Origin of the sequence: Microbacterium sp. RU1D (genome assembly GCF_900156435.1) — a bacterium.
Taxonomy (GTDB): domain Bacteria; phylum Actinomycetota; class Actinomycetes; order Actinomycetales; family Microbacteriaceae; genus Microbacterium.
In genome coordinates this window covers 399244-512436 of record NZ_FTPQ01000002.1, presented here as the reverse complement: position 1 = coordinate 512436, position 113193 = coordinate 399244, and the positions used below count along the sequence as shown (strand labels likewise).

112 protein-coding genes and 4 tRNA genes (2 of these 116 cut by a window edge) are annotated in these 113193 nt (G+C 70.8%); 79 read left to right on the top strand and 37 right to left on the bottom strand.

The features are described 5' to 3' along the window. Positions 1-816, top strand: the 3' portion of a protein-coding gene (gene serA / locus B0B15_RS11210; protein ID WP_076676090.1) for a phosphoglycerate dehydrogenase. 789 nt of this gene lie to the left of the window's left edge; the window shows 816 of its 1605 coding nt (coding positions 790-1605); its start codon lies beyond the left edge, outside the window; the stop codon is at positions 814-816. Positions 817-895: 79 nt separating this feature from the next. On the opposite strand, the gene B0B15_RS11205 is transcribed toward serA, so the two are convergent. Beyond that, the gene (locus B0B15_RS11205; RefSeq protein ID WP_076676088.1) at positions 896-1438 is read right to left on the bottom strand and encodes a TetR/AcrR family transcriptional regulator; all 543 of its coding nucleotides are present in this window, start codon (positions 1436-1438) and stop codon (positions 896-898) included. 79 nt (positions 1439-1517) lie between these two features. On the opposite strand from B0B15_RS11205, the gene B0B15_RS11200 reads away from it, so the two are divergent. The 5 genes from B0B15_RS11200 (at position 1518) to B0B15_RS11180 (ending at position 7483) form a co-directional block, all read left to right on the top strand. Continuing rightward, the gene (locus B0B15_RS11200) at positions 1518-3056 is read left to right on the top strand and encodes an MFS transporter (RefSeq protein WP_076676086.1); all 1539 of its coding nucleotides are present in this window, start codon (positions 1518-1520) and stop codon (positions 3054-3056) included. 25 nt (positions 3057-3081) lie between these two features. Further along, positions 3082-4131, top strand: coding sequence for a 3-isopropylmalate dehydrogenase (locus tag B0B15_RS11195; RefSeq protein WP_076676084.1), 1050 nt, complete (start codon positions 3082-3084; stop codon positions 4129-4131). 54 nt (positions 4132-4185) lie between these two features. Beyond that, positions 4186-5292: a branched-chain amino acid aminotransferase gene (locus B0B15_RS11190; protein ID WP_076676082.1), complete on the top strand. Its 1107-nt coding sequence runs from the start codon at positions 4186-4188 to the stop codon at positions 5290-5292. A gap of 174 nt (positions 5293-5466) precedes the next feature. Next, positions 5467-6234: a fumarylacetoacetate hydrolase family protein gene (locus B0B15_RS11185; RefSeq protein ID WP_076676080.1), complete on the top strand. Its 768-nt coding sequence runs from the start codon at positions 5467-5469 to the stop codon at positions 6232-6234. Then, a complete protein-coding gene (locus tag B0B15_RS11180; RefSeq protein WP_076676078.1) occupies positions 6227-7483 on the top strand; it encodes an MFS transporter in 1257 nt (418 codons plus the stop codon). The genes B0B15_RS11185 and B0B15_RS11180 overlap by 8 nt, the downstream gene beginning before the upstream one ends. Positions 7484-7614: 131 nt before the next feature. On the opposite strand, the gene B0B15_RS11175 is transcribed toward B0B15_RS11180, so the two are convergent. Then, positions 7615-8703, bottom strand: a complete 1089-nt coding sequence (locus tag B0B15_RS11175) for an aminotransferase class V-fold PLP-dependent enzyme (RefSeq protein ID WP_076676076.1) — start codon at positions 8701-8703, stop codon at positions 7615-7617. Between the two features lie 80 nt (positions 8704-8783). On the opposite strand from B0B15_RS11175, the gene B0B15_RS11170 reads away from it, so the two are divergent. From B0B15_RS11170 to B0B15_RS11130, 9 genes are all read left to right on the top strand, one after another. After that, positions 8784-9734: a LysR family transcriptional regulator gene (locus tag B0B15_RS11170; protein WP_076676074.1), complete on the top strand. Its 951-nt coding sequence runs from the start codon at positions 8784-8786 to the stop codon at positions 9732-9734. A gap of 10 nt (positions 9735-9744) precedes the next feature. Continuing rightward, positions 9745-11253, top strand: a complete 1509-nt coding sequence (gene gltX / locus B0B15_RS11165; RefSeq protein WP_076676072.1) for a glutamate--tRNA ligase — start codon at positions 9745-9747, stop codon at positions 11251-11253. Between the two features lie 101 nt (positions 11254-11354). Next, positions 11355-11426: transfer RNA gene (locus B0B15_RS11160), tRNA-Gln, on the top strand. Positions 11427-11515: 89 nt separating this feature from the next. Next, positions 11516-11719 (top strand): hypothetical protein, encoded by a 204-nt coding sequence (locus B0B15_RS11155; RefSeq protein ID WP_176776623.1) that lies wholly within the window; start codon positions 11516-11518, stop codon positions 11717-11719. A 46-nt stretch (positions 11720-11765) separates the two neighbouring features. Then, the gene (locus B0B15_RS11150; protein WP_076676068.1) at positions 11766-12182 is read left to right on the top strand and encodes a hypothetical protein; all 417 of its coding nucleotides are present in this window, start codon (positions 11766-11768) and stop codon (positions 12180-12182) included. Positions 12183-12412: 230 nt separating this feature from the next. Beyond that, positions 12413-13198: a DeoR/GlpR family DNA-binding transcription regulator gene (locus B0B15_RS11145; RefSeq protein ID WP_176776622.1), complete on the top strand. Its 786-nt coding sequence runs from the start codon at positions 12413-12415 to the stop codon at positions 13196-13198. After that, positions 13195-14160 (top strand): 1-phosphofructokinase, encoded by a 966-nt coding sequence (pfkB, locus tag B0B15_RS11140; protein WP_076676065.1) that lies wholly within the window; start codon positions 13195-13197, stop codon positions 14158-14160. The genes B0B15_RS11145 and pfkB overlap by 4 nt, the downstream gene beginning before the upstream one ends. A gap of 18 nt (positions 14161-14178) precedes the next feature. Next, positions 14179-16239: a PTS fructose transporter subunit IIABC gene (locus B0B15_RS11135; protein WP_076676063.1), complete on the top strand. Its 2061-nt coding sequence runs from the start codon at positions 14179-14181 to the stop codon at positions 16237-16239. Between the two features lie 27 nt (positions 16240-16266). After that, a complete protein-coding gene (locus tag B0B15_RS11130) occupies positions 16267-16536 on the top strand; it encodes an HPr family phosphocarrier protein (RefSeq protein ID WP_076676061.1) in 270 nt (89 codons plus the stop codon). A gap of 169 nt (positions 16537-16705) precedes the next feature. On the opposite strand, the gene B0B15_RS11125 is transcribed toward B0B15_RS11130, so the two are convergent. Then, a complete protein-coding gene (locus B0B15_RS11125) occupies positions 16706-17344 on the bottom strand; it encodes an MBL fold metallo-hydrolase (RefSeq protein ID WP_076676059.1) in 639 nt (212 codons plus the stop codon). A 186-nt stretch (positions 17345-17530) separates the two neighbouring features. Between B0B15_RS11125 and B0B15_RS11120 the strand changes: the two genes are divergently transcribed. Continuing rightward, a tRNA-Glu gene (locus B0B15_RS11120) sits at positions 17531-17606 on the top strand. A gap of 137 nt (positions 17607-17743) precedes the next feature. Here B0B15_RS11120 and B0B15_RS11115 read toward each other — a convergent pair. Continuing rightward, on the bottom strand, positions 17744-18814 hold the full coding sequence (locus B0B15_RS11115; RefSeq protein WP_076676057.1) for a DUF4349 domain-containing protein: 1071 nt from the start codon (positions 18812-18814) through the stop codon (positions 17744-17746). Then, entirely contained in the window at positions 18811-19365 is a 555-nt protein-coding gene (locus B0B15_RS11110) for an RNA polymerase sigma factor (RefSeq protein ID WP_076676478.1), read from the bottom strand. Before B0B15_RS11110 ends, B0B15_RS11115 begins: the two co-directional genes overlap by 4 nt. A gap of 178 nt (positions 19366-19543) precedes the next feature. Between B0B15_RS11110 and B0B15_RS11105 the strand changes: the two genes are divergently transcribed. Then, positions 19544-20605 (top strand): TerC family protein, encoded by a 1062-nt coding sequence (locus tag B0B15_RS11105; protein ID WP_076676055.1) that lies wholly within the window; start codon positions 19544-19546, stop codon positions 20603-20605. Positions 20606-20838: 233 nt separating this feature from the next. Here the strand turns inward: B0B15_RS11105 and B0B15_RS11100 are convergent, their stop codons facing one another. Together B0B15_RS11100 and B0B15_RS11095 are read right to left on the bottom strand one after the other, a co-directional pair. Further along, positions 20839-22152, bottom strand: coding sequence for an LLM class flavin-dependent oxidoreductase (locus tag B0B15_RS11100; protein WP_076676053.1), 1314 nt, complete (start codon positions 22150-22152; stop codon positions 20839-20841). Continuing rightward, positions 22149-23459, bottom strand: a complete 1311-nt coding sequence (locus B0B15_RS11095; RefSeq protein WP_076676051.1) for an O-acetylhomoserine aminocarboxypropyltransferase/cysteine synthase family protein — start codon at positions 23457-23459, stop codon at positions 22149-22151. The genes B0B15_RS11100 and B0B15_RS11095 overlap by 4 nt, the downstream gene beginning before the upstream one ends. A 229-nt stretch (positions 23460-23688) precedes the next feature. Here B0B15_RS11095 and leuC point away from each other — a divergent pair, with 229 nt between their 5' ends. The 6 genes from leuC (at position 23689) to B0B15_RS11065 (ending at position 30073) form a co-directional block, all read left to right on the top strand. Next, the gene (gene leuC, locus B0B15_RS11090; RefSeq protein WP_076676049.1) at positions 23689-25170 is read left to right on the top strand and encodes a 3-isopropylmalate dehydratase large subunit; all 1482 of its coding nucleotides are present in this window, start codon (positions 23689-23691) and stop codon (positions 25168-25170) included. Position 25171: 1 nt separating this feature from the next. Beyond that, complete coding sequence (gene leuD, locus B0B15_RS11085) at positions 25172-25768, top strand: 3-isopropylmalate dehydratase small subunit (protein ID WP_076676047.1); 597 nt, start codon at positions 25172-25174, stop codon at positions 25766-25768. 63 nt (positions 25769-25831) lie between these two features. Next, entirely contained in the window at positions 25832-27205 is a 1374-nt protein-coding gene (gene murA / locus B0B15_RS11080; protein ID WP_076676045.1) for a UDP-N-acetylglucosamine 1-carboxyvinyltransferase, read from the top strand. Between the two features lie 4 nt (positions 27206-27209). Next, a complete protein-coding gene (locus tag B0B15_RS11075; protein ID WP_076676043.1) occupies positions 27210-27956 on the top strand; it encodes a lysophospholipid acyltransferase family protein in 747 nt (248 codons plus the stop codon). Next, a complete protein-coding gene (locus B0B15_RS11070; protein ID WP_076676041.1) occupies positions 27946-29088 on the top strand; it encodes an NAD(P)H-dependent glycerol-3-phosphate dehydrogenase in 1143 nt (380 codons plus the stop codon). Before B0B15_RS11075 ends, B0B15_RS11070 begins: the two co-directional genes overlap by 11 nt. Next, positions 28988-30073 (top strand): D-alanine--D-alanine ligase family protein, encoded by a 1086-nt coding sequence (locus B0B15_RS11065; protein ID WP_076676039.1) that lies wholly within the window; start codon positions 28988-28990, stop codon positions 30071-30073. Before B0B15_RS11070 ends, B0B15_RS11065 begins: the two co-directional genes overlap by 101 nt. 210 nt (positions 30074-30283) lie before the next feature. Here the strand turns inward: B0B15_RS11065 and B0B15_RS11060 are convergent, their stop codons facing one another. Further along, on the bottom strand, positions 30284-30793 hold the full coding sequence (locus B0B15_RS11060) for a DUF3515 family protein (protein ID WP_076676037.1): 510 nt from the start codon (positions 30791-30793) through the stop codon (positions 30284-30286). Positions 30794-30818: 25 nt separating this feature from the next. Between B0B15_RS11060 and thiL the strand changes: the two genes are divergently transcribed. Beyond that, positions 30819-31823: a thiamine-phosphate kinase gene (gene thiL / locus B0B15_RS11055; RefSeq protein WP_076676035.1), complete on the top strand. Its 1005-nt coding sequence runs from the start codon at positions 30819-30821 to the stop codon at positions 31821-31823. Positions 31824-31970: 147 nt separating this feature from the next. Here thiL and B0B15_RS11050 read toward each other — a convergent pair whose 3' ends face one another. Next, positions 31971-32534: an RsmD family RNA methyltransferase gene (locus B0B15_RS11050; protein ID WP_076676033.1), complete on the bottom strand. Its 564-nt coding sequence runs from the start codon at positions 32532-32534 to the stop codon at positions 31971-31973. Positions 32535-32649: 115 nt separating this feature from the next. Between B0B15_RS11050 and B0B15_RS11045 the strand changes: the two genes are divergently transcribed. The 6 genes from B0B15_RS11045 (at position 32650) to mutM (ending at position 37844) form a co-directional block, all read left to right on the top strand. Further along, entirely contained in the window at positions 32650-34827 is a 2178-nt protein-coding gene (locus tag B0B15_RS11045) for an ATP-dependent DNA helicase RecG (RefSeq protein ID WP_076676031.1), read from the top strand. 42 nt (positions 34828-34869) lie between these two features. Next, the gene (gene coaD, locus B0B15_RS11040) at positions 34870-35367 is read left to right on the top strand and encodes a pantetheine-phosphate adenylyltransferase (RefSeq protein ID WP_076676029.1); all 498 of its coding nucleotides are present in this window, start codon (positions 34870-34872) and stop codon (positions 35365-35367) included. Positions 35368-35551: 184 nt separating this feature from the next. Continuing rightward, positions 35552-36046, top strand: a complete 495-nt coding sequence (locus tag B0B15_RS11035; RefSeq protein ID WP_076676477.1) for a YceD family protein — start codon at positions 35552-35554, stop codon at positions 36044-36046. Positions 36047-36048: 2 nt separating this feature from the next. Beyond that, entirely contained in the window at positions 36049-36258 is a 210-nt protein-coding gene (rpmF, locus tag B0B15_RS11030) for a 50S ribosomal protein L32 (protein ID WP_013586329.1), read from the top strand. A gap of 10 nt (positions 36259-36268) precedes the next feature. Continuing rightward, the gene (rnc, locus tag B0B15_RS11025; protein WP_076676027.1) at positions 36269-36961 is read left to right on the top strand and encodes a ribonuclease III; all 693 of its coding nucleotides are present in this window, start codon (positions 36269-36271) and stop codon (positions 36959-36961) included. After that, on the top strand, positions 36954-37844 hold the full coding sequence (gene mutM, locus B0B15_RS11020; RefSeq protein ID WP_076676025.1) for a bifunctional DNA-formamidopyrimidine glycosylase/DNA-(apurinic or apyrimidinic site) lyase: 891 nt from the start codon (positions 36954-36956) through the stop codon (positions 37842-37844). Before rnc ends, mutM begins: the two co-directional genes overlap by 8 nt. 75 nt (positions 37845-37919) lie before the next feature. Here the strand turns inward: mutM and B0B15_RS11015 are convergent, their stop codons facing one another. Both B0B15_RS11015 and B0B15_RS11010 read right to left on the bottom strand, forming a co-directional pair. After that, entirely contained in the window at positions 37920-39002 is a 1083-nt protein-coding gene (locus tag B0B15_RS11015) for a GNAT family N-acetyltransferase (protein ID WP_076676023.1), read from the bottom strand. Between the two features lie 64 nt (positions 39003-39066). Further along, positions 39067-39354, bottom strand: a complete 288-nt coding sequence (locus B0B15_RS11010) for a hypothetical protein (protein WP_076676021.1) — start codon at positions 39352-39354, stop codon at positions 39067-39069. Positions 39355-39782: 428 nt separating this feature from the next. Here B0B15_RS11010 and smc point away from each other — a divergent pair, with 428 nt between their 5' ends. From smc to B0B15_RS10990, 4 genes are all read left to right on the top strand, one after another. Continuing rightward, positions 39783-43322: a chromosome segregation protein SMC gene (smc, locus tag B0B15_RS11005; protein WP_076676019.1), complete on the top strand. Its 3540-nt coding sequence runs from the start codon at positions 39783-39785 to the stop codon at positions 43320-43322. Between the two features lie 4 nt (positions 43323-43326). Then, entirely contained in the window at positions 43327-44199 is an 873-nt protein-coding gene (gene ftsY, locus B0B15_RS11000; RefSeq protein ID WP_076676017.1) for a signal recognition particle-docking protein FtsY, read from the top strand. A gap of 73 nt (positions 44200-44272) precedes the next feature. Further along, positions 44273-44773, top strand: coding sequence for a DUF2004 domain-containing protein (locus tag B0B15_RS10995; RefSeq protein WP_076676015.1), 501 nt, complete (start codon positions 44273-44275; stop codon positions 44771-44773). Positions 44774-44776: 3 nt separating this feature from the next. Further along, the gene (locus B0B15_RS10990) at positions 44777-45205 is read left to right on the top strand and encodes an MSMEG_6728 family protein (RefSeq protein ID WP_076676013.1); all 429 of its coding nucleotides are present in this window, start codon (positions 44777-44779) and stop codon (positions 45203-45205) included. A 53-nt stretch (positions 45206-45258) separates the two neighbouring features. Here the strand turns inward: B0B15_RS10990 and lipA are convergent, their stop codons facing one another. Then, positions 45259-46293 carry a lipoyl synthase gene (gene lipA, locus B0B15_RS10985; RefSeq protein WP_176776621.1) on the bottom strand — a complete coding sequence of 345 codons (1035 nt, stop codon included), beginning with the start codon at positions 46291-46293 and terminating at the stop codon, positions 45259-45261. Next, positions 46290-46928 carry a lipoyl(octanoyl) transferase LipB gene (gene lipB / locus B0B15_RS10980; RefSeq protein ID WP_076676011.1) on the bottom strand — a complete coding sequence of 213 codons (639 nt, stop codon included), beginning with the start codon at positions 46926-46928 and terminating at the stop codon, positions 46290-46292. The genes lipA and lipB overlap by 4 nt, the downstream gene beginning before the upstream one ends. 63 nt (positions 46929-46991) lie before the next feature. On the opposite strand from lipB, the gene B0B15_RS10975 reads away from it, so the two are divergent. Then, positions 46992-47540: a TetR/AcrR family transcriptional regulator gene (locus B0B15_RS10975; protein ID WP_076676009.1), complete on the top strand. Its 549-nt coding sequence runs from the start codon at positions 46992-46994 to the stop codon at positions 47538-47540. Between the two features lie 297 nt (positions 47541-47837). Further along, positions 47838-49382 (top strand): signal recognition particle protein, encoded by a 1545-nt coding sequence (gene ffh, locus B0B15_RS10970; protein WP_076676007.1) that lies wholly within the window; start codon positions 47838-47840, stop codon positions 49380-49382. An 18-nt stretch (positions 49383-49400) separates the two neighbouring features. Here the strand turns inward: ffh and B0B15_RS10965 are convergent, their stop codons facing one another. Next, entirely contained in the window at positions 49401-50147 is a 747-nt protein-coding gene (locus tag B0B15_RS10965; protein WP_076676005.1) for an SGNH/GDSL hydrolase family protein, read from the bottom strand. A 49-nt stretch (positions 50148-50196) separates the two neighbouring features. After that, complete coding sequence (locus B0B15_RS10960) at positions 50197-51360, bottom strand: glutamate--cysteine ligase (RefSeq protein ID WP_076676003.1); 1164 nt, start codon at positions 51358-51360, stop codon at positions 50197-50199. A gap of 222 nt (positions 51361-51582) precedes the next feature. Between B0B15_RS10960 and rpsP the strand changes: the two genes are divergently transcribed. From rpsP to trmD, 4 genes are read left to right on the top strand one after another with little or no spacing between them, the layout of a single operon-like run. Beyond that, a complete protein-coding gene (gene rpsP, locus B0B15_RS10955; protein ID WP_076676001.1) occupies positions 51583-51996 on the top strand; it encodes a 30S ribosomal protein S16 in 414 nt (137 codons plus the stop codon). A gap of 5 nt (positions 51997-52001) precedes the next feature. After that, complete coding sequence (locus B0B15_RS10950) at positions 52002-52232, top strand: RNA-binding protein (protein WP_056230892.1); 231 nt, start codon at positions 52002-52004, stop codon at positions 52230-52232. After that, positions 52232-52888 carry a ribosome maturation factor RimM gene (gene rimM, locus B0B15_RS10945; RefSeq protein WP_076675999.1) on the top strand — a complete coding sequence of 219 codons (657 nt, stop codon included), beginning with the start codon at positions 52232-52234 and terminating at the stop codon, positions 52886-52888. The genes B0B15_RS10950 and rimM overlap by 1 nt, the downstream gene beginning before the upstream one ends. Before the next feature lies 1 nt (position 52889). Beyond that, a complete protein-coding gene (gene trmD / locus B0B15_RS10940; RefSeq protein ID WP_076675997.1) occupies positions 52890-53579 on the top strand; it encodes a tRNA (guanosine(37)-N1)-methyltransferase TrmD in 690 nt (229 codons plus the stop codon). A gap of 224 nt (positions 53580-53803) precedes the next feature. Here the strand turns inward: trmD and map are convergent, their stop codons facing one another. After that, positions 53804-54586, bottom strand: a complete 783-nt coding sequence (gene map / locus B0B15_RS10935) for a type I methionyl aminopeptidase (protein ID WP_076675995.1) — start codon at positions 54584-54586, stop codon at positions 53804-53806. A gap of 111 nt (positions 54587-54697) precedes the next feature. Here map and B0B15_RS10930 point away from each other — a divergent pair, with 111 nt between their 5' ends. The 10 genes from B0B15_RS10930 (at position 54698) to B0B15_RS16020 (ending at position 62894) form a co-directional block, all read left to right on the top strand. Continuing rightward, complete coding sequence (locus B0B15_RS10930) at positions 54698-55201, top strand: MFS transporter permease (protein WP_076675993.1); 504 nt, start codon at positions 54698-54700, stop codon at positions 55199-55201. 187 nt (positions 55202-55388) lie between these two features. Beyond that, positions 55389-55736 carry a 50S ribosomal protein L19 gene (gene rplS, locus B0B15_RS10925; protein ID WP_058231655.1) on the top strand — a complete coding sequence of 116 codons (348 nt, stop codon included), beginning with the start codon at positions 55389-55391 and terminating at the stop codon, positions 55734-55736. Positions 55737-55875: 139 nt separating this feature from the next. Beyond that, positions 55876-56640: a signal peptidase I gene (gene lepB, locus B0B15_RS10920; RefSeq protein WP_076675991.1), complete on the top strand. Its 765-nt coding sequence runs from the start codon at positions 55876-55878 to the stop codon at positions 56638-56640. After that, positions 56637-57290, top strand: a complete 654-nt coding sequence (locus B0B15_RS10915) for a ribonuclease HII (RefSeq protein ID WP_076675989.1) — start codon at positions 56637-56639, stop codon at positions 57288-57290. The genes lepB and B0B15_RS10915 overlap by 4 nt, the downstream gene beginning before the upstream one ends. A gap of 74 nt (positions 57291-57364) precedes the next feature. Next, complete coding sequence (locus B0B15_RS10910) at positions 57365-57688, top strand: DUF2469 family protein (protein WP_055836674.1); 324 nt, start codon at positions 57365-57367, stop codon at positions 57686-57688. A 93-nt stretch (positions 57689-57781) separates the two neighbouring features. After that, positions 57782-58144, top strand: a complete 363-nt coding sequence (locus tag B0B15_RS10905) for a YraN family protein (protein ID WP_076675987.1) — start codon at positions 57782-57784, stop codon at positions 58142-58144. Next, entirely contained in the window at positions 58141-59664 is a 1524-nt protein-coding gene (locus B0B15_RS10900) for a YifB family Mg chelatase-like AAA ATPase (protein ID WP_076675985.1), read from the top strand. Before B0B15_RS10905 ends, B0B15_RS10900 begins: the two co-directional genes overlap by 4 nt. Next, positions 59661-60842: a DNA-processing protein DprA gene (dprA, locus tag B0B15_RS10895; RefSeq protein WP_256334279.1), complete on the top strand. Its 1182-nt coding sequence runs from the start codon at positions 59661-59663 to the stop codon at positions 60840-60842. The genes B0B15_RS10900 and dprA overlap by 4 nt, the downstream gene beginning before the upstream one ends. Positions 60843-61077: 235 nt before the next feature. Further along, positions 61078-62100, top strand: a complete 1023-nt coding sequence (locus tag B0B15_RS10890; RefSeq protein ID WP_076675981.1) for a tyrosine recombinase XerC — start codon at positions 61078-61080, stop codon at positions 62098-62100. A gap of 152 nt (positions 62101-62252) precedes the next feature. Then, positions 62253-62894 carry a DUF3060 domain-containing protein gene (locus tag B0B15_RS16020; RefSeq protein WP_083708984.1) on the top strand — a complete coding sequence of 214 codons (642 nt, stop codon included), beginning with the start codon at positions 62253-62255 and terminating at the stop codon, positions 62892-62894. A 261-nt stretch (positions 62895-63155) separates the two neighbouring features. Here B0B15_RS16020 and B0B15_RS10880 read toward each other — a convergent pair whose 3' ends face one another. After that, a complete protein-coding gene (locus B0B15_RS10880) occupies positions 63156-63761 on the bottom strand; it encodes a murein hydrolase activator EnvC family protein (RefSeq protein WP_076675977.1) in 606 nt (201 codons plus the stop codon). A gap of 314 nt (positions 63762-64075) precedes the next feature. Here B0B15_RS10880 and rpsB point away from each other — a divergent pair, with 314 nt between their 5' ends. The 9 genes from rpsB to B0B15_RS10835 all read left to right on the top strand — a co-directional run bounded on the left by rpsB (position 64076) and on the right by B0B15_RS10835 (position 70917). Continuing rightward, positions 64076-64960 (top strand): 30S ribosomal protein S2, encoded by an 885-nt coding sequence (gene rpsB / locus B0B15_RS10875; RefSeq protein WP_076675975.1) that lies wholly within the window; start codon positions 64076-64078, stop codon positions 64958-64960. 216 nt (positions 64961-65176) lie between these two features. Further along, on the top strand, positions 65177-66004 hold the full coding sequence (gene tsf, locus B0B15_RS10870; protein WP_076675973.1) for a translation elongation factor Ts: 828 nt from the start codon (positions 65177-65179) through the stop codon (positions 66002-66004). 144 nt (positions 66005-66148) lie between these two features. Then, positions 66149-66868 (top strand): UMP kinase, encoded by a 720-nt coding sequence (pyrH, locus tag B0B15_RS10865; RefSeq protein ID WP_076675971.1) that lies wholly within the window; start codon positions 66149-66151, stop codon positions 66866-66868. A gap of 73 nt (positions 66869-66941) precedes the next feature. Continuing rightward, on the top strand, positions 66942-67496 hold the full coding sequence (gene frr, locus B0B15_RS10860; RefSeq protein WP_076675969.1) for a ribosome recycling factor: 555 nt from the start codon (positions 66942-66944) through the stop codon (positions 67494-67496). A gap of 5 nt (positions 67497-67501) precedes the next feature. Further along, entirely contained in the window at positions 67502-68551 is a 1050-nt protein-coding gene (locus B0B15_RS10855) for a phosphatidate cytidylyltransferase (protein ID WP_076675967.1), read from the top strand. Further along, positions 68548-69123, top strand: a complete 576-nt coding sequence (locus B0B15_RS10850; protein WP_076675965.1) for a DivIVA domain-containing protein — start codon at positions 68548-68550, stop codon at positions 69121-69123. The genes B0B15_RS10855 and B0B15_RS10850 overlap by 4 nt, the downstream gene beginning before the upstream one ends. 112 nt (positions 69124-69235) lie before the next feature. After that, positions 69236-69898 carry an aggregation-promoting factor C-terminal-like domain-containing protein gene (locus B0B15_RS10845; protein WP_372955768.1) on the top strand — a complete coding sequence of 221 codons (663 nt, stop codon included), beginning with the start codon at positions 69236-69238 and terminating at the stop codon, positions 69896-69898. 9 nt (positions 69899-69907) lie between these two features. Next, on the top strand, positions 69908-70195 hold the full coding sequence (locus B0B15_RS10840) for a hypothetical protein (protein ID WP_076675964.1): 288 nt from the start codon (positions 69908-69910) through the stop codon (positions 70193-70195). Next, a complete protein-coding gene (locus tag B0B15_RS10835) occupies positions 70195-70917 on the top strand; it encodes an alpha/beta hydrolase (protein ID WP_076675962.1) in 723 nt (240 codons plus the stop codon). Before B0B15_RS10840 ends, B0B15_RS10835 begins: the two co-directional genes overlap by 1 nt. A gap of 2 nt (positions 70918-70919) precedes the next feature. On the opposite strand, the gene B0B15_RS10830 is transcribed toward B0B15_RS10835, so the two are convergent. Next, the gene (locus tag B0B15_RS10830) at positions 70920-71996 is read right to left on the bottom strand and encodes an AI-2E family transporter (RefSeq protein WP_076675960.1); all 1077 of its coding nucleotides are present in this window, start codon (positions 71994-71996) and stop codon (positions 70920-70922) included. A gap of 174 nt (positions 71997-72170) precedes the next feature. Here B0B15_RS10830 and B0B15_RS10825 point away from each other — a divergent pair, with 174 nt between their 5' ends. Beyond that, the gene (locus tag B0B15_RS10825; RefSeq protein WP_076675958.1) at positions 72171-73961 is read left to right on the top strand and encodes a DUF8094 domain-containing protein; all 1791 of its coding nucleotides are present in this window, start codon (positions 72171-72173) and stop codon (positions 73959-73961) included. Continuing rightward, positions 73958-74902 (top strand): tetratricopeptide repeat protein, encoded by a 945-nt coding sequence (locus B0B15_RS10820; protein ID WP_076675956.1) that lies wholly within the window; start codon positions 73958-73960, stop codon positions 74900-74902. Before B0B15_RS10825 ends, B0B15_RS10820 begins: the two co-directional genes overlap by 4 nt. 139 nt (positions 74903-75041) lie before the next feature. Here B0B15_RS10820 and glgB read toward each other — a convergent pair whose 3' ends face one another. From glgB to glgX, 3 genes are all read right to left on the bottom strand, one after another. After that, the gene (gene glgB / locus B0B15_RS10815; protein WP_076675954.1) at positions 75042-77180 is read right to left on the bottom strand and encodes a 1,4-alpha-glucan branching protein GlgB; all 2139 of its coding nucleotides are present in this window, start codon (positions 77178-77180) and stop codon (positions 75042-75044) included. Next, entirely contained in the window at positions 77177-79144 is a 1968-nt protein-coding gene (locus B0B15_RS10810) for a maltotransferase domain-containing protein (protein WP_076676471.1), read from the bottom strand. Before B0B15_RS10810 ends, glgB begins: the two co-directional genes overlap by 4 nt. Before the next feature lie 185 nt (positions 79145-79329). After that, a complete protein-coding gene (glgX, locus tag B0B15_RS10805) occupies positions 79330-81429 on the bottom strand; it encodes a glycogen debranching protein GlgX (protein WP_083708983.1) in 2100 nt (699 codons plus the stop codon). 47 nt (positions 81430-81476) lie between these two features. Between glgX and B0B15_RS10800 the strand changes: the two genes are divergently transcribed. Genes B0B15_RS10800 through ligA form a run of 3 tightly spaced genes read left to right on the top strand, consistent with a single transcriptional unit; the run spans position 81477 to position 86282 of the window. Continuing rightward, entirely contained in the window at positions 81477-82688 is a 1212-nt protein-coding gene (locus tag B0B15_RS10800) for a cysteine desulfurase family protein (RefSeq protein WP_076675952.1), read from the top strand. Positions 82689-82697: 9 nt separating this feature from the next. Next, positions 82698-83795, top strand: a complete 1098-nt coding sequence (gene mnmA, locus B0B15_RS10795; protein ID WP_076675950.1) for a tRNA 2-thiouridine(34) synthase MnmA — start codon at positions 82698-82700, stop codon at positions 83793-83795. 57 nt (positions 83796-83852) lie between these two features. Next, a complete protein-coding gene (gene ligA, locus B0B15_RS10790) occupies positions 83853-86282 on the top strand; it encodes an NAD-dependent DNA ligase LigA (protein ID WP_076675948.1) in 2430 nt (809 codons plus the stop codon). 417 nt (positions 86283-86699) lie between these two features. Here ligA and B0B15_RS10785 read toward each other — a convergent pair whose 3' ends face one another. Beyond that, complete coding sequence (locus tag B0B15_RS10785; RefSeq protein WP_076675946.1) at positions 86700-87200, bottom strand: hypothetical protein; 501 nt, start codon at positions 87198-87200, stop codon at positions 86700-86702. 124 nt (positions 87201-87324) lie between these two features. After that, positions 87325-89004, bottom strand: a complete 1680-nt coding sequence (locus tag B0B15_RS10780) for a long-chain-fatty-acid--CoA ligase (RefSeq protein WP_076675944.1) — start codon at positions 89002-89004, stop codon at positions 87325-87327. A gap of 82 nt (positions 89005-89086) precedes the next feature. On the opposite strand from B0B15_RS10780, the gene gatC reads away from it, so the two are divergent. The 6 genes from gatC (at position 89087) to B0B15_RS10750 (ending at position 94811) form a co-directional block, all read left to right on the top strand. Then, positions 89087-89386, top strand: a complete 300-nt coding sequence (gene gatC / locus B0B15_RS10775) for an Asp-tRNA(Asn)/Glu-tRNA(Gln) amidotransferase subunit GatC (protein WP_076675942.1) — start codon at positions 89087-89089, stop codon at positions 89384-89386. Further along, a complete protein-coding gene (gatA, locus tag B0B15_RS10770; RefSeq protein ID WP_076675940.1) occupies positions 89383-90903 on the top strand; it encodes an Asp-tRNA(Asn)/Glu-tRNA(Gln) amidotransferase subunit GatA in 1521 nt (506 codons plus the stop codon). The genes gatC and gatA overlap by 4 nt, the downstream gene beginning before the upstream one ends. After that, complete coding sequence (gene gatB, locus B0B15_RS10765; RefSeq protein ID WP_076675938.1) at positions 90903-92417, top strand: Asp-tRNA(Asn)/Glu-tRNA(Gln) amidotransferase subunit GatB; 1515 nt, start codon at positions 90903-90905, stop codon at positions 92415-92417. The genes gatA and gatB overlap by 1 nt, the downstream gene beginning before the upstream one ends. 115 nt (positions 92418-92532) lie before the next feature. Next, positions 92533-93789: a DNA polymerase IV gene (locus B0B15_RS10760; RefSeq protein ID WP_076675936.1), complete on the top strand. Its 1257-nt coding sequence runs from the start codon at positions 92533-92535 to the stop codon at positions 93787-93789. Positions 93790-93922: 133 nt separating this feature from the next. Next, on the top strand, positions 93923-94243 hold the full coding sequence (locus tag B0B15_RS16825) for a hypothetical protein (protein WP_076675934.1): 321 nt from the start codon (positions 93923-93925) through the stop codon (positions 94241-94243). Then, positions 94218-94811 carry a nucleoside/nucleotide kinase family protein gene (locus B0B15_RS10750; RefSeq protein WP_256334278.1) on the top strand — a complete coding sequence of 198 codons (594 nt, stop codon included), beginning with the start codon at positions 94218-94220 and terminating at the stop codon, positions 94809-94811. Before B0B15_RS16825 ends, B0B15_RS10750 begins: the two co-directional genes overlap by 26 nt. A gap of 13 nt (positions 94812-94824) precedes the next feature. On the opposite strand, the gene B0B15_RS10745 is transcribed toward B0B15_RS10750, so the two are convergent. The 6 genes from B0B15_RS10745 to B0B15_RS10720 all read right to left on the bottom strand — a co-directional run bounded on the left by B0B15_RS10745 (position 94825) and on the right by B0B15_RS10720 (position 96969). Then, the gene (locus tag B0B15_RS10745; RefSeq protein WP_256334277.1) at positions 94825-95307 is read right to left on the bottom strand and encodes a DUF2017 family protein; all 483 of its coding nucleotides are present in this window, start codon (positions 95305-95307) and stop codon (positions 94825-94827) included. Then, a complete protein-coding gene (clpS, locus tag B0B15_RS10740; RefSeq protein ID WP_083709006.1) occupies positions 95304-95603 on the bottom strand; it encodes an ATP-dependent Clp protease adapter ClpS in 300 nt (99 codons plus the stop codon). Before clpS ends, B0B15_RS10745 begins: the two co-directional genes overlap by 4 nt. After that, positions 95603-95950 carry a metallopeptidase family protein gene (locus B0B15_RS10735; protein WP_076676467.1) on the bottom strand — a complete coding sequence of 116 codons (348 nt, stop codon included), beginning with the start codon at positions 95948-95950 and terminating at the stop codon, positions 95603-95605. Before B0B15_RS10735 ends, clpS begins: the two co-directional genes overlap by 1 nt. Positions 95951-96119: 169 nt before the next feature. After that, positions 96120-96195, bottom strand: a tRNA-His gene (locus B0B15_RS10730). 36 nt (positions 96196-96231) lie between these two features. Continuing rightward, the gene (gene orn, locus B0B15_RS10725) at positions 96232-96858 is read right to left on the bottom strand and encodes an oligoribonuclease (RefSeq protein WP_076675928.1); all 627 of its coding nucleotides are present in this window, start codon (positions 96856-96858) and stop codon (positions 96232-96234) included. Between the two features lie 35 nt (positions 96859-96893). Then, a tRNA-Arg gene (locus B0B15_RS10720) sits at positions 96894-96969 on the bottom strand. Between the two features lie 104 nt (positions 96970-97073). Between B0B15_RS10720 and B0B15_RS10715 the strand changes: the two genes are divergently transcribed. After that, entirely contained in the window at positions 97074-97283 is a 210-nt protein-coding gene (locus tag B0B15_RS10715) for a methyltransferase (RefSeq protein WP_076675926.1), read from the top strand. Positions 97284-97523: 240 nt separating this feature from the next. Here the strand turns inward: B0B15_RS10715 and B0B15_RS10710 are convergent, their stop codons facing one another. Next, entirely contained in the window at positions 97524-98177 is a 654-nt protein-coding gene (locus B0B15_RS10710) for a membrane protein YczE (protein ID WP_076675920.1), read from the bottom strand. 61 nt (positions 98178-98238) lie between these two features. On the opposite strand from B0B15_RS10710, the gene B0B15_RS10705 reads away from it, so the two are divergent. Then, positions 98239-99657 carry a MocR-like transcription factor YczR gene (locus tag B0B15_RS10705; protein ID WP_076675919.1) on the top strand — a complete coding sequence of 473 codons (1419 nt, stop codon included), beginning with the start codon at positions 98239-98241 and terminating at the stop codon, positions 99655-99657. 3 nt (positions 99658-99660) lie between these two features. On the opposite strand, the gene B0B15_RS10700 is transcribed toward B0B15_RS10705, so the two are convergent. Next, complete coding sequence (locus B0B15_RS10700; protein ID WP_091366455.1) at positions 99661-99918, bottom strand: hypothetical protein; 258 nt, start codon at positions 99916-99918, stop codon at positions 99661-99663. Between the two features lie 204 nt (positions 99919-100122). Between B0B15_RS10700 and B0B15_RS10695 the strand changes: the two genes are divergently transcribed. The 4 genes from B0B15_RS10695 to B0B15_RS10680 all read left to right on the top strand — a co-directional run bounded on the left by B0B15_RS10695 (position 100123) and on the right by B0B15_RS10680 (position 103535). Next, complete coding sequence (locus tag B0B15_RS10695) at positions 100123-100671, top strand: single-stranded DNA-binding protein (protein ID WP_076675918.1); 549 nt, start codon at positions 100123-100125, stop codon at positions 100669-100671. 59 nt (positions 100672-100730) lie between these two features. Continuing rightward, complete coding sequence (locus B0B15_RS16510) at positions 100731-101252, top strand: DUF6993 domain-containing protein (RefSeq protein ID WP_176776620.1); 522 nt, start codon at positions 100731-100733, stop codon at positions 101250-101252. A 71-nt stretch (positions 101253-101323) separates the two neighbouring features. After that, positions 101324-103003, top strand: coding sequence for an energy-dependent translational throttle protein EttA (gene ettA, locus B0B15_RS10685; protein ID WP_076675917.1), 1680 nt, complete (start codon positions 101324-101326; stop codon positions 103001-103003). Continuing rightward, positions 102996-103535, top strand: coding sequence for an acyl-CoA thioesterase (locus tag B0B15_RS10680; RefSeq protein ID WP_076675912.1), 540 nt, complete (start codon positions 102996-102998; stop codon positions 103533-103535). The genes ettA and B0B15_RS10680 overlap by 8 nt, the downstream gene beginning before the upstream one ends. A 127-nt stretch (positions 103536-103662) precedes the next feature. On the opposite strand, the gene B0B15_RS10675 is transcribed toward B0B15_RS10680, so the two are convergent. Further along, entirely contained in the window at positions 103663-104565 is a 903-nt protein-coding gene (locus tag B0B15_RS10675) for an acyl-CoA thioesterase (RefSeq protein WP_371113253.1), read from the bottom strand. A 20-nt stretch (positions 104566-104585) separates the two neighbouring features. Here B0B15_RS10675 and B0B15_RS10670 point away from each other — a divergent pair, with 20 nt between their 5' ends. Continuing rightward, positions 104586-105254 carry a DUF8185 domain-containing protein gene (locus B0B15_RS10670; protein WP_076675904.1) on the top strand — a complete coding sequence of 223 codons (669 nt, stop codon included), beginning with the start codon at positions 104586-104588 and terminating at the stop codon, positions 105252-105254. 174 nt (positions 105255-105428) lie between these two features. After that, positions 105429-106271: a cation-transporting ATPase gene (locus tag B0B15_RS10665; RefSeq protein ID WP_076675902.1), complete on the top strand. Its 843-nt coding sequence runs from the start codon at positions 105429-105431 to the stop codon at positions 106269-106271. Between the two features lie 267 nt (positions 106272-106538). Here B0B15_RS10665 and B0B15_RS10660 read toward each other — a convergent pair whose 3' ends face one another. The 5 genes from B0B15_RS10660 to pepN form a co-directional block, all read right to left on the bottom strand. Next, complete coding sequence (locus B0B15_RS10660; protein ID WP_076675897.1) at positions 106539-106988, bottom strand: globin; 450 nt, start codon at positions 106986-106988, stop codon at positions 106539-106541. Then, positions 106985-108238: a mechanosensitive ion channel family protein gene (locus B0B15_RS10655; protein WP_083708979.1), complete on the bottom strand. Its 1254-nt coding sequence runs from the start codon at positions 108236-108238 to the stop codon at positions 106985-106987. The genes B0B15_RS10660 and B0B15_RS10655 overlap by 4 nt, the downstream gene beginning before the upstream one ends. An 81-nt stretch (positions 108239-108319) precedes the next feature. Beyond that, positions 108320-109120 carry an ABC transporter permease gene (locus B0B15_RS10650; protein ID WP_076675896.1) on the bottom strand — a complete coding sequence of 267 codons (801 nt, stop codon included), beginning with the start codon at positions 109118-109120 and terminating at the stop codon, positions 108320-108322. Further along, positions 109117-110028 carry an ABC transporter ATP-binding protein gene (locus B0B15_RS10645; RefSeq protein WP_076675894.1) on the bottom strand — a complete coding sequence of 304 codons (912 nt, stop codon included), beginning with the start codon at positions 110026-110028 and terminating at the stop codon, positions 109117-109119. The genes B0B15_RS10650 and B0B15_RS10645 overlap by 4 nt, the downstream gene beginning before the upstream one ends. 132 nt (positions 110029-110160) lie before the next feature. Further along, positions 110161-112710 (bottom strand): aminopeptidase N, encoded by a 2550-nt coding sequence (pepN, locus tag B0B15_RS10640; protein WP_076675892.1) that lies wholly within the window; start codon positions 112708-112710, stop codon positions 110161-110163. Between the two features lie 151 nt (positions 112711-112861). Between pepN and B0B15_RS10635 the strand changes: the two genes are divergently transcribed. After that, positions 112862-113193: the beginning of a ferrochelatase gene (locus B0B15_RS10635; protein WP_076675889.1), read on the top strand. Its footprint extends 856 nt past the window's final position; only the first 332 of its 1188 coding nucleotides appear in the window; its start codon is at positions 112862-112864; the stop codon falls past the right edge of the window.

The following is a 113193-nucleotide window of genomic DNA, read 5'->3' as shown; positions in this document are numbered from 1 at the left end:
GCCGAGGGCGGCCCCGCGCGCAAGCTCCTCGACCTGCCGAACGTCGTGGTCACCCCGCATCTCGGCGCCAGCACCGAAGAGGCGCAGGAGAAGGCCGGCGTCTCCGTCGCCCGCTCCGTCAAGCTCGCGCTCGAGGGCGATCTCGTCCCGGATGCCGTCAACGTCGCCGGCGGCGCCATCGACCCGTTCGTGCGTCCCGGTATCGCCCTCGTCGAGATGCTCGGCCAGTTCTTCAGCGGCCTCGCCGACAGCGCCCTCACGAGCCTCGACATCGAGGTGCGCGGCGAGCTCGCGCAGTACGACGTGAGCGTCTACCGTCTCGCGGCGCTCAAGGGCTACTTCAGCCGCATCGTCAGCGAGAGCGTCTCGTACGTGAACGCGCCGCTCTTCGCGGAGCAGCGCGGGGTCGAGGCGCGCCTGGTCGTCGAGGCCGAGAGCCCGCTGTACCGCAACATCACAATCCTCCGGGGCACGCTCGCCGACGGTTCCACCCTCACGGTCGCGGGCACCCTGGCCGGCACCCGCATGGTGCCCAAGGTGGTCGCGATCAACGGCTACGACATCGAGGTGCCGATCGAGCAGCACCACATCGTCATGCGCTACGCCGACCGCCCGGGCATCGTCGCCATCTACGGCCAGAAGCTCGGCGAGGCCGGCATCAACATCGCGGGTCTCCAGGTGGCGGCTCAGGATGCCACCGGCCGGGCGCTCTCGGTGCTCACGGTCGACTCTCCCGTGCCGGACGAGATCCTCGGCGCGATGCGCGAGGCCGTCGGTGCCGACCTGTTCCGGCAGATCGAGATCGTCGAGGGCTGAGACCGCTCACGTCACGGGGGGAGGGGGTCGCTGCGGCGGCCCCCTTTCTCGTGCTGCGCGGGGGCCGGGGCCCGGGACGTCAGGTCGTCGCGGCCACCACGGCGTCGATCAGTTGGTCGAGCGCCGGACCCTCGAGGGTCGGACCGGGGAGCGCATTGAGGTCGAGAACGGCGTTGAAGTAGAGCCCGTCGCTGACGAGCAGCACCATCTGCAGCGCCGTCTCGTCGCGGGTGTGCGCTCGCAGGCTCTCTTCCCACAGCTCCCGCACGCGGCGGAGAGAGGCGGATGCCGTGTCGTTGCCGTTCTGTGCGAGACGGGACACCGCGAGGATCGTCACGTCGAGGGGCGAGCCGGTGTTCTGCGACGAGCGCAGGTGCGCCGCAACGACGCCCTCGGCGGATTTCTCGATCTCGTCGACGTCCTCCTGGGCAAGACGCTCGAGGCGCTCGACCAGCGCGGCCTCGAGAGCGCTCTTCGAGTTGAAGTGGTAGAGCAGGCCGCCCTTCGACACGCCGGCGCCGCGCGCCGTGGCATCCATTGTCGCGGCGCGTTCCCCCTCGTCGACGAGGATCCGGGTGAAGGCGTCGAGGACGGCTTCGCGGGCGAGAGGGGGGCGGCTCATGACTCCTCGATCGTACTGGCGAGTGGGACGATTCTTCTGATACTATACCGGCTGGACGGTTTACAAACGGATCGGAAGAATGCTCACCTCGTCGTTGCCCACCTCGGAGATCACCGTCACTCGCGCCGGATGGCGCGGGTGGTTTGCGCTGGCGGTCCTCATGCTGCCCGTGCTGCTCGTCTCGGTCGACAACACGGTGCTGAGCTTCGCGCTTCCCGAGATCGCGCTGGCGCTGCAGCCCTCGAGCATCGAGCAGCTGTGGATCATCGACGTCTATCCGCTCGTGCTGGCAGGCCTGCTCGTCACGATGGGCACCCTCGGCGACCGGTTCGGACGCCGCCGTCTCCTGCTGATCGGTGCGACCGGGTTCGCCGCCGTCTCCGCCCTGTCGGCCTTCGCACCCACGGCCGCCCTGCTCATCGCGGGTCGCGCGCTGATGGGCGTCTTCGGTGCGATGCTCATGCCGTCGACGCTGTCCCTCCTGCGCAGCATCTTCCGCGACCGCGATCAGCGCCGTTTCGCCATCGCCATCTGGGCCTCGGGCTTCTCGGCGGGAGCCGCCCTCGGGCCCATCGTGGGAGGTTTCCTCCTCGAGCACTTCTCGTGGGGGTCGGTCTTCCTCATGGCGGTGCCGGTACTCGTCCCGCTGCTGATCCTGGCCCCGTTCTTCGTGCCCGAGAGCCGCGACCCGCACCCGGGCCGGTTCGACCCGGTGAGCGTCATGCTGTCGCTCGCGACGATGGTGCCGATCGTCTACGGCATCAAAAAGCTCGCCGTCGACGGCCCGCTCTCGCTCGCCCCGGCGCTCTTCGCGGTCGGCATCGTCTTCGGGTGGCTGTTCGTCCGCCGTCAGCGCTCGCTCGCCACCCCGATGCTCGACATGTCGTTGTTCCGTCGCGGCACGTTCTCCGGCGCCATCCTGGTCAATCTCTTGAGCGTGGTCGGACTCGTCGGCTTTCTCTACTTCGTCGCCCAGCACCTGCAGCTCGTGGTCGGGCTCTCGCCCATGGTCGCCGGGTTCGCGCTCCTGCCCGGGCTCGTCCTGATGATCATCTCGGGCCTCGCCGTGGTACCCGTCGCGAAGCGGTTCGCTCCCCGGGTGGTCGTACCCGTCGCCCTGGCGTTCTCGGTGGTGGCCTACGTGATGGTGGCGCTGTCGACAGCCGACCTCGTCCAACTCATCGTGGCGTTCGGCCTGCTCGGCATCGGGATCGGGGCCGCCGAGACGGTGTCGAACGAGCTCATCCTCTCCAGCGCTCCGTCGGCCAAGGCCGGTGCCGCGAGCGCGGTCTCCGAGACGGCCTACGAGGTCGGCGCGGTGCTGGGTACCGCCGTGCTCGGCGGCATCCTCGCGGCCTACTATCGGGCGCAGCTGGTGCTGCCGGCGGGGCTGCCGGGGGCCGCGGCCCAGGGCGCGCGCGAGACCCTCGCCGGCGCCATCGCGGTGTCGCAGACCCTCGACGACCCGGCGCTGGCCGATGCTCTGCGGCTCGCGGCCGCGCACGCCTTCGACTCCGGTGTGGTCATCACGGCCCTGATCGGTGCGGGGCTCATCGTCGTGGCGGCGGTCATCGCTGCCACTACCCTGGGAGGAACCCGCGGCGCGTCGTCGAAGTGACGTGCCCCGAGCTCTGAGGAGAGCGATGTCGCGTGTCGTGAAGCTGGCCGTCATTCCGGGTGACGGCATCGGTCCGGAGGTCGTCACCGAGGCTGTGAAGGTGCTCGACGCCGTCACCGCCGAATCGGACGTCACCTTCGAGAAGACACCGTTCTCGCTCGGTGCCGGGCGCTACCTCGAGACCGGCGACACGCTCACCGATGACGACCTGGAGGCGATCGCGGCCCACGACGCCATTCTGCTCGGCGCCGTCGGCGGCGTCCCGGGCGACCCCCGCCTCAAAGACGCGAACATCGAACGCGGCCTCTTGCTCAAGCTCCGCTTCGAGCTCGACCACTACGTCAACCTGCGGCCGTCCAAGCTCTACCCCGGTGCCGCCGGCCCCCTCGCCGACCCGGGCGCCATCGATTTCGTCGTGGTGCGCGAGGGCACGGAGGGGCCGTACGTCGGCAACGGAGGCGCCATCCGCCGCGGGACGCCGCACGAGGTCGCCAACGAGACGTCAGTGAACACCGCTTTCGGCGTCGAGCGCGTCGTGCGCTACGCCTTCGCCCTGGCCGAGCGCCGTCGACACAAGCTCACCCTCGTGCACAAGACCAACGTGCTCGTGCACGCCGGAGGCATGTGGAAGCGGATCGTCGACGCCGTGGCATCCGAGTTCCCGGGGGTCGACGTAGACTACCTGCACGTCGACGCGGCAACCATCTTCCTGGTCACGAACCCGGGCCGCTTCGACGTGATCGTCACCGACAACCTCTTCGGCGACATCCTGACCGACCTGGCCGGCGCCGTCACCGGTGGCATCGGCCTCGCCGCATCGGGCAACATCAACCCCGACGGCGCGTTCCCCTCGATGTTCGAGCCCGTGCACGGATCGGCGCCCGACATCGCGGGAAGCCAGAAGGCCGACCCCACGGCCGCGATCCTCTCCGTCGCCCTACTGCTCGATCACCTCGGGCTCGCCGACGAATCCGCCCGCGTCACCCGCGCGGTGGAAGACGACATCGCGAACCGCGAGGGCTCGCGCACCACCGCTCAGATCGGCGACGCCATCGCCGCACGCGTCCAGGCGTAACCTGGACCGACCGGCCCGCTTCGCCCCCGGCATACGAAGAGTTTTGGATCACAGATGACCACCATCGACACCGACCCCGACACCGGACTCGACCCCCTCGAGTTCGCGGTCACGCGCAACCTCGCGGCCAAGAGCGCCGCCGACCGGGATGCGATCCTCGCCAGCCCCGGCTTCGGTCAGAGCTTCACCGACCACATGGTCGACATCTGCTGGTCGGTCCGCGGTGGGTGGCACCGCCCGCGCGTCTCGCCCTACGGCCCCATCTCCCTCGACCCCGCGGCCGCGGTGCTGCACTACGGCCAGGAGATCTTCGAGGGCATCAAGGCCTATCGTCACGCCGACGGGTCTGTCCACACCTTCCGCCCCGACCAGAACGGACGCCGCCTGCAGCGCTCAGCCCGTCGCCTCGCCCTGCCCGAGCTGCCGGTTCCGTACTTCCTCCAGTCGCTGCGCGAGCTCATCGCCGTCGACGGCGCCTGGGTTCCCTCCGGCGAGGACCAGAGTCTCTACCTGCGTCCGTTCATGTTCGCCAAAGAGGCGTTCCTCGGCGTTCGTCCCGCGCACAAGGTCGCGTACTACCTGATCGCGAGCCCCGCCGGCGCCTACTTCAAGGGCGGCGTGCAGCCGGTCTCGATCTGGCTCAGCGAGGACTACTCCCGCGCGGGCAAGGGCGGAACGGGCGCGGCCAAGACCGGCGGCAACTACGCCGCGAGCCTGCTGCCCCAGTCCGAGGCGTACGAGAACGAGTGCGACCAGGTCGTCTTCCTCGACCAGGACCGCAACGTCGAGGAGCTCGGCGGCATGAACGTCGTCTTCGTCTACAAGGACGGCACGATCGTCACTCCGCAGTCCGATTCGATCCTCGAGGGCATCACGCGCGATTCGCTCCTGCAGCTCGCGCGCGATCGCGGCCACCACGTCGAGGGGCGCAACGTCTCGCTGACCGAGTGGCGTGAGGGCGTGGCATCCGGAGACATCGTCGAGGTGTTCGCGTGCGGGACCGCCGCCGTCGTGACCCCGATCGGCATCCTGAAGGGCCGCGACTTCATCGACGAGCAGCCCTCGGGCACGCTCGCTCTCGAACTGCGCGAGGAGCTGACGAACATCCAGTACGGCCGCGCCGAAGACAAGCACGGCTGGCTGTACCGCCTCGACGCCTGATCGACGTCGTCGAATGGAGGGGTCCCCGGATGCCGGGGGCCCCTTCGTCGCGTGCACCGGGGGCTTCGACAGGCTCAGCCCGCTGACGTCGCAGCTCCGACGGAAGCGAGGTCCCCGAGCCTGTCGAAGGGACCGGGCCCCGCCCGTGTCGGACCCCGCGGATAGGCTGGCCGGGTGAAGATCGCTCGATTCAGCCACCAAGACGCCCTTCGCTACGGCATCGTCGACGACGACCATGTCGTCGTGCTCGAGGGCGACCCCATGTTCGCCGGGTTCGACACCACGGGTGAGCGCATCCCGCTCTCCGACGTGGCACTGCTGGCGCCCGTCATCCCGCGTTCGAAAGTCGTGTGCATCGGCAAGAACTACCACGACCACGCCGCCGAGATGGGTGGGGAGGCGCCCGCCGAACCGCTCATGTTCCTCAAGCCCAACACCTCGGTGATCGGCCCGAACGACGCGATCGTGCGCCCTACCGCGCTGAGCTCGCAGACCGACTACGAGGGCGAGCTCGCCGTCGTCATCGGCCGCATCGCCAAGAACATCCCGGCCGAACGCGCGGGGGAGTACATCTTCGGTTACACCGTCGCCAACGACGTCACCGCGCGCGACCTCCAGCGCAGTGACGGTCAGTGGTCGCGTGCGAAGGGGTTCGACACCTTCTGCCCCATCGGCCCCGTGATCGAGACCGACCTCGACGTCTCGGCGGCGAGGATCGTGACGCGCGTCAACGGCGAGGTCCGGCAGGACGGCCCGGTCTCCGACATGGTCCACGACATCCCGACCCTCGTGGCGTACGCCTCGGCGGTGTTCACGCTGCTCCCGGGAGACCTCATCCTCACCGGGACGCCGGCCGGAATCGGATCGTTCGGTGCGGGTGACGTCGTCGAGGTCGAGATCGACGGCATCGGAGTGCTGCGCAACACCGCCCGCGATGCCTGACACCGCCGCGCCGGCGGGCATCGACCTCGTCGCGACGCAGCGCCGGACGGTGCGCGTGCTCGCGGCGGGGCAGGTGCTCACCGGTGTGGCGTTCGGGGCGACGCTCTCGCTCGGCGCCCTCCTCGCGGCCGACCTGTCGGGGCAGGAGTCCCTGTCGGGCTTCGCGACGGCCTCGGTCACGCTGGGCGCCGCGCTCACCGCGATCCCGCTGGCGCGTCTCGCGGCCCGCCGGGGCCGGCGCCTCGCATTGACCACCGGAAACATCGCGGCGTTGACGGGCATCGCGGTGGTCATCGCCGCGGCGGCGGTGCGCGCCTTCCCCCTGCTGCTCGTGGGTATCGCCCTCATCGGGGCCGGCAACGCCGCGACCCTTCAGTCGCGCTTCGCCGCGACCGACCTCGCTCCCACCGCGCGGCGGGGCCGTGACCTCGCCACGGTGGTGTGGGCCACCACGGTCGGCGGCGTGGTCGGTCCGCTCCTGCTCGCGCCCGGCGAGCTTCTCGGAGCGAGCATCGGGATGCCGCGCCTCACGGGCGCGTACCTCTTTTCGTTCGCGGCCCAGGCGTGCGCCTTCGCGCTCTACGTGCTCGTGCTCCGCCCCGATCCGCTTCTCCTCGCCCAACGGCTGGACCGCGAGGGCGCGGCTTCCGCCCCGGTGGCGCCGCAGGTCGACCGCCCGGCACTCGCCCGCTTCGCGATGCTCGCCGTGGCCGCCTCGCACGTGACGATGGCGTCGGTGATGGCGATGACTCCCGTGCATCTGTCGCACATCGTGGCCCCGGATGCCGTGACCCTGGCCGTCGGCGTCACGATCGCCCTTCACGTGTTCGGCATGTACGGGCTGTCGCCGGTGTTCGGCATCCTGGCCGACCGCTGGGGGCGGATCCCGGTCATCCTGCTCGGGCAGGCACTGCTGGCATCGTCGCTCGCGACGGCGGCGGCCTTCGGCGAGACGCAGGCCGGTGTCCTGGTCGCGTTGGTGTTGCTCGGCTTCGGGTGGAGCGCGGCGACGGTGGCCGGCTCGGCGCTGCTGACCGAGGCGACCCCGCTCGCCGTGCGCCCGCGACGACAGGGACGCAGCGACACCCTGATGACGGCATGCGCCGCTGCGGGATCCGTGCTGGCGGGGGTCATTCTCGGTCTCGCCGGGTACGGCGGCCTCGCGCTCTGGGCGTTGGTTCCGGTGGGCCTGGTCTGCCTGGGAGCATCGCTGGTGGTGCGACGCGCTACCGCACCCGCGCGCGCGTAAGGGGGCGTCGAGATCGCAGGCGTGGTCTGCCGCGGAGCGCCGCTGGTGGTGCCGCGTGCTGCCGCGTCCGCGTGCGTGAGGGAGGAGGCGGGGAGGTTCCTCCCCTGCCCGTCCCGAGGGGTGGGGCGACGTCAGATGGCGTAGACCAGGCCGTCGAAGGCGGAGAGGTCGTCTCCGCCGCGGACGCCGAGGGCGTGCAGGGCCCGATCGACATCGAGCTCGTCGTTGAAGACGTGGAACGCCACGCGCGCGCGACCCGCGCGTCCCGACGCCGTGATGCCGTGCGCGGTGAGCTGCGCGAGCGCTTCGCCGGTGGCATCCGGCCACGTGACGATGGCCGAAGGGCGTTCGGGGTGGGGGAGGCCCAGGCCGTCACGGAATCGGGCGGCCAGGGCCGTGGTGTGCGCGTAGGTCGCGGTGATGTCGGCGTCGGCGAACAGGGCGAGGGCCGGGGCGGCACCCACGAACGCCTGCCACGCGGGTGAGACGTCGAAGCGCCGTGCGTCCGAGGCGAGTACGCCGCCGGCGCCGTAGCACGACGACCACGGGTCGTCGCCGGAGTACCAGCCGGCCTGCACCGGACGGAGCTCGCGCGCGAACGCGGGCGAGAGCGTGAGGAACGACACCCCACGCGGGCAGCAGAGCCACTTGTAGGCGTGGCAGACCGTGGCGTCGAACATCGTCGCGTCGACGGGCAGCCACCCGGCGGCCTGCGTGAGGTCGCAGAGCGTCCGCGCACCGGCACGCGCGGCCGCCGCGACGATCCCGACAGCGTCGGCCACCTCGCCGGTCGCCGACTGCACGAGCGAAAAGGCGACGAGCCACGTGTCGGGGGAGACGGCGGCGGCGAGCTCGGGCAGGGGAGCGGTGCGCAGTCGGATGCCCCGCCCCGCGTGCGTGAAGGGCGCGACGAGCGAGGCGAAGTCGCCCTCCGCGCAGAGCACCTCGGCGCCGTCGGGCACCGACGCGGCGATGAGCGCGACCTGCACCGACGTCTGCGAGCCGATCGCGACGTCGCCGACGGGCGCGCTCACGAGGTGGGCGTAGGACGCCCGTGCGTTTTCGACCGCCTGCGAGGCCGCCACGACGTCGGGACGACCGGATGCCGCGGCGTCGAGGTCGGCGCGGACGGCGCGCACCGTGGCGCGGGACGGGAGGCCGAGGGTGCAGGCGGCGAGGTAGTCGCGGCCGCCGGCGAAGTGCGTGGTGAGGCTGCTCATGGAACCAGGGTCGCCCGTCGTGTGCCATTGCACTAGAGCAGGTGTTGCATGAGAAGCATCCACTCTGCTTATGTGTCGGAATGAGCGACATCGACGACGGCCTCGACGCCCACGGCCTCCGCGTGGTCAAGGCGATCGCCGACACCGGCTCGATCACCGCCGCGGCGCGCGCCCTCGGCTACAGCCAGCCCGCGGTCAGCCAGCAACTGCGGCGCCTCGAGCAGCGCGCGGGCATGCCCATCGTCGAGCGCGTCGGCCGGGGGGTGCGACTCACCGAAGCCGGGTGGGTGCTCGCCCGTCACGCGGCGACGGTGACGACCGCCCTCGACGCCGCCGCGGGCGACCTCGCCGAGCTGAGGGGGCTGCGTGCCGGTCGCGTGCGGATCGCGGCGTTCCCCTCCGCCTCCTCGACCGTCGTGCCGCAGGTCATCGCCGCGGTCACGGCCCGGCGCCCCGGCGTGTCGATCAGCTTCGTCGAGGCGGAGCCGCCCGAGGCCATCTCCGCCGTGCGCGAGGACCGCGCCGACATCGCCCTCATCTACAGCTACCCCGGCGACCGGCGCGAGCAGCTCACGCAGGCCGCCGCCGGTCTCTCGGTGCGCCGCCTCGGCGACGACGACACCGTCGTGGTCGTCCCGGCCGACCACGCCGCGGCGGCCGACGACCCCATCGATCTCTCCCTGCTGGCGGGGGAGCGGTGGATCGCGGGCTGTCCCCAGTGCCGCGGTCACCTGCTCGAGGCGTGCGGGCGGGCGGGGTTCACCCCCGACATCGCGTTCGAGACCGACAACTACATCGCGGTCGAGAACCTCGTCGCGCTCGGCGTAGGCATGGCGATCCTGCCGCGCATGGCCGTGGCATCCCTCCCCCTTCCGGCCGGCATCGCCGTACCGCGCCTCCCGTCCGCCGAGGCGCGCACCCTGCACGTCGTCACCGCCCGCGGCGCCGAGAGCGTCCCGGCGGTCGGCGCGGCCCTCGAGGTCGTCGCCGAGGTGCTGTCCGACCAACGGCCCTCCGGCGCCCGCCGGTAGGATCGAGGGGATGTCTGCCACGCCCGATCCCCGCACCACGACCGCCTCCGGCGCCGACGTTCGCGTCCGCTTCTGCCCGTCTCCGACGGGACTGCCGCACGTTGGTCTCATCCGCACCGTGTTGTTCAACTGGGCGTACGCCCGACACAACGGCGGGAAGCTCGTCTTCCGTATCGAAGACACCGACGCCGCGCGCGACAGCGAGGAGAGCTACCAGCAGCTCCTCGACGCCCTGCGGTGGATGAACATCGATTGGGACGAGGGTGTCGAGGTCGGCGGCCCGCACGCCCCGTACCGGCAGTCGCAGCGCCACGAGATCTACCGCGACGTGCTCGACAAGCTCATCGCGGCCGGCGCGGTGTACGAGAGCTACTCGACCGCCGAAGAGATCGACGCCCGCAACGAGGCGAACGGCCGCGCCAAGCAGCTCGGCTACGACAACTACGACCGCGACCTCACCGACGAGCAGCGTGAGGCGTTCCGCGCCGAAGGCCGCCAGCCCGCCTGGCGCCTGCGCGTCCCCGATCACGACCTCAGCTACGTCGACCTCATCCGCGGTGAGGTGACCTTCCCGGCGGGGTCGTTCCCCGACTTCGTGCTCGTGCGCGCCGGCGGCGTGCCGCTCTATCCCTTCGTGAACCCGGTCGACGACGCTCTCATGGGAATCACCCACGTCATCCGCGGTGAAGACCTCATGCCGTCGACGGCGCGTCAGCTCGCCCTGTACTCCGCCCTGGTGGATGCCGGAGTGACGACGTTCATCCCGCGCTTCGGCCACATGCCGCTCGTGTTGGGCGAGACCGGCAACAAGAAGCTCTCGAAGCGGGATCCGCAGGCCGACCTCTTCCTGCAGCGCGAGAAGGGCTTCATCCACGAGGGCCTGCTGAACTACCTCTCGCTGCTGGGATGGTCGCTCGCGAGCGACCGCGACGTGTTCTCGCTCGACGAGATGATCGCGGCATTCGACATCGCCGACGTCAACCCCAACCCCGCCCGCTTCGATCAGAAGAAGGCGGAAGCGATCAACGGCGACCACATCCGCATGTTGGATGCCGACGACTTCGCCGCGCGGATCGTTCCCTACCTCGCGGGTGCGGGCTTCATCGCGGAGCAGCCGTCGGAGGAGCACCGCGCCATCATCGCGGCCGCAGCACCCCTCGTGCAGGAGCGCGTGCAGCTCCTCGGTGAGGTGCCGGGCATGCTCGGGTTCCTCTTCGTCTCCGACGTCGCCTACGCCGATGACGCGCTGAAGGGACTCCCCGCGAACGCGGCGGAGGTGCTCACGGCATCCGTCCGCGCCCTCGAGGGTGTCGACGACTTCACCGCCGCCGGTGTGCAGGCGGCGCTGTCGACGGCGCTCGTCGACGAGCTCGGACTCAAGCCCCGCGTGGCGTACGGCCCGCCGCGCGTCGCCCTGACGGGCCGACGCGTGTCGCCGCCGCTGTTCGAGTCGATGGAGCTGCTCGGCAAGAGTGAGACGCTGCGGCGCCTGAACGCTCTGGTGGAGCACCTGGGCTGAGCGCCCCTCGTCTGCGCGACGCGCGCGGGCGGGGCGGGATTTGGCAGGGGAGCAGCTCTCACGTAAGCTTGATCCTCGGCACGAGTTCCGGCTCAGCGCCTTGGGGTATGGTGTAATTGGCAACACGGCGGTTTCTGGTTCCGTTGTTCTTGGTTCGAGTCCAGGTACCCCAGCTTCGAGAAAAGTCCCGATGATCAACAGATCACCGGGACTTTTCCGTTTCTCCCAGCCCGCGCCGAAGCGGCGGGGCCACACTGGTGCGATGGGACTCTTCGTACAGCGACCCGAAGAACCGAGCGAGTGGGCCGGGCTGCCCGGCGAGCCGGTGCGGCACCGCTCGCGCGCCGAGGTGCTGCCCGATGACGAGGGCGCGGAAGCCTCCCCGGCGGGCCTGCTGGGGCTGGTGGATGCGCCGGTCGCCTCGATCGACATCCCCCTCCCGTCCGTCGATGGTGCGGGGGAGTGACCGCGTGACGTCGGGTCTCCTCCCGGTGCGAAGCCCGGCAGGGCGGATGCCGCGCACTTTCGCCCTCGCGGCGGTCGCGCTCCCACTGGTCATCGCGGGCTGCACCCCGACGGCATCCGCTCCCGCCGTTCCGGCGGAGAGTATCGCGGCGCCTTCTCCCTCGACCTCGCCGGGGGAGCAGGTGCTCCCGCCGGCCGTCGTCTCACCCGGCGATCTCGCGGGCACCGACGTGAGTGTCAGCATCGGCAGCGCGCTCGTCGTCGCCGTCCCCGACGGCACGGAAGCCGAGTGGACCGGGACCACCGCCGACGTCACGATCGCGGAGTTCTCCGCCGGCGGTCCGTCGGAGGGTGCGGTGTTCCGTCCGGGGTTCGTCGCCCGCGCGCTCGGGACGACGGCCGCGACCGTCACCGGCCCGGACGGGCAGCAGGTCGACTTCACCATCTCGGTCGTCGCGCCCTAGTCGCCATCCCGCCCTGACCGCCGCATGGCGCGGAACCTGGGCACCTCTCGCTGTCGGGGAGGCGACGTCCGGCGGCGTCGCCGCGACCGTGAGACGCCCGGAGGCGCGTCTGCGCGTCGACGGGGCGCCCGTTCGACAACAGCACGCGCAGATGGCGGGGGGAGGCGCCCGAATCTGTTGCCTCATGTGGCTTCATGTTGTACTGTGTGGGAATCCTCGAAGGAGATCCCGTGTACGCAATGGAGCGCCAGCAGCTCATCGAGCGCGAACTGCGCGAGGTCGGACGTGTCAGCGTCGTCGATCTCGCCCGCCGCTTCGACGTGACCACGGAGACCGTGCGCCGCGACCTCGACCGGCTCGAGAGCCTGGGCTCCCTGCGCCGCGTGCACGGCGGCGCCGTCGACATCGGCCGCGCCAGCACCGCCGAGTCCCCGCTGAACGAGCGCCGCGAGCGCCACGGTGACGCGAAGCGCGCGATCGCCGCGGCCGCGGTCGCGCTGCTCGGTCCCGACTTCCGGGGTTCGGTGTTCCTCGACGCCGGCACGACCCCCGCCGCCGTCGCAGCTCTCCTTCCCGAGGCGCTCGGCGCGGGCATCGGCCGCGTCGAGGTCGTCACGCACTCGCTCGAGGCCGCGCACGTGCTCTCGGGCGACGACCGCCTGTCGCTGACCACCATCGGTGGCCGGGTCCGCGGGGTCACCGCCGCCGCCGTCGGCGCCCACACCGTGCGCACCATCGGCCAGCTGCGGCCCGACATCGCCTTCGTCGGTACGAACGGCCTGAGCGCGGGCTTCGGCCTGAGCACGCCCGACCCCGACGAGGCCGCGGTGAAGGCCGCCATCATCCAGTCGGCTCGTCGCGTCGTGCTCGTCGCGGACGCCGCCAAATTCGGAGAGGAATTGCTCGTGCGCTTCGCCCAGCTCGACGAGATCGACGTTCTCGTGACGGATGCGGCGCCGCCCGCCGACCTGGCCGAGGCCCTCGCCGACGCCGACATCGAGGTGCGTGTCGCATGATCGTCACCCTCACCGCCAATCCTTCGGCCGACCGCGCCGTCGTGTTGTCCGAGGCGCTGCAGCCCGGAGAGGTGCAGCGCGCCTCATCGTCGCGCGAGGATGCCGGGGGCAAGGGCGTCAACGTCGCGCGTGTCGTCTCGGCGGCCGGTGCCCCCGCCCGGGCGGTCGTCCCCGTCGGCCAGCACGACCCCTACCGCGTCCTGTTGGAGGACACCGGCATCGCCCTCGACCTCGTCGAGGTCGCCGGTCGCGCGCGGGCCAACCTCACCATCACCGATCCGTCGGGGGAGACGACCAAGCTCAACCTCCCGGGCGCGGAACTCAGCGCCGCCGAGGCCTCCGCGCTCACCGCGGGCGTCGTGGCCGCTGCCGAGGGGGCGACTTGGCTCGTGCTCGCGGGATCGCTGCCGCCCGGCGTCCCCGCGACCTTCTACGCCGACCTCATCGAGGCCGTACGGTCGCGATGGGGAGCCGCCGCTCCGCGCATCGCCGTCGACGCCTCCGGCGAGGCCCTCGCCGCGGTCGTCGCGACCGCCCGTCCCGACCTCATCAAGCCCAACCACGAGGAGCTCGCGGAACTCGTGGGCGAGGATGCCGAGGCCGACGTCGACGTGCTCGCCGAGGCCGCGCGGCGTGCCACCGCCCTCGTGCCCGAACGCGCGGCATCCGCCCTCGTGACCCTCGGCGCCGACGGTGCGCTGCTGTTCACCGCCGAGGGTGCGTGGCGCGGACGCGCCCCCAAGATCCAGGTCCGAAGCACGGTCGGCGCGGGCGACAGCTCGCTCGCCGGTTACCTGCTGGCCGACCTCGACGGGGCCTCGGCCCCCGACCGTCTCGCGCGCAGCATCGCCTACGGCGCCGCTGCCGCGACCCTGCCGGGGACGCAGGCCCCGACACCGGCCGATCTGCCCGCCGAGCCGATCGCCGTATCCGATTTCGCCACCCCCATCGCAACATCCTGACCACGGAGGTCACTGACAATGTCCGACATCATCACTCCGGAGCTCGTCACTCTCGACGTGCCCCTGGGCACCGACAAGCAGTCGGTGATCCGTGCCCTGGCCGAGCGCGTCGTCGCGCAGGGCCGCGCGACGAGCGCACAGGAGCTCTTCGACGACGCGTGGGCCCGCGAGCAGAAGGACGAGACCGGCCTGCCCGGCGGCATCGGCATCCCACACGCGCGCAGCGCCTCGGTCACCGAGCCCACCCTCGCCTTCGCGCGCCTGACCCCGGGCGTCGACTTTGGCGCCCCCGACGGCCCCGCCGACATCGTGTTCCTCATCGCCGCGCCCGCCGGTGCCGACGAGGCCCACCTCGCGGTGCTGTCGCAGCTGGCCCGCAGCCTCATGAACGACCAGTTCATGTCGGGCCTGCGCGCCGCGCAGACGCCCTCGGACGCGGTGCGCATCATCACGGATGCCGTGAACCCGACCCCCGCGCCCGCGGCGGCCGCCGAGGCTCCCGCCGCCACGCGCGCCGAAGCCCGCACCGCCACGGCGACGAAGACAAAGAAGATCGTCGCCGTCACCGCGTGCGCCACCGGCATCGCTCACACGTTCATGGCCGCCGACGCGCTCACCGCCGCCGGCGCCGAGACCGACGGCGTCGAGCTCGTCGTCGAGCCGCAGGGCTCGAGCGGCTACAAGGCGCTCCCGCAGAGCGTGATCGACGACGCCGACGCCGTGATCTTCGCCGTCGACGTCGACGTGCGCGAGCCGCAGCGCTTCGCGGGCAAGCCCGTCGTGCGCGCCGGCGTCAAGCGCGGCATCGAGCAGCCGAAGCAGCTCATCGCCGAGGCGCTGGCGGCGAGCGAGAACCCGAACGCCGCGCGCGTGCAGGGCGGTGCCGCCGCGGCATCCGCGTCCGACGCTCCGGTCGCGCAGCAGTCGGTCGGCCGCCGCATCCAGCGGTGGCTGCTGACCGGTGTCAGCTACATGATCCCCTTCGTCGCCGGTGGCGGTCTCCTCATCGCCTTGGGCTTCCTGCTCGGCGGCTACCAGGTGACGCAGAACGCCGCGAACGTCATCATCCAGAACTCGCTGTGGGACCTTCCCACCGAGGGCATCACCTCGCCGCTCGGCCCGGTCGGCCAGTACCTCGGCTCGGTCGCCTTCATGATCGGCGCGACCTCCATGGGCTTCATCGTCGCCGTGCTCGCGGGCTTCATCGCCTACGCGATCGCCGACCGCCCCGGTATCGCGCCCGGCTTCGTCGCCGGTGCCGTCGCCGTGCTCATGAACGCCGGCTTCATCGGCGGCATCATCGGCGGCCTGCTCGCCGGTTTCATCGCCTGGTGGCTCGGTCGCTTCGACGCCCCGCGCTGGCTGCGTGGACTCATGCCCGTCGTCATCGTGCCGTTCCTGGGCTCGATCTTCGCCTCGGGCCTGATGATCCTGTTCCTCGGTCGCCCGATCGCCGCGCTCATGACCGCCCTCACCGACGGCCTCACCTCGCTCGCCGCTTCGGGCGCCGGCGCGATCCTGCTCGGTGTGATCCTCGGCCTCATGATGTGCTTCGACCTGGGTGGGCCGGTCAACAAGGTCGCCTACGTCTTCGCCACGACGGGCCTCGCCGCCGCCACCCAGACCAACACCGCGCCCTACCTGATCATGGCCGCCGTGATGGCCGCCGGTATGGTCCCGCCGCTCGCCATGGCCCTGGCCTCGACCCTCCTCGCCCGCAAGAAGTTCACCCCGGTCGAGCGCGAGAACGGCGCGGCCGCGTGGCTGCTCGGCGCCTCGTTCATCTCCGAGGGGGCGATCCCGTTCGCAGCGGCCGACCCGCTGCGCGTCATCCCCGCCTCGATGGTGGGCGGTGCGATCACGGGTGGACTGAGCATGCTCTTCGGTGTGCAGTCGTTCGCCCCGCACGGCGGCATCTTCGTCTTCTTCGCGATCAACCCGTTCTGGGGTTTCGCCCTCGCGATCGTGGCGGGTACCGTCGTGACGGCGCTGATCGTCGTGGCCCTCAAGGGCATCGGCCGCAGCACCAAGGACGCCGCCGTCGCCGAGGCCGCTCCCGCAGCCACGGTCGCCGCGTAACACCCCGTCGAATCGGAAGGATTCACCATGGCAGAACGTCAGGCCACCATCGCCAGCGCCTCGGGCCTCCACGCCCGCCCCGCGAAGCTTTTCGTGCAGGCCGTGCAGGAGAAGAACGTCCCCGTCACCATCGCTGCCCAGGGCGGTCCCGACCTCAACGCCGGCAGCATCCTGTCGCTCATGGGTCTGGGCGCCGGTCACGGCACCGTCGTGACGCTCAAGGCCGAGGGCGAGGGCGCCGAGCAGGCGCTCGACGAGCTCGTCGCCCTGCTCGAGACCGATCTCGACGCGCAGTAAGCACTCCGCACCAGAACACCGGATGTCACGGGCCTGAGGGCTCGTGGCATCCGGTGTTCTGGTGGGTCCGACGTGCCGCCGCCGTGCACACCTCCTGCGGAATCGGTGTCGAGCGGCCCGGCAGGTGCCGGAAGCGCGGTTCTGCAGGAGTCGTGCTCGTCGGGTGGCCTCAGACCTCGACCGAGTCGCCCGGCTTGAGGTCGACGAACGATCCGCCGTTCTGCTCGATCGCCCACGTGAGGCGCGCGTCGCCCATCTGCTTGCCGGCCACCGAAAGCGTCATGTCGTGCGTCGCGAACACGCGCTCGGGCTTGACCGCGAGGACGTAGTCGATCGCGTCACCGATCTTGAGCCAGGGCGCTCCGACCGGGGCGGCCAGAAGGGCCACCTTCTTGTGCTTCGGCACGGCGTAGGAGTCGCCGGGGTAGTACAGGGAGTCGTTGACGAGGACGCCGACGTTGTCGACCACGGGGATGGACTCGTGGATCACTTCGTGACGCCCGCCGAAGAACTCGAGGTGGAACGGTCCCAGATCGAGGCGGTCGCCGGGGTTCACCACCGTGATCTCGAAGCCCGCGGCGGCGTCGCGCACGCCCTCGGGGCCGTAGATCGGCACGCCCGGGTGCGCCTTCTGCAGGCGGGTGAGGTGCTCGGGGGTCCAGTGATCGGGGTGCTCGTGCGTGATGACCACGCCGACGAGGCCCACCAGGTCTTCGAGGGGAGAGGTGAAGGTGCCGGGGTCGATGACGAGCGTGTGCCCGGATTCGACGACGACGAGGGCGGCGTGTTCGTGCTTCGTGAGGCGCATACTCCGATCCAACTCCCGGATGCCACGGGCGGCAAGCGCTGGCGCGCACGATGAACAGCGTGCAACGCCTCTTCCGTTGGCCGCTGGATCGCGGTACCGTGGCCGGACACGCCCGGGATATCGGTGGCTCGGCCCTGATTTTGCGTGCGCGTCATTCGTGGTGCATACTTGAACACGTTGCGACGCGGCCCCATCGTATAGCGGCCTAGTACGCCGCCCTCTCACGGCGGTAACGCGGGTTCGAATCCCGCTGGGGTCACCAACACGAAGAAGAGCCTCGACCGAATGGTCGGGGCTCTTCTTCGTTGTCGGCGACCTCGGCAGGACGAGGAGCCGCATGCGCGGGTGGGGCCCCACCGCCCGGAGGCGAGGCGTCGTGCGCCGTGGAGCGGCGCGTGCTCAGCCCTCGCGTGCCGCGCGGCGACGGCGGGCCACCCGACGCACGCCCCACACGGCGGTGGCGGCGATTACGGCCACGACGATCCAGGGGAGCAAGAAGCCCAGGCCGATCACGACGCCGTTCAGGGTCGCCACGAGGCCGTTCCACCCGGCCGTGAGGCCGTCGCCGAAGCCCGCCGGGTCGGCGGCGACGGACGCCGTGCGTGCGGTGAGTTGCACGCTCAGCGTCGACATCGCCACCTGCGACGACAGCGACTGCAGGATCTGCCGATCGCTGTCGAGCTGCGCTTGGCGCTCGGCGAGCGCGGACTCGGCGGCGATGAGGTCCGAGACCGACGCGGCCTGCGCCATCAGGTCGGTGAGTCGGGCGACGGAGGCCTCGCCCGCGGCCACCCGCGCGCGCAGGTCGATCGCCTGGTCGGTGACGTCGGACCGCGTCACGCTGGTCGCCGTCACCTCGCCCACCGCACCCAGACTGTCCATCACCCGCTGCAGCGAGGCGGCGGGGACCCGGACGGTGATCCAGCCCGACGAGAGCATCGCGCCTGTCGCGGCTCCCTCGAGGGGCATCACGACGCCGCCATCACCGAGCTGAGACGACTCGACGTAGCCGCCGGCCGAGGTGGCGGCGTCGCCGATCGCCTCGATCGCGGCGGCGATGTCGTCGACGGCGACGGTGCTCGATCCGGTGGCGACGATCTCCCGCGCGGCGGCGGTGGTCGACGAGGCATCGGACCGGGCTCCCGCCCCGCCCTGGTCGGGCGCCACGGGGGCGGGCCCCGCCTCCGCGTCGGCGAAGCCCTGGGCGGATGGGTCGATCGTCCCTCCCTCCGGCGCACTGTCGCCCGCACCCGCGACGGTCGACGAACCGCTGACACCCGAGGTGGCGCCGAGCGAGGGCCCCACGATGGCGGCGACCACGACGACCGCCGCGGCGGCGCCGACACCGGTCCAGACGCCGCGGCGACGTCGACGACGCCGATCACGCTCGTCGGCGATTCGTCCGAAGACGGCCGTCTCGATGGCATCCACCCGCTCTGCGGGAAGGGAGGGAAGGGTCGGCGTGGTCATGGGGTCTCCGTTTCCATCGCGGTGGCGCGCACCCGGGAGCGGATGCGGGAGAGGCGGTTGCGCACCGTGCCGTGCGATACGCCCAACGACGCGGCGGCGGCCTCGTATCCGTAGCCCTCTGCGGCGCACAGGCGGAAGATCTCGCGGTCGAGGTCGCTGAGCCGATCGACGGCCGCGAGGATCGCGGCGACGGTCTGCGCCTGCACGACCTGCGCCTCGATGTCGACCACGGCGGGGATGTCCGCGTCGAGTTCGGCGTGGCTGCCGTGCCGCCGACGCGCCCGGAGCCGGTTCTGCGCCTGCAGGCGGCAGATCGTCGCAAGCCACGGCAGGAGCGACTCTCCCTCCAGCCGCAGCGACGGGATCTTCCGCCAGGCGACGACGAAGGTCTCCTGGGTGACGTCCTCGGCATCGGCGGCCTGACCGACGAGCCTGAAGGCGACCCAGTACACCGGCCGCACGTACGCGCGATACAGGGCGCGGAACGCCGCCTCGGAGCCGCCGGCCGCGCGCGCGACGAGCGCCCTGTCGTCGATCACGTCGTCGGTCATCGGCATCCGCTTTCCCGGTCGGGCGAGGCTCTTCGAGCACTCTCTCACTGACAGGTGTCCGTGGGTGGCGGATCGTCTCGGACGACTACGCACGCAATGAGATCTACGTGCACAACCCGCGGGCCGACGGAGCGCGCTGGATAGACTCGAGCGTTTCCCCCGGACGAAAGGCCCCGCGATGGAGCTGCAGCTCGACCCGCTCTTCCAGACGATCACGCTGGTGGTGCTGGTCGTCATCCTCATCGCCGACCTGCTCATCATCCTCAAGCGTCCGCACATCCCGGCGCCGAAGGAGTCGACGTTGTGGGTGGTCTTCTACGTCACGCTGGCACTGATCTTCGCGGGGGTGCTGTGGATCGTCGCGGGGGGAGAGGTCGCGGGACAGTTCGTGGCCGGCTGGCTCACGGAGTACAGCCTCTCGATCGACAACCTCTTCGTGTTCGTGCTGATTATGGGCCAGTTCTCGGTGCCGCGTCGCTATCAGCAGGAGGTGCTGATGGTGGGCATCATCATCGCGCTCGTCCTGCGCGGGGCGTTCATCCTCGTCGGCGCGACGATCATCGAGAACTTCAGCCCGATCTTCTACCTCTTCGGCCTCTTCCTGATCTACACCGCGATCCGGCAGGCGTTCCCGGGCGACGACGATGACGACGCGCAGAAGGAGAACCTCATCGTGCGGACGCTGCGCCGCGTCCTGCCGATGAGCGACTCCTACGACGGCAAGAAGGTCATCACGCGCGTGAACGGCAAGAAGCTGTTCACGCCGATGATCATCGTGTTCGTGGCCATCGGCGTGACGGACCTGCTCTTCGCGATCGACTCGATCCCCGCGATCTTCGGCATCACGCAGAGCCCGTTCATCGTCTTCACCGCGAACCTGTTCGCCCTCATGGGCCTGCGGCAGCTGTACTTCCTGCTCGGCGACCTGCTCGACCGCCTCAAATACCTGCACTACGGCATCGCGTTCATCCTCGCCTTCATCGGCGTGAAGCTCATCCTTCACGCGATGCACGTCAACGAACTGTCGTTCCTCAACGGCGGCGAGCCGATCGAGTGGGCACCCGAGATCTCGACGTGGGTCTCGCTCGCGGTGATCATCGTGTCGATGGCCGTCGCGACGGTCGCGAGTCTGATCGCGGCGCGCCGAGAGCCGGCTGCCGAAGGGCGTCAGGATGCCGCGGCCGACGTCGCCGACGAGAAGGGCACCCCCTCGACGGTGGAGCACCCCGAGCGCGACTGACCGCGGGCGCGACCAACCCGCGCGACTGACCCGCGCGCGACACATCGGCGTCGTGCGGGCCGGGGTCGCCTGCCGCCCCGTTGCCCCTCGTCCCGCCTTCAACGGTGTGTGTCCGCCTCATGGCTGGTTGACGCGGCTTCATCCGGCCATAAGTGGGACGAGGGTTCTGAGCCGGGTGTCCACCCGCCGCACGAGGGACAAGGGGTATCGGCCGGGCGGGCGGCATCCGGGATCTAGAACGCGCGCAGGTTCGCCTGCAGGCCGCCCTCGACGTACTCCTCGCGGAGGATGCCGCGGCGCCGGAGGATCGGCACGAGGTCGTCGAGCAGCCGGTGCACCGTGACCGGGTGGAGGTCGCCCCACAGGAGGACGCCGTCGTTGCCCCAGTCGCCGAGCTCCTCGATGCGGTCGGCGAACTCGTCGGCGGTACCGACGAAGCCCGTGCCGTCGTTCAAACGGCCGAGGCGCGCGTGCGCCGCGAGGATCGATCGCAAGGGAGCGTCGTCGTCGTGCTTCCCGACGAGGCGCTTGATGCTTCCCTCCGACACGTGCTCCCCGAAGATCGAACGGTCGAGAGGGCGGTCGAGATCGAGACCGGTCAGATCGGTCTCGAGGTCGCTCGACTGCTTGCGCGCGATCGCAATGAGGGCGTCGTCGGAGGGATCCGCGGATGCCGCCACCAGCCGATCGGCCTCCTCCGGCGAAGCCACGAGCACGGGTTGGATCGCGAAGAGGATCTTGATGTCGGCAGCCGTGCGGCCCGCCGCCTCGGCCGCGGCGTGGATGCGCCCCCGGTAGGCGCGGATGCTCGCTTCGTCGAGCGGCGCGAGCGCGAGCTGCACGTCGGAGTTGTGCCCGGCGAACGACAGTCCGCGGCCCGACCCGCCGGGGGAGACGATGGCGGGCTCGCCGTCGCTGAAGGGGATGGCGTTCAGCGGACCATCGAAGCCGTAGTACTCGCCCCGGTGGCGCGTGGCATCCAGCTTCGTCCCGTCGGCGTAGACGCCCGACTCCTCGTCGACGACGAGAGCGCCCTCGCCCCAGCTGCGCCAGAGCTGGCGGATGCCGTCGAGCCACTCCTCCGCCCGGTCGTAGGCCGCGTCGTGGCCCAGCTGCGCGTCGGTGGAGAAGTGACGCGCGCTGCCGGTGTCGGTGACGACGTTCAGGCCGAGGCGGTGGCCGCTGAGGTGCTGGAGCGTCGCGAACTGCCGGGCCGCGGTGTACGGCAGGTACGCCGCGGGATTGACCGTCGGGACGACGCCGAGGTGCTGCGTGGCCGCGAACAGGTAGGGCGCGAGCAGCAGGGGGTCGTGCTTGGGGCCCCCGAACGCGTGACGCACGCGGAGGTCGATCGTCTCGGCGCTGCCGAGCGAGGGCGCGTCCTCGACGATGAGCAGGTCGAACCCCGCCTGCTCGAGGGTGCGCGCGGATTCCTGGTACAAGCCGGGCTCGGTCCAGCGGTGGTTCCACCGCAGGTACGGGTGCCCCCACCCGTGGGGGCCGAAGCCGCGCGCGAGAAACCAGCCGAAGTGCTGCAGACGGCTCACAAGACCACCGTCTTCCGTTCGATCGACGGGACCCCGACCAGCGCCTGCTCGAGGTCGGCGATGATGTCGTCGACGTCTTCGATGCCGATCGACAGGCGCACCGTACCCGGGAAGACGCCCGCGCGCTCGCGCTCGGCGACCGTGCGCGCGGAGTGCGAGGTGCTCTGCGGGTGCAGGACGAGCGATCGCACATCTCCCAGGTGCGTCATGTGCGTGATGAGGCGCACGGACTGCACGAGGTGGCGTGCGGCCTCGAGTCCCCCGCGCAGGGTCAGGGTGAACACCGAACCGTGCCCGGCCCGCAGGTACCGCTCGCCCAGAGCGTGGTGGGGGTGCGACTCGAGCCCGACGTAGTCGACGCGCTCCACCTCGGGGCGCTCCTCGAGCCACCGCGCCACGACGAGGGCGTTGGTCGATTGGCGCTCCACGCGCAGGCTCAACGTCTCGATGCCCTGACCGATGAGGAAGGCGTTGAGAGGCGACGGGGAGGGGCCGAAGCGCGGCGCCACGCTCTCGCGGATGTACTGGCCGCGCGCACGGGCGCCGTGCTTCTCGGCATAGCTCGCGCCTCCCAGGCGGTCGGTCTGCACGAGGTGGGGGAAGAGGTGGCCGGATGCCACGGCGTCGAAGCGTCCGTCGTCGACGATGACGCCACCGAGCACCGCACCCTGCCCGGCCAGGAATTTGCTCGCCGAGTGCACCACGACCGCCGCGCCGTGCTCGATCGGGCGCAGGAGGTAGGGCGTGGTGAAGGTGCTGTCGACCACGAGGGGGATGCCGGTCTCCGCCCCCACCGCGGCGACGGCGGCGACGTCGAGCACGTCGTTGCGGGCGTTCGAGAGCGTCTCGGCGAAGAGCGCCTTCGTCCGCGGCGTGATGGCCGCGCGAAGGGCATCCAGGTCGGAGACGTCGACGAAAGTCGTCTCGATGCCCAATCGGGCGAGGTTGTCGAGGAGGAGCCCGCGCGTGCCCTCGTAGATGTGCTCCGACACGACGACGTGGTCGCCGGCACCGGCGAGGGCGAGCAGGGCGACGGTCACGGCCGCCTGGCCGCTGGAGACGAGGACCGCCTGATCGCCGCCCTCGAGCGAGGCCAGCCGCTGCTCCACGGCCTGCACGGTGGGGTTGCCCGTGCGGCTGTACCCGAATCCGGCGCCCGTGCCGAAGTGCTCGGCCGATTCGTCGAGGTCGCTGAAGGTGAATCCGGCGGTCAGGTAGATGGGCGTCGCGCGCGGCGTCGCGGGGGCGGTGGCAGCGCCCGCGTGTACCTGGCGGGTCGAGAATCCGGTGTCGGCACCTGCGGTCATGGGGCGCGCTCCTTCCTTCGGGATCGGGCCAGATTCGCACGCCCGTGCGGCGACCGTCGAAATGTGCGGCGCCGTGTTACGCGGAGGGCGGCCCCGTGGCCGGTGGTATCGTGACCGGGTGCGGATCGCTCGCCTCCTCCTTAGCGGCCGCGACGAGACCTTGTCCTAGGCCTCTCTCGTCGCGGAGTTCGTCGCGGGCCTCACACCCCTTCCGAGGAGAAACGCCACCATGAGCAGCACATCGATCGACGGCAGCCACGTTCCGGATCGCCCCCGCACTCTGGCCGAGAAGGTCTGGGACGACCACCTCGTGGTCAAGGGCGAGGACGGCCAGCCCGACCTCATCTACATCGACCTGCACCTCGTGCACGAGGTCACCAGTCCGCAGGCGTTCGACGGCCTGCGCGCCGAGGGGCGCCCGGTGCGGCGTCTGGACCTGACGATCGCCACGGAAGACCACAACACCCCGACGCTCGACATCGACAAGCCGATCGCCGACCTCACCAGCCGCACGCAGATCGACACCCTGCGGCGCAACGCCGACGAGTTCGGCGTGCGCATCCACTCGCTGGGCGACAAGGAACAGGGCATCGTCCACGTGGTGGGTCCGCAGCTGGGCCTCACCATGCCGGGAATCACCGTCGTGTGCGGCGACTCGCACACCTCCACGCACGGCGCTTTCGGGGCGATGGCGTTCGGCATCGGCACGAGCGAGGTCGAGCACGTGCTCGCGACGCAGACCCTGCCGCTGAAGCCCTTCAAGACGATGGCGATCACCGTCGAGGGCGACCTCAAGCCCGGCGTCACCGCGAAGGACATCATCCTCGCGATCATCGCCAAGATCGGCGCGAACGGCGGCCAGGGCTACGTGCTCGAGTTCCGCGGCAGCGCGGTCCGCTCCCTCTCGATGGAGGGGCGCATGACCATGTGCAACATGTCGATCGAGGCGGGCGCGCGTGCCGGCATGATCGCCCCCGACGAGACGACCTTCGCCTACGTCAAGGACAAGCCGCACGCCCCGCAGGGCGCGGACTGGGACGACGCGGTCGCCTACTGGCGCACCCTCCCCAGCGACGAGGGCGCCGTCTACGACGCCGAGGTGTTCCTCGACGCGAACGAGCTCGAGCCCTTCGTCACCTGGGGCACCAACCCCGGTCAGGGCGTGTCGCTGTCGGACGTCGTGCCGACGCCGGCCGACATCGCCGACCCGAACGAGCGCGCCGCCGCCGAGCGGGCCCTCGAGTACATGGCCCTCGAGGCGGGTACCCCGATGAAGGACATCCCGGTGGATGCCGTGTTCATGGGCTCGTGCACCAACAGCCGCATCGAAGACCTGCGCGCCTTCGCCTCCGTCATCGAGGGCCGCACGAAGGCCGAGAACGTCCGCGTGATGGTCGTGCCGGGGTCCGCACGGGTGCGGCTCGAGGCCGAGGCCGAGGGTCTCGACAAGGTCTTCACCGCGTTCGGCGCCGAGTGGCGCTTCGCGGGATGCTCGATGTGCCTGGGCATGAACCCCGACCAGCTCGCGCCGGGGGAGCGCTGCGCGTCGACGTCGAACCGCAACTTCGAGGGTCGTCAGGGCAAGGGCGGGCGTACGCACCTGGTCTCGCCCCTCGTGGCCGCCGCCACCGCCGTGCGCGGGACGCTCTCCAGCCCCGCGGACCTCGACCCGCTTCTCGCGGAGACCGTTTCGACCGGGGCGGAGGCCTGACATGGAGAAGTTCACCACGCACACCGGTATCGCCGCCCCGCTGAAGCGCTCGGCGGTCGACACCGACCAGATCATCCCCGCCGTCTTCCTGAAGCGTGTGACGAAGACCGGCTTCGACGACGCCCTGTTCTCCAACTGGCGTCAGGACCCCGACTTCGTGCTCAACCAGGACGCGTACCGGTCGGCATCCGTCCTCGTGGCCGGCCCCGACTTCGGCACCGGCTCCAGCCGCGAACACGCCGTGTGGGCGCTGCGCGACTACGGTTTCCGCGTCGTGCTCAGCCCGAAGTTCGCCGACATCTTCCGGGGCAATTCCGGCAAGCAGGGCCTGGTCACGGGCGTGATCACGGAAGAGGATCTGGAGCGCGTCTGGGCGGCGATCGAGGCGCACCCGGGCGTCGAGATGACGGTCGATCTGCAGGCGAAGACCGCCACGGTGGGCGAGCTCCAGGTCTCGTTCGAGATCGACGATTACACTAGGTGGCGGCTTCTCGAAGGGCTCGACGACATCGGGCTCACGCTGCGTGACGAAGACAAGATCACGCAGTTCGAGGCGCGCCGCGAGGCATGGCGGCCGCGGACCCTTCCGGTCCGCTGACCCCGATCGACCCGATCGGGTCGATTCGCCGCCCCTCGTCCACGAAGTGAGGTCCACCCCCCTATGAGCACACTCGTCACCGATTCCGGAGACCGCACCCCCGGACAGCCGGACTGGGAGTCGGCCGAGACCCTGACCATCCGCGGCGGACGCCCGCTGAAGGGCACCGTCGAGGTCAAGGGCGCGAAGAACCTCGTGACCAAGGCGATGGTGGCGGCCCTGCTGGGCGAGACCACGAGCACCCTGCGCGACGTACCGATGATCAGCGACGTCAAGGTCGTGCGTTCCCTCCTCGAGGTGCACGGCGTCACCGTGACCGAGGGCGACGAAGAGGGCACGCTGCACCTCGACCCGTCGGGCGCCGTCGCCGCGCACTTCGAGGAGATCGACGCGCACGCGGGGGCGTCGCGCATCCCGATCCTCTTCTGCGGCCCCCTGCTGCACCTCCTCGGCGAGGCGCTCATCCCCGACCTCGGTGGATGCCGCATCGGTGACCGGCCGATCAACTTCCACATGGACGCGCTGCGCGCGTTCGGAGCCGTCGTCGACAAGAGCTACGAAGGCATCCGCATCACGGCGCCCAACGGTCTGCACGGCGCGAACATCACGCTTCCGTACCCCAGCGTCGGCGCCACCGAGCAGGTGCTGCTCACCGCCGTGCGCGCGAAGGGCGTCACGGAGCTGCGCAACGCCGCAATCGAGCCCGAGATCATGGACCTCATCGCCGTGCTGCAGAAGATGGGCGCGATCATCTCGTACGAGCCCAACCGGGTCATCTTCATCGAGGGTGTCGACAAGCTCGTCGGCTACGACCACCGCGCCATCTTCGACCGCAACGAGGCCGCCTCCTGGGCGTGCGCCGCCCTCGCGACCGACGGCGAGATCTTCGCCAAGGGCGCGCGCCAGCAGGACATGCTGACGTTCCTCAACGTGTTCCGCAAGGCCGGCGGCTGGTTCGACGTCCGCGAGGACGGCATCCTGTTCCGTCGGGGCGAGACGCTCAAGCCGGTCATGGTCGAGACCGACGTCCACCCCGGCTTCATGACCGACTGGCAGCAGCCGCTCATCGTCGCGCTCACGCAGGCTCCCGGCACCTCGACCGTGCACGAGACCGTCTACGAGAATCGGCTCGGATTCACTGCCGCGCTCAACAAGATGGGCGCCGACATCGTCGTGCACCCCAAGGGTCTCGACAGCCCCGACCGCCGCGTCCCGCGTCGCGATCTCGAGCAGGCCGCCGTGATCAACGGGCCGACGCCCCTGCACGCGGCCGACGTCGAGGTGCCCGACCTGCGCGGCGGGTACAGCTACGTCATCGCCGCCCTCGCGGCCGAGGGCGAGTCGACGGTGCGGAACATCGGCATCATCCGGCGCGGATACGAGAAGTTCCTCGAGAAGCTGACGGCTCTGCACGCCGACTTCGACGTCGTGGGCTGACGCGATGGCGTCCTCGTCCTCGCCCGAGAAGAGCCGCCCGAGCGCCTTCTGGCCGCTCGCCGCGATCGTCGTCCCCCTCACCGGGCTGTTCGCCCGCATCGAGATCCGTGGTGCGAAGAACCTCCCACGGGAGGGGGCGTACGTCCTCGCTCCCAACCACAACTCGGAGTTCGACCCCCTCATCGTCGCCGTCTCGGTGTGGCGGGTCGGTCGTGCTCCGCGCTTCATGGCGAAGGAGAGCCTGTTCCGGGTCCCCGTGCTCGGGGCGGCGTTGAAGGCGACAGGCATGGTCCCGGTGCCGCGCACCTCGACGAGCGCCAACCAGTCGATGAAGGCCGCCGAGCAGATCGCCCGCGACGGCCGCGGGGTCATCGTGTACGCCGAGGGCACGCTCACGCGCGACCCCGAGCTGTGGCCCATGCGCGGCAAGACGGGTGCGGTGCGTCTCGCCCTCGCGGGCGATCTCCCGCTCATCCCGATGGCGCAGTGGGGCGTGCAGGAGATCCTCCCGCGCTACGGCAAGCTGCGCTTCCCGCGCCGCTCGCGCGTGGTCGTCGAGTTCGGTCCGGCGATGGACCTATCGGCCTACGCCGACGCGCCGACCCACCCGGCGACGCTGACGCGCGCGACCGACGCGATGATGAACCGCATCACGGAGATGCTCTCCGGCATCCGCGGCATCCCCGCGCCCGCGGAGCGGTGGAACCCCACGCAGCACGGACAGAACGAAACGGGCCGCCTTGACTCGTAAGAACCCGCAGCCGGCCGCGGGCCCCAAGGTCGCCGTCGTCGGCGCCGGCAGCTGGGGCACCACGTTCGGCAAGATCCTCGCCGACGGCGGAGCTTCGGTCGTGATGTGGGCGCGGCGCCCGGAGCTCGCGGCCGAGATCACCGAGTCCAAGCGCAACAGCCGGTACCTGTCGGGCATCAACCTGCCCCGCACCATGACGGCGACCACCGATCTGGCCGAGGCGCTGACGGGCGCGGAGCAGATCTACCTGTCGGTGCCGAGTCAGTCGCTGCGCGAGAACCTCGCCGCGATCCGGCCGCTCGTGGAGCGCACCGACGTGCCGCTCGTGTCACTCATGAAGGGCGTCGAGAAATCGTCGGGCCTGCGCATGAGCCAGGTCATCGAACAGGTGCTGGAGTGCGACCCGGCGCGCATCGCGGTGGCATCCGGACCCAACCTCGCGCTCGAGATCGCGCGCGAGCAGCCGACCGCCGCGGTCATCAGCTCGCTGAGCCCCGAGACGGCCGAGGCCGTCGCGCGGCGTGCGCGCAACCGCTACTTCCGCTCCTTCGTGAACACCGACGTGATCGGCACGGAGTTCGGCGGCGTGCTGAAGAACCTCATCGCGGTGGCGATCGGCATCGTCGACGGCGTCGGCTACGGCGAGAACACGAAGGCGTCGATCATCACGCGCGGGCTCGTCGAGATGACCGACTTCGCCGTCGCGCAGGGCGCGCAGCCCGAAACGCTCCAGGGCCTGGCGGGCCTCGGCGACCTGATCGCGACGTGCCAGTCGCCGCTCAGCCGCAACAACACGGCGGGGCGTCTGCTCGGCCAGGGGTACGGCTACAAAGAGGTCGTCACCCAGATGCAGCAGACCGCGGAGGGTCTGGCATCCGTGGCCCCGGTTCTCCAGCTCGCGAAGCAGGTCGGCGTCGACATGCCCATCGTGCAACAGGTGAAGATGGTGCTCGACGGGACCATGGATCCCCGCGACATCGCCCCGCACCTGACCACAGACGACGATCAGCCGCAGGGCGAGAGGACGCAGAATGACCAGACCGGTGGTGGTGGTGCTCTTCGGCGGGCGCTCCAGCGAGCATTCGATCAGTTCCGCCACGGCGGGCGGGGTGCTGCGGGCGATCGACCGTGACCGCTTCCGGGTGATCCCGGTCGGCATCACCCGCGACGGCGCCTTCGTGCTCGAGGACGACGACCCTGACAAGTTCGCGCTGATCCCCGACGCGCTGCCTGAGGTGCGCGACAACGGCACGCGCGTGCGCCTGCCCGACTCGACACTGTCGCGCGAATGGACGGTGACGGATGCCGAGGGCACCCGCTCCCTGGGCGAGGTCGACGTCGTGTTCCCGATCCTGCACGGACGCTTCGGAGAAGACGGCACCGTGCAGGGACTGCTGGAGCTGCTCGGCATCCCGTACGCCGGCGGCGGCGTGCTCATGTCGGCGATCGGCATGAACAAGAACGTCACCAAGCAGGTGCTGCGCTCGGCGAACGTGCCGGTGGTGCCGTGGGTCGCGGTCACGCGGGCGGACCTCGCGCGCGATCGCGGACTGTGGGAGCGGCGCATGCGCGCTCTCGATCTGCCGGTGTTCGTCAAGCCCAACGAAGCGGGTTCGAGCGTGGGTGTGACCAAGGTGTCGCGCTGGGAGGACCTGGATGCCGCGCTCGACGTCGCGTTCGCCGAGGACCGGCTCGTGCTGGTCGAGCAGGCGATTGTCGGGCGCGAGCTCGAGTGCGGCGTTCTGCCCGGCCGTGACGGGGGCCCGGTGCGCGTCAGCGTCGCAGGGGAGATCGTCGTCACGGGTCGCGAGTTCTATGACTTCGAGGCGAAGTACCTCGACGCCCCGGGCGTCGACCTCGTGTGCCCGGCGGAACTGGCCGACGGCGAGTTGGCCGAGATGCAGCGGATTGCCGCGCGGGCGTTCGAGGCGATCGGCGGACAGGGTCTCGCGCGCGTGGACTTCTTCTACACGGGCACCGAGTTCTACGTGAACGAGGTCAACACGATGCCGGGGTTCACCCCGATCTCGATGTTCCCCACGTGCTGGATCACGTCGGGCCTGTCGTACCCGGATCTCATCAGCGACCTGCTCGACGCCGCACTCGAGAAGGCCTGAGGTCGCGGCCGCGCCGCCCGTCGCGGGTGTCCCGCCGCGAGCATGGGCAGTCCGCCGCGCCGAGGGCGTGCGCGACGGCGGGTCGTTGACGCGACACGCCGAGGGATGGATGCCGGGTGACGGCGTGTCCGGCGGATCCCCTGCCGTCGTGGGCACGGCATCCGTCCGCCGGCCGGGGCGGGGGACCGGTCGAACGAGTGCGCGGGGCGACTACGACGCGGGAGTCGGGCTGGGGGTTGCCGTCGCGTCGGAGGCCGCGGTGCACACCGACCCCGTGGGCTGCAGGTAGGTGCGGATGAGCGGTCCGAGCGCCTGGGCGACGTCGCCGCTGCTCGCCGCCTCGTAGTCGAGGTACACCTGGAGCGCGGGCGTGCGACCGAACGTGGTGAGCGTGTAGCGGTTCTCGGCGGCCTGCGACTCGTCGACGAGCCAGTCCACGCCGTCGAACGAGCGGCAGGGGAGCGTCGAGGGGCCGGGCGCCTCGAGGCCGCACGTCATGAGGATCGCCGCCGGGTCGCCCCACGCCCCGGTGGCCTGGGCGTCCGTCCACCGGCGCTCCTGCCCAGAGATCGACTGCGGCAGGCGCGAGACGATGTCGGCGCAGGCCGGGTCGTTCGCGTCCTTCGCCGGCTCCATCGCCACCGTCGTGCTGCACGCCGCGAGCCCCGGCAGCAGGGCGAGGACGGTCAGCAGCGCGAGTGTACGGGGAGAGCGGGGCACCCCTCCAGGCTAATAGCGTGGGAGCGTGACCGACGCCGAGACCACCCGCGAGAGCACGGTGGGGGAGCTGTCCGAGGGGCAGATCCTCCGCGGCATCCTCGACCGCCTCCCGCCCTCGACCGCGCCCGTGGGTCCGGGCGATGACGCCGCCGTGCTCGCGGTGCCCGACGGACGCGTGGTGGCCACGACCGACACGCTCGTGCACGGGCCGGATTTCCGCCTCGCGTGGTCGTCCCCGTTCGACCTCGGTTTCAAGGCCGCGGCGGTCAACCTCGCCGACGTGGCGGCGATGGGCGCGCGTCCCGTGGCCCTGCTCGTGGCGCTGGCGATGCCCGATGCGACGCCCGTGTCATTCGTGCGCGGATTCGCCGACGGTCTCGCGGCCGCGTGCGCCGAGCTCGCCCCGGGGTGCGCGGTCGAAGGCGGCGATCTCACCGTCTCCGACACCCTCACCATCGCCGTGACCGCGCTCGGCAGCCTCGACGGCCGCGACCCCGTACGCCGTTCGGGTGCCCGCGTGGGCGACGGTGTCTACGTCATCGGCGAGCTGGGCGAGGCGGCGCGGGGCCTGGAGGTGCTCTTCCGGCGCTTCACCGACGCCGACGGCGCCCCCGTCCCGCTGACTCCGGAGGTCCGTGAGGCGCTCGATCCCACCGACGCGCGGGCTGTGTTGCGCCAGCTCGCTCCGCGCCCGCCGCTCGCGGAGGCGCTGGCGGCCGCGGCATCCGGGGCGACGGCCATGATGGACATCTCCGACGGCCTCGTACTCGACGCCACGCGCCTCGCCGACGCGTCGGATGTCACGATCGAGATCGACAGCGCCACCCTCGGCGACGAGCCCGCGCGCGCGCTCGACGGGGGAGAGGACCACGGCTTCCTCGTGACCTTCCCCCCGGATGCCGAGCCCCGCGGCCGGCGCATCGGCACGGTGGTCGCGCGTGACGGCGAGGCGGTGCGCGTCGACGGTCGCGCGTGGGACGGGCTCGGCGGCTGGGACCCGTACCGGGACTGGGACGCGGGACGCGGCTGAGGGCGCGTTACGCCGGACGGGCGCCCCTGCCTGGACGACTGCGCAGGGCGGGCACACCGCTTCGGGGGCGTGGCGCCCGCGTCGGGGCGCGCGGCGCCCGCGTCGGGACGCGCGGCGCCAGGCGATGTGCCATGCGGCGGGGCGGGCTCAGGCGGTGGGGCGTCCCCACCACATCGTCGTGTCGCCGTAGGCGCGGTCCCGGTCGGCCTCGAGCCCGGCGGCGGCCCAATCGGGTGCGGGGGAGCGCTTGGCCCGTTCCACGATCACCGTCGCGTCGGCGCTGAGACGGGGGGCGAGCGCGACGAGGACGCCCGTGATCTCGGCCTCGGTGACGTCGTAGGGCGGATCGATGAAGACGAGGTCCCAGACCTGCGCGGATGCCGAGAGGTAGGTCGTGACGTTGGCGCGGTGCACGCGCGCGGGGGCGGTCACGCCCGCCGTGCGCAGCCGCTCGCCGTTCTTGCGGATCAGGGCTGCGGCGGGGGCGGAAAGCTCGACGAGGTCGGCGGATGCCGCGCCGCGACTCAGGCTCTCGAGGCCGAGCGCGCCGGACCCGGCGTAGAGGTCGGCCACGCGTGCGTCGTCGAGCGCGCCCGCCGATTCGAGGGCGCCGAAGAGCGACTCGCGCACTCGGTCGCTGGTGGGGCGCGTGCCCTTCGGGGGGACGTCCAGGACGGTGCCGCCGGCGCGGCCCGAGATGATGCGCGTCACCGTCCCACCCTACGGCGAGAGCCGCGCGCGGCGGACCCCGCCGCCGTGCGGGTGGTGCTCCGGGTGCTGCAGGCGCGAGCGCGTGGGTGTCGGAGGGGCTGCCTAGACTCGGAGCATGCCCGGATTCTCGCTCGCCTCCCGCCTCGACGGGGCCGTCGGCGGCAAGACGGCGACGGCGTTCGACAAGGCGTTCGGGGTCAGGACGGTGGGCGAGCTCCTCGAGCACTACCCCCGCCGTTACGCGCGTCGGGGAGAGCTCACGCCGATCGCCACCCTGCCGCTGGGCGAGCCCGTGACGATCGTCGCCGAGGTGGTCAGCGCGAACGAGAGGCGCATGCAGAACCGCCGCGGATCGCTGCTGGAGGTCACCATCAGCGACGGTGACGGGCGCATGTCGCTCACGTTCTTCAACCAGCCGTGGCGGCTGAAAGACCTGACTCCCGGTCGGCGGGGGATCTTCTCCGGCAAGGTCGGCGAGTACCGGCGGCAGACGCAGCTGACCAACCCCGACTACGAGCTTTTCGACGACATCGCCGAGGCGCGGGCCGAGGCCGAGGTCACGGCCAAGCGGCCCATCCCCATCTACCCGGCGACCAGCGCCGTGCCGAGCACGCTCGTGCAGAAGACGATCGCGCTCGTGCTCGACGGACTGGGCGAGATCGACGACCCTCTGCCCGATGACCTGCGCTCCCGTCGCGGTCTGCTCGACGCGCGCGCCGCGCTCGAGCGCATCCATCGCCCCGAGAGCGACGACGACATCCCGCCGGCGGTCGAGACGCTGCGCATGCAGGAGGCCTTCGTCCTGCAGACGGCGTTGCTGCAGCAGCGCCAGTTCGTGCGTGCGCTGTCCGCCGCCAAGCGGCCGGCGACCCCGGGAGGGCTGCTCGAGCGTTTCGACGCCATCCTCCCGTTCGAGCTCACCCCCGACCAGCAGAGCGTGGGTGCTCAGCTGGCGGCCGACCTCGTCGGCGACTGGCCGATGAACAGGCTCGTTCAGGGCGAGGTCGGTTCCGGCAAGACTCTTGTCGCCCTGCGCGCCATGCTTCAGGTCGCCGAGTCGGGCGGCCAATCCGCGCTCATCGCGCCCACCGAGGTGCTCGCGGGTCAGCACCTGCGCTCGATCGCGCGCATGCTCGGTCCGCAGCTCGCTCCGGAGCTCATGCCGACCCTTCTCACCGGGCAGATGCCGGCGGCCGAGCGGCGCAAGGCCGCGCTGCGGGTGGCATCCGGTCAGGCGCGCATCGTCGTCGGCACGCACGCGCTGCTCAGTGCCACGACCACTTTCGCCGACCTCGGCTTCGTGGTGGTCGACGAGCAGCACCGGTTCGGCGTCGACCAGCGGGAAGCGCTGCGCTCGAAGGGCGACTCGCCGCACACGCTCGTGCTGACCGCCACCCCCATCCCGCGCACCGTGGCGATGACGGTGTTCGGCGACCTCGACGTCTCGACCATCCGCACCATGCCGGCCGGGCGCGCCGGCATCCAGTCGTTCGTGGCTCCGCTGGCCGAGAAGCCGGGCTGGTTCGCCCGGGTGTGGGATCGCGTGGCCGAAGAGGTCGCGCTCGGGCGGCAGGCGTTCGTGGTGTGCCCCGCGATCGACGCCGAGCAGGTCTCCGCCGACGGCAAGAGCGACGAGCCCGCCGACGCCCCGGCCGCCGCCGCGGGTGAGGGCAACCGCACTCGTTGGGGCGTGGTGCAGGTCGACGCGCTGCTCGCGCAGCTCCCGGGGTTCGCCGACATCCGCGTGCAGATCCTGCACGGCAAGATGGCCTCCGACGAGAAGGATGCAGTGATGCAGGCCTTCTCGCGCGGCGACATCGACGTGCTGGTCGCCACCACCGTGATCGAGGTCGGCGTCGACGTGCCGAACGCCTCGACGATGGTCATCCTCGAGGCCGATCGTTTCGGCGTCTCGCAGCTGCACCAGTTGCGCGGTCGCGTGGGTCGCGGCGGTCTGCCGGGTCTGTGCCTCCTCGTGACGGAGGCGGCTCCCGGCACCTCGGCGCGGTTGCGGGTCGAGGCCGTCGCCGCCACCCTCGACGGGTTCGCCCTCGCCGAGGTCGATCTCGAGCTGCGCGGCGAGGGCGATGTGCTCGGCGGGGCGCAGTCCGGGGTGCGGTCATCGCTGCGGCTGCTGCGTGTCGTCACCGACGCCGCGCTCATCACCGAGGCCCGCGCCGAGGGCGAGCGCGTGCTCGCCGACGACCCGGCCCTGACACGGCATCCGGGACTTGCCGCCGCCCTCGAACGGCGCGTCGGCGTCGAGGAGCGCGCCGCGCTGGCGAAGTCCTGAGTGGTCGGCGCGGCGAGGGAGACTGCTCGCTAGGCTGACGGAATGGACCCCCGGATCGCCGTCGTCCCCGGCTCGTTCGACCCGCCCACCCTCGGTCACCTCGACGTCATCCGACGCGCGGCCGGACTGTTCGACCAGCTCCACGTTCTGGTCGTGCACAACCCGGGCAAAGAGGCCATGCTGCCCATCGCACAGCGGCAGAGTCTTCTCGAGCAGTCGATCCAGGAGGCCGGCGTGGAGGGTGACGTGATCGTCGCGGCCTGGAGCATGGGGCTGCTCGTGGACTACGCGACCGACGTGGGCGCGAAGGTGCTCGTGAAGGGCATCCGCTCGCAGGTCGACGTCGCGTACGAGACCCCCATGGCGATCGTCAACCGTGATCTCGCGCACGTCGAGACGGTGTTCCTCCTGCCCGACCCCTCGCACGCGCTCGTGTCAAGCTCGCTCGTGCGGCAGGTCGCCGGCCTCGGAGGCGACGTGTCGCCGTACGTCCCGCCGGCCGTCGCTCGGTTCCTCGACACCGGAGCGCGCGACATCTGAGGTCGCGGGAGTTCGGTCCCGGTCCGCGGCGGCGCGCCCGTGAGACATCGCGGGCGTCCCGGCGACCCACCGCGGCGCCCGGCCCCCGTCCAGGGGCGCGCGGGTAGCATTGTCGACCGTGAGAACCCACCGTCCCGGACCTTTCCAGCTCCCCGTGCGCGACATCGAGCGCAAGCCGGGGGAGATGCGCGAGCACTCCCTCGACATCCCCGCCCCCGAGAAATGGGGCGAGGGTCTCGTCTCCGTTCCCGAGGGCGAGGTGCTCGAACTCGAGGTGCGCCTGGAGTCCGTGCACGAGGGCATCCTCGTCTCAGGCACCGTCGACTCCACCGCCACGGGCGTGTGCGGGCGCTGCCTCATCGACATCACCGAGCCTGTCGAAGTCGAGTTCCAGGAACTTTTCGCGTATCCTGGGGGAGAAGCGAGCGACTTCGACGTTCAAGACGACCACGTGGATCTTGAAAATCTGGTCCGGGATGCCATTGTCCTGTCGCTTCCGTTCCAGCCGGTGTGTCAGCCGGATTGCCCCGGGCTCGACCCGAACACGGGCGAGAGGCTGACGGAAAGCCCCGGCGAACCGGAGCAGCCGCCCGTCGATTCCCGATGGGCTGCGCTCCAGCAGTACACCTCAGACCACGGCGATGCGCTTCGCGCCGCCCCCAAGACAGAGAAGAGCTAGACATGGCAGGTAACCCCCCGAAGCGGAAGGTCTCCCGCTCCAACACCCGTTCGCGTCGCGCCCAGTGGAAGGCTGAAGCCCCCGCCCTGGTCAAGACCATCGAGAACGGCAAGGTCGTCTACAGCCGCCCCCACCAGGCGAAGGTCGTCACCGACTCGCAGGGCACCGAGCTCTTCCTCGAGTACAAGGGCCGCAAGGTCGCCGACGTCTGATCGGCACTTCGTGACGCGTAACAACGTCGAGCGCGATGCGCTCACCGAGAAGCTCGGGGTCGACATCGACCCCGAGCTTCTTTCTCTTGCTCTGACGCACCGCTCGTTCGCCTACGAGAACGGCGGCATCGCCCACAACGAACGACTGGAGTTCCTCGGTGACTCCGTTCTGGGCCAGGCCGTGACCGTGCGCCTGTTCACGGGTCATCCCGACCTCGACGAGGGCAGCCTCGCCAAACGGCGGGCGAGCGTGGTCTCGACCGTCGCCCTGGCGGAGGTCGCCCGTGGAATCGGCCTCGGCGACCACGTGCGTCTCGGTCGCGGCGAGATCCTCACCGGTGGGCGCGATAAAGACTCGATCCTGGCCGACACAATGGAGGCGCTGATCGGGGCGACGTACCTTTCGGCCGGACCCGATGCCGCCACCGCGATGGTCCTGCGACTGGTCGAGCCGCTGCTCGCCGACCCCGAGCGCTACGGCGCCGCGATGGATCCGAAGACGAGCCTGCAGGAGATCGCAGCGCGTCTCGGCCTCGCGGCCCCCGCGTACGGCGTCGAGGCCACCGGGCCCGATCACGACCGGCGGTTCACCGCGACGGTGACCGTCGGCGATGTCGTGACCACGGGCCAGGGATCGAGCAAGAAGCAGGCCGAGATGGCCGCCGCGCTCACGGCGTGGCGCGAGCTCGACGCCCGTGCCTGAGCTGCCCGAAGTCGAGGTCGTGCGGGCGGGCCTCGAACCCGCCGTCCGCGGGGCGCTCATCGCCTCGGTCGACGTGCACGACGAGCGCGCCCTGACTCGGCACACCGGGGGAGCGGCCCACTTCGAGGCCGAGCTCACCGGTCGGCGCATCAGCGCGGCCGTCCGGCGCGGGAAGTTTCTGTGGATGCCGGTCTCCGACGACGAGACGATCGTCACGCATCTGGGAATGAGCGGGCAAATGCTCCTGCGCGTCCCCGGCGCTCCCCAGGAGCGGCACGAGCGCATCCGCATCGAGCTCGAGCACCCCGTGCACGGTGGGCTGTCGGTCGTCTTCGCCGACCAGCGCACCTTCGGGTCCCTCGCGATCGACGAGCTGGTCGACACGCCGGACGGCGCCGCGGGCGGGCGCGGGTCCGACCTCGCCCGCGTCCCCACCCAGGTCGCGCACATCGGACGCGACCCGTTGGACCCGGCTTTCGACGCGAAGCGGTTCCGGGCACGCCTCGGGCGCACGTCGTCCGGCGTCAAGCGCGTGCTGCTCGATCAGACCGTGGCCAGCGGCATCGGAAACATTTACGCCGACGAATCGCTGTGGGCCGCGCGCATCCACCCCGAGACGCCGGCATCCGCTCTGCCGACACGCGCCGTGAACCGCCTGCTCGGCGAGGTGCAGGCGGTGCTCGAGAAGGCCCTGGCCGAAGGCGGCACGAGCTTCGACGCCCAATACGTCAACGTCAACGGGCAGGCGGGGTACTTCGCGCACTCGCTCAACGCCTACGGTCGTACCGGTCAGCCGTGCCCGCGGTGCGGGCGGCCGATCGTGCGCGTGTCGTTCATGAACCGCTCGAGCCACTTCTGCCCGCACTGCCAGCGCCTGCGCTGACCCGCCCGCGCGCGAGTCGCCACGAACCGTCGCTCGCGGCGGGTCCGCGACGACGATTCCTGGCGACTCACGCGGTCAGGCGAGGACCTTCTTCCACACGCCCTCGTACGACAAGGGGCGGAAGCCGATGCGCTCGTTGATCGAGAGCATCGGGCGGTTCTCCTCCGCGTTGTAGGTCATGACGCGCGGAGACAGCGGCGCGACGTCGTGCCACGCGAGAAGCCCGGCGCACTTCACGAGCATGCCGAGGCGGTGCCCGCGGTGGGCGGCGACGACCAGGGTGTCCTCCTGGCTGGTCACCGTGGTGCGGTCCTTCCCGATCACGAGTTCGTTGAATGCCGCGAGCTCGCCGGTGTCGATGTGCTGAGCGGCGGTCACGAGCATGTGCCGCCCCGCGTCGAGGTACCCCGCTTCGTAGCGGCGGAGGCGGTCGGCATCCCAGACCTCCTCGTCGAACTCGAGGTCGGCCGAGGGTGCGTCGGTCACCATGCGGGACTTCATCCACGCGAATCCGTCGACGAACTCGTCGGGGGTGGGCAGCGTCCACTGCACGACGCGGTGCCCCGCCGCCGCGTGCTCCGCCTCGGCGAGCAGGGCTTCGAGGTGAGGGCGGGCGCCGGCGAGATGAAGCTGGCTCACCCGCACGATCTGCTCCAGGGTGCACCCGGATGCCAGGAGGAAGCGCGCCGCGTGATCCTCGGGTATCGACCCGAAACCGGTGGGCGCCGCCAGACGAGGGCCTTCCGCGGCGGGGTGCTCCGCCCACGATTGCAGGACGGTGCGGCCCTCGGCGCGGGCGATGCGCTCGATCTCGGCGAAGGCGGCGCGGCCGATGCCGTGCCCCCACGCGGAGCGCCGCAGTTCGATGAGCCAGAACCCGGTGCGGGCTCCCTCCTCCTGCGGGAAGTCGAGACCGACGCGGCCGACGACCTCGCCGTGGAAGACGGCGATCCACGAGAACCGCTTCATCTCGGGCTGCGGCTGGTACAGGGGGAGCAGCTCGTCGGCGGGCATGGAGGAGTCGTCGTGACCGGAGATCTCGGCGTAGACGAGGTTGCGAAGGCGCACCATGTCGCGGAAGTCCGCGGCGTCGGGGCCGTCGAGGGAGGTTGGGATGTGGAGGGGGCGCAGCTCGAGGCCGGCCGGAAGGGTGGTCATGTCACGGCTTTCGGGTCGGAGGGGTGAGGGCGGTGGGGCCGACGTCATCGGTCGGCCCCACCGCTCAGAACGGCGGGCGGCTGAACGCCGCGGCGCTCTGCCAAGCGCGTTCGCGCTTGTCGCGCTCGGCGTGGGCCGTGCGCGCGCGGTACGCGCTGACCGCCTGATGGTCGAGGGCCCGGGCGCGGTCGGCGTGCCGCGTCAGCAGCCAGAGGCCGAGGCGCAGCGACACCCGGTCGAACAGACCGAGCGGGCGGTAGGCGGTGGTGTCGAAGGTGACCGTCGACGGGATGGGTGCGGGGGTGTGCGCGGCCGAGGCGTGCTGCGGCGCGCGCGTGAACAGGGCGTTCATGCGGAGGCTCCGTGAGGATGAGAGGCGAGCGGATGACGCGACGAGCGCGTGGAGGGACCACGAAGATCCGGGCGAGCACAGGAGGCTCGCGCGACGCGGAGACGCAGGACGTCTCGACGCGACGGGGTTACCCGAGTCGGGAGGGCATTCCGACGGCGGAAGTCCCTTCGGTGACGGGTGCGGAGGGCACGGGCACGGCGATGAAGCCGGTGGCGCGGAAGCCGGTGGTGATGCGAATCATGGAAGGAACCTCCTTTCGACGTCGGTTGCGACCCCCGACGCTAGCGAACGCGTTCAGCCGATGTCAAGCGAATGCTCAGAAAGAGTGGCCGCCCGGGCGCGTCGGGCGTGCGGAAACGGCCCGTCGCGGCGGAATTCCGGGGGTGTTCGGATACCGTGGAGCGCCGGGCCGATCGAAGGAGGGTGACGTGCATCTGAAGAGCGTCACGCTCAAAGGCTTCAAATCGTTCGCCCAGTCGACGACTTTCACCCTCGAACCGGGTGTCACCTGCATCGTCGGCCCGAACGGGTCGGGCAAGTCGAACGTCGTTGACGCCCTCGCCTGGGTGATGGGGGAGCAGGGCGCCAAGACCCTCCGCGGCGGGAAGATGGAGGACGTCATCTTCGCCGGCACGTCCACACGCGGACCGCTCGGTCGTGCCGAGGTGCAGCTGACGATCGACAACGGCGACGGCGCCCTGCCCATCGACTACAGCGAGGTGACGATCAGTCGCACGCTGTTCCGGACCGGAGCGAGCGAGTACGCCATCAACGGGCAGACCTGTCGTCTGCTCGACGTGCAGGAGCTGCTCAGCGACTCCGGCCTCGGGCGCGAGATGCACGTCATCATCGGTCAGGGTCGCCTGGACACCGTGCTGCAGGCGACCGCCGAGGATCGTCGCGGCTTCATCGAGGAAGCGGCGGGGATCCTCAAGCACCGTCGCCGCAAGGAGAAGACCGTTCGCAAGCTCGAGGCGATGGAGACCAATCTCACGCGTCTCAGCGACCTCGCGGGCGAGCTCCGCCGCCAGCTCAAACCCCTCGGCAAGCAGGCCGAGATCGCGCGCGAGGCGGCGACGATCGCTGCCGTGGTGCGGGACGCCAAAGCGCGCCTGTACGCCGACGATCTCGTGCGTCTGCGTACCCAACTCGCCGACGCGGCGCGGGCCGAGAGCGAGCGCCACACGGAGCGCCTCGGACTCCAGGAGCAGGCCGACGGTCTGCGCCGACGCGTGGAGCGTCTCGAGAACGACCAGCGGTCCGAGGCCGTTGACCGCGCGCGCAGCGTGGCGTTCGCCCTCGAGCAGGTGCAGGAACGCCTCCGCGGGCTCTACACGCTCGCCGGGCAGCGCCTGACCCTGCTCGCCGACGACGACGTCGACGGCGCAGGCTTCGTCCCGACGGTGTCGCAGACCACGATCGACGACGTCCGTGCCGAGATCGACGACATCGCATCCGGGCTCGGCGACACCCAGGATGCCGCGGCGGAGGCGACGCGGGCCGTCGCCCGCGCTCGTGCCGACCTCGACGCCCTCGACGTCGACATCGCCGCCCAGAGCGCTCTGGTCTCGGAGCACGATTTGAAGATCCAGGCCCTCCGGGGAACGGCGGATGCCGCGAACTCGGCCCTCGCGGCCGTCCGCGGTGGTCTGGAGCGGCAGCAGCGGGCTCTGGATGCCGCGCTCGCGCGCCGCGCGGAGGCGGAGGACGCTCGGGCCGAATTGGATCCCGACGTCATCCCCGAGGCCTCGGCGGCGGAGCACGCGGCCGCCTACGAGCGCGCGCAGCGCGATGCGAACGACCTCGAGACCACCGTGGCAGGCCTCCGCGAGCGTCTGCACGCCGCCGAGCGTGAACGCGACGCCCTGTCGGCGCAGACCACCGCCCTCGGTCGCGCCCTCGACGTCCGCAACGCCGCGGCCGATCTCATCGCCGCCGGTGCACCCGGTGTGCGGGGGCTCGTCGGCGACGACGTCAAGGTCACCGCCGGGTACGAGGCCGCCATCGCGGCGGCCCTCGGCTCGCTCGCGGAGGGTCTGCTCGTCGACGACGCGGCGTCCGCGTTCGCGGCGGCGCGTACGGCATCCGCCTCCGACCTCGGCCAGGTCGAGATCGCCATCGCGGGGGATGGCGCCGACGTCTCACCGCCGGATCTCGGCGCCACCGTCGCGAGTGAGGTCATCACCGCGTCGGACGGGGTGCGCGGCATCCTGAGCCGGACGTTGATCGTCGACGATCTCGCCGCGGCGGAGGGACTGCGCGAGCGCATCTCGCACGACGTCACGGTGGTCACGCGTGCGGGCGAGGTGCTCACCGCGCACACGCTGCGCGCCGGATCGGACTCGGGTCGCTCGCGGCTGGAGCTCGCGGCCGAGCGCGACGCCGCGGCCGAACGGCTCGATGAGATCGTCGTGATCGCCGACTCGCTGCGCGAGGCCCTCGTCGACGAGCAGCGGACCCTGACCGACGCCCGTCAGCGCACGAAGGAGGCGTTGTCGACGCTCCGTGCGCACGACGCCGCCCTCGCGGCCCACGCGGAGAAGGTCAACCGCGTCACCGTCCGCCACGAGGCCGCCGTCGCGGAATGCGAGCGCCTCGCGGCCGGTCTGGCGCAGGCGGGGACGGCCGTGACCGAGGCCGAGACGGCGGCCCGACGAGCCGACGACGCCCTCGCGCGTGCGCTCGAGGCGCCCCGGCCCCTGCTCGACGCGTCGGCGAGGGAGCCTTTGGCTGCCGAGGTCGAGGCGGCACGGGAGCGCGAGATGCGGGCGCGCCTCGACATCGAGACGCTCAAGGAACGGGTGCGTGCCGGTGAGGCGCGCATCGTGCAGCTCGAGCAGCAGCGCGAGCGCGAGCGCGCGGCCGCGGCCGAAGCCGCTCGACGCGCCGTGATCCGCCGCGCACAGCGAGAGGTCGCGGCCGAGGTCGCCGGTGCCCTCCCCGCCCTGCTCGACTCCGTCGACCGCTCGGTCAGCCAGGCGCGCGTCGAGCTCGCGGCGGCCGAGACCGCCCGGGCGGCCGTCACCGACGAACTCACCCGTGCCCGCGCCGATGAGGCGGCCGTGCGCGACCGCCTCACGCGCTTGACCGAGAGCGTTCACGGCCTGGAGCTCCAGATGCACGAGAAGAAGCTCCACGTCACGAGCCTGCTCGACCGCGTGCGCTCGGAGCTCGCTCTGGAGGAGGACGTCCTCGTCGCAGAATACGGCCCCGACCAGCCGATACCCGCGGACGACGAGGGGCAGCCGACCGTCTTCGATCGTGCGGCCCAGAAGCGGCGCCTTCAGGATGCCGAGCGCAAACTCGTTCAGCTCGGCCGTGTGAACCCGTTGGCACTGGAGGAGTTCGCGGCGCTCGAGCAGCGGCACGCCTTCCTCACCGAGCAGCTCGCCGACCTGCAGCAGACCCGGACCGACCTGCAGACGATCATCGCCGAGCTCGACGAGCGGATGCAGACGATCTTCGTCGCCGCATTCGAAGACACCCGGGCGGCGTTCACCGAGATCTTCCCGATCCTCTTCCCCGGCGGTTCGGGCAGCATCTCGCTGACCGACCCCGACTCGCCGCTGACGACGGGTATCGAGGTGGCGGTGCGACCGGTCGGCAAGAAGATCGAGCGGCTCTCCCTCCTGTCGGGCGGGGAGCGGTCGCTCGCGGCGGTGGCGTTCCTGACCTCGATCTTCACGGCGCGCCCGAGCCCCTTCTACATCCTCGACGAGGTCGAGGCGGCGCTCGACGACGCCAACCTCGGCCGGCTCCTCGGCGTGTTCGAGAAGCTTCGTGCCAGCAGCCAGCTGATCGTCATCACGCACCAGAAGCGCACGATGGAGATCGCCGACGCGCTCTACGGCGTGTCGATGCGTCAGGACGGCGTCTCGGCGGTCGTCGGTCAGCGCGTGGGCGACCGCGCCGCGTCGCGTGCGGCCGCGTCGACCGCAGCCCGCGACGAGGCTGCGCCCGTAAGCTGAAGCAATGGCTGAGAACTCCTGGTCGTTGGGCCGCGCGCTGCGCGGGTTGTTCGTCAAACCCACCATCGACGAGACGACCTGGGACGACCTCGAGACGGCGCTGCTGACCGCCGACTTCGGCCCCGACGTCACCGAGCGCCTCGTCGACGAACTGCGCGAGAAGGTCGAGCGCTACCGCACGACCGATCCGCGCGACCTGCAGCGGATGCTGCGCGAGACGCTGGAGGAGCACTTCGCGAAGTTCGACACGACGCTGCGCCTCACCGAGCGACCCGCCGTCGTGCTGGTGGTCGGGGTGAACGGTGTCGGCAAGACCACGACCATCGGCAAGTTCGCCAAGTTCCTCCAGCGCTACGGCCGGAGCGTCGTGGTGGGCGCCGCCGACACGTTCCGCGCGGCCGCGGTCGACCAGCTCGCGACGTGGGCCGAGCGCGGGGGAGCCACGATCGTGCGCCCGCAGCACGAGGGTCAGGACCCGGCATCCGTCGCGTTCCAGACCGTCGCGCACGCCAAGGAGACAGCGACGGAGATCGTGCTGATCGACACCGCCGGGCGTCTGCACACCAAGGGCGGCCTCATGGACGAGTTGGGAAAGATCAAGCGCGTCGTCGAGAAGCAGGCCCCGATCAGCGAGGTGCTGCTGGTGCTCGACGCCACGACCGGGCAGAACGGGCTCATGCAGGCGCAGGCGTTCCTCGACAGCGCAGGCGTCACCGGACTCGTGCTGACCAAGCTCGACGGTTCGGCCAAGGGCGGTTTCGTGCTCGCCGTGCAGGAGCTCACCGGCATCCCGGTCAAGCTCCTCGGCCAGGGCGAGGGCATCGGCGACCTCACGGGTTTCACCCCGCACGTCTTCGCCGCGTCGCTGGTTGACTGAGGGCCCATACCGCACCGGGGGCTCCGGGCGGGTCTTCTTCCCGAAGGCCGCGCGTGATGCTTACATGGGACCCATGGCGATCGAGCACGACTTCTTCGGACTCCTCGAGTCGGGCCCCGACGGGTCGATCTTCTGGAGCGAGAGCGTCGAGTTCGGCGACCAGAGCGTGACGGTCGATCTCACCGCCCCGGATCAGGACGATGTGTCCACCGAGGCCCTCGACGTAGCGGCTTCGCTCATCTCTTCGCTCGAGGCCATCGACCTCGCCGCGCGCAACGCGATGGTGAACGAGCTCGACTCGCGCACCAGCGAGGTGACCGAGTACATCCTGCAGCAGCAGGCGACCCTCGGTGAGGAGCTCGAGGATCTGCTGACCGACGTCACCGGCGACACCCACATCGACGTCATCAAGGCGCTGCAGTTGATGAGCATGACGATCCTCGCCGACGAGCACGGCGGCGTGGACCCGTTCGCGGTGCTCGAGTACGCTCTCGACCCCGACGCGACCGACGACGTCTTGCTGGTCAACCTCGCATCCGACGGGCGGGTGCAGTCGGTCACCAGCGCCGACTGAGCCGTGCAGACCTTCCTGCCGTACCCGTCGTTCCGCGACTCCGCCGCGGCGCTCGACCCCAAACGCCTCGGCAAGCAGCGCGTCGAGACCTTCCAGCTCCTGCGGGCGCTCACGGTCCCGGATCACGGCTGGCGGCACCATCCCGCCGCGAAGATGTGGGACGGCCATCTGCCGGCCCTCGTCTCGTACGGCCTCGTGATGAGCGACGAGTGGATCGCCCAGGGGCACGCCGACACGGTGCGCGAGAAGATCCTGGCGTTCGCTCCCGAGGTCGACGGCGTCGCCCAGGACCGCCTCGACCTCCCGCCGTGGATCGGCGACGAGGCGTTCCACCTCGCCCACCGGTCCAACCTCGTCCGAAAGGACCCGGAGTTCTACGTCCCTCGGTTCGGCGACGTCGCCGACGACCTGCCGTACGTGTGGCCGGTCTGAGGGACTCCCGGACGCCGTGACCGCCCGCGTCGAGCCCCGTGACGCCCGTGGGCTCAGACCGCCTGAGCGAAGCCGGCGTCCGCGGCGGCGATGTCCTTCGCTAGGTGGGCGAGGTGGGGCGGGATCTCGCGGCCCTTCGAGACCATCGACTGCGCCCACAGGCGGCCGGCGCGGTACGACGAGCGCACGAGGGGGCCGGCGAGCACGCCGAGGAAGCCGATCCGCTCGGCCTCGTCTTTGAAGTCCACGAACTCCGCGGGCTTGACCCAGCGCTGCACGGGGAGGTGGCGCGGGGTGGGGCGGAGGTACTGGGTGATCGTGATGATGTCGGTGCCCGCCGCGTGCAGGTCCTCGAGCGCCTGGACGACCTCCTCGGGCTCCTCGCCCATGCCGAGGATGAGGTTGGACTTCGTGATGAGCCCCGCGTCGCGGGCGGCGCTCAGCACACCGAGTGAGCGGTCGTACCGGAAGGCGGGGCGGATGCGCTTGAAAATCCGCGGCACGGTCTCGACGTTGTGCGCGAACACCTCGGGGCGCGACGAGAACACCTCCTCGAGGTGCGTGGGGTTTCCCGAGAAGTCCGTGGCGAGGATCTCGACGCCCGTGCCGGGGTTCTCTGCGTGGATGCGACGCACCGTCTCGGCGTGCAGCCAGGCGCCCTCGTCGGGGAGGTCGTCGCGCGCGACGCCGGTCACGGTGGCGTAGCGCAACTGCATCCGCGTCACGCTCTCGGCGACGCGGCGGGGCTCGTCGCGGTCGTAGTCGGCCGGCTTGCCGGTGTCGATCTGGCAGAAGTCGCACCGTCGCGTGCACTGCGAGCCGCCGATGAGGAAGGTCGCCTCCCGGTCCTCCCAGCACTCGAAGATGTTGGGGCACCCGGCCTCCTGGCACACGGTGTGCAGCTCCTCGGTCTTCACGAGGTTCTGCAGCGCCGTGTACTCGGGCCCCATCCTGGCCTTCGTCTTGATCCACTCGGGCTTGCGCTCGATCGGCGTCTCAGCGTTGCGCACCTCCAGGCGCAACAGCTTCCGCCCGTTGGGTGCGGTGGATGCCGGAGCCCCGGCGTGGCCGGTCCCGCAGGCGCTCACGCGGCGACCGCCGCGTACTCGGCGCGGAAGACCCGCTGGATCGCGGGTAGGAGGTCGGCGGGGGAGACGTCGGCCCCCGCGACCTCGCTGACGGTCGTGACCCCGGCATCCGAGATGCCGCACGGCACGATGTGCCGGAAGCCGGCGAGGGTGTTGTCGCAGTTGACGGCGAAGCCGTGCATGGTCACTCCTTTTTCGACGCGGACCCCGATCGCCGCGATCTTGTCGACGCCGAGGGGGCGTCGGACCCAGACGCCGCTGCGCCCCTCCACGCGGAACCCGTCGACGCCGTGCGCGGCGAGGGCGTCGATGAGCAGACGCTCGAGCCGCCGAACATGTGCGACGACGTCGATCGGCTCGGGCAGGCGCACGATGGGGTACCCCACGAGTTGCCCCGGTCCGTGCCAGGTGATCTTCCCCCCGCGATCGACGTCGATCACGGGCGTGCCGTCGTCGGGTCGCTCGTGCGCTTCGGTGCGCTTGCCCGCCGTGTAGACGGCGTCGTGCTCGAGCAGGAGCAGGGTGTCGGCGCGCGTGCCCGCCACGACGTCCGCGTGGATGCGACGCTGGTGAGCCCAGCCGTCGAGGTACGGGACGTAGTGCGGCGCGAGGCCGGCGTCGTGGATGTCGATCATCGACCCCTCCGAAGTTGGATTGGGTCCAACAATACATCGCGGGTCGCGTCCTAGGCTGGTCCGGTGACCCCCGAGCCCCGCAGCGGTAGACCACGCGCATCCTCACGCGAGGTGCTGTCGGAGGCCGCGTGCGAGCTGTTCCTCGAGCAGGGCTACGACGCCACCTCCGTCTTGGACATCACCCGGCGCGCGGGGGTGAGCCGGTCGAGCTTCTTCAACTACTTCTCCGCCAAGAGCGACGTGCTGTGGTCGGGCTTCGACGAGCAGGCGGATGCCGCGATCGAGCGGCTCCGCGACGGACAGGCCGCCGTCGGCTGCCTGACGGGGATCGGCGCGGGACTCGCGCCCGACGCGCTCGCCCTCGCGATCATCAATGCCGATGCCATGGGCATCTCCGCCGAGCTCGACCGCGATCGGGCCGTCCGGCAATTCCGGCTGCAACGGGAGCTCGCCGCGCGGTTCGTGCGGGACGGCGCGCCCCAGCTGACCGCGCAGGTCCGCGCGGGCGCACTCTCGGCCGCCGTTCTGGCGGCGGTCTGGGCGTGGGCGGATCGCACCGCCGCGGGGCGGCCCATCGCTGAGGTGCTGGAAGCCGCCCTCGCCCTGGCGTGAGCGGAGGGTCGGCCCCCGGCATTCGGGGGTCCGGAGTGTGCGTCGCAGAGTCGCGACCTCGGCGATTCGCGCAACCTCAGTGACACCGGGGGTCTGCGGGCTGAGGATGCGCAGATCGCGGAGGCGATCTGCGCAGCGGATCTTCGCCGCAGGCGCGAGACCTCGGCGGTTCGCACGCCCCCAGCGGCATCGGGGGTCTGCGGGCTGAGGGTGCGCAGATCGGCGAGGCCGTCTTACGCGGCACGTCCGTGGACGACGGCGGCGAAAGCGCCCTGGCCCGCGTAAACTCGACTCATCATGGCGACTTTCGGCACCCTCTCCGACCGGCTCACAGAGACCTTCCGCAATCTCCGGAAGAAGGGCCAGCTCACGCCCGCCGACGTCGACGGGACGGTGCGCGAGATCCGACGCGCCCTGCTCGACGCCGACGTCGCCCTGCCCGTGGTCAAGGAGTTCACCGCCGCCGTGCGCGAGCGCGCTCTCGGCGACGAGGTCAATCGTGCGCTCAACCCCGCGCAGCAGGTCGTGCAGATCGTCAACGACGAGCTGATCGGCATCCTGGGAGGTCAGCAGCGGCGTCTGCAGTTCGCCAAGAACCCCCCGACGGTCATCATGCTCGCAGGCCTGCAGGGCTCGGGTAAGACGACCTTCGCGGGCAAGCTCGCCAAGATGCTCGAGAAGGACGGCCACACGCCCCTTCTCGTCGCCTGCGACCTCCAGCGTCCCAACGCCGTCAACCAGCTGCAGGTCGTCGCCGAGCGCGCCGGCGCCACCATCTACGCCCCCGAGCCGGGCAACGGCGTCGGCGACCCGGTGAAGGTCGCCCGCGACGGCGTCGCCTACGCGACGCGTCAGCAGCACGACATCGTCATCATCGACACCGCCGGACGTCTGGGCGTCGACGCCGAGCTGATGAAGCAGGCCGCCGACATCCGCAAGGCCACCCAGCCCGACGAGGTGCTCTTCGTCATCGACGCGATGATCGGTCAGGATGCCGTCAACACGGCCAAGGCGTTCCAGGACGGCGTCGACTTCACCGGCGTCGTGCTGTCGAAGCTCGACGGTGACGCCCGCGGTGGCGCCGCCCTCTCGGTCGCCTCGGTGACCGGACGTCCGATCATCTTCGCGTCGACCGGTGAGGGCCTCGACGACGTCGAGCCGTTCCACCCCGACCGCATGGCATCGCGCATCCTGGACCTTGGTGACATCCTCACCCTGATCGAGCAGGCGCAGCAGGCCTTCGACGAGGCGGAGGCGATGAAGGTCGCCGAGAAGCTCGCGACGGAGACCTTCACGCTCGAGGACTTCCTCGAGCAGATGCAGCAGATGAAGAAGATGGGCTCCATGAAGAAGATGCTCGGGATGCTCCCGGGCATGGGCAACATGAAGCAGCAGCTCGAGGACTTCGACGAGCGCGAGATCGACCGCACCGAGGCCATCATCCGCTCGATGACGCTCGCGGAGCGCCGCAACCCCAAGATCCTCAACGGCTCCCGTCGCCTGCGCATCGCGCGCGGTTCGGGCATGACCGTCACCGACGTCAACCAGCTCGTCCAGCGCTTCGACCAGGCCGCGAAGATGATGAAGACCGTCGCGCGCGGCGGCGTGCCCAACATCCCCGGCATGGGTCCGGTGGGCGGCAAGCCCGGGGCGTCGTCGAAGCGCGGCAAGCAGCAGAAGGCGAAGGGCTCGCGCTCGGGCAACCCGGCTAAGCGTGCGGCCGAGAACGCCGGGATCGCGGCCTCCGCCGCTCCCACCGGCTCGGGCTTCGGCCTTGGCGGCCAGAACGCGCCGAGCGAGGCCGATCTGGCCGAGCTCCAGAAGATGCTCGGACGCGGCTGACCGCCGCCGTCCGGCGCCCTAGGGAAGGATGCCGGCATCCTGCAGGGCCGACATGACGGTCTGTTCGATCGCCCGCTGTCCGCGGGGCGTGGGGTGCACGTCGTCCTCCTGCATCCACTCGGGGTGGCCGCGCAGCGGCTGGCCGACGTCGAGGAAGGCCCCGCCCACGGCGTCGACGGCGTCGCGCAGGGCCTCGGAGGTGACGGCCGTGTCGTCGGGCACGTCATCCTCGTCGTTCCAGATCGTGCTGAGCCCGACGATCCGGGCGTCGGGCGCGGCGTCGTGCAGCTCGGTGACGGTGTCGGCGGTGTCGGCGCGGATCTCGTCGGCATCCTCCCAGAAGTCGTTGCTGGAGGACTCCACGATGAGCAGCTGGGGTTGCAGCGCGGCGACCGCCGGCACGAGGCCGGCATAGGTCGTGCCGCAGTCGCCCTGCACGACGAAGCCCATGCCGGCGCACGCCAGGTTGGTCACGGTGACGCCCCCGTGCGCGGACAGCAGGACCGGCCAGGCCTCGGCGCGCTCGAGGCCGAAACCCGACATGAGCGAATCGCCCAGTGCGACCGTCCGGATCGGGGGGTGCGTCGCCGACGGCGAGGGGGATGCCGTCGTCGTCGCGGTCGCGGCCGGCGTGGCCAGCTGCGCGGCGCGCAGCGACGGAGTCGGGGCCGCGTCGACGGGTTCCGCCGCGCAGCCGGCGAGCATCGCGGCCGCCGCGCACACGGCCGCCAGCGAGATCGCCCGAGCGCGGCGTGCGGAATCCATGCCGCGATCCTAGGAGCGCGCTCCTATGAGTGAGCGCGGAGATCGGGCCTCAGACGCGCAGAGCGGCGAGGTGCTCGCGCAACGTGGGGCCGCCGCGGAACTCGCGGATCAGGTGCTGCACGACCTCGCGCAGATCGCCGTCGGCGGCGTCGGCGACCGCGATCTGCCGCGCGGAGCTGCCGCCGGTGGCGAGGATGGTCTCGAGGCTGGCGAACTCGCGGGCGCACTTGAGCTCCACCGCGACCTCGGCGAGCTCCTCCATGGTCTCGCGCAGGTGCTCCACCACCGGACGTTGCGTGCCCTCGCGGTCCACGATCACCCGCGCGTCGAGCCCGTAGCGGGCGGCGCGCCACTTGTTCTCCCGCGCGTACCAGGGCGGGATGCCGGGCAGCTCGCGCCCCTCGTCGAGCAGGCGCGAGAAGTGCTCGACCAGGGTCTGCGCGAGCGCCGCGACGGCCGCGAGCTCCGGGAGCGTCGACATCCCGTCGCACGCGCGGATCTCGACCGTGCCCCACTTGGGCGCCGGACGGATGTCCCAGCGCACCTCGCTGGCATCCGCCATCACCCCGGTGCGCACCATGTCGTCGAGGTAGCCCTCGAAGTCGTCCCAGGTCTGCAGCTGCCACGGGAGTCCCGCCGTCGGGAGCTGCTGGAAGACCAGCGCGCGGTTGGACGCGTAGCCGGTGCGTTCGCCCGCCCAGAAGGGACTGGAGGCCGACAGGGCCTGCAGGTGGGGGAGGTAGACGGTCAGGGCGTTGACGATCGGGATGACCTTTTCGACGTCGTCCACGCCGATGTGCACGTGGATGCCCCAGATCATCATGTTGCGCCCCCACCACTGGGTGCGCTCGATGAGGGTGTGGTACCGCGTCTTGTCGGTGACCTGCTGGTCGTACCACTGCGCGAACGGATGGCTGCCGGCGCACAGCAGCTCGACGCCGCGGGGCTCGGTCTCCTCCCGCAGCGCGCAGATCGCGTCGCCTATGTCGTCGACGGCTTCCGCGACCGTGTGGCCCACCCCGCTCGTCACCTCGACGGTGTTGGTGAGCAGTTCGCCGGTGACCGTGAAGCGCTCGAGCGCCGACTTGCTCTCGAGCTTCTCCAGCACCTCGGGCGCACGGGGGACCAGGTCCCCCGTCTCGCGGTCGGCGAGCATGAGCTCCCACTCCAGTCCCACGGACGAACGCGTCGATGCAGCGAACGGGAGCCTCATGCGGTCAGTCTGACACGGGGGTCGGGCACGCGGATCGTCCGCTACCCTCCGTGTCGCGGCGTGTCACCTGTCACCGCGAGCTCTGCGCATCTGGCAGAATAGAGGGCTGGACCCGCCACTCGACCCTCTATCCAGTGTCGGTCCACCCTTTTGAGCTTCCGCCGGGTGTGCACCCCACTCTCCAGGCGTTCGGTTCGTTCGTTTTCATCATTTGGAGTCATCGTGGCTGTCAAGATCCGTCTCAAGCGCCTCGGAAAGATCCGCGCGCCCTACTACCGCATCGTCGTCGCCGACTCGCGCACCAAGCGCGACGGTCGTGTCATCGAGGAGATCGGCAAGTACCACCCGACCGAGGAGCCCTCGTTCATCGAGGTCGACTCGGACCGCGCGCAGTACTGGCTGTCGGTCGGCGCTCAGCCCACCGAGCAGGTCGCCGCCATCCTCAAGCTCACGGGCGACTGGGGCAAGTTCAAGGGCGACAAGGACGCGAAGTCCACCGTCAAGGTCCGCGAGGAGAAGGCCGCGTTCGAGGCCGACTCGTCGAAGAAGTCGGTCATCAAGCCCAAGGCCGAGAAGAAGGCCGACGCTCCCGCCGAGGCGCCCGCTGAGGACGCCGCCGAGACCTCGGCCGAGTAATCCCCGTGCTGTCTGCCGCGCTCGAACACGTCGTCAAGGGGATCGTCGATCACCCGGATGCCGTGACCATCCGTTCCAGCTCGTCGCCGCGTGGCGACGTGCTGGAGGTTCGCGTGCACCCCGATGACCGGGGTCGCGTGATCGGGCGCGGCGGACGCACCGCCAAGGCACTGCGCACGGTCGTGTCGGCTCTCGCCGACGGCCGCCGCGTGCGCGTCGACGTCGCCGACGACTGATGGCGAACGGCGACACCGCGGGCGCTCAGCCCGCCAAGACCCAGCTCCGCGTCGGACGCCTCGTGAAGGCCCACGGCCTCAAGGGCGCCTTCAAGCTCGAGCTGTACACCGACGATCCCGATGGGCGCTTCGCGCCGGGGAGCACGTTCACCCTGCAGGTTCCGGAGTCCTCGCCGTGGCACGGCCGCGAGCTGACGGTCCGTGAGTTCCGCTGGATGAACTCCCACCCCGTGGCCTTCTTCGAGGGCGTGGACGACCGTACGGCGGCGGAGGAGCTCGTCAAGGCGATCCTCTGGATCGACCAGGACACGGCGGAAGCCCCCGCCGAAGACGATGCGTGGTACGACCACCAGCTCGTCGGCCTCGACGTCGTCCGCGACGGCGCGGTGATCGGCCGCGTCGCACGCGTCGACCACTTCCCCGCGCAGGATCTGCTCATCGTGAAGCAGATCGGCGACGACCGCGAGGTGCTCGTCCCCTTCGTGAGCGCGATCGTGCCCGAGGTCGACATTGCGGGCGGTCGCGTCGTCGTCACGCCCCCGGCGGGTCTGTTCGAAGACCTCCCGCCCGAGGCCGACGACGAGCCGGCTCCCGCGGACGATTCTCGCGCGGACGGCGCTCCCGCCGACGACGCCCCCGCCGACCCCGAGGACTGACGTGCGCATCGACGTCGTGTCGATCTTCCCGACGATCTTCGACGCGCTCGAGGTCTCCCTCCTCGGCAAAGCCCGGCAGAGCGGTCTGCTCGACGTGCACGTGCACGACCTCCGCGACTTCACGCACGATCGGCACCGGACGGTCGACGACACGCCCTACGGCGGCGGTGCGGGAATGGTGATGAAGCCGGAGCCCTGGGGCGAGGCCCTCGACGCGGTGGTCGGCGCGGCCGACCAGCGTCCCGTCATCGTCTTCCCGTCTCCCGCGGGGGAGCGTTTCACCCAGTCGATCGCCCGCGAGCTGTCGACAGCGCCGCATCTGGTGTTCGGCTGCGGTCGGTACGAAGGCATCGACGAGCGCGTGTTCGACTACGCCGCCGAACTCGGCGACGTGCGCCTGCTCTCCCTCGGCGACTACGTGCTCAACGGCGGCGAGGTCGCCGTCATGGCGATGGTCGAGGCGATCGGGCGGCTCGTCCCGGGCGTCGTCGGCAACCCCGAGAGCCTGGTCGAAGAATCGCACGAGGACGGGCTGCTCGAATACCCGTCGTTCACCAAGCCCGCGAGGTGGCGCGACCGCGAGGTGCCCCCGGTGCTGTTGAGTGGCAACCACGGCGCCGTCGCCCGGTGGCGGCGGGAGCAGCAGCTCGAGCGCACGCGGACGCGTCGCCCCGATCTCCTCTCCGACTGAGTGCCGGCCGCCCTCGCGCCGACGCGGGCGGTTCGGTCGCGCCGACGTCATCTTCACGGCATCCTGTTCCGGCGCTGCACGGGAGACGATCACGCGCTCGTCGTCACGGCATCCTGCTCCCGTGCCGCGAGGAAGGACGATGCGCCTTCGTCGTCACGGCATCCGGTTGGCGACGCGGATGGCGGATGCCGCGACCCGCAGGCCGCGGCGTCCGGAGGCGGGTGTCAGTCGACTCCGAGGAACGAGCGGTCGGTGAGCACGATCGGGCCGTCGGCGGTGATGGCGACCGTGTGCTCGGAGTGCGCTCCGCGTGAGCCGTCGGCGCTGCGCAGCGTCCAGCCGTCGGGGTCGGTGACGAGCTCGTCGGTGGTCTGCAGGAACCACGGCTCGAGCGCGACGACCAGTCCGGCGCGGAGCGGATAGCCGCGCCCCGCCTTTCCGTCGTTGGCGACGTGCGGGTCGCCGTGCATGGTGCGCCCCACGCCGTGGCCGCCGAAGTCGGTGTTGATGCTGAGGCCCTCGGCGCGCGCGACGGCGGCGACGGCGGCGGAGATGTCGCCGATCTTGTGGCCCACGGTGGCGGCGTCGATCGCGGCGGCGAGAGCGCGCTGCGTGGTGTCGATCAGGGCGAGGTCTTCGTCGCGGGGCGTGCCGACGACGAAGGAGACGGCGGAATCGGCGACCCAGCCGTCGACGGAGGCGGCGAAATCGAGAGAGACGAGGTCGCCGTCGCGCAGGACGTAGTCGTGGGGGAGGCCGTGCAGGACGGCGTCGTTGATGGAGGTGCACAGCACCTTGCCGAACGGGCTCGCGCCGAACGACGGGTGGTAGTCGATGTAGCACGACTCGGCGCCGGCTTTCCGGATCATGTCGTGTGCGCGACGGTCCAGGTGCAGGAGGTTGGTGCCCACCTTGGTCTCGTCGCGCAACGTGGCGAGCACCTCCGCGACGAAGCGGCCCGCGGGGCGCATCGCGTCGATCTCGGCCGGCGTACGCAGTTCGATCATGGTGGTTCCCTTTCGTCGAACCTCCATTCTCACCGATGGATGCAGCCGTGATGCGCTCGGGCCATGGGTTTCTCAAAGGCGCCGCACATGGTCGCGCCCTAGCATCGGGTCATGGTGCTGCGCCGACTGTTCTACCGCTGGCTGCTTCCGGCCGCTTTCGTGTTGCCGCTCTGGCTCTTCGTCGGATGGATCGTGTTCTCCGGCGGCAGCGGGTGGGCTCTCCTGTGGCTGTTCGTCGCCGTGCCTGCGGTGTTCGTCTCGCAGGTGCTGCTGTCGCTCCTCGTCCGTGCGCGGGGGAGCGTCCGCGAGTCCCGGGCGGTGTCGTGGCGCGACGCGGTCGGCATCGGGCTCTGGCACCTCGTGATCATCGCTCTCGGTCTGTTCGACTCGCGCGTGTTCTTCCCGCTGCTCGTGCTCTCGGTCGTCGGAGCGCTCGTGCTCTTCTGGTCGTCGCTCGCGCAGGTGTGGAACGAGGCGCGCGGAACGGTGACGGTGATGCACGCCGCCGACGGCACGGCCTACATCCCCGCGCCGCGCGAGCGGGCACAACAGCGTTCGCAGCAGCGGGTCGACGGCGACGTCATCGTCGTGGCGGAGTCACCCCGGCAGGAGTGAGCACGTCACCGCCGTCGTCGCGCGGACGGACGTTTTGGCCGGTCGGCGCGGACGTGGCAGAATAGACCCTCGTGCCCTGACCGGCTCTGCCTCAGGGGAGTCCGCCGCATCCGCGGCTCGGGCACGCCCCACCTTTTTCCCCTTTTATCGTGCGATCGACCTGTGGCGGTCGCAGGAAGTGATGATCATGCAGATCCTCGACTCCGTCGACGCGGCCTCGCTGCGCTCCGACATCCCCGCCTTCGCCCCCGGCGACACCGTCAAGGTGCACGTCAACATCACCGAAGGCAACCGCTCGCGCATCCAGGTGTTCCAGGGCGTCGTCATCGGCCGCTCGGGCGACGGCGTGCGCGAGACCTTCTGCGTCCGCAAGGTCAGCTTCCAGGTCGGCGTGGAGCGCACCTTCCCCGTCCACAGCCCCGTGATCGACCACATCGAGGTCGTCACGCGCGGTGACGTGCGTCGCGCCAAGCTCTACTACCTGCGCAGCCTGCGCGGCAAGAAGGCCAAGATCAAGGAGAAGCGCGACCGCTGAGTCGCCTCCCTCGAACGCCCCGTGGATTTCACCTCGGGGCGTTCGGCGTTTTCGCGGCGAGACGGTCACGGGGCGGCGCACGGGTGTGCGACCCTTGTTGCTGCGGTTCTCCGGAGTGCGGGAACCCGGTGAAGGAAACATGAGCGACCAGACCGCCTCGACCCCGGATGCCAGCGCGTCCCGTTCCACGGCATCCCGTTCCGCGGCATCCCGCCGCCGAGGCTGGGGGTCGTTCCTGCGCGACCTCGTCGTCATCGTCGTCATCGCGCTGCTGGTGTCGTTTGTGGTCAAGACGTTCGTCGTCCGGTCGTTCTACATCCCGTCGGCGTCGATGGAGAACACGCTGATGATCAAGGACCGAATCCTGGTCGATGAGCTCACCCCGAGATTCGGCGAGTACTCGCGGGGCGATGTGGTGGTGTTCCGCGACCCGGGTGGGTGGCTCGACAACGCTCCCGCACCCGAGCGGTCGCCCTTCGTCGAGGGCGTCGACTGGGTCCTCTCGCTCTTCGGTCTGTCGGCACCCGACAGCGACGACCATCTCATCAAGCGGGTGATCGGTACGCCCGGTGACCACGTCGTGTGCTGCAACGCCCTCGGCCAGACGTCGGTGAACGGTGTCCCGATCGACGAGACCTACGTGCGCCTGTCCCCGGGAGCGACCGCTCCGGAGCCGGTGCCGTACGACGTCACCGTGCCGGACGGTTCCCTGTGGGTGCTCGGTGACAACCGCAACAGTTCGCGCGACTCGCGCTTCAACCAGGCGCAGCCGGGGCAGGGCTTCGTGCCGATCGACAACGTGGTCGGTCGCGCCTTCGTGATCACATGGCCGTTCGACCGGTTCGGACTCATCGACTTCCACCACGAGGTGTTCGCGGGGGTCCCCGCACCGGGGGAACAGTGATCGAACCCACCCTCACTCTCGAGCGTCGGCTGCTCAAGCAGCACGCGATCGTCATCGCGTGCGATGAGGTCGGTCGCGGGGCGTTGGCGGGTCCGGTGGCCGTCGGCGCGGCCGTGATCGACCCGGCCCGATCGCGCAAGCGGGTGCCTGCGGGGCTGCGGGACTCGAAGCTCGTGCCCGAGGCGCGGCGTCCGGAGGTGGCCGCCCGCGCGGCGGCGTTCGTCCAGCACAGTGCGGTCGGGTGGGCGAGTTCGGTCGAAGTGGACGAGATCGGCATCATCCGCGCCCTCGGGCTCGCCGCGGTGCGGGCGATCGCCGACCTGCGCGCGCACGGCGTCGTCCCCGAGGAGGCCTTAGTGATCCTCGACGGCAACCACGACTACATCACGCCGGCGGGGGAGTCCGGGCTGACCGTCCGTCCGGTCATCAAGGCCGACCGCGACTGCGCGAGTGCCGCCGCGGCATCCGTCATCGCCAAGGTCGCGCGCGACACGCTCATGACCGGCCTCCACGACGACCTGCCCGCCTACGGGTGGGCGCGCAACAAGGGGTATGCGAGCCTCGACCACCGCGAGGCGATCTCCGCGCACGGGATGAGCATGCATCATCGTCACTCCTGGGCCATCGCGGCCGCGCCGACGCTGTTCTGACACCCGCCTGGACGCGCCCGGGTGGGTGCCCCCGTGCGGCTGCAGCCGCGCCGCGCGCCTAGGATGGGAGGACCATGGATGACGACGTCTTCGAGGATTACGACCGCGAACTCGAACTGGCCCTGTACCGCGAGTACCGCGATGTCGTGCGCCAATTCACCTACGTGATCGAGACCGAGCGCCGGTTCTACCTCGCGAACGACGTCAACGTCGTGCGCCGCGACACCGAGCACGACTTCTACTTCGAGATCTCGATGACCGACGTGTGGGTGTGGGACATCTACCGCGCCGACCGCTTCGTGAAGTCCGTCCGCGTGCTGACCTTCAAGGACGTCAACGTCGAGGAGCTGTCGCGTCACGACTTCCAGCTGCCGGACGAGCTCTCGCTCGACAACTGACGCCTCCTCCCCAGCGCCGCCCGACGGCGATCCGTCCACCGATGACGGTCTCGGCACCGCGCTGTCCGTGGCCCGGATGCCACGCTCTCGGGCATGGCAGCGAAAGACGACCTCGGCAGGGCCGGAGAAGACCGCGCCGTCGCGTATCTGATCGACGACGGTTATCGCATCCTCGAGCGCAACTGGCGGTGCCCGCAGGGTGAGATCGACATCGTGGCGGCGCGCGACGGCACCATCGTCGTCGTCGAGGTCAAGACGCGGCGCAGCGAAGACTACGGCCACCCGTTCGAGGCGGTGGATCGGCGGAAGGCGGAGCGCCTCTGGCGGCTGTCGATGGCGTGGCTCGCGCAGCATCCGGAGTACGCTCGCGGACGTCGGCTGCGCGTCGATGTCATCGGCCTGATCGGCGGCGACCCCGCCTTGGCTCGCCTGGAGCATCTCGAGGACGCGCTGTGACCGTGGCGCGCACCTGGGCCGTGGCACTGACCGGCTTGCGCGGCGACCTCGTCGAGGTCGAGGCCGACGTGTCGTCGCAGACGCCGGAGTTCGCCATCATCGGTCTGGCCGACAAGGCGTTGGGAGAGGCCGGGCGGCGGGTGCGCAACGCCTGCGCGAACCGCGGTCTCGACCTTCCGAAACGGCGGATCACCGTCAACCTGTCTCCCGCGAGCCTGCCCAAGCGCGGGTCGGGCTTCGACGTGGCGATCGCCGTGGCGGCCCTCGCCACGTCCGTGCGGATGGATGCCCCGCACGTCTCGAACACGGTGCACATCGGAGAACTCGGGCTCGACGGGCGGCTCCGCCCGGTCGCCGGCGTACTGCCCGCGGTGGTGGCCGCTCGTTCCGCGGGGCTCCATCGCGTCGTCGTGCCGACGGCGAACGCGGCGGAAGCGGCCCTGGTCGACGGCGTGGAGGTGTTCGCGGCGGTCTGCCTTGCCGACGTCGTGCGGTGGCACGGGGGCACGAGCGACGCGCCCGACCTGCCCGCCATCGATCCTCCCGAGTCGCCCGCCTCCGGCGACGAGCCTCTCGAGCTGGCCGACGTGGTGGGTCAGCGCGAGGCCGTCGACGCGCTGGTGGTGGCGGCGGCGGGCGGACACCACATCCTCATGAGCGGACCGCCCGGCGCGGGGAAGACGATGCTCGCGCGGCGGCTGCCCGGCATCCTGCCGCCGCTCGACGACGACGCCGCCCTCTCCGTGGCGTCGGTGCGCTCGCTCTCCGGTGAGACGGTGACGCGGTTGTCCCGCGTGCCTCCCTTCGAGAGCCCTCACCACGGCGCGACGGCGGCAGCACTCATCGGCGGCGGCTCCGGAGTGATCCGCCCCGGCGCGATCGCGCGAGCGAGCGAGGGCGTCCTGTTCCTCGACGAAGGGGGAGAGTTCCCCGCGTCGGTGCTCGATGCCCTGCGGCAACCGCTCGAGAGCGGCGTGATTCAGGTGCACCGCTCGGGAGTCGCTGCAACGTATCCCGCCCGCTTCCAGCTCGTGGTGGCGACCAACCCGTGTCCCTGCGGACAGTACGGGGTACCGGGCGGCTCGTGCGAATGCGCTCCGCAAGCGATCCGTCGTTACACGAGGCGCCTATCCGGACCCCTGCTGGACCGCATCGACATCGACCTGCGGCTGCAGCGCGTCTCGTCGGCGCGAAGCGAGGACGCGACCACGATGACGACAGCCCAGGCGCGCGCGATCGTGGCGGAGGCGCGGGCACGAGCGACCAGGCGTTGGGGCGATACGCCCTGGAGACGCAACGCCGATGTACCCGGCACGTGGCTGCGCGGTCCCGCAGCGCCGAGATCGGAGGTGCTCGCGCCGCTCGACACCGCTCTGCGGCGCGGCGCGTTGACCCTGCGCGGCTACGACCGGTTGATGAGGGTCGCGTGGACGGTCGCCGACATCGCCGGCCACGAAAGGTTGGAGGCATCCGACGTCGGTCGGGCGCTCTTCCTGCGGCGAGGGGCGTCGTCGTCATGATGCCGCTCGACCTCGGTGAGGACGTGGCGAGCCGGGCCATCGACGGCGTGCGGCGGGGCATCGGGTCCGTCGGTGAACTGCTCGATCCGGTGGAGGTGTACGCGCGGGCCGTCTGGAGCCTGCTCGTCGAGCCGGGTGACAGCGAGGCCGGGGCTCTGATCGCCGCGGTCGGTGCCGCTGCGGCTCTTCGTGTGGTGGTCGACGACCGAGGCGATGCCCTGGATCGGGCGAGAGCACGATGGATGCCACGGCTTCAGCCGTCCGCGGTCGCGGCCGCCCTCGACGCGGCACGGCGGTGCGGGGCGCAGCTCATCGTCCCGGGCGACGACGACTGGCCCGTGCGCTTCGACGATCTGGAGGCGCACGCGCCGGTCGCCATGTGGCGACGGGGAGGGGGAGCACCCTCGGACGCTCCTGCCGTGGCTCTCGTGGGAGCGCGCGCGGCGACCGCATACGGGGAGGGTGTCGCGGCGGACCTGGCCGCCGATCTGGCGGCAGCCGGTGTGGTGGTCGTCTCCGGGGCGGCGTACGGGATCGACGGCGCTTGCCATCGTGGTGCCCTATCGGCCGGTGGCGCCACGGTGGCGTTTCTGGCCGGCGGTGTCGATCGACCGTATCCCCGCGGGCACGAGGGGCTCCTCGAGCGGATCTCCACGACCGGAGCGGTCTGGAGCGAGACCCCCTGCGGAGCGGCGCCGACCAAGTGGCGGTTTCTGAGTCGCAACCGTCTGATCGCGGCGATGGCCGACGCCGTCGTCGTGATCGAGGCCGGGTGGCGGAGCGGCTCGCTGAACACGGCCGGGCATGCCGCGACGCTCGGACGACCACTCGGGGCCGTGCCCGGGCCGATCACGAGCGCCGCGTCGGCCGGGTGCCACCGGGTGCTGCGGGAATTCGACGGCGTGTGCGTGACGTCGGCAGCCGACGTCCTCGAGATGCTCGGGGCGGGCGCTCCCGCGAGGAGCGATACCGGCGGCGGCGCGACGGACGACACGACGAGGCTTTTCGATGCGCTGTCCCCGCGTTCGGCGAGGTCGATCGACGACGTGGCTCGACGGAGCGGGCTCGCTCGCGATGACGCGGCCGTGCTGCTCGGCTTCGCGGAGCTGGAGGGGCGTGCGGTTCGCGACGACGACGGCGCTTGGCGATCGGTGGTGCGGGGGAGCGGCGCATCGTGATGGCTGGAGGGTCCGTTTCGACCGGGCCCCCGATGTCGTGCCCAGCCGATCATGGCGGAGGGCGCAGAGGGGAATGGGAAGAGGAGGGTCGCGGACCCCCCGTCCCCGACACCGTCGCGTCGTGACGGCCGGTGGCGCGTTCCTCTTCGCTTGGCCGGACGGCGACGCGTGCCCGGCTCACCGGCTCCCCGCGCGCCCCCGCGGCGAGAGGGACGAGGAACGACAGAGTGGGGGCGTGCGCACATCCGAGGCCGTCGAGGGCTACCTGGCCCACCTGGCCGAGGTGCGCCGGCTGTCCGCCGCCACGGTACGCGCCTATCGCTCCGATCTCGACGACCTGGTGCGCGTCCTCGGGGACCCGCCGCTCACGGAGGTCGATGTCGACGACCTCCGTGAGTGGCAGTGGCGAGCGGCTCGATCGGGGCGATCCAAGGCAACCGCTGCTCGTCGGACCTCGACGGTACGGGGACTGTTCGCGTGGGCGGGCGAGGCCGGCCTCGTCAGCCTCGACCCCTCACAGCGACTCGTCTCCCCGAAACGGGGCCGCACGCTGCCCGCGGTGGCGACGCAGGACGCCCTCGCCGAGGTGTTGGCCGAGGCGGCCGAGCGGGCCGAGACGGGCGACGCGATCGCACTCCGAGATCACGCGGTCCTCGAGGTGCTGTACGGATCCGGCGCCCGCGTGTCCGAGACCTGCGGCCTCGACCTCGACGACGTCGACCACGAAAGACGCACTCTGCGCCTCCTCGGAAAGGGCGACAAAGAGCGGGTCGTGCCCTTCGGGCTGCCGGCCGAGCGTGCCCTGCAGGCCTACCTCGTCCGCGGGCGGCCGGTGCTGCGCTCGCGGGCGGAGGCGAGCGGAGCCCGTCCGTCCCGAGGCGGGGGGGTGTCCGCGAAAGGGGCCATTCCCGCTGGTGGCCCCTCGGGTCGTGGCGCCGAGGCGGCCGGCGCCGCCCTCCCGTCCCAGCGGGAGCACGACCACCGAGCACTCTTCCTGGGTGCCAAGGGGGCTCGGCTCGGACCGCGTGCGGTGCACGCCCTCGTGTCCCGCACCGTCGGGCCTCGTCTCGGAACGGAGGCGCTCGGCCCCCACGCCCTACGGCATTCCGCGGCGACCCACCTGCTCGACGGCGGTGCGGACTTGCGCGCGGTGCAGGAGATCCTGGGCCATGCGAGCCTGGGGACGACGCAGATCTACACCCACGTCTCGGCCGAGAGGCTTCGTGAGGCTTATCGTCTCGCTCACCCCCGCGCCTGAGCACGGGAGCGTCGTCGGGTTCGCACGCGTCGACGGGGCCAGGCGCCGACGGTGCCGTGCCGACGGACCTCCGCAGGTCGCGAACGGCCCGGATGCGGATACGAGCCCGAGCGGAATGGCGTGCGCGCGCCTGCACCCCGTAGCGTGAGACCGTGTCGTCCCGTCGATTCGCCGCCGCCGCGGCGACTGCGCTCCTGGTCTGCGCGATCTTCACGGCCTGCGCCCCGCAGCCGCAACCCGTCGAGACTCGGCTGCCGCCCGGTTACGGCGCAGCCGACGCCTCGCCTCCGGCATCCGTTCCGTCGCCGTCCGTCGTCACGAGATCGCCGACGCCCGGCACGGGAGCGACTCCCGCTCCGCTCGTGACCGTCGACCCGAACCCGTCCACCCCCGCGGCCGACCCGGGGTCGCTTTCGTGCGGAGACGGGGGGAGCCAAAGCGTTTCGGGTTCCGAGCAGACGGTCCGCGTGACCGGCACCTGCGCCGAACTGACGGTGTCGGGCTCGGCGCTCACCGTGGACGCCTCCACCGCGACGGTCGGGACGCTCCGTATCTCGGGTGACCGGGCGCGTGTCGTCGCCGGCGGCATCGAGGTGCTCGTGGTGCAGGGCAACGACGGGGCGGTCGAGTCCGCCGCGGGGATCGGCAGCGTGGACCTCAGCGGCGACCGCACGACGGTGCAGGCGGCCGGTGCGATCGCCGCAGCCACCGTCCGCGGTCAGGACAACGCCGTTCGCGCCGTCGGCGGCATCGGCTCGATGACCGTCGAGGGTCGGGGCAACCAGGTCGGCTGACCTCCCGCGGTCAGGACGACGCCGTACGCGCGGTCGGCGGCAGCGGCTCGATGGCCTTCGACGGTCGGGGCGATCAGGTCGGCTGAGCCCTGCGGTCGAGCCGGGGGCCACCGGGCCGGGAGAGCTCGGCAGCACGGCACGAGGGGGGCCGGCCTCCTGGCTCGAGCCGGGGATGTCCGGTCCGGCGAGCTCAGCAGCACGGTGCGACCCTGGCGCACCTCCCGCCGCACGTTCGAGTCGGGCTAATCGGCGGCGGCGAGCTCAGCAGCAGGGGAGAAGGACGGCCCGGGGCACGCCTCCGAGCAGCCGGAGGGGATTGATGTACTCGCCGTCGAGGCGGACCCCCAGGTGCACCGATGCCGGTGCGGTGTGGCCGCCCTCGGTGACCGTCGCGAGCGGCTCGCCCCGCGCCACGTGCGCGCCCACCGCCAGATCGGAGACGACCGGCTCGTACGAGCTCACGAGGCCCGCACCGTGGTCGATGGTGAGCACCCCGCGTCCGGCAACCGTTCCGACGAACGCCACGACACCCTCGGCGGGGGCCCGCACCTCGGTGCCCGCGAGGTCGATGCCCCGGTGACCCGGTCCATAGGGATGCGCGGGCGCCGCGTATGCGCGCAGGATGCGTACGGGAGAGGTGGGCCACGTCCACCCGCGCTGGGCGAGGGAGTCGCCGACGCTGCCGCCGGGCGAAACCGCTTTCCGGGCGAGGAAAAGGCCGACGGTGCTGCCGGGCGAGGCCGCTTTCTGCGCGAGGGGTTGTCCGACGGTGCCGCCGGGCGGGGCGGCGGCTCCGACGAGGAGGCCGCAGAGCGTCAGGACGGCGCTGGCCCTTGCGAGGAGACGGGCTGAGCGCTTCGCGATCATGCTCGCAGTCTCGCGTCTCGGACCGGGGCGAGGGGGCTCCGCAAGCCGAGTCGGGGACGGACACCTGCGCGCACCCGGTGGGGAGGAGGCGTCCTGTATGCTGGTGGATGCATCCCGCATGTCGGGATGACTCCGCGTGCCCATTGCGCACCGCGTCGATCTTCCGATCGGCGCATCGCGCGGCATCCACACCCCATGGTCCTCCGCTCCGGCGGGTGGCGGGTGTGCGCCGGGCACCAGGCTCGTCGGACGGTCCGTCCGACGCGAACAACCACAACCACGGTGCGAAAGCGCCCAGAAACAGGAGTACGACCATGGCCGTCGTCACCATCCGCCAGCTGCTCGACAGCGGCGTCCACTTCGGACACCAGACCCGTCGGTGGAACCCGAAGGTGAAGCGCTTCATCCTGACCGAGCGCTCGGGCATCCACATCATCGACCTGCAGCAGTCGCTCGGGTACATCGACAAGGCGTACGAGTTCGTCAAGGAGACCGTCGCGCACGGCGGCACCATCCTCTTCGTCGGCACCAAGAAGCAGGCGCAGGAAGTCCTCGCCGAGCAGGCGACCCGCGTGGGCCAGCCCTACGTCAACCAGCGCTGGCTCGGTGGCCTCCTCACCAACTTCCAGACGGTGTCGAAGCGCCTCGCCCGCATGAAGGAGCTCGAGGAGCTCGACTACGAGAACCCCGCCGAGAGCGGCTTCACCAAGAAGGAGCTCCTGCTCAAGAAGCGCGAGCTCGACAAGCTCCACAAGTCGCTCGGCGGTATCCGCAACCTGCAGAAGACCCCGTCGGCCATCTGGGTCGTCGACGCCAAGCGCGAGCACCTCGCGGTCGACGAGGCCAAGAAGCTCGGCATCCCCGTGATCGGCATCCTCGACACGAACGCCGACCCCGACGAGTTCCAGTACCCGATCCCCGGCAACGACGACGCGATCCGTTCGGTGAGCCTGCTCACGCGCATCATCGCCGACGCCGCGGCCGAGGGCCTGATCCAGCGTCACCAGCCCGCCGGTGAGGAAGAGGCCGCTGAGCCCCTCGCCGAGTGGGAGCGCGAGCTGCTCGAGACCCCCGCAGAGTCGACCGAGGCTCCGGCCGCCGAGTCGACCGACGAGGCTCCCGCCGCCGAGGGGACCGACGAGGCTCCCGCCGCCGAGGCGACCGAGGCTACCGACGCCGAGGCCACCGACAGCAAGTAAGCCGCGAGGCTCGCCGTTCCCCTTCGCGTGAACGGCGCGCCACCCGCACAGGCTACGATCCGGCGGGGTCGTGACCGCGTCCGCTCCGCGGCGCGAGACACGATCCCGCCGGGCTCCTCTTCACCGTGGGGTCGAGACAGCTCCCTCCTCGGAGGCAGCGGCACGGCCCCGCCGGGCTCACATACAGAACGCAAACGACAAGGAGACCGCCACACCATGGCAAACTTCACGATCGCCGACATCAAGGCGCTGCGCGAGCAGCTCGGCACCGGCATGGTCGACACCAAGAAGGCGCTCGAAGAGGCTGACGGCGACGTCGAGAAGGCCGTCGAGATCCTGCGGCTCAAGGGCGCCAAGGGCAACGCCAAGCGCGCTGACCGTTCGACGAGCGAGGGCCTCGTGGCCGCTCGCGAGAACGCCGGCTCGGTCACGCTGCTCGAGCTCGCCTGCGAGACCGACTTCGTCGCGAAGAACGAGCGCTTCATCGCTCTGGCCGACAAGGTCGTCGACGCGGCCGCCGCCGCCGGCGCCGACTCGGTCGAGGCCGCTCTGGCCGCCGACGCCGAGGGCAAGACCGTCGAGCAGCTCATCTCCGACGAGGCCGCGATCATCGGCGAGAAGGTCGAACTGCGTCGCGTGCGCACCATCTCGGGCGACAAGTTCGAGGTCTACCTGCACAAGACCAGCAAGGACCTGCCCCCGCAGGTCGGCGTGGTCCTCGCCTACACCGGTGACGACGCCGAGACCGCTCGCTCCATCGCGCAGCACATCTCGTTCGCCAACCCCTCGTACCTCACCCGCGACGCCGTGCCCGAGGCCGACGTCGAGAAGGAGCGGGAGATCGTCACCGAGATCTCCCGCAACGAGGGCAAGCCCGAGGCCGCCCTGCCGAAGATCGTCGAGGGTCGCGTGAACGCGTTCTTCAAGCAGGTCGCCCTGCTCGACCAGGACTACGCGAAGGACAACAAGCTGTCCGTCGCGAAGGTCGCCTCCGACGCCGGTCTGACGCTGACCGACTTCGCCCGCTTCAAGGTCGGCGCGTAACCCTTCGACAGGCTCAGGGCCCGTCATGAGGCCCGGGATGCCACGGCATCCCGGGCCTTTTCCCTGCCCGCGCTCCGATCGGTTCCGCCGTATCGATCCGCCTCGGCGGGGGGATAGTTTGTTCAAGACGAGAGGACACCACACGTGATCGATGAGACCACCAAGCGCCGCCGAGTTCTTCTGAAGCTGTCGGGGGAGGCGTTCGGCGGAGGCCAGTTGGGCGTCAACCCCGACGTCGTCAGCCAGATCGCGCGCGAGATCGCCGAGGCGGTGGACCGGGTCGAGATCGCGATCGTGGTCGGCGGCGGCAACTTCTTCCGCGGCGCGGAACTCAGCCAGCGCGGGATGGACCGCGGCCGCGCCGACTACATGGGCATGCTCGGCACCGTGATGAACTCGCTCGCCCTGCAGGACTTCCTCGAGCAGGCGGGTGCCGCCACGCGCGTGCAGTCCGCGATCTCGATGACGCAGGTGGCCGAGCCCTACATCCCGCGACGGGCCGTGCGTCACCTCGAGAAGGGTCGCGTCGTCATCTTCGGTGCGGGGGCGGGCCTGCCGTACTTCTCCACCGACACCGTGGCCGCCCAGCGTGCCCTCGAGATCGGCGCGACCGAGGTGCTCGTCGCCAAGAACGGCGTCGACGGCGTCTACACGGCCGACCCGCGGGTGGATCCCACCGCGACCAAGCTCGACCACCTCACCTACGGCGACGCCCTGCAGAAGGGGTTGAAGGTCGTCGACTCGACCGCGTTCAGCCTCTGCATGGACAACGGCATCGACATGCGCGTGTTCGGCATGGAGCCGGCAGGCAACGTGACCCGCGCTCTGCTGGGCGACGAGATGGGAACGCTCGTCACCGCGTGACGCGCCGCGCGGGCCCGGGGAGCCGGGCCCGCGCGACTAGAGTGGGAAGTCAGTTCCAACGAATGGAGTCACCGTGATCGCCGATGTCCTCGCCGATGCCGGAGCGCGCATGGACCGCGCCGTGGAGGCCGCGAAGGAGGACTTCGCGACCGTCCGCACCGGACGCGCGAACCCCCAGATGTTCCAGAAGGTCCTGGTCGACTACTACGGCTCGCCCACGCCCCTCGCGCAGCTCGCTTCGCTGAACAACCCCGAGGCGCGCACCCTCGTCATCAACCCCTATGACAAGTCCGCGTTGAAGGCCATCGAGCAGGCCATCCGCGACATGCCGAACCTGGGCGTCAACCCCACCAACGACGGCACCATCGTCCGCGTCACCATGCCGGAGCTCACTCAGGACCGCCGCAAGGAGTACGTCAAGATCGTGCGCGGCAAGGGTGAGGACGCGAAGGTGCAGGTGCGCAACCTCCGCCGCAAGGCCAAGGACGACCTCGACGCCCTCAAGAGCGACGTCGGCGAAGACGAACTCGTCCGGGCCGAGAAGGAGCTCGACGCCGTCACGCGCACGCACGTCGACTTGATCGACGAGGCGCTGAAGCGCAAAGAGGCCGAGCTCCTCGAGGTCTGACCGGTATGCCCGACGCCCCTGAGACCGGCGACGCCGAACCGGTCGACCCGCTCGACGCCCGTCGGGCGGGTTCGACGCGCCGTCCACCGACGACGGGTGAGGGAGTGACGGCGATCGAGTCGCAGCTGCGCGCCATGCGGTCGGATGCCGAGCAGCACATCGCCCACGCCCGCGCGGAGTTCGACCAGGCGAACGAGCGCATCAAGCAGCGCACGGGTCGCGACCTCATCGTCGCCACGCTGATCGGCGTGGCGATCGGCGCGATCGTGATCGCCTCGCTCATCTTCGTGAAGTGGGCCTTCGTCCTCTTCGCCGCGGCCGCCATGGTGCTGGGCGTGGTCGAATTCAGCCGGGCACTGCAGGTCGCGGGCCGACGGGTGGACGTCGTCCCGCAGCTCGTCATGGGCTTCGTCCTGCTGCTCAGCGGGTTCTTCCTCGGTGCCTGGGTGCACTGGATCGCGGTGGTGGTGGCGGTCGTCGTCGTCATCGTCTGGCGACTGGTGGCGCAGATGTTCGCCGCCGACGGCCGCGCCCGCATCGACGTGATCGGCGACGTGCTCGTCGCCGGATTCGTGCAGCTCTACGTCCCGTTCCTCACCAGCGTGGCGATGATCCTTCTCGCGCAACCGCGCGGGGAGTGGTGGGTACTGGCGTTCCTGATCCTCGCCGTCGCGGCCGACACGGGCGCGTACATCTCAGGCCTCACGTTCGGGCGCGGCGGACGGCATCCGATGGCTCCGCGCATCAGTCCCAAGAAGACCTGGGAGGGCTTCGCCGGTGCGTGCGTGGCGGCCCTGGTGGCCGGGGCGCTGCTCGCCGTCTTCATGCTGCAGGTGCCCTGGTGGGCCGGACTCATCTTCGGCGCCGTCGTGCTGGCGACCGCGACCGTGGGCGACCTGGGCGAGTCGATGGTCAAGCGCGACCTCGGCATCAAGGACATGAGCTCCTGGCTGCCCGGGCACGGGGGGGTGCTCGACCGCCTCGACTCGATCCTCCCGTCGGCGACCGCCGCTCTCGTGATGTTCTACCTGCTCGCCCCGTTGGGAGTGTCATGACCGAGACCCCGATCCACGACAAGGTGGCCGCGACGCCCTTCCCCGAGACGACGGGGCGCACCAGGGGCTACGAGAAGCGGGCCGTCGACGCCTTCCTCGCTCGGGCGCGCGACGCGTTCGAGGCCGACGATCCCGGCGGCCTCCGCTCCTCGGAGGTGCGTGCGGTGTCGTTTCCGATGGTGAAAGGCGGCTACGCCGTGGCATCCGTCGATGCCGCCCTCGGACGCGTCGAAGACGCCTTCGCCGCACGGGAGCGGGAGCACGCGCTGTCGCGACTGGGTGCACGCGCCTGGGTGGCCGAGACCCGCGACACCGCGCAGGTCGTACTCGACCGCCTCGGTCGGCCCCGCGGGGAGCGCTTCGAGCGCGTGTCGCTGCTGCACTACGGCTATCGCGTCGACGAGGTCGATGTCGTGGCCGACCGCATCGCGCGCTACCTCGCCGCGGGCGATCCCGTGACACCCGACCAGGTGCGTGCGGTCGCGTTTCGCATGCAGCGCGGCGGGTATCGCGAGACGCAGGTCGACGCGGTGCTCGACGCCGTCGTCGAGGTCATGCTCGCCGTCGGATGATCGTTCAGGATGACACCCGCGCCGGGGCGTCGGTAGACTCGGCGGCACTGTGACTTCTGGCTCGGAACTCTCGCGTAGATCATCGAACCGCGTCGCCCGTCGAGGCGCCGGGGTGGTCGACGTGATTCCGCCCGTCCTGCCGCGCCGCGCCGCGCCCCGCTGGTCGCGTCGCCGCGGCGTCGTCGGCGTCTTCGGAGCGTGCGCCGCGGTCCTGTTCGCGGCCGCGTACGTCGGGCCGATGGGTGCGGCGCTGGCGCCCGCGCAGGCCGAGGAACCGCGAACCGTGACGCTGTACGCCGAGGGCCTCGGCGACACGCAGGCGGTCTCCACGTCGGGCGAGAAGCAGGCTCCCGACCTTCAGCGCTCGAGCTACAACGTCTACGTCAAGCCGAAGCCCACCCCCACCCCGACGCCGTCCAAGACGCGTGATTCCGGGTCCTCCGCGAACGACGGCGGCAGCAACGGCGGCGGCGGGGGACCGCTGTACTACAGCGGCGGGGGAGCCCCCGCCGAGTGGATGGCGGCCGCCGGCATCTCGGACGCCGACATGGGCTACGTCGACTACATCGTGAGCCGCGAGAGCGGCTGGAACCCCAACGCCACCAACCGCTCGTCGGGGGCGTGCGGGCTCGTCCAGGCGCTGCCGTGCAGCAAGGTCCCGGGCAACGGCTACGACCCCGTCGACAACCTCCGCTGGGCGACCGGCTACGCCACGGGACGCTACGGCAGCTGGGCGGGCGCATACGCGTTCTGGACGAGCAACCACTGGTGGTGAGCGGCATCCATGCCCCGCTCCCGTAAGCGCCGCCCCGATCCGGGTCGCGGCGACGATTCGCTCGATCGTCTGATCGCAGGCTGGAAGCGCACCGAGGTCAAGCGCGGCTCCGAGTGGACGGTGCAACCCCTGTCCGGGCCGCAGGCCGTGAAGGATTACATCTGTCCGGGATGCGGACGCACCGTCGCCGCGGGCACACCCCACCTCGTCGTCTGGCGCGCCGACGGGGTGCTCGGCGACGCGGCGGACCTCGCCGCCCGTCGACACTGGCACACGCACTGTTGGAGGATCGCCTGATGGAGATTCGCGGACCCGTCCTTCTGCCCGCCCGCCGGGAAGACATCGAGCTGCGCACGGTCGACGAGCTCACCCTCGTCGGCGAGCTCGCGCTGCCCGCCGATCGCGACCCGGTCGCGACCCTCGTCACGTTGCACCCCCTGCCGACGGCGGGCGGGTTCATGGACTCGCACATCCTGAGGAAAGCCGCGGGCCGGCTGCCCGCCCTGGCCGATCTCGCGGTGCTGCGATTCAACACGCGCGGGACGACGTCTTCGCGCGGCACGAGCGAGGGGGCGTTCGACGGCGGTGCGAACGAGTGCTTCGACGTCGCCGCCGCGATGGATTTCGTGCGCGAGCGAGGCCTGCCCCGCCCGTGGCTGGTGGGCTGGTCGTTCGGGACCGAGCTGGCACTGAAGTACGGCCGCGACCACGACATCGAAGGCGTCATCCTGCTCTCGCCCCCGCTGCACCGCGCCACCGCCGACGAGGTCGCGGCGTGGGCCGGTGACGAGCGCCGCATGGTCGTGCTCGTCCCCGAGTTCGACGACTACCTCCGCCCCGACGAGGCCCGTGAGCGCTTCGCGTCGGTTCCGGATGCCACGCTCATCGCCGTCGAGGGCGGGAAGCACCTGTGGGTCGGCGAGACGCAGACGCGCCGCGTGCTGACCGAGATCGTCGCCGCGGTCGCTCCCGACGCCCTTCCGCTTCCGACGGAGTGGGACGGCGACGTCGCCGGCTGAGCTCAGCGCTCGTTCTGCCGCGGGATGATGACCTCGCGGTAGATGATGAGGATGCTCGCGGCCACCGGGATCGCGATGAGGGCGCCCAGCAGGTTCAGCAGTGCGCCGCCCGCCAGTGCCGAGATCACGACGACCGATCCCGGCACCGAGACCGCGCGGTTCATGATGCGCGGCGAGATGACGTAGGCCTCGATCTGCATGTACACGAGGTAGTAGATCGCGGCCGCGATGATGGCCCATCCGGGCGTCCCCAGGCCCGGGATCAGGCACGTCAGAACGATGATCGTCGACCCCGTCAGCGTCCCCACGAGCGGGATGAGCGAGAAGAAGAACGCGATCACCGCGAGTACCGCCGGGAACGGCGCGTTGATGATCGTGAGGAAGATGGCGCTCAGCACGCCGTTGATCACGCCCAGGCTGACCTGCCCCATGACGTAGTAGCCCACGGAGTCGGTGATCTTCTCGGCCAGCTCGATGAAGCGCGCGCGCTTCGAGGCGGGCACGAGCTGGTAGACGGCCGACTTGAGCGAGGGGGTGGATGCCGTGAAGTAGATGGTGAGGATGAGCACGATGAACGCGCCGCCCAGGCCCGCCGCCACGGCACCGGCTCCCGTGAGCAGGCTGTTGCCGACGACGGTCGAGATGGAACCGACGTCGAGGGTGGTGAACCAGTGCTGGATGCCGGCCCAGACGTCATCGATCTTGAGCCACGGGAGAGTGTCGGACACCCACTGCTGCACCTGGGTGACGATTTCATTCCAGCGTCCGGGCTGCAGCAGCTGCTCGATCTGGGAGATCAACTGGGCGATCTGGCTTGCGATGATCGGGACGACCATGAAGATGATGCCGGCGAAGACGCCGAGCACCGCGAGGATCGTCACGAGGACGGCCGCCCACCGCGGCAGGCCCCGCCGCTCGAGGAAGGAGACGACCGGATCCAGGCCCAGGGAGAGGAACAGGGCCGTGCCGACGTAGAGAAGGATCGTCGAGAGGTTCTGCACGCTGCCGATGAGCAGCAGGCCGACGCCGACGCCGAGGGTTGCCAGGAGCGCGACCCGGAACGGATTGTGGATCTTCATGCCGAACGACTCCCGCCTCAGCCGGGCGAGCGTGCCCGTCTCGTCAGGATAGTGACCGCGGAGGCAGGTGACGGCGAGCCACGAGCCTCGCCGCGAACTTTCAGCCGCCCTCGGATAGTCTGAAACGTCGATTCTTCGGTGGCGCCCGAGCTGCCGGTGGGGATGGTGTGAAGCGTGAGATTCGTCTGGGCCGTGGTGGCGTTCGTCATCGCCGCCGCCATGATCGGTGCCGGGATCGCCCAGCGTACGGTCTTCCAGGGTCCGTCCGAGACCACGAAGGCGGTGCAGACCGAGGGGGCCGCGGCCTACACGCTGATCGACGGCGCGGTGCTCACCAGCGTCCCGGGCGCCCAGACACTGCGCGTCGAGGGCGACGGGGCGGTGTTCGTCTCGTACGGCCGGACGGCCGACATGAAGGCGTGGCTCGCCGACGTCGACTACACCGCGGTGACCGTCGACGGCGAGGGGGAGGTGCAGACCACCGACCAGGCGCCGACCGTGACCCCGACGTCCGACGCCGCCGCAGGCCGGAGCCCCATCGACAGCGACCTGTGGCTCGACGAATTCGAGCAGACCGGATCGTTCTCGACCACCCTGCAGCTGCCCAGCGACATGAGCGTGCTCGTCGCCTCCGACGGCACGGCGCCCGCTCCCGCGAACGTGAGCGTCACGTGGCCCATCGACGACTCGACGCCGTGGGCGGGGCCGCTCATCGTCGGCGGTGGAATCGCCCTGCTCGCCGGACTCGTCCTCTACCTCCTCGGCATCCGGCACGTGCGGCGATCGCGCCGACCCCGCCGCAAGGGTCTGCCCCTGCCGGTCACCGAGCCCATCTCGATCGCCGAATCGGATGCCGCCTCCAAAGGCGTGGTGAGCACGAGCCCCGCGCGCCGCCCGAGCACCCGCGGTCGCCGCGCTCTCGTCGCGGTCCCCGCCCTCGGCGTCTCCGTAGCGCTGCTCGCCGGCTGCTCCGCCGACGCGTGGCCGCAGTTCGCGGCATCCGAGACTCCGAGCCCCACTCCCACGGTCGTCGTCCCGGAGGGGCAGTTCCCGCCCGCCGTGACCGAGGCGCAGGCCGAGCGCATCGTCTCCCGCCTGTCCAGCACGGTCGCCTCGGCCGATGCGGCGCTCGACCAGAACGCCGCCGCCCAGCGTCTGTCGGGACCCGCTCTCGCCGAGCGTGCGACCAACTACACCCTCCGCGCCGCGTTGCCCGACCGGGCGGCCCTGCCCGCGATCCCCGCGGAGCCCGTGCAGATCGTCCTTCCGCAGACCACGGGTTCGTGGCCCCGCTCGCTCATGACGGTGGTGGAGTCGACGGATGCCGCGACCCCGACCACGACGATCATGATGATGACGCAGGAAACACCGTGGGACGAGTACAAGGCGTCGTACGTCGGCAACCTCGAGGCGTCCACCAACCTGCCGGAACTGGCCGCTCCCTATGTGGGCGCGACGCAGGTTCCGCCGGACTCGTCGTTCCTCACCCTCGCGCCCGAAAAGGTCGCGGCGGCGTACGCCGACATCATCAACAACGGCGAGAACAGCACGTCTGCGGCGCTGTTCGACACCGCGAACGACCTGCTGCTCTCGGCCATCCAGGACAACAAGACCAAGCGCACGGATGAGCTGAACCAGACGGGCGCGGGAACCGCGGAGATCAGTTTCGCCGCCTCGGCCGGGCCGGCGACCCCCATCGCCCTGGCCACCCTCGACACCGGTGCGATCGTCGCGGTCAACGTGTACGAGAGCGACACCGCGAAGCCCACCAACGCGGACGCCGTCATCAAGCTCGACAACAATCCCGCGGTCAAGGCCCTGACCGGTGTCGACCAGTCCGCGACAGGCTTCACCACGACCTACTCCGACCAGGTGTTCTTCTACGTGCCCAGCCAGGGCTCCGATGACAAGATCCGCCTGCTCGGCTACCGTTCCAGCCTCCTCGAAGCGAAGGTGTCCCCGTGAGCACTCCCGCCCCCGGCTCCGTCATGCGCGGTGCCGTCGATCTCTCGTCGCTGCGCAACCGTCCCGCGGCGCCCACGACGCCGGCGTCGGCGCCCGCCCAGGGCGCGGCCCCGGCGGGTGCGCTGCCGCTGGTGTTCGACGTCACCGATGCGACGTTCGGCGAGGTTCTCGAGCTCTCGCGGACCGTCCCCGTCGTCATCGACCTGTGGGCCGAGTGGTGCGGTCCCTGCAAGCAGCTGAGCCCCGTGCTCGAGAAGGTCGTCACCGAACTCGCCGGGCGCCTCGTGCTCGCGAAGGTCGACGTCGACGCCAATCCGCAGCTCGCCCAGGGCTTCCGCGCGCAGTCGATCCCCATGGTGCTCGCTCTCGTCGCAGGGCAGCCCGTGCCGCTGTTCACCGGTGCGGTGCCCGAGCAGCAGGTGCGCGACGTCTTCGCCCAGTTGCTGCAGCTCGCGGCCCAGCACGGCGTGACCGGCACCGTGCCCGTCGACGGGGCGGCCGATGCGGCGCCCGCCGAGGAGCCGCCGCTTCCTCCGCTGCACGCCGAGGCGTTCGCTGCGATCGAGGAGGGGGACTACGCCCGGGCCATCACGGCGTACGAGAAGGCTCTGGCCGAGAACCCCCGTGACGCCGACGCCCGCGCGGGCCTCGGTCAGGTGCGCCTGCTCGACCGCGTGCAGGGCGTCGACCTCCCGGCGGCGCGTGCCGCCGCCGCCGCGGAGCCGACCGGTGTCGAGGCGCAGTTCGTCGTCGCCGACCTCGACGTCGTCGGCGGACACGTCGACGATGCGTTCGGCCGTCTGCTCGACCTCTTCGCCGCCCTGCCGGCCGACGAGCGCGTCCTGGTGCGCGAGCGCCTGCTGGAGCTGTTCGGCATCGTGGGCGATGACGACGCTCGCGTCGTGCGCGCTCGCGCGCGGTTGGCGTCCCTGCTCTTCTGACGCGATCGACGTCGCGGCCCGGTTTCCTCTGAAGGGACCGGGCCGTCGTTCGTGCAGAACGAGGGGGCCGCGCCCCGTCGTTCGTGCGGGACCGTGGACGCCCCGCCCCTGAGGGAGCGGGGCGTCCACGGTGCGTGCGTCAGGCGCCGGCGCGGTGGTGCAACCAGAGCACGCCGAGCGGCGGGAGGGTGAGGGTGGCGCTGCCGCGACCGTCGGTCGTCACCGTGCCGAGGTTGCCCTGGCCCGAACCGCCGAACGCCTCGGCATCGCTGTTGAGTACCTCGGTCCACGACCCGGACTCGGGCAGGTCGAGCGGGAAGTCGCTGAGCGGGACGCCGGAGAAGTTGCAGACGACCGCGATCGTGTTGCCGTGGTGGTCGCGGCGGGCGAAGGCGAGCACGTTCGGGTTCCACGCGGGCGCACCGAGGCGCGAGAACGCGGCCCCGTCGTGATCGCGCGACCAGAGCGCCGCCTGCTGCTTGTACACATGGTTCAGCTCGGCGACGAAATCGTGCAGCTGCTTGTGGGAGGGCTGGTCGAGCATCCACCAGTCGATCGAGCGCGACTCGGACCACTCCGACATCTGTCCGAACTCCTGGCCCATGAACAGCAGCTGCTTTCCCGGGTGGCCCCACATGTACGCCAGGAACGCGCGCATGTTCGCGAGCTTCTGCCAGTGGTCACCCGGCATCCGGCCGAAGAGGCTTCCCTTGCCGTGCACGACCTCGTCGTGGCTGATGGGCAGCACGAAGTTCTCGCTGAACGAGTAGACGAACGAGAACGACAGCTCGCCCTCGTGGTGCGAGCGGTACATCGGGTCGCGGCCGATGTACTGCAGCGAGTCGTTCATCCACCCCATGTTCCACTTGAAGCCGAATCCGAGGCCGGCGTGCGAGGTGGGGGCGGTGACACCGGGGAAGCTCGTGGACTCCTCGGCGATGAGCGCGATGCCCGGGTAGCGCTTGTAGGACGTCGCGTTGACCTCCTGCAGGAAGCGGATGGCCTCGAGGTTCTCGCGCCCGCCGAACTGATTCGGCGCCCACTCGCCGTCGTTGCGCGAATAGTCGAGGTAGAGCATGGATGCCACGGCATCCACGCGGAGACCGTCGACGTGGAACTCCTCGAACCAGTACAGCGCGTTCGCGACGAGGAAGTTGCGCACCTCGTTGCGGCCGTAGTCGAAGATGAGCGTGCCCCAGTCCTTGTGCTCTCCGCGCCGGGGATCGGGGTGTTCGTACAGGGCCTCGCCGTCAAAACGCGCGAGGGCGAAGTCGTCTTTCGGGAAGTGCCCGGGGACCCAGTCCATGATCACGCCGATGCCGGCCTGGTGCAGACGGTCGATGAGGTAGCGGAGGTCGTCGGGGGAGCCGAAGCGGCTGGTGGGGGCGTAATAGCCCGACACCTGGTACCCCCACGACCCGCCGAACGGGTGCTCTGCGAGCGGGAGGAACTCGACGTGCGTGAAGCCCTGCGCGCCGACGTAGGCGATGATCTCGTCGGCCGCGTCGCGGTACGAAAGGCCCTGCTTCCACGAGCCGAGGTGGAGCTCGTAGATCGACATCGGGCGATCGATGGGGGCGAGGCGCGACCGCTCGTCGATCCAGGCGTCGTCGGCCCAGGCGTAGGCCGAATCGGTGACGACGGATGCCGTGGCCGGCGGCACCTCGGCGAGGCGCGCCATCGGGTCGGCCTTCTCGATCCACCGCCCGTCGCGTGTGAGGATCTCGAACTTGTAGCGGGCGTCGACGCCGACGCCGGGGACGAACAGCTCCCAGACGCCGCTGCCGCCCATCGACCGCATCGTGCTGCCGGTGCCGTCCCAGCCGTTGAAGTCGCCGATCACACGCAGAGCGCGCGCGTCGGGCGCCCACACGGTGAACGCCGTACCGCTGGACCCGTCGAGCTCGCGGACATGGGCACCGAGCACGCGCCACAGCTCTTCGTGGCGTCCCTCGGCGATGAGGTGCAGGTCGAGCTCACCGATCGACGGAGCGTGCCGGTAGCCGTCATCGGCGACGTGCTCCGACCCCTCGTACGACGCGCGCACGACGTAGGCGCCGGGGTAGGCGTCGACGGACGCCTCCCAGATGCCGCCGCGCACGTGCTGGAGGGGGACCGACGCGCCGTCGGCGAGCTCCGCGACGACGGTCTCCGCGAGGGGGCGCCGCGCACGGATCACCCACCCGCCGGCGCTCTCGTGCACACCCAGCACGCTGTGCGGGTCGTGGTGGGAGCCGTGGGCCACGGCATCCAGGATCTCGGGGGAGAGGGAGGTCATCGGTTCTCCTTGACGTGCAGGATGTGCACGGGCTCGCTGAAGGCGTCGAGGCGGACGAAGTTGTGGTCGGCCCAGGTCCAGACCTGGCCGGTCACGAGGTCTTCGACGTCGTACGACGCGCCGGGCTCGACGCCGAACACGGTCGTGTCGAGGTGGACGGTGGTCTCACGCGCGGAGTGCGGGTCGACGTTGGCGACGACGATCACCGTGTCGGAGACGCCCGTGGGGCTGAGGGCGGCGTCGAGGTGCTTGGAGTACACCAGGATCGCGTCGTCGTCGCTCCAGTGCACCTGGAGGTTGCGCAGCTGGCGGAGTGCCGGGTGGGCGCGACGGGCGGCGTTGAGCATGCGCAGGTACGGGGCGAGGGAATCGCCCGCCGCCTCGGCGCCCGCCCAGTCGCGGAACTTGTACTCGTACTTCTCATTGTCGATGTTCTCTTCCGAGCCCGGGCGCGCGACGTTCTCGTAGAGCTCATAGCCGGCGTAGACCCCGTACGTGGGAGCGGCGGTCGCGGCGATCGCGGCGCGGATCTTGTAGGCCGGGCGGCCCCCGAATTGCAGGTACTCCGTGAGGATGTCGGGGGTGTTGACGAAGAGGTTGGGCCGCAGGAAGTCGTCGGTCTCGTGGGCGAGCCCGCCGAGGAACTCCTCGAGCTCCTCCTTCGTGTTGCGCCAGGTGAAGTAGGTATAGCTCTGCTGGAAGCCCGCCATGGCGAGCCCCTGGAGAGGGGCCGGGCGCGTGAACGCCTCCGCGAGGAAAACGGCGTCGGGTTCTTCGGCGCTGACGGTCGCGATCAACCACTCCCAGAACTGCAGGGGCTTCGTGTGCGGGTTGTCGACGCGGAAGATCGTGACGCCCTGCGCGATCCAGTGGCGCACGATGCGCAGCACCTCGGCGCGGATGCCCTCGGGGTCGTTGTCGAAGTTGACCGGGTAGATGTCCTGGTACTTCTTGGGCGGGTTCTCGGCGAACGCGATCGAGCCGTCGGGGAGCGTCGTGAACCACTCGGGGTGCTCGGCGACCCACGGGTGGTCGGGGGAGGCCTGCAGCGCGAGGTCGAGGGCCACCTCGATGTCGTTCTCGCGCGCGGCGGCGACGAACGCACGGAAGTCCTCGAGGGTGCCGAGGTCGGGGTGCACGGTGTCGTGGCCGCCCGCGGCGGCGCCGATGGCCCACGGCGACCCGGGGTCGCCCGGCTGCGTGATGAGGGTGTTGTTGGGGCCCTTGCGGTTGGTGACGCCGATGGGGTGGATCGGCGGGAGGTAGAGCACGTCGAAGCCCATGCCGGCCACTCCCGGCAGACGGTCGACGGCCGTGCGGAAGGTGCCGCTGATCACCGTTCCGTCGTCGCGGCGCGTGGCGCCCTCGGACCGGGGGAAGAACTCGTACCAGGCGCCGACCCCGGCGCGCTCGCGCTCCACCAGGAGTTCGGCATCCTTGCCCACCGAGACAAGGCCCATCATCGGACGGGCGTCGAACAGCGCGGCGATCGCTGGGTCGCGCACGATCTGCAGGGCGGTGTCGTCGTGCACCTCGGGGTCGCGCAGCGCGCGGGCGGCCTCGTAGAGGCGGTCTTTGTCGCTCCCGGGACGCTTCTTCTCACCGCGTGCGCGGTCGAACAGCTGGGCACCCATCTCGCGCATGAGGGCGGAATCGACCCCCGCGGCGATCTTGAGCTCGGCCGCGTGCTCCCAGGTCGCGAAGTCGTCGGCGAACGATTCGAAGCGGAAGCGCCAGACGCCCTGCTCGAGCGGCGCGACGAGCGTGGACCACCGGTCGAATCCGTCGTTCAGCGGGCTGAGACGGTGTAGCGACTCGTCGCCGGAGGGTGAGAACAGACGCACCTGCACACCGATTCGATCGTGCCCCTCGCGGAACGCGGTGACCGTGAACGGCACGGCTTCCCCGACGTAGGCGGAAGGCCGGAACCGTCCCCCCGGGACGCTCGGGTGCGGCAGCGCCATCGGGATGCGCGGCGTCACGACGCTGCGCGAGGTCGGCGTCGGCTTGACCGGACGCACGGGGATCGAGGCGGCGCTGCGCCAGGGCAGCTCGGGCGAAGGAGTCGTCGTGGTGGCCACGGTCCGAACCTATCGCGGGCCACCGACGTTGCCGTATCGTTTCGCGCGGCCTTGACAGGGGGCGTCTGTTACTCGACGCGGAACAACAGCATCGACGCGCCCGCCACGGCTACCACGTCCCCCGGGGCGAAGCGCGCCTCGGCGCTGTCGGGGGCCTCGTCGGCGCTGGACCAGAGGGCGACGTAGGCGACGCCCGCTTCGCCCTCGATCTCCGGCAGCACGATCTCGGTGTCCTTTTCGGTGCCGTGCACCACGAGCAGCACCCGGTTCGGCGCCTCGTCCTCGGGCGTCGAGGTCGCCAGGTACTGCAGGGTGCGGTGCGCGGGGTCGTTCCACCGGTCGCTCGACATGGTCTCGCCGTGCTCGTCGAACCACTCCATGACGGATGCCGACGGGATGCGCTCCCCGAGTCGCGCGAACCGCCGCGGACGCAGGGCAGGGTTGTCCCGCCGTACCTGCAGCAGTCGCTGCGTGTGCGCGAACAGGTCGCGCTGCCACGGCGCGAGGTCCCACGACAGCCAGGTGAGGGCGGAATCGTGGCAGTAGGCGTTGTTGTTCCCGCGCTGCGTGCGTCCCATCTCGTCGCCCGCCGTGATCATGGGCACGCCCGCCGAGAGCAGCAGCGTCCCCATGAGATTGCGCATGGCCTTCCGCCGCGTGGCGAGCACGCGCTCGTCGGTCGTGCGACCCTCGGCGCCGTGGTTGAAGGAGCGGTTGGTGTCGGCGCCGTCGCGGTTCTGCTCCCCGTTGCCGAGGTTGTGCTTGACGTCGTACGACACGAGGTCGCGCAGCGTGAACCCGTCGTGCGCGGTCACGAAGTTCACGCTCGCGAGGGGCCCGCGGTCTTCGCTGAAGGTGTTCGACGATCCCGCGAGCCGGGTGGCGAACCCTCCGACGCCGACGGGGGCGGTGTCGGCCCGGCGCGCGTAGTCGATGTCGCTGAGCCAGAAGTTGCGGACGCGGTCGCGGTAGCGGTCGTTCCACTCGAGCCATCCGGGGCCGAAGTTGCCCGTCTGCCACCCGCCCATGCCGACGTCCCACGGCTCGGCGATGAGCTTCGTCCCCGCCAGCCGTTCGTCGTCGCGGATGGCCGTGAGCAGCGGGTGGTCGGGGGTGAACGAGTGCTGCGCGTCGCGACCCAGGGTGACCGCCAGGTCGAAGCGGAAGCCGTCGATCTGCACGTCTTCGGCCCAGTAGCGCAGGGAGTCCAGGACGAGCCGGGCCGCGGCATCCGTCGAGGTGTTCAGCGCGTTGCCGCACCCGGTCTCGTCGATGTAGACACCCTCGGCGCTCTGTCGGTAGTAGGCGCTGTTGTCGATGCCGCGCAGGCTCGTGCGCGGCCCGCCGATGCCCTCTTCCGCGGTGTGGTTGTAGACGACGTCGAGCAGCACCTCGAGACCGGCCTCGTGCAGGAGCTTGACCATCCCCTTGAATTCGCGAAGGACCGCATCGGGGCCTTCGGCGCGGCTGGCGGCCGTGGCGTACGGCGCGTGCGGGGTGAAGAAGTTGAGGGAGTTGTAGCCCCAGTAGTTCGACAGTCCGAGCTGCAGCAGGCGCGGCTCGGTGGCGAAGGCGTGCACGGGGAGGAGCTCGACGCTGGTGACCCCGAGCGAGAGCAGGTGATCGATCATGGCCGGGTGCGCGAGGCCCGCGTAGGTGCCGTGCAGGGCCGGAGGGATGAAGGGATGCCGCTTGGTCAGGCCCTTGACGTGTCCCTCGTAGATCACCGTGCGGTCCATCGGCACCCGCGGCTTGGACGACGATCCCCAGTCGAACGATCCCTCGACCACGACCGAGCGCCAGTCGCCGAAGCCGCCCGAGACGAGTCCGCGCGAGTACGGCTCGATCAGCAGCGACTGCGGGTTGAAGGTGTGACCCGGGCCGTGCGGTCCGCCGACGCGGATCGCATAACGTGCTCCGGGCCGCAGGAGCGGCGTCGACGCCTCGAAGACGCCGTCGCCGGCCGGGGTCATGGTGATGGTCTCGGTCGCCCAATCGAGGTCGACCTCGTCGAAGAGGAGCAGCTGCATGGCATCGGCGGCGCCCGACCACACGCGGAGGGTTCCGCCGTCGGGACCCAGGCGCACCCCGAGGTCGTCGAGGGCGGGGCTCAGCAGGCTCGGGCGGGCGGCGGAGCGGGCGGGCAGGACAGTCTCGGGTCGGACCATGCGTCTTAGGCTAGTGAAAGCGGACGGCGGAACCGGGAGGGTGGCGGATGCGGGTCTACCTCGATCACGCAGCGACGACGCCTCTTCGCGCAGAGGCGCGGGAGGCGTGGCTCGCCGCACACGAGGTGCTCGGCAACCCCTCCTCGATCCATGGCGCGGGGCAGGACGCCCGCCGTCTCCTCGAGGACGCCCGCGACACCCTCGCCGGGATCCTCGGATGCCAGAGCATCGAGGTGGTGCTCACCTCCGGTGGCACGGAGGCGGCGAACCTCGCCCTGAAGGGGCTCTGGTGGTCGCGCGCGGCCAGCACCCGTGCCGTGGTGCTGCCCGACGGTGAGCACCACGCGACCCTCGATGTCGTCGGGTGGCTCGCCGCGACCCAGGACGCCGACGTCCGCGCCGTGCCGCTCGACGGACTCGGTCGCATCGACGCCGAGGCCTTCGCCGCCGCTCTGCCGGGCGCCGCCCTCGCGACCGCGCTCGTGGCCAGCAACGAGGTCGGGACGATCCAGGATGCCGCGGGCCTGGCCGCCGCGGCATCCGGTGCCGGAATCCCCCTGCACCTGGACGCGGTCTCGGCGCTCGGGCAGATCGCCGTCGACTTCGGCGCCTGGCGCGGGAACGGTGCGGGTAGCGGGGGCCTGGTCGCGCTGTCGGTGTCGGCGCACAAGGTCGGCGGACCGGTCGGCGTGGGGGCGGCCGTCGTTTCCCGGCACGCCGCGATGACTCCGCTGCTGCACGGGGGCGGCCAGCAGCGCGGGCTCCGCGCCGGCACGCAGGACGTGGCGGGAGCGGCCGCGTTCGCCGCCGCGGCGACGGCGGCCGAGGCCGAGCGCGAGAGGGAGAGCGCGCGCCTGAGCGCGCTGCGCGATCGCCTGGTGAGCGGCATCCTGCAGTCGATTCCCGGCGCGCGGCTGCTCGGCGCCCCCGATGGACGTCTGCCCGGCAACGCGCACGTGCTCTTCCCGGATGCCGCCGGCGAGACGCTGCTGTTCCTGCTCGACATGGCGGGGGTCGCGGTCTCGACCGGATCGGCCTGTCAGGCGGGGGTGGCGGAGCCCTCGCACGTGGTCCTCGCCCTCGGCCTCGACGATCGCGCGGCGCGCTCCGTGCTGCGGTTCACCCTCGGGCACACCTCCACGGCCGACGACATCGAGGCCGTGCTCGCCCGGCTCCCCGACGCGTACGCGCGGGCCGTGGCATCCGGTGTCTCCGGTGCCCGATCGGCATCCGGCGCCCGTCCAGCGGGGCGTTCGTAGACTGGGACGATGCGAGTTCTGGCGGCGATGAGCGGTGGCGTGGACTCCGCGGTGGCGGCGGCCCGCGCCGTGGAGGCCGGTCACGACGTCGTCGGCGTGCACCTCGCGCTGTCGCGCGCGGGGGGAACGCTGCGCGCCGGCAGCCGCGGCTGCTGCACGATCGAGGACGCGATGGACGCGCGCCGTGCCGCCGACAAGCTCGGGATGCCGTTCTACGTGTGGGACTTCTCGGAGCGCTTCCGCGACGACGTGATCGAGGACTTCGTGTCGGAATACCGCGCGGGTCGCACGCCCAACCCCTGCATGCGGTGCAACGAGAAGATCAAGTTCGCGGCCCTCCTCGAACGCGCGATCGAGCTCGGCTTCGACGCGGTCTGCACCGGTCACTACGCCACCCTCGTCGACACCCCCGAGGGGCGCGAGCTGCATCGCGCGTCCGACAACGCGAAGGATCAGTCGTACGTGCTCGGCGTGCTCACGGCCGAGCAGCTCGCGCACACCTACTTCCCGCTCGGCTCGACCCCCTCCAAGGCGGTCGTGCGGGCGGAGGCCGAGGCGCGGGGACTCACCGTCGCGCACAAGCCCGACAGTCACGACATCTGCTTCATCCCCGACGGCGACACGCGCGGCTGGCTCGCCGACAAGGTCGGCGCGGAGCGCGGGGAGATCCTCGACCGCACCGGCGCCGTCGTGGGCACGCACGAGGGGGCGCACGCCTTCACCGTCGGTCAGCGACGAGGGCTGCAGCTCGGGGTTCCGGCATCCGACGGCAAGCCCCGGTTCGTGCTCGAGGTGCGGCCGGTGAACAACACCGTCGTGGTGGGACCGAAGGAAGCCCTGGCCTGCAGCGAGATCGCGGGGGAGCGCTTCACCTGGGCCGGTCGCGCGCCGTCCGAGACGACGTTCGCATGCGACGTGCAGATCCGGGCCCACGCCGACCCGGTGCCGGCCGAGGCGGTGCTCGAGGACGGGGTGGTGACCGTCCGTCCCGAGACGCCGTTCGACGGCGTCGCTCCCGGCCAGACCGCCGTGTTGTACGACGGGACGCGGGTGATCGGGCAGTTCACGATCGATCGGACGGTGTCGGCGGTGCCGATCGAGGTCTGACGCGCTGTCGGGGCAAGGCCCCGAGCGATGTCGGAGCCCCTCCCTAAGCTGGATGCCGTGAGCGAGCACGACCAGCTACCCGACCTGACCCTCGACGAGGCACGCGCCGAAGCCGCCGCGCTGACGCAGCGCATCGTCGACGCGCGCGAGGCGTACTACGGCCGCGACGCCGAACTCGTCGACGACGCGACCTACGACGGGTGGATGCACCGGCTCGAGGCCGTCGAGCGGCTCTACCCCGAACTGCAGGGGCAGGACAGCCCCACGCAATCGGTGGGGGCGGCCGAGGCGACCGAGCTCGTCACGATCGAGCACGCCGAGCGGATGCTGAGTCTCGACAACGTCTTCTCCGCCGACGAGCTGCGCGACTGGGCGGTCAAGACGCAGGCCGCGGCCGGGCGGAGCGTGCAGTGGCTGAGCGAGCTGAAGATCGACGGTCTCGCGATCAACCTGCGGTACGAGAACGGTGTGCTGACGTCGGCGGCGACGCGGGGCGACGGCCGTGTCGGCGAGATCGTGACCGAGAACGCGCTGCGGGTGACCGGTATCCCCCGCGAGCTGTCGGGCGAGGGGCACCCGGCACTCGTCGAGGTGCGGGGCGAGGTGTTCATCCCGGTCGCGGCCTTCGAGAACCTGAACCGTCTGCAGGGCGAGTACCGTGAGCGCGCGATCGGCGAAGCCCGCGAGCGTGCCGCGGGGCGACGCGGCGGGAGGGCGTTCGACCAGGAGAAGGCCGAGCAGGCCGCGGCGCGCCGGTTCCCGGCTTTCGCCAACCCGCGAAACGCGGCGAGCGGCGGACTGCGTCAGCAGATCGAGAAGAAGAGCGGCCTCGAGCTCGAGGCGGGACTCGCCCGCATCGCCTCGCTCTCCCTCTACGTGCACGGCATCGGCGCGTGGGCCGATCCACCGGTGGCGGCCCAGAGCGAGATCTACGACCTGTTGAAGGAGTGGGGTCTGCCGACCTCGCCCTACAGCAGGGTCGAGAAGTCGATCGACGGCGTGCTCGAATTCGTGGCCCATCACGGCGAGCACCGGCACGACGTGGAGCACGAGATCGACGGCGTCGTCGTCAAGGTCGACGAGCTCGCGCTGCACGACGAGCTCGGCGCCACCAGCCGGGCGCCCCGCTGGGCGATCGCGTACAAGTACCCGCCCGAGCAGGTCAACACGAAGCTCCTCGACATCGTCGTGTCGGTGGGGCGGACGGGCCGGGCGACGCCGTTCGCGGTGATGGAGCCCGCGAAGGTCGCCGGCAGCGTCGTGCGGCAGGCGACGCTCCACAACCAGGACGTCGTGAAGGTCAAGGGCGTGCTCATCGGCGACACCGTCGTGCTGCGCAAGGCCGGCGATGTCATCCCCGAGGTGCTCGGTCCCGTCGTCGAGCTGCGCGACGGCAGCGAGCGGGCGTTCGTCATGCCCGCGGACTGCCCCGAGTGCGGCACGCCGCTCCGGCCGGCGAAAGAGGGCGACATCGACCTGCGGTGCCCGAACGCGCGCTCGTGCCCGGCGCAGGTGCGTGGCCGCGTCGAGCACATCGGCTCGCGCGGCGCGCTCGACATCGAGGCACTCGGCGAGGTGACCGCCGCCGCCCTCACACAGCCCGAGGTGCCCGAGCGGCCGCCGCTCGACACCGAGGCCGGGCTCTTCGACCTCACCATCGAGGAGCTGGTCCCCATCGAGGTCGTCGTCCGCGACTCCGAGACCGGCGAGCGGAGGGTCGATCCCGACACGGGGGAGCTGGTGCGACGCGCACCGTTCCAGAAGCTCGGTCCCGCCACCTACCCGCCGGGATCCGAGGACCTCGACCCCGCCGAGCGTCGTCGTCGCGGCATCCGGAAGGACTTCCGCGAGGTGCGACCGTCCGAACAGGCGGTCAAGCTGGTCGCCGAGCTCGAGAAGGCGAAGACGAAAGACCTGTGGCGCCTTCTGGTCTCGCTGAACATCCGCCACGTCGGCCCCGTCGCGGCGCGTGCCCTGGCGCAGTGGTTCGGTTCGCTGGATGCCATCCGCGCGGCCTCCCGCGAAGAGCTCGCCGCCGTCGAGGGGGTCGGCGGGATCATCGCCGACGCCGTGATCGACTGGTTCGAGGTGGACTGGCACCGGGAGATCGTCGAGCGCTGGGGCGCTGCCGGGGTCCGCTTCTCGATCCCCGGGCACCCCGGACCCGGTGCCGCCGCCGCGGCCGGGGGAGTGCTCGCCGGCCTCACGGTCGTCGCGACCGGCTCGCTCGACGGCTACACGCGCGAGGGCGCCCAGGAGGCGATCATCTCGGCCGGCGGCAAGGCCGCGTCCAGCGTGTCGAAGAAGACCGACTTCGTCGCTGCCGGTCCCGGCGCCGGGTCGAAGCTCGCCAAGGCGGAAGAGCTGGGGCTGCGCATCCTCGACGCGGCGCAGTTCAAGGTCCTCGTCGAGCAGGGACCGGCGGCGCTCGACGGCGCGGCGCCGGAGGACGGCGCGGACGCCGAGGAGTCCGGGGCCGCCGACTGAGGCGGAAAGGGCGGGGCCGCAGCCCGGCCCTTCGTGGCCTGGGTGCGCCGTCCTGGCCTGCGAGGCCGCAGCCCCGCCCTTGCCGGCACGGGGGCCTCAGCGTCGCCGTCGCGGCCCGCGAGGCCCCAGCCCCGCTGTCCTCGGCCGCGAGGCCGTAGCCCCGCCGTCCTGGCCCGCGAGGCCCCAGCCCCGCTGTCCTCGGCCACGAGGCCGCAGCCCCGCCGTCTTGGCCCGAGAGGCTGCAGCCCCGCCCTTGCCGGCGCGGGGGGCCTCAGCGTCGCCGTCGCGGCCCGCGAGGCCCAGCCCCGCTGTCCGCGGCCGCGAGGCCGCAGCCCCGCCATCCGGGCCAGCGAGGGCGCAACCTTGCCGTCCCCGCCCACGGAGCCGCGGCCCCGCCTTCTCCGGTTGCGCGGCCGGTCAGCCGGCGCAGGCGTTGCCGGCCTGCGTGAAGCTCTCCTGCAGAGCGGTGACCTGCTCGCTCAGCCCGCTCGCGGTGCTCGGGTCGGCCATCACTCCCTCGAGGAACGTGACGTACTGGCTCAGCGTCTGACTGGCGTTCTGGGCGACGGGGGCGATCTCGTCGTTCGTGATCTGCGAGAAGTCGCCCTGCACCTTGGTCGCGAGTTCCTTGAAGCGGTCGACCGCCGCCTGCGGGTCCGAGGTGTCGATGTCGCTGCTGGCCGCGGTCACGTCGTTGAACGACGCGATGATGATCTGGCAGGCGTCCTGTGTGGACTGCTCCCCGGCAGGCGCGACGGTCGACGAGGTCGGTGACGGGGCCGGGCTCGACGCGACCGGACTCGGTGCCGTGCTCTCCTGAGCGGCGGAGTCGGCATCCGAAGAGCCTCCGCCCGAACACCCGGCCAGCAGCAGAGCGGCGGCGGCGACGGCGGCGAACGAGGCGCGCTTGATGATCATGTGATTCCCCCCAAAGGTCACGGTCGGGCCCGGGATCGGCCCATCGCCTCACCGTATCGACGCGTCGGCGAACGGTCGGATTTTCCTGCGCCCCTTGCGCCCAGCCGGTTCCGCGGTGCAGGAGTCAGCGGGAGAGCAGTTGCTCGCGCACCTGGCGGCGCAGAACCTTGCCGATGAGCGAGCGCGGCAGCTCGTCGACGACCATGATGCGACGCGGCACCTTGTACGGAGTCAGGATGCCGCGCGCGAACGCCCGCACCGCTTCGACGTCGAGCTCGCTCGGGGAGGTCGGCACGACCGCCGCGACGACCTCCTCACCCGAGTGCTCGCTCGGAAGCCCCACCACCGCGACGTCGGCGACGCCGGGGTGCTGGCGCAGCACGTTCTCGACCTCGGTCGGGGCGACGTTGAAGCCGCCGGTGATGATGAGCTCCTTGATGCGGTCGACGATGCGGACGAAGCCGCCTTCGTCGATCGTTACGATGTCGCCGGTGCGGAACCATCCGTCGACGAACACCTCCTCGGTCTCCTCCGGCTTGCCGTAGTAGCCCGAGAACACCTGCGGTCCCCGCACGATGAGCTCCCCGCGCTCGACATCCGTGCGCGGGTCGTCGGGATCGACCACACGGCATTCGGTGCCCGGAAGCGGAAGGCCGACCGTGCCCGCGACGCGGTTGTCGGCTACGGGGTTGGCCATCAGCACGGGGGAGCACTCGCTCAGCCCGTACCCCTCGACGAGGTATCCGCCCGTGGCCTTCTCGAAGGGCACGACCAGCTCGTGCGGCAGTGCCATGGCGCCCGAGATGGCGACGTCGGTCCCCGCGAGCGACACCCCCTGCGCCCGGGCGGCGGCCAGCAGCCGTTCCGCGATCGGCGGGACGAGCGGTAGGAACGTCGCGGGATGCTTCTTCGTCACGGCGAGCACGAGGTCGGCGTCGAACTTCGGGAAGAGCACGAGCCGGGCGCCCATCGACATCGCGAACGTGAGGCAGAGCGTCAGGCCGTAGGCGTGGAACATCGGCAGAACGGCGTACACGACGCATCCCTCGCCCCGCACGATCTGCGGCACCCAGGCCCGCGCCTGAGCGGCGTTGGCCAGCAGATTGGCGTGGGTGAGCATGGCGCCCTTCGGGGTGCCGGTGGTGCCGCTCGTGTACTGGATGATGGCGAGATCCGACGACACCGGGCGCGGATGCGAGGCGGGCAGTGGATCGTGCCGGACGAGGTCGTCCCACTCCACCGCGCCCTTGGTGGCGGCGTGCAGCGCGGCGCGCGACTCGCGCGCCTTGGCGACCGGCAGCCGCAGCGCGAGACGCGTCGTCCACGGCATCGCCCGGGTCACGTCCACCGAGATGAGGGTGGTCAGACGCAGATCGGCGGGGAACTCCTGCACCGTCGCCACGACCTTGCTCCACACGATCGCGTGCTTCGCGCCGTGGTCCTCGAACTGCTTGCGCAGCTCGCGCGGGGTGTAGAGCGGGTTGTGCTCGACGACGACCGCCCCGAGCCGCAGCACGGCGTAGAACGCGACGATGTGCTGCGGGCAGTTCGGCAGCACGAGCGCCACCGGGTCGCCGGCGCGCACGCCGTGCGCGGCGAGGGCCGCTGCGGCGCGTGAGATCTGCTCCGACATCTCGGCGTAGGTGGTCTCGCGTCCGAAGAACTGCAGGGCCGGCGCATCGGGATAGTCGCGCGTGGAGGCGTCGACGATGTCGAGGAGCGAGCCCGTCTGGGGCTCCAGATCCTCGGGCACCCCCGCGGCATAGCTCGAGGTCCAGGGGCGCGGCGGATCGAAGCTCGTCACCCAGCCAGCCTAGGGCGGCGCTCCGGCGGAGACCAGGCCGCTCGCGACGGGGAGGAGACCGTCTGCGAACTAGACTCGGGGGGTGTCTGAAATCACTCCTGATCTCGTGCGCCATCTCGGTGTGCTCGCCCGGATCCAGTTGAACGACGAGGAGGTCCAGAGCCTCACCGGGCAGCTGGATGCCATCGTCGACAACATCGCGAAGGTGTCCGAGGTGGCGACGCCCGACGTGGCCGCCACGAGCCACCCGATCCCGCTCGAGAACGTGTTCCGGCCCGACGCCGTGCAGCAGCAGCTCACGCGCGAGCAGGTGCTGCAGAATGCCCCGGATCAGGCCGACGGCCGGTTCCGGGTCACGGCGATCCTGGGGGAGGAGCAGTGAGCGATCTCACACGTCTGACCGCGGCCGACCTGGCCGCCAAGCTCGTCTCGTCCGAGGTGTCGAGCGTCGAGGCGACGCAGGCGCATCTCGACCGCATCGCCGCCGTCGACGGCGACGTCCACGCGTTCCTTCACGTGAGCGACCACGCCCTCGAGGTCGCGGCCGACATCGACCGTCGCCGCGCGGCGGGCGAGGAGCTGCACGAACTCGCGGGCGTCCCGCTCGCCGTCAAGGACGTGCTCGTGACGACCGACATGCCGTCCACCAGCGGATCGAAGATCCTCGAGGGCTACATGTCGCCCTACGACGCCACGGTGGTCGCCCGCTCGCGCGCGGCCGGTCTCGTGCCGCTCGGCAAGACGAACATGGACGAGTTCGCGATGGGCTCCTCGACCGAGTTCTCGGCGTACGGACCCACCCGCAACCCGTGGGACCTCGACCGCATCCCCGGAGGTTCCGGCGGCGGGTCGGCGGCGGCCGTCGCCGCGTTCGAGGCGCCCCTGGCCCTCGGCTCCGACACCGGTGGATCCATCCGTCAGCCCGCCCACGTCACCGGCACGGTGGGCGTCAAGCCCACGTACGGCGGGGTCAGCCGCTACGGCGCGATCGCCCTGGCATCCAGCCTCGACCAGGTCGGCCCCGTCACGCGCACGGTGCTCGACGCGGGACTCCTGCACGACGTCATCGGCGGGCACGACGCCAACGACTCCACCTCGCTGTCCGACGCGTGGCCGTCGTTCGCCGCCGCGGCCCGCGAGGGCACGACGGGAGAGGTCCTGAAGGGCCTCAAGGTCGGCGTCATCCGCGAGCTCGACGACCGCGGCTTCCAGAAGGGCGTGTCGGATTCGTTCCGCGCGTCGCTGGCGGCCATGGAGGCGCAGGGCGCCGAGATCGTCGAGATCAGCGCCCCGCACTTCGAGTACGGGGTCGCCGCGTACTACCTGATCCTCCCCGCCGAGGCATCGAGCAACCTCGCGAAGTTCGACTCGGTGCGCTTCGGCCTCCGCGTCACGCCGCAGGGCGCCCCGACGGTCGAGAACGTGATGGCCGCCACGCGCGACGCCGGCTTCGGTCCCGAGGTGAAGCGCCGCATCATCCTGGGCACCTACGCGCTCTCGGCGGGCTACTACGACGCCTACTACGGCAGCGCCCAGAAGGTGCGCACGCTCATCCAGCAGGACTTCGACGCCGCGTTCGCGCACGTCGACGTCATCGCGACGCCCTCGGCGCCGACCACCGCCTTCCGCCTCGGCGAGAAGCTCGACGACCCGTTGCAGATGTACCTCAACGACGTGACCACGATCCCGGCGAACCTCGCCGGCGTCCCCGGTATCTCGATCCCGAGCGGCCTGGCGGAGGACGACGGCCTGCCGGTCGGCATCCAATTCCTCGCCCCCGCCCGCGAGGACGCGCGTCTGTACCGCGTCGGCGCGGCGCTCGAGGCGCTGCTGGTCGACCAGTGGGGCGGTCCCCTCCTCGACCGTGCCCCTTCTCTCACGAACGGAGCGTCGCTCTGATGGCGAAAGACGCACTCATGGACTTCGACGAGGCGCTCGAGCTGTTCGAGCCCGTCCTCGGCTTCGAGGTGCACGTCGAGCTGAACACCGCGACCAAGATGTTCTCGTCGGCGCCGAACCCGGCGAACGAGGCGAACCACGGCGCCGAGCCGAACACGCTCGTCGCCCCGGTCGACATGGGTCTGCCGGGCGCGCTGCCCGTGGTCAACGCGGAGGCGATCCGGTCCTCGATCAGCCTGGGCCTGGCCCTGGGCTGCTCCATCGCGCCGTCGAGCCGGTTCGCGCGGAAGAACTACTTCTACCCCGACCTCGGCAAGAACTACCAGATCTCGCAGTACGACGAGCCGATCGCCTTCGAGGGCTCGGTCGAGGTCGAGCTCGAGGACGGCACGATCGTCACCGTGCCGATCGAGCGCGCGCACATGGAGGAGGATGCCGGCAAGCTCACCCACATGGGCGGGGCGACCGGTCGCATCCAGGGCGCCGAGTACTCGCTCGTCGACTACAACCGCGCGGGAGTGCCCCTGGTCGAGATCGTCACCAAGCCGATCTTCGGCGCGGAGCACGCAGCCCCCGCGCTGGCGAAGGCGTACGTCGCGACGATCCGCGACATCGTGCGAGGTCTCGGCATCTCCGAGGCGAAGCTCGAGCGCGGAAACCTCCGCTGCGACGCCAACGTCTCGCTGCGCCCCCGCGGCCAGGAGAAGCTCGGCACGCGCACCGAGACGAAGAACGTCAACTCGATGCGCTCGGTCGAGCGCGCGGTTCGCTACGAGATCCAGCGTCAGGCCGCGATCCTCGCCACGGGCGGAACCATCACGCAGGAGACCCGTCACTGGCACGAGGACACCGGCCGCACCTCTCCGGGGCGACCGAAGTCGGATGCCGACGACTACCGCTACTTCCCCGAGCCCGACCTGCTGCCCGTCGTGCCCGCGCCCGCGCTGATCGAGGAGCTGCGCGCCGCGCTCCCCGAGCCGCCGGCCGCGCGCCGTCGCCGGCTGAAGGCCGAGTGGGGCTTCACGGATCTGGAATTCCAGGACGTCGCGAACGGCGGTCTGCTCGACGCGGTCGCCGACACGATCGCCGTCGGAGCCGCTCCCGCCGCCGCCCGCAAGTGGTGGACGGGCGAGATCACCCGCGTCGCCAACGCCCAGGAGCGCGACGCCGCCGACCTCGTGTCGCCGGCGAACGTCGCCGCCCTGCAGAAGCTGGTGGATGCCGGAACCCTCACCGACAAGCTCGCGCGTCAGGTGCTCGAGGGTGTCATCGCCGGCGAGGGCACCCCGCAGGAGGTTGTCGACGCCCGCGGGCTCGCCGTCGTCTCCGATGACGGCGCGCTTATCGCCGCGATCGACGACGCCCTGGCCGCTCAGCCCGACGTTCTCGCGAAGATCCGCGACGGCAAGGTGCAGGCCGCCGGCGCCGTCATCGGCGCGGTCATGAAGGCGATGAAGGGCCAGGCCGACGCCGCGCGCGTGCGAGAGCTCGTCCTGGAACGCGCCGCCCAGTAACACCCCGGATGCCACGACCCCGGCGGATCCGCGCCGCCGGGGTCGTGGCATCCGTCGTTCCCGACCCGAGAGCCGCTCGCGGCCGATGTCGGAGGTCCGAGAGACAATGGATGCCATGGGACGAGGTGACGGGACGGGGCGGATTGTCTCGCGCCCCGACGCCGACGACACCGGCACCGGCATCCTGCACGTGGACATGGACGCGTTCTTCGCGTCGGTCGCGGTGCTTGATGACCCCTCGCTCGCCGGCAAGCCGCTCATCATCGGCGGTTCCGAGGGACGCGGGGTCGTCTCCAGCGCGTCGTACGAGGCGCGTCGCTACGGCGTGAAGTCGGCGATGCCGGTCGCGATCGCCCTGCGCCTGTGCCCCACCGCGATCGTGGTGAACCCGCCCTACCACCGCTACACCGAGATGTCGCGGCAGGTGATGGCGATCTTCCACGACGTCACGCCGCTGGTCGAACCCCTCTCGATCGACGAGGCGTTCCTTGACGTGCGCGGTGCCCGGCGGCTGTGGGGGAGCCCGGTCACGATCGCGCGAGGGTTGCGCGCCCGCGTGCTCGCGGAGACCGGCCTGACCTGCAGCATCGGGGTGGCGGCCACGAAGCACGTCGCCAAGATGGCCTCCACCATCTCCAAGCCCGACGGACTGCTCATCGTGGCGGCGGCCGACACCGAGGCGTTCCTGCGGCCGCGGTCCGTCCGCGCCCTGTGGGGCGTCGGGCCCAAGGCGGCCGAGGCGTTGGAGTCGCGTGGCATCCGGCTCATCTCCGACATCCTTGACACTCCGCGCCACGCGCTCGATCAGGTGCTGGGCGCGGCGATGGGGGAGCGCATCTGGCATCTGTCGCGGGGCATCGACGCGCGCGAGGTGCACACGGGTCGGGCCGAGAAGAGCGTCGGCCACGAGGAGACGTTCCACACCGACATCTCCGACACGCGCACGCTCCACGTCGAGCTGCGTCGTCTCGCCGACCGGGTCGGCGCGCGCCTGCGCACACAGCAGTACGAGGCGGCGACCATCTCGATCAAGGTGCGCTTCTCGGATTTCACCACGCTGAGCCGCTCGCGCACACTGCCCGAGCCCACATCGGTGGGCCAGCGCATCGGCGACGCCGCGATCGAGCTGTTCGACTCGATCGATCGTCGGCAAGCGGTCCGGCTCGTCGGCGTGCGCGGCGAGAAGCTCAAGCCCGCCGCGATGGCCGCAACCCTATGGGACGACGACGCCGAGTGGCGACGGGTCGAGGGTGCCCTCGACGGTGCCGCCGCGCGCTTCGGGCGCGGAGCCGTCACCCGCGGGTCGCTCCTCGGCCCGTCCCGCGGCGGCGGCGCTCTGCCGACGAACCCTCGGCCGTCGTACGAGCACTGACGACCGGCCACGGGCCTGTCACGAACCGCGGCGCGGTGCGCCGCGCTGCCGTTCGGCCACGGCCCTCGCACGAGCCGCGGCCGGCGCGCAACGCCCCTGCCGTGCCGCGATGCGGGCCGCTACGGTGGGGGGCATGCCCAACATCGCATTGGAACTCGGCAAGCAGGCCACCAGCTTCGGCGTCACCTCCGCGTACGGCGAGCAGCAGGACGTCGACGGCGTGCGCATCGTCCCCGTCGCGCTCACCTGGGCCGGTTACGGCGGCGGTTCGGATGAGCAGGGCAACGGCGGTGGCGGGGGCGGCGGCTACACCCTCCCGCTCGGCGCGTACATCCGCCGCGGCGACGATCTCCGGTTCGACCCGAACCTCGTGTCGCTGCTGGCCGTCGGCATCCCGTTCGTGTGGGTCGCCGGTCGCGCGCTCAGCCGTGTCATCCGCGCCCTCAAGAAGTAGCGCAGACCCGGTCGACGACGCCCTCACCGCAGCGGTCGCCGCGGTGACGGCGCGCATCGTCGCGGTCGGTGCGTCGAACGCGGCGGTGGTCGTCGACGGGCGCAGCGGGGCGGGGAAGAGCTCGCTCGCGCGGCGACTGGTGTCGGCGTGGCCCGGGCGTGGCCGGGTGCAGCTCGTCGCGCTCGACGACGTCTACCCCGGGTGGGACGGCCTCGCGGCGGGCGTGGAATACGCCCGCGAGATGATCCTGCTGCCGCACGCGCGGGGCCTTCTCGGCGTGTGGGAACGCTGGGATTGGGAGGCGGGTTCGCGCGCGGAGGCCTACGCGGTCGACCCCTCCCTGCCGCTCGTCATCGAGGGCGCGGGCATTCTCACCCCCGAGGTCGCGCGGCTCGCGGACCTGTCCGTCTGGGTGGAAGCGCCCGCCGCGTCACGACGCGATCGCGCCTTCGCGCGCGACGGCGACACCTATCGGCCGCACTGGCAGCGGTGGGCGCGCCAGGAGGACGCCCACATCGAGGCCCACAGTCCCGCGGAGCGAGCCGACGTGCGCGTTCGGGTGCCGTGACGCCCGAGCCGGATCAGCCGCGATCGAGGGCCGTCATCAACCCGTCGAGGCGGTACCCGATCCAGTCGTAGACGCCGAAGCGCGGATCGTCGGGCTGGTGGTCGTCATCGCCCTGGATGCCGAGCCGCGTGGCCAGGACGAGACGCACGGCCGACAGTGTGCGCATCCACGCGAGGGCTTCGCCCTCGCCCAGGGCGACCGCGATGGTGGCGTCCGGGTCGCCCTCGGGCGTCGGTTCGCCGCCGTCGGCGCCGAGCGTCTGCAGCACGGTGGCGGCATCGTGCGTGCGGCGCTCGATGAGGTCGCCCCCGGTCAGTCGGCGGAACTCGCGGCTGGCGGCCTGGTCGTCGGGATAGGCGTCGGGCATCAATCGCGCCACCGCCGGGTCGTCGTCGGTGCGGGAGTCGGCGAGAAGGTCGCGGAACTGCCCCACGATCCCGGCGAGGTGGAGGGCTTCGAGACCGCTGATCTCGAGGACGACGATCCGCTCGCTCACGAGGGGTCCTTCCTGACGGTGGCCCAGAGGCCGTAATCGTGCATGGCCTGCGTGTGCGCTTCCATGACCTCGCGCGGGCCGCGCGCGACGACCGCGTGCCCCTCGTGGTGGACCGCCATCATCAGGCGGTGCGCCGTCTCGGCGTCGAAACCGAAGTACGTGCGGAAGACGTGCGTCACGTAGCTCATGAGATTGACGGGGTCGTTCCAGACGACGGTCTGCCACGACGACGGCGGTTGCGCGACGAGTTCCTGCTCGTGGTCGACGTCGAGGTCGGGGGAGGCGAGACCAGCCATCACGCCCACCCGAGCTCGTGCAGGCGGTCGTCGTCGATGCCGTAGAAGTGCGCGATCTCGTGCACGAGCGTGGTGTGGATCTCCTCGCGCAGCTCGTCCTCGTCGGCGCACGCGGCGAGATGCGACTCGCGGTAGACGATGATGCGGTCGGGCAGTTCGCCGACGCCGTACCGGTCGCGCTCGGTGAGCGCCCATCCGTCGTAGAGACCCAGGAGATCGAGCGAGCCGTCCTCGGGGCGGTCCTCGACGACGAAGACGACGTTGTCGAGGCCCTCGACCATGTCGTCGGGGAGGCGGTCGAGCTCGTCGACGACGAGCCGCTCGAAGGCATCGGTCGACATGACCATCGCGGGGCGCGCGTCGACGTCGTCGTTCACGTGGCCTCCCGAGAGTGAAAACGGTGGACGGATGCCGCATCCGCGCGGGCAGCGTCCGCCCTGTGATTCTACGGGCGCGGCGGGGACCGGCATCCGGAAACGCAGAAGCCCGGCGCGATCTCGGCCGGGCTTCTGGAGGTGGGGTGGCTAACGGGACTTGAACCCGCGGCCCCCGCGACCACAACGCGGTGCTCTACCAACTGAGCTATAGCCACCATGTGCCTTCGGAAGAAGACAACTGAAAGATTATGTCACACGTCGAGGGCGAACGACGACACGGCCGACGCCGACACGGCCTTGGCCTCGTCGCTCGTGGGGCCCGGCTGCGGCACGAACACCGCGGCGCGGTAGTACGCGAGCTCACGGATCGATTCGCGGATGTCGGCGAGGGCGCGGTGGCCGCCGTTCTTCGTGGGCGCCTGGAAGTAGGCGCGCGGGTACCAGCGACGGGAGAGCTCCTTGATGCTCGACACGTCGACGTTGCGGTAGTGCAGCCAGCGGTCGACGCGCGGCATGTACTTCGCGAGGAACATACGGTCGGTGCCGATGGTGTTGCCGGCGAGCGGTGCCTTGCCCTCGACCGGTGCGAAGCGCTGGATGTACTCCAGTGTCTGGAACTCGGCATCCGCAAGGCTGACGCCGTGGGGGATCTCGTCGAGCAAGCCCGAGGACCGGTGCATCTCGGTGACGAATTCGCCCATGTTGGCCAGGGCGGAGTCATCGGGCTTGATCACGATCTGGAAGCCCGGATCGAGCACGTTCAGCTCGAAATCGGTGATGACGACGGCGATCTCGACGAGCTCGTCGACGGCGAGGTCGAGGCCGGTCATCTCGCAGTCGATCCAGACGAGCCGGTCGTTCTCGGAGGCATTTACCATCCCCACATCCTACTGAGGGGGTGGGACACCGGGTCTGGTCCCCCAGACACGATTCGAACGTGTGACCGGCGGATTAGAAGGCCGCTGCTCTATCCACTGAGCTACTGGGGGTCGTCCGTCCAGGATATCGGTCGTGTCCCCGACGCCGCACCAGCCCCTGGTGTCGTCGGCGGCGCGGGCGTAACCTCCGGGCGAACGAGAGCAAAGGAGCACTCATGTCAGACACCGCGACACGACGTCTCTGGGTGGCCTACGGCCCGGTGGGGGTCGTTGGCACCATCCAGAAGGATGCCGAGGGCTACAGCGTCCACATGGCGGGCAAGGACGAGAGGCTCGGCGTCTACCCGTCGATGGACATCGCCAAGAGCGCGCTGCACGCCCACCTCAAGCCCGGCAGCGACCGCCCCGAGTTCCGCGAGCACTGAGCACGCGCCGCCCCGTCCGCTTCGCATCCGCGGCGGACGGGGAAGGTCGACGCCCGGGCATCGGAGCGGAGTCGCGGGCGAGCGGGTACCCGTGTCGCAGCCGTGCATCGATGCGGAGTCGCGAGGCGAGCGAGTGCCGAGGTTTTCCCCAGTCGGGGGTTCGGAGTCGCGAGGCGGATGGGTGCCCCGGTCCTACCCGGGCGGCGGCGCGGGTTCGCGAGGCGGGCGGGTGCGGATGTCCTACCCAGGGGTCTGCGCGGAATCGCGGGCGGGCGGGTGCTCGTGTGACGCCCGTGCGTCGGCGCGGAGTGGTGAGACGAGGCGGGGAGTTGCGAGCAGCGGCATCGCGATGTGCACGAGGGGTCCGATGCCGAGCGCGAACACCACGGTTCCGATGCCGACGGTGCCCCCCAGAAGCCAGCCCAGCACGAGCACGGACCCTTCGACGCTGAGGCGGCAGGCCCAGATGGGCCACCCGACCCGTCCATGCAGTCCGGTCATGAGGCCGTCCCGGGGTCCGGGGCCGAAGTTCGCTCCGATGTAGAGCCCGGATGCCGCCGCCACCAGCACCACGCCGGTGACGAGCATGAGTGCTTGGAGCCAGAAGACGTCGGGGTGGGGGAGGACGCCCAGGGCCAACTGCAGGCTCGTTCCGACGAGCAGGATGTTCGCGACCGTGCCGACGCCGGGCTTCTGACGCAGGGGGATCCAGAGGAGCAGGACACCGAGACCGACGATGTTGGTCACCCACCCGATGCCCACGCCCGTCACGCGGGAAATGCCCTGCGCGAAGACGGTCCAGGGGTCGACGCCGAGGCCGGCGGCGACCGTGAAGGCGCAGCCGATGCCGTAGACGACGAGTCCGATGAGAAGACGGGTGACGCGGGAGAACATGCTGCGATCCAATCACGCGATTGGACCTCGACGTAGAGGCCAATCTCGGTAATGTGGCCGCATGGACTCGCGAATCTCGGCACGCGCCCTTGCGGCGGCCCTCGGCGGCTGGAGGGGGAGCGGACCGGCGTACGAGGCCCTGGCCGACGGCGTGCGACTGCTCTGCCTCGACAACCGCCTCGCACCGTCGACCGCTCTCCCCGCCGAGCGCGAACTCGCGGCCGCGCTGTCGCTCAGCCGAACGACGGTGGCGGCGGCCTATCGGAGCCTCCGCGAGACGGGGCACATCGAGAGCCTCCGGGGCAGTGGCAGCGTCACCCTCCCGCTGCGCCGGAGCGACCCGGGCCGTCTCGATGCGGATGCCGACGACATCGACCTGCAGCAGGCGAGTCCCGCGGCGTGGCCGGGGCTTCCGGCCGTCATCGCCGAGGCCGCCGCCCAGGCCCCGGCGCTCGTCGCGCGCATCGGATACGACGTCGTGGGCGACCCCGCGCTGCGCGCGAGCATCGCGGATCACTACACCGACCGTGGGCTCCCCACCACCCCCGACCAGATCCTCGTCACGACGGGAGCGCAGAGCGCGATTCATCTGATCGCCTCCGTTCTCATCCACCGAGCCGACCGCGTCATGCTCGAGACGCCGACCTACCCGCACGCCGCCGACGCCTTCCGCCGTGTGGGGGCGCGCCTGATCGGCGTCCCCGTCGATGCGGAATCGGGGTGGGACATCGAGCGCGCCGAGCAGAGCTTCGCCCGGGCCCTTCCGTCGCTCGCGTACCTCATGCCCGATTTCCACAACCCGACCGGTCGGACGATGGGCGGACACGAGGTCGCCGCGTTCCTGTCGGGCGCGCGCAGCGCGGGGACGCTCCTCGTGCTCGACGAGACCACGGGGCAGCTCGACATCGACCGTCCCGGGGATGCCGCTCCTTTCCCCGACGACGACCGCATCATCCGCGTGGCCTCCCTGGGCAAGACGGTCTGGGGCGGACTGCGGGTGGGATGGGTGCGCGCCGCCCCCCACATCGTGCGTCGCCTCGCCAGCGGACGCCCCGTTCACGATCTGGGGACCCCGGAGCTGGAGCAGGCCATCGCCACGCGCCTCGTACCGCGACTCGATGAGATCGCACGGCAGCGCGGCGATCTGCTGCGTGCGGGACGCGACGCCCTTCGCTCCGCCTTGCAGCACACCTTCCCCGAATGGGAGGTTCCGGAGGTGCGCGGTGGCGTCTCGGTATGGGTCGGGATCGGGGAGCCCCTCAGCACGCCCCTCGTGATGAGCGCGCGCTCACGCGGTCTGGCACTGTCCGCCGGTTCGCGGTTCGCGGTGGAGGGTGGCCACGACCGGCGGCTCCGGATGCCGTTCACGGCTCCGCCCGCGACCCTCGAGCGCGCCGTGGGGATCCTGCGTGCGGCATGGGACGACGTGCGGGGCGGACGTGCGGTGCCCACGCGAGAGGACTTCGCCACGGTCGTGTGATCCTCACCGGCCGTAACGAAGGCATTCGACCGCGTCGCTCGACGACCAGAACTCGCCGAGTCGGCGGAAACTGCCGGACGCGGTGTGGAAGCGCTCGGCGGCGTATCGCCACCCGCCGTCGGCCGCGACGGCGCGGATGTGACCGACCACGATGCCCCGCGGATCGGCGATGCGCCACAGACCCGCGGCGACGTGCGTCGCCGCTCCCCACCCGGCCGAGCGCGGAGCCGGAGCGAGGTCGTTCCACAGTGCGGTGCTCATGCGGACACGGTACGACCGACCTCCGACATCGCCCCGTCGCATGCAGACCGCGCCTCCTCCCCAACGAGCGGCATGTGCCGTCCATCCACCGACCGGCCGTCGAGGCCCTCGCCGACCGTCTCCGACGCGCGACCCTGGGCGTGGCTCCGGCATCCGTCGGGCACACGGGTGCCGGAGCATCACTCACGTCGAGAGGACACATCCATGAGCGATCACATCACCTTGGTCGGCAACATCGTCGGCGACCTCGAGCAGCGCACCACTCGCGGGGGAGGAACGGTCGCCGCGTTCCGCCTCGCGGTGGGCGAGAGGCGCTTCGACCGCGAGAAGGGCGAGTGGGTGGACGCGCACACCAACTTCTACGCCGTCTCGGTCTTCGGCGAACTGGGCGCCCACGCCCTGCGGTCATTCCAGAAGGGCGAACGAGTCCTGCTGAGCGGCCGCCTCCGCCTGCGCGAGTGGGAGACGGAGACCAAGCGCGGCGTGAGTGCCGACGTCGTCGCGGACGCCATCGGCCACGATCTACGGTGGGGTGTCTCGACGTTCCAGCGCGCGTCCAAGCCTCAGCCTGCCGACGCCGAACCGACGGCCCGCATCGCGACGGACGGCGACGGGTGGGCGGTTCCGGGTGCGTCCCTCGAGCCGGACGCCGGTACGCCGGACGGCGGAGCCGAGGTCCCGCAGCCGCACGTCGCGGCGGGGGCCGGCGAGGCCGTGAGCGTCGGGATCCCCGCTGACGCCAACCCGTTCTGAACGCCGGGACGGGTGACCCGTCGGGGAGGCGCGCGGGGCGGGTCCGTAGACTCGTTCCCGTGCCCCGCCTTCTCGGACGATCCCTCGCCGCCCTCACGCTCGCGGCCGCGCTCGGACTCGCCGGATGCACGGGCGGACCGCCATCGACCGGGCAGGACACCTCGGGCGACGGAGCATCCGTCCCCTCGGCGGAGACGCCCTCGACGGACGCAGCGGGGTCGTCGTCGGCGGGCGACGTGTCGCCGACCCCGGCGGCATCCGCGACGGGTGAGGCCGCGCAGCGCCTCCCACTGTTCTCGCAGACCGTTGCATCAGTGTGGGCCGGACCGGACCCCGTCTCGGGTCGCGCCTACATCGATGCCCTCGTGTCGGCCGGTTTCGACAAGGCGGCCATGCAGGTCACCGCGGATCGATCCACGATCGGCAATGCCGCGGAGAGCATCGAGTTCTCCGTTCGCCTCGGCGATGAGTGCCTCGTCGGACAAGTGGGCCCGTCCATCGGCGACCCCGTGACGACGGTGCTCCCGGGACTGAGCTCGGGCGGCTGTCTGATCGGACAGACGCGCGCCATCGATTGGTGATCGTGCGGCGGCGGTTCCCGCGACGACGACTCGTCGGTCCGCGCGGCCACCGCCCCTAGACTGGAACGGTTATGGCCGAATACATCTACTCCATGGTCCGTGCCCGCAAGGCAGTCGGCGAAAAACTCATCCTCGACGACGTCACGATGTCGTTCCTCCCCGGCGCCAAGATCGGCATGGTCGGTCCGAACGGTGCGGGAAAGTCCACGATCCTGAAGATCATGGCCGGCCTCGACACCCCTTCCAACGGCGAGGCGCGGCTCAGCCCCGGCTTCACCGTCGGCATCCTGATGCAGGAGCCCGAGCTCGACGACAGCAAGACCGTGCTGGAGAACATCCAGGACGGCGTGGCGATCAAGCCCAAGCTCGACCGCTTCAACGAGATCTCCGCCCTCATGGCCGATCCCGACGCCGACTTCGACGCGTTGCTGGCCGAGATGGGCACCCTGCAGGAGGAGATCGACGCCGCCGACGGCTGGGATCTCGACTCCCAGCTCGAGCAGGCGATGGACGCCCTGCGCACGCCTCCGGCCGACGCCTCGGTGGTTCCGCTCTCCGGTGGTGAGCGCCGCCGCGTGGCGCTGGCGAAGCTGCTGCTGCAGAAGCCCGACCTCCTGCTGCTCGACGAGCCCACCAACCACCTCGACGCCGAGAGCGTCCTTTGGCTCGAGCAGCACCTCAAGGCCTACAAGGGCGCGGTCATCGCCATCACCCACGACCGGTACTTCCTTGACAACGTCGCGGAGTGGATCGCCGAGGTCGACCGCGGTCACCTGTATCCCTACGAGGGCAACTACTCCACCTACCTCGACAAGAAGGCGCAGCGCCTCGACGTCCAGGGAAAGAAGGATGCGAAGCTCGCCAAGCGCCTCAAGGACGAGCTCGAATGGGTCCGCTCCAACGCCAAGGGCCGTCAGGTGAAGTCGAAGGCCCGTCTGGCCCGCTACGAGGAGATGGCCGCAGAGGCCGAGCGCACGCGGAAGTTGGACTTCGACGAGATCCAGATCCCCGCGGGTCCGCGCCTGGGCAGCATCGTCATCGACGCCAAGAAGCTTGAGAAGAGCTTCGGAGACCGCTCGCTCATCAGCAACCTGAGCTTCAACCTGCCGCCGAACGGCATCGTCGGCGTGATCGGCCCGAACGGTGTGGGAAAGACCACGCTGTTCAAGACGATCGTCGGTCTCGAGCCGCTCGACGGCGGCACGCTGAAGATCGGCGAGACGGTCAAGATCAGCTACGTCGACCAGTCGCGCGCGAACATCGACCCCGAGAAGACGCTGTGGGAGGTCGTGTCCGACGGTCTCGACATCATCACCGTCGGCAAGACCGAGATCCCCTCGCGCGCCTACGTCTCGAAGTTCGGCTTCAAGGGCCCCGACCAGCAGAAGAAGGCCGGGGTGCTCTCCGGCGGTGAGCGCAACCGCCTGAACCTCGCCCTGACGCTGAAGGAGGGCGGCAACCTGCTCCTCCTCGACGAGCCGACCAACGACCTCGACGTCGAAACGCTCAGCTCCCTCGAGAACGCCCTGCTGGAGTTCCCCGGCTGCGCCGTCGTCATCACCCACGACCGGTGGTTCCTCGACCGCATCGCGACGCACATCCTCGCTTACGAGGGCACGGAGGAGCACCCCGACCAGTGGCACTGGTTCGAGGGCAACTTCGAGGCGTACGAGGCGAACAAGATCGAGCGCCTCGGTGCGGATGCCGCCAACCCGTCGCGGTCGACTTACCGCAAGCTCACGCGTGACTGACGCAAAAGCATCCCCCGCCTCGGGCCCCGCGACCGCGGGGCCCGAGCGGCTTCACGTGCCGATCCCGCTGCGCTGGGGCGACCTCGACGCGCTCGGACACGTCAACAACACCTCGATGCTCAAACTGCTCGAAGAAGCCCGATTGCGGGCCTTCTGGCGCGGTGACGACGAGGGCGAGGCGCTGCCGACGGCGGTGTTCGACATGAGCGTGCTCGAAAGCGGCGGAGAGCGCGCCACGCTCATCGCGCGCCAGGAGATCGAGTACCTGCGCCCCGTCCCGTACAGCCAGCGTCCGCTCGACGTGCGCATGTGGATCGGGGTGATGGGCGGCTCGAGCGCCGACATCTGCTTCGAGGTGTTCAGCCCGGCCGGCGACGCCGAGCAGGTGCTGTACGCGCGCGCCACGGCCGTGGTCGTCCTCGTCGACACCGCGAGCGGCCGGCCCATCCGCTGGAGCGCGGGGGAGCGGGCCGCCTGGGGGCCGTACGTCGGCGACCCGATCGAGTACCGCCGGCGAGCCACGAAAGGCTGAGACCGGGCGTCCACTGGACCGCCCCGCCGTCCGGCAAGAGGCGGCGATCGCACCCCTGTGCCACCGCACGGCGTGTCACGCCCGTGCATTCCGAACGCCGCTGTGCATGTGGCATCCGGATCAACAATCAGTCGCGCGGGACGCGCACCATGACCTCCTGCGCGACGCTCGCGAGGAGCACGCCGTCGCGCGTGTAGACGCGACCCGTGGACAGGCCGCGGCCGCCGCGGGCGTTCGGCGACTCCTGCACGTACAGGAGCCAGTCATCGACGCGGCCGGGACGGTGCCACCACATCGCGTGGTCGAGGCTGGCCACGCGCAGACCCGGCGCGTTCCACGGCACGCCGTGGGCGCGCAGGATCGTCTCCTGGATCGTCAGGTCGCTGAGATACGCGAGGGCGGCGCGGTGCACGCCCGGGTCGTCGGTGATGGGGCGACGCAGCTTCATCCACACGGCCTGGCGCGGCACCTGCGGGCCCTCGACCGAGGCGTACACCGGCGAGGTCACGTGACGCACGTCGACGGGACTCGCCGTCAGCATCCGCCGGCTGAGGGGGTGGAGCGTCTCGACGTCGAGCGGTGCGGTGTCCTCGGGCTGCGGGATGCCGTCGGGCATCGCCTCGAAGTGTTCCAGACCCGGGTCCTCATCCTGGAACGACGCGATCATCGAGAAGATCGGCACGCCGGACTGGAATGCCTGCGTGCGACGGGTCGAGAACGACCGCCCGTCGTGGATGCGATCGACCGAGAAGGTGATCTCGTCGCTCGGATCGCCCGGACGCAGGAAATAGCCGTGCATCGAGTGCACGGTGCGCTCGGGCGGCAGGGTGCGCGACGCGGCGACGATCGTCTGCGCGAGAACCTGGCCGCCGTACACACGGCCGGTCGGCATGGCCTGCGAGACGCCGGTGAAGATGTCCTCGGTCGTGCGCGCACCGGCATCGCGAAGGTCGAGCACGGCGAGCAACGACGCGACGGGATCGATGGCCTCGGTCACGCTGACTCCCGTTCCGGCGCGGCGAGTGCGCACCAGTTGCTAGTTTAGAGCGGGTGTCCGCGCGCCTGTTGTTCCCCGACCCGCAGGCGGCAGCCGACCTGCTCACCTTTTCGAGCCGAACCATCCGTCTCGGCGATGGAACCGTCCGCCTCCGCGCCCGCGGGGGAGTTCTCGTCACGACGGCCGCCCCTCTGGCTCCGCGCGGCTTGATGGACGCGACGCCGACCGTGCTGGGACTGCGCGCATCGGCGATCGACCCGGAACTCGAGTGCGACCTCGTCGTCGAGGCGTCCGCGCTGCTGCCGGCTCCCGACGACGCGAACGCGGTCGTGCTGCCCGAGACGGCGTCGTCTCCCGCGTGGGCGGGGATCTCTCCGCCGCAGGGCGGGTGGGAGCAGACGGGCGTCATCGACGCATCCGTGCTGGCCTCCCGTGCGCAGTACGGCGTCGCGGCCGTCGCCGACGCCCTGCCGGCGGATGCCGGTGAGGACGTCGTCCGAGTGATCCGCGCGCAGGTGTGGGGGCAGCCTGATGGGGCGCTCGCGGATCTGCCCCTGGGCGTCGCGTTCGCCGCCTTCGCCCTCGGCTTCATCGCGGGCAGCGAGGAGGCGCCGGTGCGTCGCAGCGGCGCGTGGACGCGCGTCAGCCTCGCCCGCGGCCACGTGCTCGTGCGCGGACCGGTGCGTTCCGGCCTGACCGCCGTGCGCGCGACGGGGAGCTAGCTCAGCCCGCGCACAGGTGCGCTCCGTAGCATCGGAGCAGCAAGGGGAGTACTCCCGACGCGGTGCATCCGTCATCACGAGTCCACGATTGGATTCCGGATGCATCGGTCCGAAGGGGCGGAGGAGACCTTGACGTCGCGACAGCTTGCCGCCCGTCGAAAGGTACCTCCCTCCATGGTCTCGTTCTCCCGTTTGTTCGACATCGCGTCGAAGGCCGTTGACAAGGCGTCGTCGGCGCAGTCCAGCTCGTCGGAACCTCGCTCGTCGAGCTCGGGCGGCCGCGATTGGCGCGACATGGTCCGCTCCGCCGCGGATGCCGTGACCGGTGACGGTCGATCCCGCGGCGCCGCCGCACCCACCGCGCCGTCCGCGGGCCGGTACGCCCCGCCGTCGGCATCTGGAGGCGCCGGATCCGGGCCCTCCCTCTCCGCGTCGGATCGCGCGGCCATCGCCCGCTACGACTACCTCGTGCGGACGGCGGACCCCGACCGCATCGAGCTGATGCACCGCGAGGCCTTCGGCCGCCTCACCCCGGCCCAGCGTCAGCACGTCCGGGAGCGAATGGATGCCGACCTCTCCCCGCACGAGCGGCCGCGCTCGGCCGCGCCGGACGATCTCGCCCGCACGGCCGCCCGCGCCGAAGCGGCGCGCCCGGGGCGAATGTCCGCCCTGCTGGCGAAGGCGGGCCGCGGCGGACTCGTCGGCGCGGGAGTCGTCGGCGCCGGGGGACTGCTCGCGGCCGTCGCGGGCGGTGCCGTCGTCAGCGCCGTCGCGGCTCCGCTGCTTGCGCAGGCAGGGGAGATGGGCGTGGACTTCGCGGGACTGGCCGAGGGCGTCGACCTGGAGGCCCTGGCATCCGGTGTCGATCTGGCGTCCCTGGCCGACGGCGGCGTCGTCGGCGACTGGGCGGGCGGAGCTCAGGATGCCGTTGCGGGAGCGGGGGAGCAGATCAGCGGCTTCGGTGAGGGGCTGTCGAACCTCGACATCCCGGGTTTCGGCGACTTCCTCGGCCGCTGAGGCCGGGCGGCGGACGTCTGCTCCGCGGCATGAGTCGTTCGCGGCCGCGTCGGCCGCTCCGCTTCGTCAGGCGGCTGCGCATCCCGGTCGCGCGGCGGAGCCGGACCGGCCTCCGAGCGGCTCGACCGGCGAGGCGGACCGGCGTGCGGTGGCGCGGCGGCGCCGGGACCGGCCTCTGAGCGGCTCGACCGGCGAGGCGGACCGGCGTGCGGCCGGCGGTGGCGATGAGCCACGCCGACCGGAGCCGGTCGGGAGCGCGAAACCGCGTCAGTCGGTCGCCCGGACGGGCAGGCCCGTGTCGGGGCGCCCACCCTGCTGCGGACCGATACCGCGCGCGTCGAAGGTGTTGACCATGGCGTAGGCGGCGCGTTCGAGGTAATCCCACAGGGGCGCCTCGAAGACCGGTGGCAGCGCGATCTCGTCGACGGCCGCGCGCATGTGGCGGAGCCACCGGTCGCGTGCGTCGGGATCGACGTGGAACGGCATGTGCCGCATACGCAGGCGCGGGTGCCCGCGGGTCTCGCCGTAGGTGGTCGGGCCGCCCCAATACTGCGCGAGGAAGAGCGTGAGCCGCTCGGCCGCCGGACCGAGGTCTTCTTCGGGGTACATCGGCTTGAGCACGTCGTCGGAGGCGACGCCGCGGTAGAACGCGTCGACGAGCCGGCGGAACGTGTCCATACCGCCGACCTGGTCGTAGAAGCTCACGGGCTCGGTCATGAGGTGCCCCCTTCGTCGGCCCGGACGGCCGGGGGAGTCGGCTTGGGGGTGTCGGCGCCCGGCGCCTCCGGCAGGTCGACCACGGAGGTCGGCGTGGCGTCGCGCCGTGCCGTGGTCTTCTTGACCTTCGGTGCCTTCGCGGCATCCGGCTCCGCGTGGTCTTCAACCGTATCCGAGATGTCGAGGCGCCGGCCGCGCGGCTTCCACCGGGGGCGGTCGCCCAGGGCGGCGACGGGCGTCTCCTTCGTCTTCGGCGGGTGGGCGCCTCGCACGCTCTGCGCGCCTTCGGCGCCGGTCAGCACGATCGAGTTCAACTGCGGCAGGGCGATCCCCATCGCGTCGATGGCCTTCTTCAGACGCGCGCGCAGCTCACGGGCCACGTCGTCCTTCGCGCTCGATCGCGTCTTCATGACGAGACGGATGACGACGGCGTCCCCGCTGATGGACTCGAGGCCCCAGATCTCGGGCTGCTCGATGATCCGCGAGCGCCACTTCTGCTCCTTCGACATCGTCTTCGCCGCGGTGAGCATGGCCTTCTCGACGTCGTCGATGTCGGCATCCACCGGCACGGCGAGGTCGATGATGACGCGCGACCAGCCCTGCGACATGTTGCCGATGCGGGTGATCTCGCCGTTGCGGACGTACCAGAGCGTGCCGTTGACGTCGCGCACATGAGTGATGCGGACGCTGACGAACTCGACGATGCCGGTCGCCAGCCCCAGATCGACCACGTCGCCGATGCCGATCTGGTCTTCGGCGACGATGAAGATGCCGTTCAACACGTCTTTGACGATGTTCTGCGCACCGAAACCGAGGCCGGCGCCGATCGCCGCGGTGAGCAGGGTGAGGGATGCCAGGGCATTCGGCGCGACGATGCCGGCGATCCACACGAGCGCCACGATCACGAGCACGACGTTGACGATGTTCTGAAGGATCGTCCCCAGCGTGCGGGTGCGTTGCACGAGCCGGACGGCGCTCAACGGAGATCGGTCGAGGGCCTGCGTGTCGTCGACGCGCGCTTTGACCTTGGCGCCGTTGACGATGCGGTCGACGACGCGGCGGATGACGACACGGAGGATCCAGGCGGCGACGGCGACGCCCACGATGATCCCGAGGATACGCAGGAGCACACCGCCGAAATCCAGCAGCTGTCCACCGATCCACGTCCAGGTGTCGAGGTTCACGAAATCGCTCGGCGACGTGATCGTCGGCGACGGGCTCGGTTCGGGGTTTTCGGCGAGAACGAACATCGGATTCAGACTAACGACGGATGCCTCGGCGCCGGCTGAGCGTCGAGGCATCCGTGGATGACGGGGGCTGGGGAGAAGCGGTCAGGCGTCGCGGCTGCGCAGGGCGAGCCATCCGGCGGCCAAGGGTGCCAGCGCCCAGGCGATGAGGGTGACGACGGAGCCGCCGAGGTCCGTCGCGCCGGGGGAGGTCGCCTGCGCCGCGGCGTTCGCGGGCAGGTACTGTCCGAGGTCGACCAGCCAGCGCCAGTTCTCGCCGCCGAAGGCGAACATGCTGAAGACGATCGGCAGGACGAACAGCACGCCGACCGTCACGGCGATCGCGCCGGCGCCGTTGCGGAGGAGGAAGCCGAAGCCGAGTCCGATGAGCGTGAACACGACCATCGACCCGACGCCCATGGCGAGCGGACTGAGCGACGTCGAGGGATCGGACCAGTCCAGGGCCTCGCCGCCGATGGCGGTGGCCAGCACGGCGCCCACGACGTAGGTGGCCACCGTCGCCGCGGCCATCAGCACCGAGATGACGATGGCCTTGGATAGCAGCACGGCGCCGCGACGGGGCTCGGCGGTGAGCGTCGAGCGGATCATCCCGGTGGAGTACTCCCCGGTGATCACGATGGCGCCGAAGATGCCCGCCACGAGCATCGTGAATTGAAGGGGAGCGGTCAACAGCATCGACGTGGGCAGGCCGCCGTCGTCGCCGATGGACACCAGGCCGAGGAGGAAGGTGATGCCGAGCGACAACGCGACCGAGACGCCGAGCGACCACCAGGTCGATCGCAGCGTCAGGATCTTGATGGTCTCGCTGCGCAGCAGGTGCGCGAAGGTGAGGTGGGCGGGCGGGGTGTGCGTGGCGCGGCGGGGCGCCGAAGCGAGGTCGATCATGCGATCTCCTTGGTCTTGTACTCGACCGAGTCGTCGGTCAGGGCGAGGTAGGCGTCTTCGAGCGAGCCCGAGCGCGACGTGAGTTCGTAGAGGGGGATGCCGCGCGTGGCGGCGAGATCGCCGATGATCTGCGCATTCAGCCCGGTGATCTGTGCGGCGCCCGGCTCGATCGCCGTCACCGTGGCATCCGGGGTCGGAAGGGCGGCGACGAGGTCGTCGAGGCGGGGTGAGCGAACGAGCAGGGTGGTGGTCGTCCAGGCGCTCACCAGTTCCGCGAGGGGAGCGTCGGCGAGGATCCGCCCCCGGCCCAGCACGATGACGTGGTCGGCGGTCTGCGACATCTCGCTCATGAGGTGGCTCGACAGCAGCACCGTCCGGCCCTCGGCGGCGAGGTGCCGCACGAACTGGCGCACCCAGCGCACGCCCTCGGGGTCGAGGCCGTTCACCGGTTCGTCGAGGATCAGCGTGTGCGGGTCGCCGAGGAGGGCCGCGGCGATGCCGAGTCGCTGGCCCATTCCCAGCGAGAAGCCGCCCGCACGCTTGCCCGCGACCGCCCCGATGCCGGTGAGCTCAATGACCTCGTCGACACGGGCGCGCCCGATGCCGTGGGTCGCGGCGAGGGCCCGCAGGTGGTCGCGCGCCGAGCGGCCCGTGTGCACGGCCTTGGCATCCAGCAGCACGCCGACCTCGGTCAGGGGCGAACGCAGGTGGCGATAGTCCTGGCCGGAGACGGTGACGCGACCGGCGCTGGGGCGGTCCAGTCCCACGATCATGCGCATGGTGGTGGACTTGCCCGCGCCGTTCGGCCCGAGGAAGCCGGTCACCCGGCCCGGGGCGACGGTGAAGGAGACGCCGTCGACGGCGGTCTTCGCGCCGTACCGCTTGGTGAGGTTGTCTGCAACGATCATGCATCCGACGCTACGGATCGGGCCCCGGCGCGGTCGTCGGCCGCGGGGATGATCGCGGGTCGTCGTGAGGATGATCCGAAACGACGGATGCCCCCTCCCGAGGGGGAGGAGGCATCCGCGGCGGGGTGCGGTCTACTGCGCGTCGCGCTCCTGCACGGCGAGCGCGCGCTCGACACCGGCGAGGTTCTCGCCGACGAGGCGACGCAGCGCTGGGGCGGCGTCGGTGTGCTGCGAGAGCCACTGGCGCGTCGCGTCTCGCAGCGCCGTGTTCGCCAGGGCGGCGGGGTACAGGCCCACGATCAGATACTGCGCGATCTGGTAGCTCCGCGACTCCCAGACCGGCAGCAGCATGGCGAAGTACGGCTCGACGAAGTCGGCCAGGACGTCGACCGTCGTCGGGTTCGTGAACCCGGCGGCGGTCGAGCGGACGATCGTGTTGGGGGCGTCGGAACGCGCGATGAGCGAGTCCCAGGCCTCCTGCTTCGCCTCGTGCGAAGGCAGCGACGCCTTCGCCATGGCGGCGAACTCCCCGCCCTTCGCGGTGTTGTCCGCGGCCCGGGCCTCGTCGATGTCGGCGGCGGTGACGGCGCCTGCCGCCGCGAGCGAGACGAGGAGCTGCCACGACAGGTCGGTGTCGATCTCGAGACCCTCAAGGGTCGTCGAGCCGTCGCGCAGGGCCTTCACCGTGTCGGCGTGCGCCGGAGTGGATGCCGCCGACGCGAACGCCGTCACGAACTGCAGCTGGCTGTCGCTGCCGGCCTCGGCCGCCTGCGCGAGCTCCCACAGACCGTCCGCCACGCGCTCGCGCGCAGCGTCCCGGGTGGCGGGGGCGACGTACGAATTGGCCGCGAGCTGCAGCTGGGCGAGCGTCGTGCGCACCGTGGTCGACTCGGTCTCGGCGCCGATGTTGCGCAGCACGAGGTCGAGGTAGTCGGTCGCCGAGGCCTCGGCATCCCGGGTCTGATCCCACGCGGCGCCCCAGACGAGCGAGCGGGCCAGCGGGTCGGAGATGTCCTTGAGGTGGGCGATCGCCGTGGCGAGCGAGCGCTCGTCGAGACGGATCTTCGCGTAGGCGAGGTCGTCGTCGTTGAGCAGCACGAGGTCGGGACGACGGATGCCGCGCAGCTCGGCCACCTCGGTGCGGTCGCCGTCGACGTCGAGCTCGATGTGGTGCACGCGCTCGAGCGCTCCCGCGTCGTTCAGCGAGTAGAAGCCGATGCCCAGGCGGTGCGGACGGATGGTGGGGTAGTCGCTCGGCGCGGTCTGCACGATCGCGAAGCGCGAGATGGTGCCGTCGGCGCCCTCCTCGATGAGCGGGGTCAGGGTGTTGACCCCGGCGGTCTCGAGCCACTTCTTGGCCCAGTCGCCCAGGTCGCGGCCGCTCGTGGTCTCGAGCTCGGTGAGCAGGTCGCCGACCTCGGTGTTGGACCACTGGTGCTTCTGGAAGTACGCGGCGACACCGGCGAAGAACTGCTCGATGCCGACCCACGCGGCCAGCTGCTTCAGGACCGAGCCGCCCTTGGCGTAGGTGATGCCGTCGAAGTTGACCTGGACGTCCTCGAGGTCGTTGATCTCGGCGACGACCGGGTGGGTCGAGGGGAGCTGGTCCTGGCGGTACGCCCAGGTCTTCTCCATCGCGTTGAAGGTCGTCCACGCGGCCTCCCACTCGGTGGCCTCGGCGGTGGCGATCGTCGACGCCCACTCGGCGAACGACTCGTTGAGCCAGAGGTCGTTCCACCACTTCATGGTGACGAGGTCGCCGAACCACATGTGGGCGAGCTCGTGCAGGATCGTGACGACGCGGCGCTCCTTGACGGCATCCGTCACCTTGGAGCGGAAGACGTAGGTCTCGGTGAAGGTCACCGCTCCCGCGTTCTCCATGGCGCCCGCGTTGAACTCGGGAACGAAGAGCTGGTCGTACTTGGCGAAGGGGTACGGGAAGCCGAACTTCTCCTCGAAGTACGCGAAGCCCTGACGGGTCTTGTCGAACACGTAGTCGGCGTCCAGGTACTGCCACAGGCTCTTGCGGGCGAACACGCCGAGCGGGATGACGCGGCCATCGGCGCTCGTGAGCTCGCTGTAGGTGGCCTCGTAGGGCCCCGCGACGAGAGCGGTGATGTACGAGGAGATGCGGGGTGTCGCGGGGAAGTCCCAGCGGGCGGCGTCGCCGTCGAGCGCGACCGGCTCGGGCGTGGGGGAGTTCGAGACGACCTTCCAGCGCGCGGGCGCCGTGACCGTGAAGGTGAAGGCGGCCTTGAGGTCGGGCTGCTCGAACACCGTGTACATGCGGCGCGAGTCGGGCACCTCGAACTGCGAGTAGAGGTACACCTCGCCGTCGACGGGGTCGACGAAGCGGTGCAGGCCCTCACCGGTGTTCGTGTACTCGCAGTCGGCCTCGACGACGAGCTCGTTCTCGGCCGCGAGGCCGTCGAGCGCGATGCGCGAGTCCGCGAAGACGGTCGCCGGGTCGAGTGAGCGGCCGTTCAGCGTCACCGAATGCACGGTCCGGGCGATGAGGTCGATGAAGGTCGACGCTCCCTCGCTCGCGGCGAAGGTCACCGCCGTGCGGGAGGAGAACACCTCGTCTCCGCGGGTCAGGTCGAGCTGCACGTGGTAGGCGTGCGTGTCGACGATCGCACGGCGCTCCTGCGCTTCGATGCGGGTCAGGTTCTCTCCTGGCACTGGCGTTCTCCCGGGGATGAGGGTGGGATCGTCGCGGATGACGCGCCGGCGTGGGTGACGACGGACGCCGTCGGCGACGACGACAACCGTAATAGCCTAGTCGCGAGATATCTCGCGTCCAGGCCCAGCGGCTGGATGGGAGGATGTCACCGTGAGCACGACCGACACGGACACCAGCCCTGAGACCGTCCTCTACGCGTCGCCCGCCGCGTCATCCGGACCCAAGTGGGTCGAGACGCCCGTGGCGTACGACGGCATCCTCCTCGCCGGCTTCGGCGGACCGGAGGGCCAGGACGACGTCATCCCGTTCCTGCGCAACGTCACGCGCGGGCGCGGCATCCCCGACGAGCGCCTCGAGGAGGTCGCCCACCACTACCGCCACTTCGGCGGGGTGAGCCCCATCAACCAGCACAACCGCGAGCTCAAGGCCGCCCTCGAGGCGGAGATCGCCAAGCGCGGCCTGGGTCTTCCGGTCTACTGGGG

Coding starts and splice junctions, on each gene's coding strand:
- B0B15_RS11205 (WP_076676088.1), bottom strand. CDS start 1,438: ATGAGCCGCCCCCCTCTCGCCCGCGAAGCCGTCCTCGACGCCTTCACC.
- B0B15_RS11200 (WP_076676086.1), top strand. CDS start 1,518: ATGCTCACCTCGTCGTTGCCCACCTCGGAGATCACCGTCACTCGCGCC.
- B0B15_RS11195 (WP_076676084.1), top strand. CDS start 3,082: ATGTCGCGTGTCGTGAAGCTGGCCGTCATTCCGGGTGACGGCATCGGT.
- B0B15_RS11190 (WP_076676082.1), top strand. CDS start 4,186: ATGACCACCATCGACACCGACCCCGACACCGGACTCGACCCCCTCGAG.
- B0B15_RS11180 (WP_076676078.1), top strand. CDS start 6,227: ATGCCTGACACCGCCGCGCCGGCGGGCATCGACCTCGTCGCGACGCAG.
- B0B15_RS11175 (WP_076676076.1), bottom strand. CDS start 8,703: ATGAGCAGCCTCACCACGCACTTCGCCGGCGGCCGCGACTACCTCGCC.
- B0B15_RS11170 (WP_076676074.1), top strand. CDS start 8,784: ATGAGCGACATCGACGACGGCCTCGACGCCCACGGCCTCCGCGTGGTC.
- gltX (WP_076676072.1), top strand. CDS start 9,745: ATGTCTGCCACGCCCGATCCCCGCACCACGACCGCCTCCGGCGCCGAC.
- B0B15_RS11155 (WP_176776623.1), top strand. CDS start 11,516: ATGGGACTCTTCGTACAGCGACCCGAAGAACCGAGCGAGTGGGCCGGG.
- B0B15_RS11150 (WP_076676068.1), top strand. CDS start 11,766: ATGCCGCGCACTTTCGCCCTCGCGGCGGTCGCGCTCCCACTGGTCATC.
- pfkB (WP_076676065.1), top strand. CDS start 13,195: ATGATCGTCACCCTCACCGCCAATCCTTCGGCCGACCGCGCCGTCGTG.
- B0B15_RS11135 (WP_076676063.1), top strand. CDS start 14,179: ATGTCCGACATCATCACTCCGGAGCTCGTCACTCTCGACGTGCCCCTG.
- B0B15_RS11130 (WP_076676061.1), top strand. CDS start 16,267: ATGGCAGAACGTCAGGCCACCATCGCCAGCGCCTCGGGCCTCCACGCC.
- B0B15_RS11125 (WP_076676059.1), bottom strand. CDS start 17,344: ATGCGCCTCACGAAGCACGAACACGCCGCCCTCGTCGTCGTCGAATCC.
- B0B15_RS11115 (WP_076676057.1), bottom strand. CDS start 18,814: ATGACCACGCCGACCCTTCCCTCCCTTCCCGCAGAGCGGGTGGATGCC.
- B0B15_RS11110 (WP_076676478.1), bottom strand. CDS start 19,365: ATGACCGACGACGTGATCGACGACAGGGCGCTCGTCGCGCGCGCGGCC.
- B0B15_RS11105 (WP_076676055.1), top strand. CDS start 19,544: ATGGAGCTGCAGCTCGACCCGCTCTTCCAGACGATCACGCTGGTGGTG.
- B0B15_RS11095 (WP_076676051.1), bottom strand. CDS start 23,459: ATGACCGCAGGTGCCGACACCGGATTCTCGACCCGCCAGGTACACGCG.
- leuC (WP_076676049.1), top strand. CDS start 23,689: ATGAGCAGCACATCGATCGACGGCAGCCACGTTCCGGATCGCCCCCGC.
- leuD (WP_076676047.1), top strand. CDS start 25,172: ATGGAGAAGTTCACCACGCACACCGGTATCGCCGCCCCGCTGAAGCGC.
- murA (WP_076676045.1), top strand. CDS start 25,832: ATGAGCACACTCGTCACCGATTCCGGAGACCGCACCCCCGGACAGCCG.
- B0B15_RS11075 (WP_076676043.1), top strand. CDS start 27,210: ATGGCGTCCTCGTCCTCGCCCGAGAAGAGCCGCCCGAGCGCCTTCTGG.
- B0B15_RS11065 (WP_076676039.1), top strand. CDS start 28,988: ATGACCAGACCGGTGGTGGTGGTGCTCTTCGGCGGGCGCTCCAGCGAG.
- B0B15_RS11045 (WP_076676031.1), top strand. CDS start 32,650: ATGCCCGGATTCTCGCTCGCCTCCCGCCTCGACGGGGCCGTCGGCGGC.
- coaD (WP_076676029.1), top strand. CDS start 34,870: ATGGACCCCCGGATCGCCGTCGTCCCCGGCTCGTTCGACCCGCCCACC.
- B0B15_RS11035 (WP_076676477.1), top strand. CDS start 35,552: ATGCGCGAGCACTCCCTCGACATCCCCGCCCCCGAGAAATGGGGCGAG.
- rpmF (WP_013586329.1), top strand. CDS start 36,049: ATGGCAGGTAACCCCCCGAAGCGGAAGGTCTCCCGCTCCAACACCCGT.
- B0B15_RS11015 (WP_076676023.1), bottom strand. CDS start 39,002: ATGACCACCCTTCCGGCCGGCCTCGAGCTGCGCCCCCTCCACATCCCA.
- B0B15_RS11010 (WP_076676021.1), bottom strand. CDS start 39,354: ATGAACGCCCTGTTCACGCGCGCGCCGCAGCACGCCTCGGCCGCGCAC.
- ftsY (WP_076676017.1), top strand. CDS start 43,327: ATGGCTGAGAACTCCTGGTCGTTGGGCCGCGCGCTGCGCGGGTTGTTC.
- B0B15_RS10995 (WP_076676015.1), top strand. CDS start 44,273: ATGGCGATCGAGCACGACTTCTTCGGACTCCTCGAGTCGGGCCCCGAC.
- lipB (WP_076676011.1), bottom strand. CDS start 46,928: ATGATCGACATCCACGACGCCGGCCTCGCGCCGCACTACGTCCCGTAC.
- ffh (WP_076676007.1), top strand. CDS start 47,838: ATGGCGACTTTCGGCACCCTCTCCGACCGGCTCACAGAGACCTTCCGC.
- B0B15_RS10965 (WP_076676005.1), bottom strand. CDS start 50,147: ATGGATTCCGCACGCCGCGCTCGGGCGATCTCGCTGGCGGCCGTGTGC.
- B0B15_RS10960 (WP_076676003.1), bottom strand. CDS start 51,360: ATGAGGCTCCCGTTCGCTGCATCGACGCGTTCGTCCGTGGGACTGGAG.
- rimM (WP_076675999.1), top strand. CDS start 52,232: ATGGCGAACGGCGACACCGCGGGCGCTCAGCCCGCCAAGACCCAGCTC.
- map (WP_076675995.1), bottom strand. CDS start 54,586: ATGATCGAACTGCGTACGCCGGCCGAGATCGACGCGATGCGCCCCGCG.
- B0B15_RS10930 (WP_076675993.1), top strand. CDS start 54,698: ATGGTGCTGCGCCGACTGTTCTACCGCTGGCTGCTTCCGGCCGCTTTC.
- rplS (WP_058231655.1), top strand. CDS start 55,389: ATGCAGATCCTCGACTCCGTCGACGCGGCCTCGCTGCGCTCCGACATC.
- lepB (WP_076675991.1), top strand. CDS start 55,876: ATGAGCGACCAGACCGCCTCGACCCCGGATGCCAGCGCGTCCCGTTCC.
- B0B15_RS10910 (WP_055836674.1), top strand. CDS start 57,365: ATGGATGACGACGTCTTCGAGGATTACGACCGCGAACTCGAACTGGCC.
- B0B15_RS10905 (WP_076675987.1), top strand. CDS start 57,782: ATGGCAGCGAAAGACGACCTCGGCAGGGCCGGAGAAGACCGCGCCGTC.
- dprA (WP_256334279.1), top strand. CDS start 59,661: ATGATGCCGCTCGACCTCGGTGAGGACGTGGCGAGCCGGGCCATCGAC.
- B0B15_RS10880 (WP_076675977.1), bottom strand. CDS start 63,761: ATGATCGCGAAGCGCTCAGCCCGTCTCCTCGCAAGGGCCAGCGCCGTC.
- rpsB (WP_076675975.1), top strand. CDS start 64,076: ATGGCCGTCGTCACCATCCGCCAGCTGCTCGACAGCGGCGTCCACTTC.
- tsf (WP_076675973.1), top strand. CDS start 65,177: ATGGCAAACTTCACGATCGCCGACATCAAGGCGCTGCGCGAGCAGCTC.
- B0B15_RS10855 (WP_076675967.1), top strand. CDS start 67,502: ATGCCCGACGCCCCTGAGACCGGCGACGCCGAACCGGTCGACCCGCTC.
- B0B15_RS10850 (WP_076675965.1), top strand. CDS start 68,548: ATGACCGAGACCCCGATCCACGACAAGGTGGCCGCGACGCCCTTCCCC.
- B0B15_RS10840 (WP_076675964.1), top strand. CDS start 69,908: ATGCCCCGCTCCCGTAAGCGCCGCCCCGATCCGGGTCGCGGCGACGAT.
- B0B15_RS10835 (WP_076675962.1), top strand. CDS start 70,195: ATGGAGATTCGCGGACCCGTCCTTCTGCCCGCCCGCCGGGAAGACATC.
- B0B15_RS10830 (WP_076675960.1), bottom strand. CDS start 71,996: ATGAAGATCCACAATCCGTTCCGGGTCGCGCTCCTGGCAACCCTCGGC.
- glgB (WP_076675954.1), bottom strand. CDS start 77,180: ATGACCTCCCTCTCCCCCGAGATCCTGGATGCCGTGGCCCACGGCTCC.
- B0B15_RS10810 (WP_076676471.1), bottom strand. CDS start 79,144: ATGGCGCTGCCGCACCCGAGCGTCCCGGGGGGACGGTTCCGGCCTTCC.
- glgX (WP_083708983.1), bottom strand. CDS start 81,429: ATGGTCCGACCCGAGACTGTCCTGCCCGCCCGCTCCGCCGCCCGCCCG.
- B0B15_RS10800 (WP_076675952.1), top strand. CDS start 81,477: ATGCGGGTCTACCTCGATCACGCAGCGACGACGCCTCTTCGCGCAGAG.
- mnmA (WP_076675950.1), top strand. CDS start 82,698: ATGCGAGTTCTGGCGGCGATGAGCGGTGGCGTGGACTCCGCGGTGGCG.
- B0B15_RS10785 (WP_076675946.1), bottom strand. CDS start 87,200: ATGATCATCAAGCGCGCCTCGTTCGCCGCCGTCGCCGCCGCCGCTCTG.
- gatB (WP_076675938.1), top strand. CDS start 90,903: ATGGCGAAAGACGCACTCATGGACTTCGACGAGGCGCTCGAGCTGTTC.
- B0B15_RS10760 (WP_076675936.1), top strand. CDS start 92,533: ATGGGACGAGGTGACGGGACGGGGCGGATTGTCTCGCGCCCCGACGCC.
- B0B15_RS16825 (WP_076675934.1), top strand. CDS start 93,923: ATGCCCAACATCGCATTGGAACTCGGCAAGCAGGCCACCAGCTTCGGC.
- clpS (WP_083709006.1), bottom strand. CDS start 95,603: ATGGCTGGTCTCGCCTCCCCCGACCTCGACGTCGACCACGAGCAGGAA.
- B0B15_RS10735 (WP_076676467.1), bottom strand. CDS start 95,950: ATGGTCATGTCGACCGATGCCTTCGAGCGGCTCGTCGTCGACGAGCTC.
- orn (WP_076675928.1), bottom strand. CDS start 96,858: ATGGTAAATGCCTCCGAGAACGACCGGCTCGTCTGGATCGACTGCGAG.
- B0B15_RS10715 (WP_076675926.1), top strand. CDS start 97,074: ATGTCAGACACCGCGACACGACGTCTCTGGGTGGCCTACGGCCCGGTG.
- B0B15_RS10710 (WP_076675920.1), bottom strand. CDS start 98,177: ATGTTCTCCCGCGTCACCCGTCTTCTCATCGGACTCGTCGTCTACGGC.
- B0B15_RS10705 (WP_076675919.1), top strand. CDS start 98,239: ATGGACTCGCGAATCTCGGCACGCGCCCTTGCGGCGGCCCTCGGCGGC.
- B0B15_RS10700 (WP_091366455.1), bottom strand. CDS start 99,918: ATGAGCACCGCACTGTGGAACGACCTCGCTCCGGCTCCGCGCTCGGCC.
- B0B15_RS10695 (WP_076675918.1), top strand. CDS start 100,123: ATGAGCGATCACATCACCTTGGTCGGCAACATCGTCGGCGACCTCGAG.
- ettA (WP_076675917.1), top strand. CDS start 101,324: ATGGCCGAATACATCTACTCCATGGTCCGTGCCCGCAAGGCAGTCGGC.
- B0B15_RS10665 (WP_076675902.1), top strand. CDS start 105,429: ATGGTCTCGTTCTCCCGTTTGTTCGACATCGCGTCGAAGGCCGTTGAC.
- B0B15_RS10660 (WP_076675897.1), bottom strand. CDS start 106,988: ATGACCGAGCCCGTGAGCTTCTACGACCAGGTCGGCGGTATGGACACG.
- B0B15_RS10655 (WP_083708979.1), bottom strand. CDS start 108,238: ATGTTCGTTCTCGCCGAAAACCCCGAACCGAGCCCGTCGCCGACGATC.
- B0B15_RS10650 (WP_076675896.1), bottom strand. CDS start 109,120: ATGATCGACCTCGCTTCGGCGCCCCGCCGCGCCACGCACACCCCGCCC.
- B0B15_RS10645 (WP_076675894.1), bottom strand. CDS start 110,028: ATGATCGTTGCAGACAACCTCACCAAGCGGTACGGCGCGAAGACCGCC.